The sequence below is a fragment of the Virgibacillus salarius genome (assembly GCF_039521925.1).
GTDB lineage: Bacteria > Bacillota > Bacilli > Bacillales > Amphibacillaceae > Virgibacillus > Virgibacillus salarius.
On sequence record NZ_BAAACY010000098.1, the window covers coordinates 1 to 82850 of the forward strand.

The 82850-nt window shown below is 36.3% G+C and carries 98 protein-coding genes and 2 tRNA genes; 19 read left to right on the plus strand and 81 right to left on the minus strand.

The genetic code is table 11. The features are described from left to right. Positions 1-627: 627 nt before the first annotated feature. Together ABDZ84_RS12420 and ABDZ84_RS12425 are read right to left on the minus strand one after the other, a co-directional pair. Positions 628-1443, minus strand: a complete 816-nt coding sequence (locus tag ABDZ84_RS12420; protein ID WP_166530864.1) for a helix-turn-helix domain-containing protein — start codon at positions 1441-1443, stop codon at positions 628-630. 327 nt (positions 1444-1770) lie between these two features. Continuing rightward, positions 1771-2244, minus strand: a complete 474-nt coding sequence (locus tag ABDZ84_RS12425; protein WP_343781703.1) for a hypothetical protein — start codon at positions 2242-2244, stop codon at positions 1771-1773. Positions 2245-2382: 138 nt separating this feature from the next. Between ABDZ84_RS12425 and ABDZ84_RS12430 the strand changes: the two genes are divergently transcribed. From ABDZ84_RS12430 to ABDZ84_RS12445, 4 genes are all read left to right on the plus strand, one after another. Further along, positions 2383-2691: a hypothetical protein gene (locus tag ABDZ84_RS12430; RefSeq protein ID WP_281949253.1), complete on the plus strand. Its 309-nt coding sequence runs from the start codon at positions 2383-2385 to the stop codon at positions 2689-2691. A 27-nt stretch (positions 2692-2718) separates the two neighbouring features. Further along, entirely contained in the window at positions 2719-3111 is a 393-nt protein-coding gene (locus ABDZ84_RS12435; RefSeq protein WP_343781706.1) for a YhjD family protein, read from the plus strand. Positions 3112-3406: 295 nt separating this feature from the next. Next, positions 3407-4027 (plus strand): SDR family NAD(P)-dependent oxidoreductase, encoded by a 621-nt coding sequence (locus tag ABDZ84_RS12440; protein WP_343781708.1) that lies wholly within the window; start codon positions 3407-3409, stop codon positions 4025-4027. A gap of 250 nt (positions 4028-4277) precedes the next feature. Next, a complete protein-coding gene (locus ABDZ84_RS12445) occupies positions 4278-4583 on the plus strand; it encodes a hypothetical protein (protein ID WP_343781710.1) in 306 nt (101 codons plus the stop codon). Positions 4584-4686: 103 nt separating this feature from the next. On the opposite strand, the gene ABDZ84_RS12450 is transcribed toward ABDZ84_RS12445, so the two are convergent. Beyond that, a complete protein-coding gene (locus tag ABDZ84_RS12450) occupies positions 4687-4851 on the minus strand; it encodes a hypothetical protein (protein WP_343781712.1) in 165 nt (54 codons plus the stop codon). A gap of 170 nt (positions 4852-5021) precedes the next feature. Here ABDZ84_RS12450 and ABDZ84_RS12455 point away from each other — a divergent pair, with 170 nt between their 5' ends. Further along, the gene (locus ABDZ84_RS12455) at positions 5022-5570 is read left to right on the plus strand and encodes a hypothetical protein (protein WP_228088953.1); all 549 of its coding nucleotides are present in this window, start codon (positions 5022-5024) and stop codon (positions 5568-5570) included. A gap of 58 nt (positions 5571-5628) precedes the next feature. Here ABDZ84_RS12455 and ABDZ84_RS12460 read toward each other — a convergent pair whose 3' ends face one another. The 11 genes from ABDZ84_RS12460 to ABDZ84_RS12510 all read right to left on the minus strand — a co-directional run bounded on the left by ABDZ84_RS12460 (position 5629) and on the right by ABDZ84_RS12510 (position 12888). Next, positions 5629-6222 (minus strand): RloB family protein, encoded by a 594-nt coding sequence (locus ABDZ84_RS12460; protein ID WP_228088954.1) that lies wholly within the window; start codon positions 6220-6222, stop codon positions 5629-5631. A gap of 3 nt (positions 6223-6225) precedes the next feature. After that, complete coding sequence (locus ABDZ84_RS12465; protein WP_228088955.1) at positions 6226-7545, minus strand: AAA family ATPase; 1320 nt, start codon at positions 7543-7545, stop codon at positions 6226-6228. A gap of 88 nt (positions 7546-7633) precedes the next feature. Next, complete coding sequence (locus ABDZ84_RS12470) at positions 7634-7831, minus strand: hypothetical protein (protein ID WP_228088956.1); 198 nt, start codon at positions 7829-7831, stop codon at positions 7634-7636. Positions 7832-8113: 282 nt separating this feature from the next. Further along, a complete protein-coding gene (locus ABDZ84_RS12475) occupies positions 8114-9031 on the minus strand; it encodes an N-acetylmuramoyl-L-alanine amidase (protein WP_343781717.1) in 918 nt (305 codons plus the stop codon). Next, on the minus strand, positions 9031-9258 hold the full coding sequence (locus ABDZ84_RS12480; protein WP_228088957.1) for a phage holin: 228 nt from the start codon (positions 9256-9258) through the stop codon (positions 9031-9033). The genes ABDZ84_RS12475 and ABDZ84_RS12480 overlap by 1 nt, the downstream gene beginning before the upstream one ends. Before the next feature lie 43 nt (positions 9259-9301). Beyond that, positions 9302-9604 carry a hypothetical protein gene (locus ABDZ84_RS12485; protein WP_343781721.1) on the minus strand — a complete coding sequence of 101 codons (303 nt, stop codon included), beginning with the start codon at positions 9602-9604 and terminating at the stop codon, positions 9302-9304. Between the two features lie 63 nt (positions 9605-9667). Continuing rightward, entirely contained in the window at positions 9668-9823 is a 156-nt protein-coding gene (locus tag ABDZ84_RS12490; RefSeq protein WP_343781723.1) for a hypothetical protein, read from the minus strand. A gap of 13 nt (positions 9824-9836) precedes the next feature. Further along, positions 9837-10505, minus strand: a complete 669-nt coding sequence (locus ABDZ84_RS12495; protein ID WP_343781725.1) for a hypothetical protein — start codon at positions 10503-10505, stop codon at positions 9837-9839. A 68-nt stretch (positions 10506-10573) separates the two neighbouring features. Beyond that, entirely contained in the window at positions 10574-10720 is a 147-nt protein-coding gene (locus tag ABDZ84_RS12500; protein ID WP_343781727.1) for a hypothetical protein, read from the minus strand. Beyond that, positions 10717-11190, minus strand: coding sequence for a hypothetical protein (locus tag ABDZ84_RS12505; protein ID WP_343781729.1), 474 nt, complete (start codon positions 11188-11190; stop codon positions 10717-10719). The genes ABDZ84_RS12500 and ABDZ84_RS12505 overlap by 4 nt, the downstream gene beginning before the upstream one ends. A 12-nt stretch (positions 11191-11202) precedes the next feature. Beyond that, the gene (locus ABDZ84_RS12510) at positions 11203-12888 is read right to left on the minus strand and encodes a phage tail spike protein (RefSeq protein ID WP_343781731.1); all 1686 of its coding nucleotides are present in this window, start codon (positions 12886-12888) and stop codon (positions 11203-11205) included. Between the two features lie 72 nt (positions 12889-12960). On the opposite strand from ABDZ84_RS12510, the gene ABDZ84_RS12515 reads away from it, so the two are divergent. Beyond that, positions 12961-13158, plus strand: coding sequence for a hypothetical protein (locus ABDZ84_RS12515; protein ID WP_343781733.1), 198 nt, complete (start codon positions 12961-12963; stop codon positions 13156-13158). Here ABDZ84_RS12515 and ABDZ84_RS12520 read toward each other — a convergent pair. From ABDZ84_RS12520 to ABDZ84_RS12695, 36 genes are all read right to left on the minus strand, one after another. Continuing rightward, positions 13148-13324: a hypothetical protein gene (locus ABDZ84_RS12520; RefSeq protein WP_343781735.1), complete on the minus strand. Its 177-nt coding sequence runs from the start codon at positions 13322-13324 to the stop codon at positions 13148-13150. The two genes, ABDZ84_RS12515 and ABDZ84_RS12520, sit on opposite strands and share 11 nt — an antisense overlap. Before the next feature lie 13 nt (positions 13325-13337). Further along, complete coding sequence (locus ABDZ84_RS12525; protein WP_343781805.1) at positions 13338-14753, minus strand: distal tail protein Dit; 1416 nt, start codon at positions 14751-14753, stop codon at positions 13338-13340. 14 nt (positions 14754-14767) lie between these two features. Beyond that, on the minus strand, positions 14768-18514 hold the full coding sequence (locus ABDZ84_RS12530) for a phage tail tape measure protein (protein WP_343781737.1): 3747 nt from the start codon (positions 18512-18514) through the stop codon (positions 14768-14770). Positions 18515-18542: 28 nt separating this feature from the next. Beyond that, on the minus strand, positions 18543-18686 hold the full coding sequence (locus ABDZ84_RS12535; protein WP_200862550.1) for a hypothetical protein: 144 nt from the start codon (positions 18684-18686) through the stop codon (positions 18543-18545). 17 nt (positions 18687-18703) lie between these two features. After that, on the minus strand, positions 18704-19042 hold the full coding sequence (gene gpG / locus ABDZ84_RS12540) for a phage tail assembly chaperone G (RefSeq protein ID WP_026681333.1): 339 nt from the start codon (positions 19040-19042) through the stop codon (positions 18704-18706). 145 nt (positions 19043-19187) lie between these two features. After that, positions 19188-19760, minus strand: a complete 573-nt coding sequence (locus tag ABDZ84_RS12545; protein ID WP_026681334.1) for a major tail protein — start codon at positions 19758-19760, stop codon at positions 19188-19190. A 46-nt stretch (positions 19761-19806) separates the two neighbouring features. Further along, on the minus strand, positions 19807-20196 hold the full coding sequence (locus ABDZ84_RS12550) for a hypothetical protein (RefSeq protein WP_034679049.1): 390 nt from the start codon (positions 20194-20196) through the stop codon (positions 19807-19809). Beyond that, the gene (locus ABDZ84_RS12555) at positions 20193-20576 is read right to left on the minus strand and encodes an HK97-gp10 family putative phage morphogenesis protein (protein ID WP_026681336.1); all 384 of its coding nucleotides are present in this window, start codon (positions 20574-20576) and stop codon (positions 20193-20195) included. The genes ABDZ84_RS12550 and ABDZ84_RS12555 overlap by 4 nt, the downstream gene beginning before the upstream one ends. After that, complete coding sequence (locus tag ABDZ84_RS12560; RefSeq protein ID WP_026681337.1) at positions 20569-20901, minus strand: phage head closure protein; 333 nt, start codon at positions 20899-20901, stop codon at positions 20569-20571. Before ABDZ84_RS12560 ends, ABDZ84_RS12555 begins: the two co-directional genes overlap by 8 nt. Then, a complete protein-coding gene (locus ABDZ84_RS12565) occupies positions 20879-21175 on the minus strand; it encodes a head-tail connector protein (protein ID WP_026681338.1) in 297 nt (98 codons plus the stop codon). Before ABDZ84_RS12565 ends, ABDZ84_RS12560 begins: the two co-directional genes overlap by 23 nt. After that, positions 21175-21867 carry an Ig-like domain-containing protein gene (locus tag ABDZ84_RS12570; protein WP_051388325.1) on the minus strand — a complete coding sequence of 231 codons (693 nt, stop codon included), beginning with the start codon at positions 21865-21867 and terminating at the stop codon, positions 21175-21177. Before ABDZ84_RS12570 ends, ABDZ84_RS12565 begins: the two co-directional genes overlap by 1 nt. A 101-nt stretch (positions 21868-21968) precedes the next feature. Continuing rightward, complete coding sequence (locus ABDZ84_RS12575) at positions 21969-23153, minus strand: phage major capsid protein (RefSeq protein WP_034679051.1); 1185 nt, start codon at positions 23151-23153, stop codon at positions 21969-21971. Beyond that, on the minus strand, positions 23150-23929 hold the full coding sequence (locus tag ABDZ84_RS12580) for a head maturation protease, ClpP-related (RefSeq protein ID WP_026681340.1): 780 nt from the start codon (positions 23927-23929) through the stop codon (positions 23150-23152). The genes ABDZ84_RS12575 and ABDZ84_RS12580 overlap by 4 nt, the downstream gene beginning before the upstream one ends. A 2-nt stretch (positions 23930-23931) precedes the next feature. Continuing rightward, positions 23932-24285, minus strand: a complete 354-nt coding sequence (locus tag ABDZ84_RS12585) for a hypothetical protein (RefSeq protein ID WP_026681341.1) — start codon at positions 24283-24285, stop codon at positions 23932-23934. Beyond that, positions 24278-25489 (minus strand): phage portal protein, encoded by a 1212-nt coding sequence (locus ABDZ84_RS12590; RefSeq protein ID WP_026681342.1) that lies wholly within the window; start codon positions 25487-25489, stop codon positions 24278-24280. The genes ABDZ84_RS12585 and ABDZ84_RS12590 overlap by 8 nt, the downstream gene beginning before the upstream one ends. 19 nt (positions 25490-25508) lie before the next feature. Continuing rightward, entirely contained in the window at positions 25509-27296 is a 1788-nt protein-coding gene (locus ABDZ84_RS12595) for a terminase large subunit (RefSeq protein ID WP_343781808.1), read from the minus strand. Beyond that, positions 27283-27735, minus strand: a complete 453-nt coding sequence (locus ABDZ84_RS12600) for a phage terminase small subunit P27 family (protein WP_026681344.1) — start codon at positions 27733-27735, stop codon at positions 27283-27285. Before ABDZ84_RS12600 ends, ABDZ84_RS12595 begins: the two co-directional genes overlap by 14 nt. Positions 27736-27876: 141 nt before the next feature. Next, a complete protein-coding gene (locus tag ABDZ84_RS12605; RefSeq protein ID WP_026681345.1) occupies positions 27877-28251 on the minus strand; it encodes an HNH endonuclease in 375 nt (124 codons plus the stop codon). After that, positions 28238-28639, minus strand: coding sequence for a hypothetical protein (locus tag ABDZ84_RS12610; protein ID WP_051388326.1), 402 nt, complete (start codon positions 28637-28639; stop codon positions 28238-28240). The genes ABDZ84_RS12605 and ABDZ84_RS12610 overlap by 14 nt, the downstream gene beginning before the upstream one ends. A gap of 42 nt (positions 28640-28681) precedes the next feature. Next, positions 28682-28996, minus strand: a complete 315-nt coding sequence (locus tag ABDZ84_RS12615; protein WP_026681346.1) for a hypothetical protein — start codon at positions 28994-28996, stop codon at positions 28682-28684. Positions 28997-29000: 4 nt separating this feature from the next. After that, positions 29001-29603, minus strand: a complete 603-nt coding sequence (locus ABDZ84_RS12620) for a hypothetical protein (protein WP_026681347.1) — start codon at positions 29601-29603, stop codon at positions 29001-29003. Between the two features lie 246 nt (positions 29604-29849). After that, entirely contained in the window at positions 29850-30374 is a 525-nt protein-coding gene (locus ABDZ84_RS12625; RefSeq protein ID WP_343781749.1) for a hypothetical protein, read from the minus strand. Next, positions 30374-30649, minus strand: a complete 276-nt coding sequence (locus ABDZ84_RS12630; protein ID WP_228088814.1) for an IDEAL domain-containing protein — start codon at positions 30647-30649, stop codon at positions 30374-30376. The genes ABDZ84_RS12625 and ABDZ84_RS12630 overlap by 1 nt, the downstream gene beginning before the upstream one ends. Beyond that, entirely contained in the window at positions 30649-30942 is a 294-nt protein-coding gene (locus ABDZ84_RS12635) for a hypothetical protein (RefSeq protein WP_343781754.1), read from the minus strand. Before ABDZ84_RS12635 ends, ABDZ84_RS12630 begins: the two co-directional genes overlap by 1 nt. Before the next feature lie 2 nt (positions 30943-30944). Next, positions 30945-32306, minus strand: a complete 1362-nt coding sequence (locus ABDZ84_RS12640; RefSeq protein ID WP_343781756.1) for an SNF2-related protein — start codon at positions 32304-32306, stop codon at positions 30945-30947. Beyond that, positions 32306-32590: a VRR-NUC domain-containing protein gene (locus ABDZ84_RS12645; RefSeq protein WP_343781758.1), complete on the minus strand. Its 285-nt coding sequence runs from the start codon at positions 32588-32590 to the stop codon at positions 32306-32308. Before ABDZ84_RS12645 ends, ABDZ84_RS12640 begins: the two co-directional genes overlap by 1 nt. Before the next feature lie 287 nt (positions 32591-32877). Beyond that, positions 32878-35223, minus strand: a complete 2346-nt coding sequence (locus tag ABDZ84_RS12650) for a virulence-associated E family protein (RefSeq protein WP_343781760.1) — start codon at positions 35221-35223, stop codon at positions 32878-32880. A 15-nt stretch (positions 35224-35238) separates the two neighbouring features. Next, on the minus strand, positions 35239-36750 hold the full coding sequence (locus tag ABDZ84_RS12655; protein WP_343781762.1) for a PcfJ domain-containing protein: 1512 nt from the start codon (positions 36748-36750) through the stop codon (positions 35239-35241). Positions 36751-36754: 4 nt separating this feature from the next. Continuing rightward, the gene (locus ABDZ84_RS12660) at positions 36755-37105 is read right to left on the minus strand and encodes a hypothetical protein (RefSeq protein WP_343781764.1); all 351 of its coding nucleotides are present in this window, start codon (positions 37103-37105) and stop codon (positions 36755-36757) included. 140 nt (positions 37106-37245) lie between these two features. Then, positions 37246-39198 (minus strand): DNA polymerase, encoded by a 1953-nt coding sequence (locus ABDZ84_RS12665; RefSeq protein WP_343781766.1) that lies wholly within the window; start codon positions 39196-39198, stop codon positions 37246-37248. Positions 39199-39254: 56 nt separating this feature from the next. After that, a complete protein-coding gene (locus tag ABDZ84_RS12670) occupies positions 39255-39821 on the minus strand; it encodes a DUF2815 family protein (RefSeq protein ID WP_343781768.1) in 567 nt (188 codons plus the stop codon). A gap of 194 nt (positions 39822-40015) precedes the next feature. Continuing rightward, a complete protein-coding gene (locus tag ABDZ84_RS12675; protein WP_343781770.1) occupies positions 40016-41194 on the minus strand; it encodes a DUF2800 domain-containing protein in 1179 nt (392 codons plus the stop codon). Beyond that, complete coding sequence (locus tag ABDZ84_RS12680) at positions 41191-41571, minus strand: hypothetical protein (protein WP_343781772.1); 381 nt, start codon at positions 41569-41571, stop codon at positions 41191-41193. The genes ABDZ84_RS12675 and ABDZ84_RS12680 overlap by 4 nt, the downstream gene beginning before the upstream one ends. Positions 41572-41618: 47 nt before the next feature. Then, on the minus strand, positions 41619-41798 hold the full coding sequence (locus ABDZ84_RS12685) for a hypothetical protein (RefSeq protein WP_343781774.1): 180 nt from the start codon (positions 41796-41798) through the stop codon (positions 41619-41621). Between the two features lie 148 nt (positions 41799-41946). Next, entirely contained in the window at positions 41947-42534 is a 588-nt protein-coding gene (locus ABDZ84_RS12690) for a hypothetical protein (protein WP_343781776.1), read from the minus strand. Between the two features lie 102 nt (positions 42535-42636). After that, a complete protein-coding gene (locus ABDZ84_RS12695; RefSeq protein ID WP_343781778.1) occupies positions 42637-42897 on the minus strand; it encodes a hypothetical protein in 261 nt (86 codons plus the stop codon). 61 nt (positions 42898-42958) lie between these two features. Here ABDZ84_RS12695 and ABDZ84_RS12700 point away from each other — a divergent pair, with 61 nt between their 5' ends. Next, a complete protein-coding gene (locus ABDZ84_RS12700) occupies positions 42959-43339 on the plus strand; it encodes a DUF2513 domain-containing protein (protein ID WP_321132818.1) in 381 nt (126 codons plus the stop codon). On the opposite strand, the gene ABDZ84_RS12705 is transcribed toward ABDZ84_RS12700, so the two are convergent. From ABDZ84_RS12705 to ABDZ84_RS12720, 4 genes are read right to left on the minus strand one after another with little or no spacing between them, the layout of a single operon-like run. Then, complete coding sequence (locus ABDZ84_RS12705) at positions 43331-43501, minus strand: hypothetical protein (protein WP_321132819.1); 171 nt, start codon at positions 43499-43501, stop codon at positions 43331-43333. The genes ABDZ84_RS12700 and ABDZ84_RS12705 overlap by 9 nt on opposite strands. A gap of 7 nt (positions 43502-43508) precedes the next feature. Further along, entirely contained in the window at positions 43509-43733 is a 225-nt protein-coding gene (locus tag ABDZ84_RS12710; protein WP_343781782.1) for a hypothetical protein, read from the minus strand. Next, positions 43726-43920 (minus strand): helix-turn-helix domain-containing protein, encoded by a 195-nt coding sequence (locus tag ABDZ84_RS12715; protein ID WP_321132821.1) that lies wholly within the window; start codon positions 43918-43920, stop codon positions 43726-43728. Before ABDZ84_RS12715 ends, ABDZ84_RS12710 begins: the two co-directional genes overlap by 8 nt. Before the next feature lie 17 nt (positions 43921-43937). Next, positions 43938-44156 carry a helix-turn-helix transcriptional regulator gene (locus tag ABDZ84_RS12720; protein WP_321132822.1) on the minus strand — a complete coding sequence of 73 codons (219 nt, stop codon included), beginning with the start codon at positions 44154-44156 and terminating at the stop codon, positions 43938-43940. Positions 44157-44338: 182 nt separating this feature from the next. Between ABDZ84_RS12720 and ABDZ84_RS12725 the strand changes: the two genes are divergently transcribed. The 3 genes from ABDZ84_RS12725 (at position 44339) to ABDZ84_RS12735 (ending at position 46453) form a co-directional block, all read left to right on the plus strand. Next, positions 44339-44731 (plus strand): helix-turn-helix domain-containing protein, encoded by a 393-nt coding sequence (locus tag ABDZ84_RS12725; protein ID WP_321132823.1) that lies wholly within the window; start codon positions 44339-44341, stop codon positions 44729-44731. A gap of 134 nt (positions 44732-44865) precedes the next feature. Next, positions 44866-45090 carry a helix-turn-helix transcriptional regulator gene (locus tag ABDZ84_RS12730; protein ID WP_321132824.1) on the plus strand — a complete coding sequence of 75 codons (225 nt, stop codon included), beginning with the start codon at positions 44866-44868 and terminating at the stop codon, positions 45088-45090. A gap of 193 nt (positions 45091-45283) precedes the next feature. After that, positions 45284-46453 carry a tyrosine-type recombinase/integrase gene (locus ABDZ84_RS12735; RefSeq protein WP_343781786.1) on the plus strand — a complete coding sequence of 390 codons (1170 nt, stop codon included), beginning with the start codon at positions 45284-45286 and terminating at the stop codon, positions 46451-46453. Positions 46454-46547: 94 nt separating this feature from the next. Here the strand turns inward: ABDZ84_RS12735 and ABDZ84_RS12740 are convergent. From ABDZ84_RS12740 to ABDZ84_RS12775, 8 genes are all read right to left on the minus strand, one after another. Further along, positions 46548-46621 (minus strand) — tRNA-Arg (locus ABDZ84_RS12740). 13 nt (positions 46622-46634) lie between these two features. Further along, positions 46635-46708: transfer RNA gene (locus tag ABDZ84_RS12745), tRNA-Gly, on the minus strand. 164 nt (positions 46709-46872) lie between these two features. After that, on the minus strand, positions 46873-47382 hold the full coding sequence (locus ABDZ84_RS12750; RefSeq protein ID WP_026681372.1) for a metallophosphoesterase: 510 nt from the start codon (positions 47380-47382) through the stop codon (positions 46873-46875). A 10-nt stretch (positions 47383-47392) separates the two neighbouring features. After that, entirely contained in the window at positions 47393-48001 is a 609-nt protein-coding gene (locus tag ABDZ84_RS12755) for an XTP/dITP diphosphatase (protein WP_026681373.1), read from the minus strand. Beyond that, complete coding sequence (rph, locus tag ABDZ84_RS12760) at positions 47998-48765, minus strand: ribonuclease PH (protein WP_026681374.1); 768 nt, start codon at positions 48763-48765, stop codon at positions 47998-48000. Before rph ends, ABDZ84_RS12755 begins: the two co-directional genes overlap by 4 nt. Before the next feature lie 513 nt (positions 48766-49278). Beyond that, positions 49279-50355, minus strand: a complete 1077-nt coding sequence (locus ABDZ84_RS12765) for a GerMN domain-containing protein (protein WP_121605451.1) — start codon at positions 50353-50355, stop codon at positions 49279-49281. Positions 50356-50447: 92 nt separating this feature from the next. Continuing rightward, the gene (gene racE / locus ABDZ84_RS12770) at positions 50448-51272 is read right to left on the minus strand and encodes a glutamate racemase (protein ID WP_026681376.1); all 825 of its coding nucleotides are present in this window, start codon (positions 51270-51272) and stop codon (positions 50448-50450) included. 24 nt (positions 51273-51296) lie between these two features. Beyond that, positions 51297-51749 carry a MarR family winged helix-turn-helix transcriptional regulator gene (locus ABDZ84_RS12775; protein WP_026681377.1) on the minus strand — a complete coding sequence of 151 codons (453 nt, stop codon included), beginning with the start codon at positions 51747-51749 and terminating at the stop codon, positions 51297-51299. A gap of 306 nt (positions 51750-52055) precedes the next feature. Between ABDZ84_RS12775 and ABDZ84_RS12780 the strand changes: the two genes are divergently transcribed. Next, on the plus strand, positions 52056-52280 hold the full coding sequence (locus tag ABDZ84_RS12780; RefSeq protein WP_010651078.1) for a helix-turn-helix domain-containing protein: 225 nt from the start codon (positions 52056-52058) through the stop codon (positions 52278-52280). Between the two features lie 45 nt (positions 52281-52325). Here ABDZ84_RS12780 and ABDZ84_RS12785 read toward each other — a convergent pair whose 3' ends face one another. The 4 genes from ABDZ84_RS12785 to ABDZ84_RS12800 all read right to left on the minus strand — a co-directional run bounded on the left by ABDZ84_RS12785 (position 52326) and on the right by ABDZ84_RS12800 (position 56018). Then, positions 52326-52760: an acyl-CoA thioesterase gene (locus ABDZ84_RS12785; RefSeq protein ID WP_026681378.1), complete on the minus strand. Its 435-nt coding sequence runs from the start codon at positions 52758-52760 to the stop codon at positions 52326-52328. Positions 52761-52844: 84 nt separating this feature from the next. After that, the gene (sdhB, locus tag ABDZ84_RS12790) at positions 52845-53609 is read right to left on the minus strand and encodes a succinate dehydrogenase iron-sulfur subunit (protein WP_026681379.1); all 765 of its coding nucleotides are present in this window, start codon (positions 53607-53609) and stop codon (positions 52845-52847) included. Between the two features lie 2 nt (positions 53610-53611). Next, positions 53612-55375, minus strand: coding sequence for a succinate dehydrogenase flavoprotein subunit (gene sdhA / locus ABDZ84_RS12795; RefSeq protein WP_026681380.1), 1764 nt, complete (start codon positions 55373-55375; stop codon positions 53612-53614). A 28-nt stretch (positions 55376-55403) separates the two neighbouring features. Beyond that, complete coding sequence (locus tag ABDZ84_RS12800; RefSeq protein WP_026681381.1) at positions 55404-56018, minus strand: succinate dehydrogenase cytochrome b558 subunit; 615 nt, start codon at positions 56016-56018, stop codon at positions 55404-55406. Positions 56019-56417: 399 nt separating this feature from the next. On the opposite strand from ABDZ84_RS12800, the gene ABDZ84_RS12805 reads away from it, so the two are divergent. Next, a complete protein-coding gene (locus ABDZ84_RS12805) occupies positions 56418-56858 on the plus strand; it encodes a YslB family protein (protein ID WP_026681382.1) in 441 nt (146 codons plus the stop codon). A gap of 186 nt (positions 56859-57044) precedes the next feature. Here ABDZ84_RS12805 and uvrC read toward each other — a convergent pair whose 3' ends face one another. The 12 genes from uvrC to zapA all read right to left on the minus strand — a co-directional run bounded on the left by uvrC (position 57045) and on the right by zapA (position 70520). Beyond that, a complete protein-coding gene (gene uvrC, locus ABDZ84_RS12810; protein ID WP_026681383.1) occupies positions 57045-58859 on the minus strand; it encodes an excinuclease ABC subunit UvrC in 1815 nt (604 codons plus the stop codon). A 91-nt stretch (positions 58860-58950) separates the two neighbouring features. Further along, positions 58951-59265: a thioredoxin gene (gene trxA / locus ABDZ84_RS12815; RefSeq protein WP_026681384.1), complete on the minus strand. Its 315-nt coding sequence runs from the start codon at positions 59263-59265 to the stop codon at positions 58951-58953. Between the two features lie 484 nt (positions 59266-59749). Then, positions 59750-60739, minus strand: a complete 990-nt coding sequence (locus ABDZ84_RS12820; protein ID WP_026681385.1) for an electron transfer flavoprotein subunit alpha/FixB family protein — start codon at positions 60737-60739, stop codon at positions 59750-59752. A 28-nt stretch (positions 60740-60767) separates the two neighbouring features. Further along, positions 60768-61541 (minus strand): electron transfer flavoprotein subunit beta/FixA family protein, encoded by a 774-nt coding sequence (locus ABDZ84_RS12825; RefSeq protein WP_026681386.1) that lies wholly within the window; start codon positions 61539-61541, stop codon positions 60768-60770. A gap of 19 nt (positions 61542-61560) precedes the next feature. Then, positions 61561-62334, minus strand: a complete 774-nt coding sequence (locus ABDZ84_RS12830; RefSeq protein WP_026681387.1) for an enoyl-CoA hydratase — start codon at positions 62332-62334, stop codon at positions 61561-61563. A gap of 44 nt (positions 62335-62378) precedes the next feature. Beyond that, entirely contained in the window at positions 62379-62963 is a 585-nt protein-coding gene (gene fadR / locus ABDZ84_RS12835) for a fatty acid metabolism transcriptional regulator FadR (protein WP_026681388.1), read from the minus strand. A 118-nt stretch (positions 62964-63081) separates the two neighbouring features. Next, positions 63082-64779: a long-chain-fatty-acid--CoA ligase gene (locus ABDZ84_RS12840; RefSeq protein WP_026681389.1), complete on the minus strand. Its 1698-nt coding sequence runs from the start codon at positions 64777-64779 to the stop codon at positions 63082-63084. A gap of 268 nt (positions 64780-65047) precedes the next feature. Beyond that, positions 65048-65455, minus strand: a complete 408-nt coding sequence (locus ABDZ84_RS12845; RefSeq protein ID WP_026681390.1) for a DUF350 domain-containing protein — start codon at positions 65453-65455, stop codon at positions 65048-65050. A 30-nt stretch (positions 65456-65485) separates the two neighbouring features. Further along, positions 65486-67825 carry an endonuclease MutS2 gene (locus tag ABDZ84_RS12850; RefSeq protein ID WP_026681391.1) on the minus strand — a complete coding sequence of 780 codons (2340 nt, stop codon included), beginning with the start codon at positions 67823-67825 and terminating at the stop codon, positions 65486-65488. Between the two features lie 42 nt (positions 67826-67867). Next, positions 67868-69586 carry a DNA polymerase/3'-5' exonuclease PolX gene (gene polX, locus ABDZ84_RS12855; protein WP_026681392.1) on the minus strand — a complete coding sequence of 573 codons (1719 nt, stop codon included), beginning with the start codon at positions 69584-69586 and terminating at the stop codon, positions 67868-67870. Positions 69587-69698: 112 nt separating this feature from the next. After that, positions 69699-70253, minus strand: coding sequence for a CvpA family protein (locus ABDZ84_RS12860; RefSeq protein ID WP_026681393.1), 555 nt, complete (start codon positions 70251-70253; stop codon positions 69699-69701). Positions 70254-70256: 3 nt separating this feature from the next. Further along, positions 70257-70520 (minus strand): cell division protein ZapA, encoded by a 264-nt coding sequence (zapA, locus tag ABDZ84_RS12865; protein WP_026681394.1) that lies wholly within the window; start codon positions 70518-70520, stop codon positions 70257-70259. 180 nt (positions 70521-70700) lie between these two features. Here zapA and rnhC point away from each other — a divergent pair, with 180 nt between their 5' ends. After that, positions 70701-71636: a ribonuclease HIII gene (rnhC, locus tag ABDZ84_RS12870; protein WP_026681395.1), complete on the plus strand. Its 936-nt coding sequence runs from the start codon at positions 70701-70703 to the stop codon at positions 71634-71636. 199 nt (positions 71637-71835) lie between these two features. Here the strand turns inward: rnhC and pheT are convergent, their stop codons facing one another. From pheT to ABDZ84_RS12885, 3 genes are all read right to left on the minus strand, one after another. Further along, a complete protein-coding gene (gene pheT, locus ABDZ84_RS12875; RefSeq protein ID WP_026681396.1) occupies positions 71836-74262 on the minus strand; it encodes a phenylalanine--tRNA ligase subunit beta in 2427 nt (808 codons plus the stop codon). Between the two features lie 15 nt (positions 74263-74277). After that, positions 74278-75312: a phenylalanine--tRNA ligase subunit alpha gene (gene pheS / locus ABDZ84_RS12880; RefSeq protein WP_026681397.1), complete on the minus strand. Its 1035-nt coding sequence runs from the start codon at positions 75310-75312 to the stop codon at positions 74278-74280. A 373-nt stretch (positions 75313-75685) separates the two neighbouring features. Next, the gene (locus tag ABDZ84_RS12885; RefSeq protein WP_026681398.1) at positions 75686-76423 is read right to left on the minus strand and encodes a TrmH family RNA methyltransferase; all 738 of its coding nucleotides are present in this window, start codon (positions 76421-76423) and stop codon (positions 75686-75688) included. A 128-nt stretch (positions 76424-76551) separates the two neighbouring features. On the opposite strand from ABDZ84_RS12885, the gene sspI reads away from it, so the two are divergent. The 6 genes from sspI (at position 76552) to ABDZ84_RS12915 (ending at position 82565) form a co-directional block, all read left to right on the plus strand. Next, the gene (gene sspI, locus ABDZ84_RS12890) at positions 76552-76773 is read left to right on the plus strand and encodes a small acid-soluble spore protein SspI (RefSeq protein WP_026681399.1); all 222 of its coding nucleotides are present in this window, start codon (positions 76552-76554) and stop codon (positions 76771-76773) included. A gap of 489 nt (positions 76774-77262) precedes the next feature. Continuing rightward, positions 77263-78828, plus strand: coding sequence for a DUF6583 family protein (locus tag ABDZ84_RS12895; protein WP_026681400.1), 1566 nt, complete (start codon positions 77263-77265; stop codon positions 78826-78828). A gap of 37 nt (positions 78829-78865) precedes the next feature. Then, entirely contained in the window at positions 78866-80089 is a 1224-nt protein-coding gene (locus tag ABDZ84_RS12900; RefSeq protein WP_026681401.1) for an ABC transporter permease, read from the plus strand. After that, positions 80086-81228 (plus strand): ABC transporter permease, encoded by a 1143-nt coding sequence (locus ABDZ84_RS12905; RefSeq protein WP_026681402.1) that lies wholly within the window; start codon positions 80086-80088, stop codon positions 81226-81228. The genes ABDZ84_RS12900 and ABDZ84_RS12905 overlap by 4 nt, the downstream gene beginning before the upstream one ends. Then, positions 81212-81883 (plus strand): ABC transporter ATP-binding protein, encoded by a 672-nt coding sequence (locus ABDZ84_RS12910; RefSeq protein ID WP_026681403.1) that lies wholly within the window; start codon positions 81212-81214, stop codon positions 81881-81883. The genes ABDZ84_RS12905 and ABDZ84_RS12910 overlap by 17 nt, the downstream gene beginning before the upstream one ends. 64 nt (positions 81884-81947) lie before the next feature. Then, complete coding sequence (locus tag ABDZ84_RS12915; protein ID WP_026681404.1) at positions 81948-82565, plus strand: lytic transglycosylase domain-containing protein; 618 nt, start codon at positions 81948-81950, stop codon at positions 82563-82565. Positions 82566-82850: the final 285 nt, after the last annotated feature.

Genomic DNA, 82850 nt, shown 5'->3' on the forward strand with positions numbered 1-82850 from the left:
AACCATATTTGGGCAGCAAAGTGTTTCAAATTAATAAGCAGAAATTGTGTCATTTTACTTGACGGTCACACAGGGGTATTAAGATACTTTAGAAGATAATATTTATTAAGATACCTAAATTATTTAAAGCTCTTTTTTGCTGAAGGAGCTTTTTACTTTTCAAATACAATTAACTCAACCGTATATTCATAGCAACAATATACATATTTGTAATTTCATTCTAAAAAAATACAAAGAGGAATGTAGTAGATTACATCCCCTTTGCAAGTAACACAAGTGTGTTCTATTATTTATTTTTTATTATGAGTACTAATAGTACAGCTACTAAGTAAAATAAACTTAAGTGAACACTGATTACGTAAATAATATATTTTATATAATAATTTGTAGTCAGGGGAAAACTATCTTTTCCATACTCCATAATGTTTTCGACAACACTAGGTACAAATATTGATATTACTGCAATAAGTAATATCAAATATAAATATGCTTTGTTCTTTCTGATAACAAGTCATCCCCTCTCATAGTAGAAAGTTAATTTAAATATACACGAATTTTTTAATATAGGAAACACCGACAGGTTTATATGCAGTAACGGTACCAGCAAATACAAAAGGAGCAAATAAGTCATTTCCTGTTGGTATATATAGATTTGATGTCAGGAGGGGTGGAATCCATAAATTGATCTTGAAATCGTCCAAATTGATATAAAAGATTTTTAGGACAGTTTTTTCCACTCCAATGATTATGTGGAACCACATTTTCTATAGGGATAACAAATTCATTCATAAGAGATCTAATTAATGTAGCAGGGCTCATATCCATAACCACCACTTCTACTCTTTGCCCATGTTCTTTCAAATAAGTCTCTACCGTTTCCTTTTTCCTATCCGGCAATATCTCCAGGGGTTTCCGATCCACCGGATCGGCAATAATAGTTTGGTATTTTTCTCCGTCTGAATCTCCCTTATATTCATCAATGGCGATTACAGAAGGCAACTCTTTTGTTTCCTTCAAAAAACTAGATCCCACTTCATCAAACCTACGCATTACAGTAGTTGAGGAAATGTTAAATCGAGAGGCAACAGATTTAAAGTTTTTTCCATGAATTAGCTCCAATGCAATAGCTTGCTTTAGTTCTTTAGACTGCCGTTGATAGCGTTCTACTAATGAGTTATTCTCATAAAAACGTTTTTCACAATTCGGTTGTTCACATTTATAGCGACGCGTACGGTAAAAAATAAGTGTTTCTCTTACAAACAGTTTTGAATGCTGGATCTTTTGCGTACGGTAATCATGCACCTTTTTTGTAAGCACATTACATACTGGACAACGATGGGGCTTAGCATCCAGTTCCACATGGAGCTGAAAAACTCCACCATTTTCAACTGTTTTTTTAATACGAAAGGCTTCTAAACCTGGTAAAGACATGTTAAAATTCACTTACACGCAACTCCTTTTGTTTTTGTTTTGTGGGTAAAACAAGTCTAACAAAATTCGGAGTTTGCGTGTTTTTATTTAGCTGAATTTTCTCAGTACCCCAACATATATTTTAGAGCCCAAAAAAATAAGCCACCTAATCGTTAGTTGAGCGATTCAACCAACGGATTAGAAGGCTTATCTGACGGAGTTTCACCTCCGCTATTAGACGTCCCAGGAGGACATATATAATAGAAGAAACTCATTGTTATATAAGGGTTTCTTCTTTTTAATGTGTAAAATATGTGTAAATAAATTAAAGTGTAAAAGAAAAGTTTTTACACCCTTCTTTCACTTTTTACCATTTACGGCTTCATCAATTAAACCACTAAGACCTTTACCTTTCTTAGTATCTGAGTTATCTGTGTCTTGATTTGAATAGCTGCTTGGATATTGTATATCGTCGAAAGTCTCTGTTTTATCCTCTAGAGAATTATCTTGTGTACGATGTACATTATGATTTTCCTCACTACCAACTATATGTTGCTTAATACTTAATATCTCTTTATACGATTCTGTCGCTATTTTTCTCTTATCATCAAGAATTCTAATTACCTCGCCAAAACCAAACATTATCACTCCAGCAACCAATCCAGCTAATACATAAATTAATAAATTTACCCAAGAAGCTTCTGTGACTGATTCTGTACCATATATACCGTTTTCCTGGTATATAACCACTTCATAATTAGCAACTCCTAAAACGATACCACCAACAATGCATAGACCACCAATAACATATAAAGATTCAGCTATTTTATTCAAAACCCGATCCTCCCCCTATTCCCCTTTTTTTCTACATATTACCATAAAATAAGTACATATTAACTACCTAGTTGCAAAATGATTCCCCATATCTTATTATAAGAACAAACGTTCTTTATTTAGGGGGATTGATTGAACATGATAGACATAACCGCTGAATGTAAACAAGAAATAGATCTTATTAAACGGAAATTACCCGATGAAACTAAAGTAAAAATCTACATAATGGACTATACGAAATTCATCTATTGCTATAGTGAAAATCATAAAACTTTAACCATCTTGTCTAGAAGTGGAAAAGTTGAAACAGGTGGCTGGATACATGGCGTAACTAAAATAATGAACATGAAATTAATTGATGTTCTCATGAAGTCTTATTCTAATGGAACAATAGTAATTACTGAGAAACCTGATAATTACCCTAAAGTTGCTAATTGCACTTATTAATTCATTTTACTTTTAAGGATTGATTAGATGAATACTGAATTAAAACAGCTAATACAAGATTTTATTACCCTTCCTATGGCCATCAAAGTTTATGAACAAGACAAGAAACTTGTTGAGGATTTTTATATGGCAAATATCTACATCAGTATGATTGATGCGAATATAGAACAATTAAAGAAAGAGTTTATAGAAACTAAAAAGAAAATGTACACGAAGTATCATATAGATGTTAAAAGAGTTGGTAATACAAGTTATAAGTGGCTCAGTCGTGGTCAATCTGGAATTATTGAATATACACCAGATGAATTACGGGAAATGACTAAAAATATTATGGGTAGGTATATTTACAGTACAGAATTTAAGGTAAAAGATGGATTTATAGATCAGTTGAGAAGATTGGAGAAGGAAAGCCCTCGCTAAGCCTTATTATTGCGTACTAATCTCATTATGTATATAATGTAAACACTTACCCATAGTGTCACACCGACACAACTTAAAAAGCTCCTCTTATGAGGGGCTTTTAATCAATTCACACATAAATAGTACTTTCTAATGACAAGTATTTACCAGTAACTTTTATGTACTTATTTTTTTTACTTTCATAGTAGCTAAACCTAATGTTTATTCAAGAAGAGGGCCATTTAGTGTAGGAGGGTAATATGGTTTCTCGAGAAAAATATCCTTAAATATAAATAAAAATGAAAGCGTGTTGAAATTGAAAAAAGCAATTATCATTGGAGCTAGTTCTGGTATTGGAAAAGAGTTAGCCAAGATCCTTTCACTTGAGGGGTATATCGTAGGTCTAGTAGCGAGAAGAACAGCTAATTTAATTGAACTTCAAGAACAGCTCCCAAATAAAGCATTTATTAAAACTGTCGATATTTCTTGTCCAAATAAAGCAAAGGATCTTATAGAGAAACTAATTAGAGAGATGGGTGGAATAGATTTATTTATCATCAGTTCTGGGGTGGGGCATCTTAACACCGATTTAAATTTGAGTTTCGAACAAGAAGTTATTGATGTGAATGTTTCAGGTTTTGTAGCTATGTCTAATATTGCTTATAAATATTTTTTATCAAAAGGTTCTGGACATTTATTGGGTATTTCTTCTATTGGCGCATTAATATCAAATCCTATTGCTCCAGCTTATAATGCCTCGAAAGTTTTCGCATCGAATTATTTAATTAGTCTCCGTCATAAACTTAGGACACAAAAAACTAACGTATTAGTAACTGATGTTAAATGTGGGTTTGTTGATACAAATATGGCTAAAGGTGATAAAAATAAAATGTTTTGGATGGCGTCCTCCAGAGAAGGCTGCATTTCAAATATATGACGGTCTAAAAAAGGAAAAAAAGTTAATATATGTTTCTAAACGTTGGCGTATTATTGCATGGATATTAAAAGTAGTTTCACTATTTAGGTAGTCACTGTTCATTAATTGAGCAGAATGGGGAGGCTATTTTTCTATGGAAAAAATTAAAAGTAAGTAAACATAGTTATTTCTTTAAAGGTCCAGATTGTGGAATAAAATGAAACCTTTTATAAGAGCAGTCGTACTTTAAATTAAATACAGGAGGGGTAATTTGAAACTTATATTTTATTTTTTCATCCTAGCTTTGATTGTATTTTTAAATATTGGTCTTTATTTACCATTTTTAAAAGGCGATGAAGAAGATATTTGTAGTAATATAAACCGCTTGAAGAAATATAAGTGGTTTCAAGACCTTTTAAATAATAAAAATTATAAAGAACTAATTGTTTATGATAAAGATGTGCGTAAAGTCATTGGAAAGTTCAATGGTAATAAAATTTATAGCAAACTTTTTCAGAATATATACCGAAAAAAGCTGCAAAACACTTTATACCAAAAATCAAACCGTTTGGCTTAATACCCTTAAGGTATCATGTTACGTAAAGCCTCTCATTCTTATGAGGGGCCTTTTTTACATAGCTCTCTTCCGTACTGGTCCAGCTGAAGGGATATTATCTAACTTAAATGTTCTCACCTTTTTTACGGTAGAAACAATAAGCCATAATACTCTTATCATTTACTTCAAGCACACGTATATAACGCTCTCTAACATTGTTATTGCTATCTGTATAAAAGATAATGATTTTTAACTTATTTTCTGCAGAACGATTAAGTAACCCTTTCACGATAAGACCATTTTTAGGATATTAGTTCTTATCATAACACAAAAACGAACATGTATACTTGTTTAGTTGGAGACTTATGCGATGTTTTTGGTTATATTTCAGGATAATGCAGGAATTTGAAAATTATTTTCGAATAATATTTAATAGAATTTTATAAAGGGGATTACGATATGAAACTAATTCTAACAAAAGAGATTAAAAATAAATTAAGAAAAAAAGAAGCTAGATTTAAATCAGTAGCAAATAGAATTTTGTGTAAACTTAATTTTAAATATCTTATCTCAATGACCATAATCACCACAGTTCCTGCCTCAATTCTTTTAACTCTTTTTGAGAGCTATATTACTAAGATAACAGAACCATTGGCAACATTTATAAGTTTTTTTCTCACAGTAGCATACTTTTTGTTTTGGGGCGTAATATACAAAAAGAAATACAGGCTATATCAAAATCCACCTGCTTCCTTGACTGTCATTATCAGCTCCTATCATCTTATAATAATTACTAGCGTATTAGTAATTATTGCTATAGTACCTTACACTAACCTACCAATTGAAACAATCATTGGAATATGGCTCAGTTTTTATGGGATATTATACTCTAATCATCAAAACAATAAAAAAAGGTTAGACGAATACCATGAAAAAAATATAATTTGTAAAAAAATGCAACAAGAAGTAATTGAGTATTTTTATGATAAAATTAATACTAAACTTTAAAATGTTTATATTAACGGAATTTGCCGGAATGTAAAAATAAACCTTCTCTATAGAAGGTTTATTTATTAGGGATAAGATCATTTAAAACTATATGTATATTAGAGTAGGGATTTACATATCTATCATTTTGATTAGACATTAAGGCTTCGCTATGCTGCTTTGCAGTTTCCCACCTCTCAGCTATTTTTCCTATAATATCGATCTGACTTTTACTTTCACCATATTTAACTTTTAGATAATCTGACATTTTTTTATGAAGTTTAGTTTTGGTTAGATCGTACTCGCCATTTAAAAATTCAAAATGTAACAATAACCATGTCTCAAAACATAAATTTGTAAATCCTACACCTATATTTCTTTCTTCAGCTTTTTTAAAAGTCAATTCAAGTTGATCCCTTGGCAAGTTATCTTTATCAAAAATTATCCACACGCTATCAAAATTCTTTTTTGAATTACTCACTTTTCCGCTTGCAGTATTCAATAAACTAATTCCACTTTTTCCTGTACCATCAACTTTTATTGTTACATTAGGCAAATTCAGAAGCTGCTTTAACCTTTCAAAATATATAACTTCAGTCTCTTTACCTTCACAAACAAGAAGAATACTTTTATGCTTTGTTAGACCTTTTTTCTTTCTCCTTTTAATAGGCATAACTCATATACCTGCTTTACAATTATTGAAAGGCTGAATATCAAGTAAGCCTTCACTAATAACAGGATAAGCACCGAATTTACCTTTTAAATACTCTTTAGCATAAGAGATATCACTTCTCGATCTATTCTTGTCATCATTAAAATCATATAAAGAATATATTTCAGTGGAATTAAGTTTATTTTTTTCTGCAAACCATATTTGATCAACTCTTAATATGTTATTATCAAGTAAGTTAATATCGTGTGTATTTAATATAAACTGAGCATTCTTATTATAATCTTTTGAATTGAATAACTGCAACAAAAACTTAGAAATTGCTATATGAAAAGCACTATCAAATTCATCAATTAATAGGGTCTTCCCTCTTTCAAATGCATCTAAAAGAGCAATGGCTATTACAATCATTTTTTTAGTCCCACGTGATTCGTAAGAATCGGCATGAAGTAGAGTAACATCATCTTCACCATTATGAGAATTAACCTTATTATATACTGTATATGCATCATTAAATTCTATAAATTTTTCATCATCATCGTCATCATCTTCAAGTATCTTTTTTATTATATCAGGTATTTCTTCTTTTTTTCTATTAACTATAATATCAACAATATTATAGTCAGCAACTTTTAATATATTTAATACGTTATGTTTAAATTTTTCATCTTCTAATTTTTCTAGTAAACTGTTAAAATATCTCAAATCATAATTCGTATCTATTATTTTCAAATCGAATTTAAACCAATCCAAAATTAATATCGCTGTATCATCATTAAACTCAGATAAAATTGTTAAGTATGAAATATTTTTACGAGTTTTATCAGTTAAGTCAGATACTTTAGGGGTTTTATATAAATATCCCTGTTTATCATGACTATATTCTCTTTCATAGTATAAAATATCACGTTTTGTTTTTAACTCAACCAGAGATTCGTGATGTATACGATCTCCATCGTAGGTAATAGTGAATTTAAAGTACCTAAAATCTAAATATAAAACAATCTCAAACTCGGTATATCCCAATTCATTTTCTTCATCCATTTTAAATGGCACATAAGGTAACTTGGAATGATTTCTTTTATAATTCATCCCCCAATTCAGTAATAAAGCTCTTAAAGTCCTAATTCCTTCAAAAACGTTTGTTTTCCCACCACCATTGGCTCCAAAAATCAAGGCGTTTTTTAATAGCCTAATATCAGGTGATTTAATAGTATTAGATTCTTTAAATTTTTTTAAGTATGGAGCAGTTTGCATTGAAAAAGTTTGTTTAGTCTTAAAAGACCTAAAATTTTTCACAGAAAAATCTACTAAAATAAATTCCACCCACTTTCTAAACAATAATCCGTAAAGAAATAATGATATTATATATAATATACATTAAATAAATAGTTTTTGCACATATTTTTAGTAATTAAAATCGCCAGTTAATAATATCAAGACAAACTTTATCAAATTCTTCCTCATTTTTGACTATGATAGATTTACATAAATGAGGATAGATTACTTCTAATTCATTTTCTTTAGGAATAATTTTAAATCCATGACATTTTGCCAATTCATATACTAAAAATAGAAATTTAGAATGTTGAAACCTATTATTCACCTTCAATATAGCCCCTCCTTATATTCAATTACTAATTTAAATCATTCGCTTAGAAAATACCGTCGAAAAAACTATTTAATATAATTTTTTTATTTCTATATTTCAACAAATTAAACATATTGTTTTTATTTTTTTGAAATCATTCATATTTAGACAAATTAATTAAGAAAATTAAATGGCATATAGTTCTTCCTTAGCCATCTTTGCCCTTACTCCACTCACACATACTTGCTACTAGTCGTCACATTGAAATAAAAAACAGCCCCACCAAAAGGCAGGGCATGACGTTTACTTAATAATAGCACTAGTACCAGACCCAACATAAATATTACGCTTACCTCTGCCAGTCTTAATAGTAACTACATCTGGATATGGTTTATCTAATATTTTATATGTTAATCCACCATACCTAGCAGGAGTAAGGCTCCAATCACTATTTTTCTTTACAGGTTTAACATTAAGCTTGTACGTTCTCCACGTTTTTGCAGATGCAGGCAAATGAACGGTACCTTTTGCTTGGCTAGGTTTAGACGGTTTACCCTCACGCATTTTATGAAGCAATTCAAGGTTTTGATCTTCTGTACCTTTATAACCTTTAATACCATATTCAGCAGCATATTTTTTTCTTGCGCTAAAGCTGGCATCTTTACCAATGCTATTAAGGTAATCAACAATAGAGCCATTAGTTACTGTTTCGGAGCCCACTTGTTGGTTAGGTGCTTCGACGGTTTTACCCTCAATGCCATCTATAAATGTACTCCACATATTCAGCAACAAGCGAGGGCAGTTTTTGCCAGACCAATGCTTATGAGGTACAACACGTTCAATAGGTATGTTGTGTTCTTTCATTAATTTTTTAATAAGCCATTGGGCATTTTTAACCGCTTTGTTAAAGTCTCCATCGCTGTTTTCACATATTTCAATTCCAATTGATTGTCGATTTCCTGTTCCGTTACCATCGCCAGCATGCCAGCCATTTTCATTCGTTGGAATGTGTTGGTATATTTCTTTGTCATCGACAGTGTAGTGCCAAACAACCACTCGGCCACCTGCACCATTATGCAAATACCGACTGTGCATTTCTGCATCTGCACCCTTCTTTTCGTTAGCAGTACCGTGGACTGTTAAATATCTTGGTTTCATAGAATGACCAGGGCGTTGATTCGTTTGAGATTTAGGTATAAAATCTTTTATTATTTTTGGCATTATTTCATCCCCTTATCACGTAAGAATTTATCATTATGTTTTCCTTTTTTAGTAACTGGATTGTCTTTAAACCATGCCCATACAGCTACGCCAATCGTTGCTACTGTTGATACACCTTCAAATATTTGATCTTCGCTAAATGGCAAAGGACTCCACCCCATAGTTATCAAGGTTTGATTTGCCAATAAAATTACCAATACCACCAGTCTTACAATTGCTTGTTTCATGTTAATTCCTCCTCTTAAATTAAAAATAGTCCTATTACTAGGACTAACTTTCCATTGTGTCTATTCGCTTGTGTGCTTGTTTGGTTGATTCTTCAACTCTGGTTACACGTTCATTTAAATGAGCGATGTTTTTCTCATTTGCTTTTAAATCAATTCGTATGTCATCTACCCCCTTTCTAATATAGCCTAACTCTGCCCTTACTTCTGCGCTTTGTTCGGCATCGTTTTTTGTATTACTCTTAGCTGTGTTACTTCTTTTAAATTGGTAAGTTTGATAACCAATTAACGCTGCAAAGGCTGCAATAATTACTGATACAATTGATATTAATACTCCTAATTCGACCATTCTTGACCCCCTAACATCCCGATGTTTTTTCTGCATAGAAAAAGCACCCTGCTAAGGATGCTTTCACTCATTTCTTTTGCTAAACAATAGCTGACCTTCTTTAGACCAATATTGAGCAACTTCTTTTATAGGATCTTCTGGAGATGCCCCAGAACCTTCCACAACAATTACTTTAATTACTTCTTGGACTTCAGCCTTTCGTAATGTGCTTGTTGGCATACAATCAGCTCCTTTATTGCATTTCTTCCAAATAAGATCTCGTAGAGATATCCATTGATATAAAATACACCGTAACTTCAATCAGCTTTTTTAGATCATTAACGTCTTTGTTTTCCCACTTTCGTATATAGTGTGCTTCATCATTTCCTAGCCATGAAGCTCTTCTAGATATCTCTTTAATTTTTTCATTGTCTACCATCTCTATGCATTTCCCTAAAAACTTGTTTAATATCTCCTCCTCTTGGTGAGGATTGAGAAATATTAGGTAATCTTTCACTAAAAATTCTAAAGCCTTTCGATAGCCGATTCCAGCGATTAATTCCAATTTACTTTGCTCAGCAAAATAAGATTGGTTATATATAGATATAAAATTTGGTGATACTTTTACAATTTCTTTATTAAAATCTTCTTCTACAGGGTTAAGCGGTGCAGAATCAATCAATCTATATTCTGACCTAGGATCTTCACGAGTATAATACCCTATCATTATACTACTACAATCAGTATTAGCACATTGGAATGCGGCCTCTACTTTATTCGGAATAATTGTATTATTATCCAAATTCGTCCCAATAAAAATAGGTTCTACATTCTTATGACAAATTCCACAAAAACTTGGGTAACGGTCTACCTTTTGATTGGATTTACTGTGCATTGGACCGTAAGAGATAGTTCTGGACATAATTCTTCACCTCACCGTTTCTTATTACCCCCTATTCTATCAAACTCTTTCTATAAAAATAACGCCTATTAAGCGTTTATTAAATCCTCTCTGCCTTTTTCAATAAGTACCTCTTTTACTTTTGGCTTTAATAGATCTGGTACCTCACTATACGTTTTATATTCTGGTCCTTTAATGATATATTCCACATACAATGTAATTAACTTTTCACTCAAGATGACTGCCCTCCCAAAAGAATTTCTGCTAAATCCATCACAGCTAAATCAGTTGTTTCTCTTAACATTTCATCTTGTGTTTTTGGTCTGTTTTCATACTCCCACTGCTCTGTATCAACATTCCATTTCGCTACCTTACCTGGTACAAAACTCGGTATTTCTAATACATTGTTTTCTTTTATTTCTTCTGGATAAATCAATTCCGTATCAAGAAAATAGCCTCGTTCGTCTATTATAGCGATAGTTATTTTTTTTCTTGCATGTTCGGCAAATAGCGGAAAGGATACATCGTTATTGGTGAGTACTCCATCTATCAATAAAAAGCTATCAATTTCATTAAATATTAATTGTTCTTCCTCTTTTTCTGCCTCTATACAGTAAGGCAAAAGATCGTTATGCTTGTACTCGATTAAAGCTGAATTAATGGTTGTGATTTTCCCATCATTGTCTACATTAAATTGTAAAAACATCATATTTCACCTCTAATCATGCATATATAAAGTTCTTGTGCGTAGATAAGGAATTCCTGTCGCATCACCACTCGTCTTTTCAAATTGGAATCTCAAATAAATGTGCGTGTGTCCAGTTATCTCGCCTGTAAGGAGGAAATCCCTATCCTTATTATTGTGACTCATTGACATTTTTGTTGATGCTATCACTTCCGAGTTCGTCTCCAAAATCACATGCATGAAACCATATACTATATTACCATCCACAACACCTAATCCAGCAGCACCATCAACCGTTAGATACTTTTTAGAAGGGCGAAACACGTAATAATCAAAATTAAATTTATCTCCTGGGTTTGAATTATACCCAATATTAAAGGCTATCCAAACACCATCTTGATATAGTTCGCTTGACATAAATTGTGGAGATGCGCCAAAGACACCTAGATCGATATCTAAGTGTTTTCCTGAAATGGTATCTTTAATGCTTCCACCAGGTAATCCCACTTTCCCTGCTTCAACGTCTGCTTTCGCACCTTCTTTAGCTTCGGTGTCTTTAGTGTCAATAATCTGTTTCCTATAGGTATACTCGTCTAAATCATTAGCGTCTATTTTGTTTTGAATTTCCTTTTTTAATTCGTTCCATATGTCATGGACTTCTTCCTCGGTATATTCAATAAAGTCGCCAAGAGTTACCTTTTTGTTAGACTTATCTACAATAGAACGGTCCATTGTGTGTACTCTTGCCTCCAAATAAAGAGGTGGATTAAACTTCGTATCTTTTATCTTGATGGTATCGCCAAAACGTAATTTTTTATTTTCTAGTCCTGGTACATTCTCTAAATCTGCAATCTCTGCTTCATACTCCACTGTCGCATTAACACGCTTTTCCAGCTCGTTTTCCGTTAACGTTATAAGTCTTTCTTCTGTCATATCCTGATCAGTAGACTGCGGTTCGTACTCAGCTATTAAGTGTCTCAATATGCCAGTACGTGGATCTCTTATACCCCATCGATCTAACGCTTCTATATTTTCCACAAATACCTTAAGTTGCGTTCCATCTTCACGTTCAGGTCCATAACCACGTAACGCAGTAACGATGTTGTCTGTCTTTTCTCTACGTTTGATATTAACTAAATCGGAACCAAACACAACTTCTCTTCCTTGCCATTCTCCGATCCTTTCAACCATATCTACGTATCTACTAGTTATTCTGTCATATTCTATTTCAACTCGGAAACGTAATTCAAGATTAAACTCTGTCGAAAGACGCTTTAGAAAAGCAAAAGGATTGGTACGATTTTCAATATCTAATGTGCGTATACCAACATATTTTATGTCTCCTGGTTCCCAGATGGTATTCTGTAGTGTATCTTTTGCATGTTGGATGTTCGTCTTACTTCCTGTTGACCCTTCATCAATCACCCTAGCTTTACCTAAATCTTCTAAATAACTTGCCTTAGCATAAACTTCTACTTGTCTATCCATCGTTTTAAATACTTCAAAGATGATAAACTCTCTATAATTTCCATCTTCGTCAGGTATGATAATTCGATTTCTTTTAGACAAATGCTCTGAAAACCTTCTATCGGCAAATGTAGTAAATTCATAGGTTTCTAACTTGTCTTTTAACGATTGATGGTGGTTGTCAGATATGATATTTTCTTTCGTAATATAATCAACTAAATTCATATTTTGCCCATCGACAATGTGTATCAAGGTATCACCTCCAAAATTAAAGGAAAAATATACCTCCCTGTCGAATACTGTTGATTGAAGGGAGGTGTACATATGTGGAATGACAACTATAACGATGTAGTTAAACAGGCATTTTCTACACATGGCGTAAATAACCCTGAATTAGAAAATGCTATCTCCGACATTTTGAATCATGCTCTTGATTCAAGAAATCTCTCTCATAAAATTTGGAAAGAAGTGATTGAACATTATGAGAGAGATAAAAGTATAAAGGAGCGTTTTAGGGGATAAATACTTTCCCATAAGTAGATCCCTCAAGAATTTGACATTTAAAAACAAGCAATTCAACACGTTCATCTGTACTTTGGGCGTTTTGAATTGCTTCATTCAGTATCATAAGTGTAGTTGCATTTGACATATTCTCAGTAAAGTTTTTAATTTCTTCAACTGTTTTCATATACTCTCACCTCCTATAAAAAGCGTGGTCTATATTTAATTTTTGTATTAAAGCTATTAGGGGTTACTGTTAATTGATTACTACCTTTAGCTAATGTAAAGAAAGTACCACCGAATCCTTTAATATCCATTCTTGGTTCACCGTTTATTAAAATAACTTCATTCACAAAATCAAATACAATTTTATCGCCGAATTCAGCTATATATGGTATCTGATTAGCTCCTAAGTCATTGACTCTATTTGCTTGTATTCGATTAGCGTACATACGAGTAGCAGCATACTCTTTAAATGTAGCCATATACACAGATGCTTGTCTAATTGGCGCTTGATATTCACTTAATCGGTCTTCGAAAGTCCGAGTGACTTTGTTATAGGCTGTACCATCTTCACGTAGTTGATAGGCAGTTGCGGTAAACAATGCACCTTGTCTTCTTAATCGCAACCACATACGTGTATTATTAAATCCTTCAAAATCAAACATTAGTTTCTGGCCACCTAAGTAAAATTGAATTTTATTGTAGTAGCCAGATGCAATAGTTTTATCAACAGCTCCTAACGATGCTACTATATTGTTGTTTTCATCTTCCAAAAACAATACGTTTTTGCCTAACTGCCCAGCAAAGTTTAATTGCGTAATATAATGGTCAATTTGAAAGTCTTGTAGGGATTCACTAAATGATGTCTTCTTACTTGGACCATGCCATCCATTAGGATTAGATCCGTAATCTGTAACCATCCATTGCCCATTACCAAGTTGAAACTTACCGGCTACAATTCCGCCTAACGGATCATTAAAGGTATGTCCTGTAGCAACGTCACTAAATCCTACAAAATCGTCCAGACGCTTGTTAAGTATGCTGGTAAGTTCATCTACTGGCTCGTTCTCATCTACGTCAACTGGTGTACCAACTGAGTTATATTCCTCCTTACCGTTTGAAATCATTGCAAAAGTGACAGGTTCTGTTGCTTCTAACTCAATAATTGGCTTCGCCTCGGCAGTTCCATTGTTAGTTACGTTTAATATGTTGTTTGTGAATTCGTGTGATTGTTCCTCGCCGTATTTATAAGGGTCTGGGCAAATAAATTCTATGGTTCCATGACCGTAACGTACCATTTCATCAAGGTCTAACTCGTCATTCACTACAGCGTAATAGGTTCTATCTTCTTCATCATCGAATATCAGAGGCTCTTCTTTGTCGGTTATTAACCAATCTGCCAGATCTTCTTTAAGCTTTTGTAAATCAGGGAAGTTTTTCTTTTTTAAAAGTACAGGTACAGATATAACCCTAGGCTTTACTTTAGAATTAGATAGATACCCCCCAGCTAAACCAGGTATCTCTAAAATACTCCTTTCTATAGGAGCCCATGGGGGACGTTTTCTGCCTCTAAGCACCTTTACATAGTCTTTGGTTATCCCCCTAAAACTCATACTTGGCAACTATATTACCTCCCCTCAAAATCACGATTTATTCGTTGTTGTCGTTCATTCATCTCATTTATTGGATCGCGAACAGCTCTAGCAATCTCTCGATCATTTATATTTAAAATAACCGGCTGTTGGCTAGTTACTGCTAGTTGTCTAGATTGCACTTGTAACAATTGTCTAAGATACTCCGATAGTACCTTTACTTCATCTTTTAAATTGTCAATTTCTTTAAAACCAGTGTTAACTACTTCATGCCTAACCACTAATTCATCCCTGCGTGCACGAATTTCTCCTGCTGCGGCATCAATCAGCAGTGCAGTATCATCTAAATTACTTTTATCCATGCTCTTTTTGAATGCGGTTAGTGATTCTTTCCCCACCGCTTTTGCGCTCTTAACAGCTTTTTTCTTATTTCTATCCATGGATAAAGCAAAACCATCAATGAAGTTAATACCTTCTTTAGCTGTTTCCTTAGAAGGTGAACGTGAATTAATTGACCTTTTCAATGCTCCAAGTGCAGATTTACCTAAAGACCAAGCCGCAGACCAAACAGAGTCACCGCCGTTATTAATAGAACCTCTAAATCCACTAACAAAATCGCTACCCGCACCACTTGTGCTTACACTTTTCAGACCCGAAAGACCTCTAACGGCAACCTTATTACCGGCATTAAAGGTATTATTTGTCCAATTAAGCAATCCTTGTCTAAAAAGCGATCCAGCTCTACTGCCCCCACCACCATCATCTGTTTTACCTAGTACAGAGGAAACAATAGAACTCAAAGAAAAACCAGCAGATCGGTTCCCTTTCTTCGTACTTTCTAATCCTTCTTTATGGGAAGTTCCTTTGTTTTTACCAGCTTGTTTTGATTCTGGATTACCTTGCTTTATTTGATTTATCAAGGAAGTTGTAATATCTTTAGCAGTTATTTCATTTAAGCTTTTTGTGCTTCCTAATCCTTCATTATGGAACAAGCCTTTATTTTTACCTGCGTTCTTGGCTTTGTCGTTGTCCTTATTTAACTCTGTGAGAACGTCGTTTACTGTTTCTCTAGCTTGTTTTGCTGCTTCTTCTTTTGTTTTTCCACTTGACTCAAGAAATGCCTGTAAATCTTTTGCATACTCTTCTTGTGCTTTTTCGGAAAAATCACCAGTTGTTTTTAGTACTTCTGCTGTATGGTCTTTCCATCGTTCAAGGTAATCATTTTGATTCTCATCCATCTCATGCATATAGCCTGTTGCTGTAGCGATGTATTCTTTTTTACGTTTAAACTCTTTACCAGTTGCTATATCAATTAATTTTCCGCGTTCATCTAAATGTTTTGCTATTGCTTGTTTGGAGTTTTCGTATTCTTTTGCTGCTATAGCCATCATTTCATTTGTTCTTGATTCAACACCAAGCATTAGATGATCATAATCTTCTTGAGTGATTTTCCCCTGCGTTAAGGCTTGTTCGAAAATCTTTTGTTTTTCTGAATACCATTTATTAGCCGATTTTACAGATTTCTTGTATGATTCATTTGTTTTTTGGATGTACTTCTGAGCATCATCATCAAGTATTTTCCCTTGCTTTTCCGATATATTTTTTTGTATTGCTAACAACTCATCTTGGCTTTTAGCAAATTCAGCTGCGCCGCCTTCTAATACATCAATTGCAGCTAAATACTTATCTGCAAACTCCGCAGGCATTTTGGATATATCTTTATTATATTTGTCATGCGCTTCTTTAACGGTATCTAATGCATTTTTATATTCAGCAATATCTTTATCAAATTTTTTAAGAACTTCATTTGTTAATTCTTTTGCAGAATCCTTACCAGCATCACCAGCGATAGCGTACACTTCATTAATTGCATTTGATAACTTACTTTTTTGTGTCTCTAATTCAGTGATTACTTGATCAGCCATTTCAGAAAAAGCCTTAACTACTTCTGCAGATGTTTTTTCCGCTTCTTCTCCCGACATGTTTCGTAACTCAAGCATTTTTATTTTTGCGCCTTCGTAAAGATCTGTATAACCTTTAACACCTTTTAATGTGCCTTCGCTTAAGTTATCACCATACCTCAAAGCTTCCGTTTGTGCTTTCTCCTGCTCTTCTTTAAGATTTTTTGTATGTTCTTTAGCTGCAAACAAGGCAACTCCTAATCCACCTAAAAGAGCAGTACCAGCAGTTATCGCAAGTCCAACAGGTCCAGCAAAGGATAGAAAGGCTCCAACTGCTGCAGTAAGTCCAGCTACAACAGTAGTTACACCTAAAACTGCTACAGATAATGCAGCTGTGGCAGCTATCGTCTTTTGAGTGCTTTCATCCATATCAGTAAAACCACGTATTAAGTCTGTACCTTTTTCCACAATATCAGTAAATGCTGGCATTAAATGACGAGTTAAACTAATTTGTAGGCCTTCAACAGCGGATTGAAATTCAATAACTTTCCCTCTAGCATTATCTTGCATTGTTTTAGCCATTTCAGCCGCGGCACCGTCAGCATTTTTCAGCTCTTTTGTTGTTGTTTCCAAGCTTTCTGAACCTGCATCTAATAAAATAGACCAGTTTTTATAAGCTTGTGCACCAAATAAAGTGGTTAAAGTGGCGGATTTTTGCTCTTTTGTCATACCCTTTGTACCTTTTTCAATCTCTTTCATAACATCAGGTAAAGGTTTCATACTACCTTCTGCATCAAAAAATTCCATGTTTAGCTTTTTCATTTCTTTTTTCATGGCAGAAGTAGGTTTGGCTAATCTTGCAAGTGAAGTAGAAAACGCTTGTCCAGCCTTTCCACCCTTTAATCCAGCATCGGCTAATTTCATCGCTGCAGCTGCGGATTCTTCCAAATTCCACCCTAAACTGTTCGCTACAGGAGCCACATATTCCATATATTCGCCCATTTGCTCCACATTTGTATTGGCATTAGCCTGTGCATGAGCAAATACATCCGCAGCATGTCCTGCGTTTTTAGCTTCTAATCCAAATGCCTGCATCGTGTCACTGGTTATGTCTGCAGCACGCGCAAGATCGAGATTACCAGATGCAGCAAGGTCCAACATACCTGGCATACCTGCCATAATTTCTTGTGTATTCCATCCAGCTAAAGCTAGTTTTTGCATCCCTTCAGTAGCTTGAGTAGCGCTATATCTAGTAGATTTCCCAAGGTCTCTTGCTTGCTTATCTAGTAGCTTCATATCTTCAGCTGTAGCACCACTTACTGCCTGTACACCAGATAAACCTTGTTCAAATTCTGCGGTTGCATCATAAGCACCTTTGAGCGACCTAGTTAAACCAAAAAAAGCAGATCCCGAAACTATCCCAATAGACATTCCCATACCACGCATTTTATTTCCAGCACGGTTCATTCGATCTCCAAATTGCTTCATGCTCATTCCGGATCGTTTTGTTGCTGCTTCCATTTGCTTTATTTTGGCAGTGGTTTGATTAATCTGGTTTTTGGTTTTATTCATTGCTGCATTCGCATTATTTAAACGAACGGCTAAATTTTGCGTTTCTTTGGCATCTTTACTTTTATTTTTAGCTGAGTCATTGTAAGCCTTCCGTAACTCATTAACTCGTTGTTTCTGCAGAGAAAGGTTTTTATTTAAATATTGAAGTTTTGCTTCAGACTGCTTTAATTGATTTCCCCAATTATCAACACTCGTTTTACTTGCTTCAAATTCCGATTTAGCGACTTTCATCTGCCTAGATATCGATGACATTTCACTATTAAATTGCTTGGAATTAGAATATAATCTTACTTTTATGTCTTTAGCCATTATTCACCCACCTTTCCAGACCACTTAGTTAACCAAGTACTTGATCGATGTATACAACTTCATCTTTTTCTTTATCTTTTTTGCGTTGAGCGAGAAGTTTTAAGTGATAGACAATGTCCATTTCGTCTATTTGATTTTGAGTGAAACCCACATCAATTAACGCGTTGTACATATCCTGTACAGCTTCACTCAGTCGGACTTTCCCTTATCCTCTTCTTTTACTTCGCCACCAAGTAATTCACTTGCAGCTGCAACATTTCCCATTACATAATTAACAACTGCATAAATGGTTTTAATAATTACTCGAGCATCGAGACCTTCCTCGAATTCCTCAATGGTGAATTTATGATCAAAAACTTCACATGCAAAAGCGATTAATGCATCTAAATCCTGATTTGTAATATCGCCTTGTTCTATCATTTCTGCACACTCAGCTGCTTTTCGGAATAAAACGCCTGGAATAGAATTAGGTGTGACAAACTTTTTCTGTTTTCCATCCAGCTTTAATGTAATTGATAAATTATCCATATTTTAGTCCTCCAATTTGTTTAAAATAAAAAGGAGAGGGATTAACCCTCTCGTATATTTTGAACCCCCAAATAAAAACAACTAATCCCACGCTATATTCACAGAAGTAGACGTAGTATTAGCTGCTCTTATGTTTTGGGGTACATTAGGGAGTTGTTAAAACATCACCGTTATATATTACTTGTTTAAACCAAGTGTCCTTGAAATTCGTATCTGCTGTATCTTCAGCTTGTGCCTTCCAACGTTTGTTAAATTGTAATGGCATGAATTTTAGTGTTAACTTTGCAGTTTGTGGTGTAACATTTCCCTCATCAGTTTGATATTCATTTGGTAATAGTTGAGCTTTTCCTTTTAGGAACCAATAATAACGATATCCTCCAGTTGATACTTTTGCACGAAAAGCAAGTGCTAGCTCAGCTGTTATATCTTCAATACTAGCGAATTGGACTCCCCCTTCTTCTTGATGGCCATATATTTTCTTTTGAAGTTCTAAAGGAAGATCTGCTGCTTCCATACTTACATCAATATCTCCTAAACTATTAAAAATTTCATAAGCCCCATTATCAGCATAGAATGTATTAGATTCTGTATTTGGTGTAACTGATACGTTAACAGCACCTAACACTGCTTCAGGAGGTTCATATGTTGCTCCGCTTTTATCATCTTTCGTAAGTAAGGCTAAATGAAACATATCCAAGCCATGTAATACTTTTCCCATGTTACTACCTCCTAGTTTTTCTTATTAAAAAACACCTTTTTAGGTGTTAAAATACTTTTTTGCTATATCTCATCGGTTTATGATGAATGTCTGTATCCTCTTCATAGAGATCTTGCGAGTCATAACGGCTATATCCAATCGATTTCATTACTTTATCTACTTCCTTAGCAATCGGTGTCTGTTTTGATACTGTCAAAGCGTCGCAATATACACTTACTTGAAAACCAACATTAGCTGAATGAGGTATATTATCAGCAAAATCATCATCATCATTTCTAATTTCTTGGTAGACAATTCTAGGAAATGGTATTGATTCATTGTTAGGGTGTTTAGCTATGAGATTATGAAAGCCTCCTACCACTTCATCGATTAACAATTGGCTAGATTTTAATGCGGTGAGTAATTCTTTCTTAGAATCAAAAGCTTCCACAGTCATTCTTCTATTGCTCCTAAAAACACCTTTTCCATCGCTGAAAGTGCTTCGTTTTCTCCCTGTTCACCACTTTTATCAATAAATGGATAGGCTGGCATTTTAGATGTACCATATTCTAACCAGATAGCCCGATGCTTAACTTTGTTGTTAGGTCCTACTTTAATGAACTTTCCCTCATCTGTTTCGTTTGGTCTACCAACAGTAATGTTATCCTCCATGTGAGGATGTGATTTATTACTCCGATTCACATTACTAATCTGGTGCTTTTTTATGACTTCACCGCCTGCTTTTAACGCCTTATTTTCAGCTTTCTCAGCATTTTCACCAAGCTGATTAAAAGAAACTATAGCATCATCTAGACCAGAAACTTCAAAGTTAGCCATTTGGCTTCACCTCATTTGCTAATATCTCATATTCAATATTTCTTTGTTCCAGATTATTTAAAAATGTGATATCAAATATTCTTGCTCCGTACTTAATTCGCATATCCTCGCTTAAGCCTTCACGATAGCGAATATAAATACGCGTTGTAATTTTTACGGAGTTTGCACCAGCTTCAATAATTTCTTTACCACGTAAATCTTTAATAGCAGCCCAAACAGTAATGTCCGTATCGACCCATCCTGGAACCCAATTTCCTTCTTCATCTTGTACGTTTTCTTTTCTTTGAAAAGTAATACGACACCTATACTTCGCTGGATTGGTCAACTAAGTCACCTGCTTTCAATTGAAGGATGATTGTTTGCAATCCCATTTCAATGGCACTAGATATCTTTCCAAATTCATTTTGCTGTCTATTCTCATACCAATGAGTAACCAGCATCATGATTGCTAACTGGTACAGTTCATCTTCCTTTTCTTTAACACCAGCATTAGACATATAATTTTTAGCAGAATTAATAAGGAGACCAAGCAATTTGTTGTCCTGATCTCCATCGATTCGTAAATATTCTTTTGCTAACTCAAGTAAATCCGTATTCATTATGCTCCACTCGCTGCAATAACCGTAATTTCACTTGTCGCTGTTTTTCCACCGTCATCTGTTGTTACGGTAATCGTTGCATTGCCTTCCGCTACAGCAGTAACTAATCCAGTACTATCTACAGTGGCAATCGCCTCATCGCTAGACGACCATGTTACGCCTTTGTTTGTAGCATTAGAAGGTGAGACAGTCTCAGTTAGTTGTTGAGTTGCTCCTACCTCTAGTTCAGCTGTTGCAGGATCTACACTAACACCTGTAACTGGTTGTGTTACGTTAACAGTAGCTGTACCTTTAACGGTGTTATCATCTGTTGAGGTTGCTGTAATTGTAGCAGTGCCAGTACTAACAGCTGTTACTTCCCCTGTAGAACTAACCGTTGCAACAGCTTCATCCGAACTAGACCAATTGACAGATGGATTTGCTGTATCTGGTGAAACTGTTGCTGTTAAACTTCGAGTACCACCTACTGCTAGATTATTAGTTTTTGGTGACACATCTACAGCCGTAGGATCACTATAATCTGTTGTTACAGTGATAGGAGCAGACAATTCGCTTTCACCATTCACATTTACAGCACTCACTTGGTACTCATAAGTTGTATTTGGTGTTAATTCAGAATCTGTAAAACTCTTCTCAGTTAATCCATTAGCAATTTCATTACCATCACGGTAGACTTTGTAAGTTGTTGTCATCATATACCTCCTCTCAATAATAAAGCCCTATCTACGGCTAGCTCCAAGATAGGGTAATGCTTGTATCAGTTTTTGAACTAGCCGTTAGATTTACGGGCTGTTTAGGGAGTTTCTGTTACTTTTGCGATACGGAATGCAGAAGCTAGTTTGATACGGTGATCAAACCATGCAGTAACAACAAACTGTTCAATACCTGTTTTTACATCTTTATCACGTTCAAATTGAGTAGTTGCAATATCATAATTGTAGTGAGAGTAACTGTAGTCACCCACGATAGGATCGGTTGCTGCATCTACGAATACAACAGGCTTTCCAAGAATTTGTTCTGGCTGAGCTGAATAAAGTGTTGCATTACCGTTTGCAAGTGTTTCGATGATATCGGAATAATCCTGATAACGCATAACGATAGTAGCATTTTCCCGATAATCTTCATGCAAATCAGCAATGGCTGATTTAATAGCTTTATACAGGTTTGCACCATTGACTTTCTTAATTCCATTTTGAGTAGAATAGAAAGACATATGCTCTTCTCCAGCTTTAGGTGAAGTTGCAAATGCCACTTTCTTCTCTTTTGCTGCTACACCAGATTGTAGAGATCGTTCAACGTGATTAACTACATTTGCATCCGTTCCTAGCAAAACAGTTTCAGATATTCCGGAAAATACTTTAAATTTATTACGAGTAAACGCAACAACATCACCAGTTGCTTCTAATTCTTTTGCAGTTGCTTTGTCTGCAATAAAATCATCATCATCGAGAGTGAAATTAATCTTAGGGATTTCTAAATTGGTGATCTGCGTAAATGTTGAAATGTCTCTCAACTGATTTTTAGTATACGGTTCAGCGATAATATCATTAGATACTGTTTTAGGTAAGAATTTATCCCCTTTTGTCGTAGTATCATCACCTAATACTTGATATACATCTTCTGAGAGAGGCTCGCTTCTCATTGTTGCACGAATGAGGCTTGCTTTTGCTTTTGTTTTTTGTTCAGCTGGATCGTTAATGTTTTTAATGCTGTCTTTAGCAGCGAACTTCGCCTTTTGCTCCGCTTCCAGTTGATCATGCTGCTCTTTAATCACATCAAAACGAGCTTTCAAATCTTCTTTTGACTTTTGCATTTTCTGAATATCTTCCATTGATGCAGATGGATCCACCGCTTTTTGCGCTAGTTCACTTTCAACCTTTTGTAATTGTTGGCCAATCGTCGCCATATTTTGTTTCATTTCATAAAGCGTCTTGTCACTAAAAGTTTGTAAGTTCATTTTCAAATGTTTTTTGTTCATGAATAAATTCCTCCTAAAATTGATTTTGTTATTTCAGATTGCGCTTTAGCTTCATCAGCAATTCGCTGTCTTTCCTTCATTTCATTTTGAGAAATTTTATTTTTAGAGTCATCTGCTACTAACTGCAACTGTTTTGGTACGTTTTTATACCTTTGCAGAAACTCTTTACTAATAGATGCAGCCATATCATTTGCTTCTTCTACTACATCACAAAGGCCATACTCAAAAGCTTCTTCAGCTGAAAGCCATGATTCAGCATCTAACAATTCCTGTAGCTTTTCTTCAGATAGCTTTTCTCCAGCTTTGTCTAAGTAAGACTGCATACTTGATTTTCCAATACGGTCAAGGTCGTCTGCTTGTTTTCTTAATTCCGCAGAGTTCCCAATTGCAAATGTCCACGGATTGTGGATCATTAACATACTGTTAGAAGGCATTCTAATTTCATCAGCTGCCATGATAATCACACTAGCAATAGATGCTGCTAAAGCATCCACATGGGCTATGACTTTGGCATCATGACGTTTAAGCATATTATGAATAGTTACACCTTCAAAAACAGAACCCCCGGGCGAATTTACATATAAGTTAATTGTTTCTACATCTCCTAGATCATCAAGTTCTTGTTTGAATGTAGTAGCAGAATGTTCTCCTAGTTCATCCCAAGCATACTTGGTGATTTCGCCATAAATAAAAATATCCGCTGATTTATTATTGTCAGCAGACATCTTCATTTCCCAAAATTTCTTATCTTGTTTATTTGCTTTCTTTCGGTCCATATTCACTCTTTATCACCACCTTTCAAATAAGATAAAGGTGGTATATGCGTTATGGGAAATTCAAATTTTGGCAATCCGCTAAAATGCTGTATAAATGTTATAGCGTTTTTGTTTTGCCACCAGTAACCACACAAGAAAATAATTGAATCGATAAAATTTAGACCATCCATGGAGTACCTATTATTAGATATAGACTTAATACTTCTATCTTTCGATACTTCCACATGCTCTCGTATTCTTTCCTCGTAAAATTTTGCTGCTTTTAAATTTCCTGCAAAGATGAATATGTTTGATTTAGGGTAATCTTCTATAACCCTTTTAACTCTATTCAAGTCAAAATACGCTGTTTCATTCATCACTATCACCACTTTTTGAAGTTGATTTCCTTTGTGTAGGATCCATATCTATTGGATATAAATCACCAGACACCCACAGTTTTGAAGCATTGCCTCCTTCAGGAGGAAGATCTTCAAATCTTCTAACCTCATCTTGTTTAAACCAACCACCACGGATACCAGCTTGATAGAATTGTGTCCTTGCAGCTGTGTCACCTCGTAATAACCCACCAAGATTAAATTTAAAATAGTAACCTTTCTTTCTATCTTCTTTTGTAAGTAATTTTAAATTAAATTCATGCTCATATTGTCGGACGATAGGAGTTAATGCCATCTGTACAAACTGAATCATCATCTGTTCATTGGAAGAATAACTTTGTCCCTCAGAGTCATTTAAAAAAGAGACTGGAACGTTAAACACGTTCGCCACCCTCGACCTGGTAATTCGTTCAGATTTTAATGTATCGGAAGCGAAATACTTCTTTTCAATATCCTTAATTTCAACGCCAGGCTCTTGAAATAGGATTCCTCCATTTTCTTTATAAAACCTGCGAAAATCTTCAACAACTGCATCTTTTTTTTCCTTAACAAGATTCGTATCATACTTCAGAACAAAGCTTTCTTTTTTCTGCATCTCCGACAAGCTAAATTCTTGGACAGCTTTGTCATAGAGTAACGTATTCTTTAATACATCTATAGGACTGACACCTTTCCATCTTGAGGAACCAGTAATATGCTTAACATGTATCATATTCATATTATGAAAATAATACGTTCCTCCTGCTCCGATTACTTCATACCACAATGCTTCATCATCCGTATTAATAAATGGAGTAACATAGGATGGATCAATCGGAATTAATGCTTCTGGTTGCATTCTTATATCACGAATAATAACTGCATATGCATTACCATATTCGTTTCTGGACACTTCCATTTTGTTGATAAAATCAAAGCTGTGCATATTATCATTAGGAGCATTTGTAAGAACATCGGATGCTTGATTGTGTACTACGTCATAGTTTTGGTACATTTTTAATGGTAGAGATGATAATGTATTAGACAACCTTGTTATCACACTGAATATCGTCTCATTAGTAACTAATTTACTATTGTCTATCCCCCAAAACTTACGCCCAACCCAGGAAGAAAAGTCATAAATTGCCCCTTTCCAACCTGCTGCTGCTCCTTTTACTGCTCCTTTAAATTTACCTACCCATTTCAAACTCTCACCACCTTTCAAATTAACTTAATAGATCATTTACAGAAACAAACTCTACATTCCCTTCTCCTTTAGGCTCTATTAGCATATCAATGACATGTGTATGTGCATTCAAAGCAGCTGCAAAACCATCTATCTTTCTGCTGGAACTCTGCTTGGATGGCATCCAGTTACTATTACGGTCCTTAACCAGCTTCACATTGTTAAGATACCAACGGAAAATTTTACTGTTATTAAAAACAACTTTTCCATCGAGCATCATTTCTTTAAAGTTCTGCATCGGACCTCCTAAAGTAAGATGTCCCTGCCTAACCTTCTCTGTGTTAAATCCATAGTTTTCCAATGATTTATTTAGATACAATGCTTTAGCTTTGTCATAAGTTATCAATTTGATCATGTATTTTTCAGATTGCTCAATGAACCATTCATAAACGTATTCAAACTTTACATAGTCACCTGGAATAACCGTTAACTCTCCAGCCGCTTTCCACTCATCTAATCTACGTTGGTTGCTATCTCTGTCATAACGAGCCTGTGGTATCCACGAGTGAGATAGAACAAATATCGAACCATCATCTAAAGGAAATTCAAGTGCTGCAGCTGTAAAATCTTCTGTTTCAGACAAATCATAACCGCCAACACACTCTTTTCCTTCTAGTTCCTTGATATCAATAACTCGATTGTTTTTCTTAATAGTAGGTAAATCAACAAACGATAATTGATCTACGTTACTGAACAGATTGAACTGTTTCGTCATCCAATCCGCGCGTTCTTGCGGATTTTTCTTTTCCTTTTTCCAATCTGTAACAAGGTTTACGAAGTCCATCAGACCGATATTAGGATTGGCCTTTATCCAAAGCTCTGGTTTGTCAGCCTCTTCTGGTTTGTCCAACTTCGCTATATAATAAAAAGTTCGCTCATCCAAATTGTCGTCAGGATTTTCTAGACAGTCAGTAGCATTTTCATAATACTGAACCAGCGGACCATCTAAGACATATCCAGCAGTGGTAATGTAAATAATTAATGGCTGTTTACGCGCACCACGTGACTTTTTGATAACGTTAATAAGTTTGAAATCCTTAAATTCGTGAATCTCATCAAAAATACCAAGATGTGTATTCAAACCGTCTAACCGTTTACTGTCAGATGCCCTCGCCTGAATCTCGGAGAACATTTTTTCATATTTTATTTTGCTTCTCTGTGGTTTGTATTTCTTTGATAAATATGGTGACTTCTCAACCATCGCCTTCGCCTCATCGAACAGTTCGTGCGCTTGCTGTTCCGCATTGGCTAAAACATAGATTCTGGCTCCATTTTCACCATCAAAACCTAACATATAGTTGGAAAGACCACTAATAAGCGTAGTTTTTCCATTCTTACGACCCACCATATCTAACGCTTCACGAAAACGGCGTATGCCAGTGTCTCGGTGTACCCAACTAAAAAGAGACCCGATCACAAAATGCTGCCATGGTTGCAACACTAATTGACCAAAGTCTCCTTTAGACGGTTTACATTTCTTCTCAATGAATCGAATTGGGCGATGACCTTTTTCCTCATCAAATATCCAAGGAAAGTCATCTGTTCCTTGTCTTTCCAAGTCTCTTATGTGCCGTTTTGCTGCTAAAATGTTTTCTTTACTTGCTGGAATAGACCCATCGATCAATCTTTCAGCATACCAAGTTGTTAAAAGTTCAGGATAGGGTTGTTCGAGTATTCCACCCCAACTTTTCTGCTCTTTTTGATAAGTCTCCCACCATCTTTCAAGCTCGGTGTAGCTCATCTCCAAAAGTGGTTTAGAAGTCTTCATCATCGTCGTTATCGCCTTCTAAATTTATCGCTAATCTCGCTCTAGCAGACGGAGAAAGACCTAAATCAGAAGCAAATGATCGCATTTGAGCAGCCGCATCCTTCATGCGTAATATAAATGGGTTAGGTTTTCCATCAACCCACATTCCCTTTGATTTTACCTGCCTTTTAAATGAAAGGTACTGGGAGTATGCATCACAATATAAAGCTAAGTGACCAACATCGGCATCGTTAATTAATTCAACACTTAAAAGTAAGTCAGCTAATCGTTTAAATTCCTTTTTAGCTGTATCATTAAGCCAAGAAGGTGGGATAACATGATCCGCACTCATTTTCATCTTTTCTTCTTGTTCAGCTCGGCGCTTTAATTTGTCGACATTCTTCTTAGCTGGGTTTCCTTGTAATAGTTGTAACCTCGCTGGTTTTGCTGGGGTCGGCATAATATCACCACCTCCTTTTAAATGGTATTTTTCTTACATTTTTCACCTACCTAAAAATATTGATGGGCGGTTTTATTGTGAAGAAAGAAGTCATCCGGTCTGGAAAAATTTATTTTTCTTTTTTTCTTTTGAGGGGGGGGGCTACCTTATTTCTTCATTTGCCCCAAACTCAACAACATTTATCTTTCTTTTTTTAGCACTCTTACGCTGTCCACCACCCTTTTCAGGGTGTTCTTTGTTGTGGCATGCATTACATAAGCTAATGAGATTATCTAATGTTAACGAAAGCTCCGGATATTCATCACGCGGTTTAATATGGTGAACCATATCCGCCATAACGAAACTCTTTCCATCCTGATAACTAACACATGTATTCTTATCTTCTCGGAATCTAGTACACATATAGTAATCGCGTCTGAGTGCCAGTGTTCTACATCGTTGCCAAGCAGCACTATTGAGAAACTTCTTAGATTCTTTATTGCGTTTGTACTTGTCGTATAGATTATGGTTGCTCATCGCTATCAAACATGTGTTTACCGGTAGATAATCCGTAGCCTTTCTTAACCATACTCTTATCACACTTAACAAGGTGTTCTATGTTGTATCTAGTTCCACCGATTAAAGGCGACTCTTCTCTTGTATCCCATTCGAAAGAAACCCTTGTCTTACCGGTTATCTCTTCACCTTTATAGATTACTTTTGGAACAGCAGTTTCATTTTCTAGTTCGATAACTAATAAACTAGCCTTATCTTTACCTGTAGCCCAATCTACACCTGCATGTATAGATTGATGTTCTTCTTTGGTTACAAACTGTATTTGTTCTTCATTCAAAGTTGATGGTGTATCTCCTATCCTCGGACCATTCCCTTCTGCTGGTCTTCTTGTACCTTCCTTGTTTTCCATTGATCTCGCTCCTCCTTTTATACATAATAAAAAGACACCCAATTAACTGAGTGTCTTTGCTTGTATTTTATTTTTTAAATCAAACATTTGCGGATCCAATATAGCTTTCTTATCACGAATCTTATTCAGTGTTTTCTTATACTTCTCCTGATCCGTAATAGTTGGCAATGTTTCATATAGCTTTCTAATTCCTCTTTGCTTTCGTCTAATATCTGCGTTAGTTACGTAAGAGATATAATGCTCATTACAATGTGGACAGGTGAAATATGTCTCCGTTATCCCTTTACCATGTTTCTTTTCCTGTAATCGAATAACAAATGTATTACAGCACCTGTCGCACATTATTGACTCATTCATTTGATCACCTACTTGCATCAAAATTTATAAAAAGAGAACCTAATTCTTGCGTATCAAAAAAACTAATTTCATAATCATTATCTTGATAGGTTAACTCACTATCACCTGAATCTAAAAACTCATTAAATTTATTGTTGTACTTTTCGCCATCCAATTGAAGAGTGTTGATAATAATAACTGCCGAGGCAATTCCTCTACTTAAATATTGATCATTTTCTTTAGTTCCTGTAATTGCTAATTGATAACCATTCAAAGTTTTGTTTTCATTATATTTTGCTAATATAGAATAAGATGAACCATCTTCATCATAAAAATCTGACTCATACAGTTTTTTAGAATACCAGTTCTTTTCTTTTATTAATTTACCAAAATCATGCGGATTCAACATTTCCAATTCATAGTCTTCATCACTGAGGTTTATTGTTTCGATTCTTTCATTGTATTTTTTAACAAAGTCATTTAATTGGTCATCGGAAGCCTTGTTATCTAATCCATTCTCACTATCTACTATCTTTGAATTATCATTTTCTTTTGCATTATTTTGTGAACAACCAATCATCAAAAATATCAATGAACATAAAAACAAAACAGCTAATACCTTCTTCATCCAATCTCCCCCACATAGTTCTTATGACTTAATTATGATGGAGTTGGAAATTATATGCAATACTTATTCACCTAAAAAAAATAGCACCCAAGCCCTTGCAAAACTTGGATGCACCATTTACATATCTACAACATTACACAATATATCGTAAACAACGTAACCGTGTAATACAGGTACCTATATTTTGTTTACAGTAACATAATAACACATTAATACGGACACTTTGTGGACAGTTTTCGGACAGAATCAATTATTAAACTTAATAGCATCTACCCCAAAAAAGATGACAGGTAAATCGGATATTGCTTTTTCTATATATCTTCTCACCGTTCTTTCCTCAATATGTTCGATCTCTGCAATCTCTCTTGTAGTGTATTTCCTTTTGGAAGTATATTTCTTTTCGAGAACCCTGTAGTATTTTAATTCCTCTTTACTGCAAGATTGTTTGTATGCTTCCATCTTCCCTCTGATAAAGTAGACCATTGCTATCGTTTTGGTTTTGCTTTGTTTAATTGATTCGATAGATTCAAGACTAATTGTTTCGATGTCTAAGTCTTGGATTGAAGTGTCTTGAAGTTTTTCTAAATCTGTTTCTAGTTTCTCACAATGCATAACCAATGATCTGTAATTTCGTAAAAGCAGCTTAATGTTGTGCAACCTTCTATCATGTCTTTCCCGTTCCTGCTGCTTTATCTCTTCTTTATATGCTTTGATTGCCTCCTGTGAGGCAGTCTGTGTAATTAGTTTCAACTGCTTTTCGGTTATATGCATTAGGATTCCTCCTTTACTCCTCCATAAAGGGAAGGTTGATTATTTAACTGCTTCGTTAATTCAAAAAATAGCTCTCTATTTCCAGTATCCAAAGCATAATCTATTAAAATGTTAAGAATATCTTCATCGGTAACGGATGTTTTGCAATCATATTCCATCTTTTCGTATGCAGGCTTTGAGCTATATGACACACTTGAAAGATATTTAGCCATTTCAACTTCATAAATTTTATTTAGTATTCTTTTCATGTAATCATCATTTTCGAAGTAGTACATTACGATTCTCCTTTCAGTGCTTCACAAAGCTTTATATACGCATTTGTCGCACACTTATTTCGGTACCGCTCAACATCATCTAAAATATCTGTTGCTTCTTCAATAGCCTGTTTGTAGCGTTCGGCTCTTTTCATCTGGTTAATTCCGTATGAATTATTTTGTCTTGCTATGAATTTAGCTGTGTCTAGTTTTTCCTCTAATTCCTGCACACGTTCTTTAAGGTTTTGCTTTTCTTCTAAAAGATCATCATACTCAGACTCTTGAATAATAATTCTTCCTGTATAGTAGTCCATCTCTACCCCTCCTTTACTTTCTCAATTCGTGCTTTCACAGCTTCCAGTAGGGCATCTTGACCAGCAGTTTTATCAGCTAGTCTCGATGAAACAGTCTCGTCTAATGTATTTTCAGCTACTAAATGGTGAATGATAACTCGTTCTTTTTGTCCTTGTCGATCTAGCCTTGCATTTGCCTGTTGGTATAATTCCAAGCTCCAGGTCAGCCCAAACCAAACAATGTTATGCCCACCATCCTGTAAGTTTAATCCGTGACCAGCTGAAGCTGGATGTGTTAGAAGTAAAGGTATTTCTCCTTTATTCCAGGCTTTAATGTCCTCCGGCCCTTCTAACTTTTTCGCTTCCGGGAATCTTTTCATGATTCTGGACAGATCATGCTTATACGTGTAAAAGCATAAAATTGTTTTCCCGTTTGCGGCTTCGATAAGATCTTCTAAAGCATCAAGTTTTGCATGATGAACTTCTTGCACATCTTTGTTTTCGTCATACACAGCTCCATTGGCTATTTGAAGTAACTTATTAGACAAAACTGCTGCTGTATCAGCTGTTACGTCACTGTCGTCAAATGGCAATAGGAGATCTTTCTCTAGCTTCTCGTATTTTTTCCTAGTATTAGCTGTTAAAGTGACTGGCACCATCCGTTCTATTCTCTCCGGTAAGTCTAGCCAGTCTTTGGCACTCATACTGACACAAATATCTGATATCTTCTCATACACTCGATTCTCAGCTTCATCTTTTTGTTTCCATTCGTAGACAATATGACCGTCACGTCTTCCTGGCGTGAAGTATCGATCTCGGTATCCGGTTATCGTTCTTCCTAAACGCTCTCCTTGGTCTAATAGGTACAACTGCGCCCATAAATCATGCAGACCGTTTGGTGTTGGTGTACCAGTTAAGCCGATGATACGCTGCATTAGAGGCCTAACTCGACGTAAAGCACGAAAACGTTTGGATTTACTGGATTTAAAACTAGATAGCTCGTCGATCACTACCGTATCAAATGGCCATTTACTACCTGTCATACTCACCAGCCAAGGTACATTTTCTCGGTTGATTACATACACATCAGCTTCTGCTTTTAGAGCTTTTTCTCGTTGGGTTCTGGATCCAAGAATTTTAGATATCGTAATATGTTGCAGATGATCCCATTTAGCTGTTTCCCTACTCCACGTATCCTGGGCCACTCGTAAAGGAGCTATGACTAAAATTTTCCCTGCATCAAAATACGTATTTTTCAACTCTTCTAGGGCAGTTAAGGTGATAACGGTTTTGCCTAAGCCCATATCTAAGAAAAGACCTGCAGCTGGAGTATCAATAATTTTTTGAATGGCATATTCCTGATATTGATGGGGAATGAATTTCACTAAATATCCCCTCCAAGCATCTTTATAAACGCATCTACTTTTTGCTTAGATTCTAGTACATAGACCTCATGTTTACGTTTCTCAAGCTCCTGAATCCGTTTCTCCTGTAGCGGACTTAGCTTTCCATTCGGTGCCTTCATCTCTACAAAAATGGTCCGTCCTCGAGGTAGAATGCAAATGCGATCTGGCACACCTCTTCTACCAGGAGACACCCATTTGAAGCACAGACCTCCGAGCTGTTCAATTTTATCTTTTAGTCTTTTTTCTAATTGACTTTCTTTCATAAAATCACCTTCCAAAAATTAGGTGTTTCTTGTTGTTGTCTCGCGCGCGTACTAGGCGATACGCGTTTAACCTCTATATAAACCCCTATTATTACTTAATATTATTTTTATAGTTTTTAAGTAAATCTACTAACACAACTAACACAAAAGTATTTTCAAAGCTGTTCCATCAAGGGTTTAAAGGTGTGTTAGTAGATAAATTTTACTAACACATTTACTGCAACACTACAATTACTTCCATTTTTTGGTGTGTTAGTGTGTTAGTAACTGTGTTAGTAATTATAGATTTACTGCTCACGTTCAAACACACGTTGAATATTGTATCCTTTTACCCGTTGTCTACCTGCGTCTTTCCAACCTGGAATGTTTCTTAAAATGCCATAAATCTCCTTTGCATCCCAAGGTTTCATGTCTCCTTTTTTACGTTGAAGACACTCAACCCATATTTCTGCTGCACACACAGATGTACGCTGCATTGGCTCATCCATAAAATCTTCTTGAATTGGAGTTTCAAGATATTCGGTAATCCACCCTTTTCTCGGATCGTCTTCCATGTGAGCTTCTTGCACAGACTTGGCCACATCTGCTACTTGTCTTGGTAGAGTCAACGGTTCTCCCTGTTCACAATAGTGCTTAGCTTCTGCCCATACTTGACCCACTATCTCATCAGATAAGTAGGGCGATTCCGGATTTTCCTGGTCGTAAAAGATGTTTTTCGTCGCCCGTTCTGGCTCCACGCTAACTGGCCAAAATCGACGGTTTCCTGTTTGGTCTTTTAAGAAATCAAAATTGTTTGTTGTTCCAAAGAATATACACTTTCTTGGAAACTCTGATACTACTCTGTCAAACGCTACACGATACATGTCTGTTGTTTTGGATGTGAACGCCTTTACTTCTTCTATTTCAGCCTTCTTCATTGCTGATAGCTCTCCAAATTCAAATATCCAAGAGTTTTGTAGATATTCTCCAGCTTCCTTACTTTCAAAACTTTTTAAGGAGTCTGAGAACCATTGTCGTCCCATTTTAGCCAAAATCGTACTTTTACCGCATCCTTGTGGTCCAACAAGAACTAACATTTCATCAAACTTGGTGCCAGGTTCGTAAATTCTCACTACCCCGGCCATAAACATTTTTCGAGTAACCGTACGGGTGTAATCACTATCTGTTGCACCTAAGTAATCAATAAATAGCGTGTCTAAACGCTTAACACCATCCCATTCAAACGACTCTAAATAGTCATGAATAGGATGAAAAGCATTCTGACGGGTAACATGGGTAAAAGCATCACGAATAATATTAGCTGATTTAATGTCATATCCTTTTCCAAGAAAGTGCCTTAATTCTGCATCATCAGAACCTAACCACGGTTCATGTGATTGAAAGGGAGCTTTTTTGCGCCAGGGTAAATCATTAAGAACTACTTCTCGGTTTTTGAAAGCGTCATAGGCTAAAGTATTTTTCAAAGGTCCATTTGATAGTAAAAGCTCTACATTTCCCGCATTGCTCACTAGATTTCCTTTATTCGTGTAGACTAGTTTTTCTTTCCAAGCATCTGGATCTTGGTCTTCCTCTATTTCACTTTGAAAATCTTCATCAATACTTGCCGCCCTTCTATCTACTAGAGTCCGTTTAATTTCCGGTAGCTTATAGATAAATTCCTGCATGGCCACATAAGAAGGGTATTTATTACCGGGCGTATTTTTCTTCACGTTGTCGTCCATATCCCCGAATTTATGAAGGCGAACCAGGTCAAATAGGTTTTTACTGTGACCGTCTGCAGCTGGGTCACTATCCTGGTGGCTATATGCTAAAGCCTGATCCGGAAATACCTCGAGACCATTTGCAGAAGAACCGTGTAAATACGTATACCGATTTTCCATAGAACCCTGTTCATACTGATCAGATAGAAATGCTTCGATGCCCTCCTCAATGCTATAAGTCTGACAGAATAAACCTACTACACCATGCTTTTGCGTTGGGTCTTGCTGTTTCTTTCCGTTTTCTAATGGCGCTTTACTTTCTGATTCGTGTCGTGGCCATTCAGCTATGTCTGCCCAATCGATATACTCGTCAAGTATGCTCTCAACGTCTAGAGGCTCTCCTGCAGCTACTTCAAAGACTGGATCTGCATCCTTAGAACAACTAGGGAAATACATGAGTCTATGTAGCTGAAACGTAGTGTGATCGAAATAAGTCATGCCGATGTTTTCTGCCAATTTACGGCTTACTGCTGCATACTCATCAGGAGTCATTTCACGATTAGCTGGGACTACTAAACGAAACTTCTGCCTATTCGGTCGATGACTATGTGTGCTATAAATCAGATAGCTAGTACCACCAAGCATAAGGTCAACATCTATCATAAAATCATCGGTAGCATAGTCAGCATCTAGTGTGATTAACCAACGGCTCTCAATATTGACTTTTTTCCGTCTACCACTTCGAATGAGCCCGCCTACAAAGGCAGGTCCATCCTTAATGGCTCCTTGCTTTAATTTGGAGAGTTTGTCGTATTCGGCCATCGTCTCATTTGTTCGACGTAGCTTTAACGTATCGATAAATTCTGGCCATTCTAGATAATCCACTGTCCAGTTTTTATCTGATCGATTACGGCCAAAGGATATTTCTAACACAGGCCACCCTCCTTTCTATGCTGATAGATTCCTATTCCTCTTACGACGTTTTAACTTTTCAAGTACGAATGCTTCTATGAAAGCAGCAACTTCTTTGGTCATGTTACAATTTCTAAAGCCACGGCATTGAATCACCCTATTCTGTTGAATTTCTACAGTAAAATAGGATTTATTAGGCGCATCATTCTTTCGAATAACATAAATGTCTGTATCACCTTCTGCATAGCGTTTCGCATACTGGCCAACACAATGTTTAAGTGCCTTACCCTCGTCAAATAGTTCTATGCTAGATGCTGCAGGTCTTATATGCAGTCTGCCTTGCGTAAACGAGTGTCTTTCTAAAGATGGAAGACGCTTCTTAATCTGTTCATTTACCTTTTCATCCACTTTAATTTTTATCCGCCGAGAGGTATCCTCGTGAGCCTTCTGCAAATTGTTTGGATATTTTATATGATCCTTCGTTACATCAAGTCCAAGTTCTTCTGCTTCTTGCCAATAATCTCGTAAATCTCTGATTATAGAAGAAGTTGAATGATATGCTAGTAGAGATTTTGAACGCTGCTTTAACGCATATTTCGTTACAAAATCTAGTGGCTCATGTAGCTTTATAGCTTCCTCTATAAACAGATCATCTAGTAAATCTGCTGTTTCAAATGATACGGATAAACCATGCTTTTTTAGAGTTTGGTACACATAGAGTAATTCAGGACGAGGAATAACTCGTTCACGTTTAAGCTGTTTTAGCTCCGATTTGGATAGCCGAATTACTTTTTCAAGCGTCTTCCCATTCCAGTTAATCGTCCCGTAAGTTCTAAGCCCTGTTAACTTCGCCTCAATGAATTTCCGGAAACCGATCTTCGTTAAATACTCAATGCAAGAATACCTTGCAGCTAAAGCAAAGAAATGAACAAGATCTTCTCTGCCATATAGATTTTTATAACTCTCCCACGTACTATATTGAAAAGGCGTATTTTGAACTGTAGTTGCCACATTCTCATGAGAGATGAATGTGCCCTTATATTGCATTAATCCTGTTGACTCAGAACGAATCTTCTTTAACTTAGACCATACATCTCTCCAGCCGATATACACCCTCTGTTCGCTGTATCCAGGTTCAAAAAGATACATGGAAACCTTTCTAAACATGGTTTTTACGTTCCTATAATCTTCATAATCTCGGCAAACGTGAAGTCCCATTGCGACAATTGCTTGAGAATCCACTTGAGATTTTTCATACCAAACAACGTAGGCATCCGTAAATAAATTCTTACGACCTCGGCCAGCACTCTTAACCACAACTGGGGAAGCACAATGTTGACAGGTCCAAGTTTCGTTATGTTTCAACGGTTGAAGTTGGTCAATCATATAATCTTTCTCACAGTGGGAGCAGTATCCACGCTGAATGCCTTTCACGGTTTTAACAAAGACATATCGACTTTCGTAAAAAACAATGTCCCTTACATAATCAACCAGCTCTTGACTAACTTCTTTTGGGAAATGTGCAAGAAATTCAGGATCTAGTGACATGTTTTCAACCTCCCAACGTCACATTAAATACAAGATCAGTTTCTGTCGACTCTTGATTAGCTGGCACAGTCGGCGTGACTGCCTTAGGATTCCCGGCAATTTCAAAGTAATCGAAAACAGTTGCAAATCCTTCTTCATCTGTTAACACGGCCATGTTTCCGACTTTTTTCTTTTCTGCTTCTTTGCGCATACTGGCTAGACTGCCCTTAATCGTTTTACTTTTCACTAATATTTTTTCTGCTTCTTCCGGATTATGAGTAAGATGGTCCAATAAAAATTGGCCAATTAATTTTACATATGGGTTGTTATCTTTCTTCATTTCATCCTTTATCTTTGTCTGTGCTTTCTTTAACATGAGATCATCTCCTATGTTTAGTCACACCCAATCAACGTAGGTGAATGTTTCTGGTCTATTAAAATACGTGAAAACTGTTTGAATAAGATCCCCGTCTTCATTTTGTTCATGCACCACTAATACGTATATTTTCATAGGCATTAATCCTTTATATAGTAGTCGGTTTCAAAGGCGTCAGCTGTTAACGGTAACCCTTTCGCCCATTTAATTGGTTGACCCATAATTTCCATTACTTCATCCAGACTACCTTCGTCATTCGGTACATCCAGTACAACTTCATCATGAACATGCATGACAGTTTTATATCCGGCTTCTTCTAAGTTGATAATAGAAATGCCCAGACAGTCTCTTGCAATAGCCTGAATGATGTTCTCCACCAGTTTGCCACCGTATGTGCCTATACGTTCCATTCCTCTCCCACCTGGTCCTTCATATGTGAGCTCATCTTTCCCCTCAAATTTCTGGTGTGGCTCGATTTTCGGTCTTACATAAGCTAGTTTTCTTCCAGATGGCAACTGAATGAAAAGCGTCCCAGATTCATAGATGAAGTTGACATCTTTCGGACCTTTCACTGTCGTCTTACCTCTAACCGCCTGCAATGCATTCGCTTCTGTGTCGTACCATAGCTGTTTAATTTTCGGGTTAGCATCACGCCAGGTTCTCACCAGTTCAGGTAGTTCCTCTTCATCAATCCCCATATCCAACGCACCCATTTGAATCAGTGCCCCAGGTCCACCTTGATAGCCAAGAGCCAATTCCGAAACTTTTCCTTTTTGACGTAAAGGGCTGCCTTTATCGATTTCATCAATCGGTACGTTAAACATGGTAGATGCAGAAGCCTCATAGATTTTACCGTGACTGTTAAATACATCTAAACGCCACTGCTCCCCTGCCAACCATGCAATGACTCGTGCTTCGATAGCGGAAAAGTCAGATACAATAAAGCGTCCTCCGGGTGTCGGTGTGAAAGCTGGGCGTAACAGCTGAGACAACGTATCTGGTACATCACCGTAGAGGATTTCCAATAGTTCAAAATCCCCTTGCTTTAATATCTCCCTCGCTAGACTTAAATCTTTCAATTCATTTTTACGAAGATTATGAATTTGTACCAAACGTCCTGCCCACCGACCTGTCCGATTGGCACCATAAAACTGAAGGATACCTCGTATACGGCTATCACTACATACAGAACGTTTCATAGTTGCGTATTTTGTAACAGACGTCCTGGCCAATTCTTGACGAGTCTCCAAAGCTTCTTGTACAGCTGGATTATTCGCCTTTTTGATTAGCCCTGGTACCGTATCTTTGGTTAAGCTTTTTACCTCTTCACCGGTTTGTTCCTTTATCCATTTTTTCAATTGGGGAAGGCTATTCGGATTATCCAACCCCGTTATCTCTGCAGCTCGATTCAGCAGGCGATCTTTATATTGCTTATCACAAGCAATGGCTTGCTTAACTAAATCTTGATCAAGATAAACACCACGATCGTTGATGTGCTGATCAACTTGCCACAATCTATTCTCTTGTTCAGGTATCGGAAACTTTTCTAGCTTTTTGCGAATCTCTCGTTCTACCACCACATCTTGACGACAGTATTCAATGAATTGCTGCCATTTATCTTCATCATGATGTGGATAGTTCCTAGTACGCTTTCCATTTGCCTTTGTTGGTTTACAGGGTACGGAAAAATATTTAATTAGATTCTTACCCTTTTGATCTTTCTCTACATCCAGATTCATCGCTTTGGCCACGCCACCAAGGTGGTTGGGTAAACCTAAAGTTAGGGCATGAACAGAACTACACCGCCATTGTGCCGGATCCATTTCAAGGTCAAAATGCTTTGCAATACAAGTCCGTTCAAAATTGGCGTTGAATGCAGTTTTTATGACATTTGGATTTTCCAATGCTTCCATCACCTTGTCCGGAACATCTTCAAAATCTAGTAAGTCGATCACAGTAACTGGTTCATCTTCAAGAGCGTAAGCGAATAATAGAATTTCAAAGTCTGGATCTTCTACGTATCGATAAACACCTGATTTGATTAAATCTGTACCTGAATACGTCTCAATATCAATAGAAAGTATGTCGTTCATGAAAATACCTCCGAGCTCGTTTAATAGAAAGAGGGAGTAAAAACTCCCCCTGTTTCTTAGCTTAAAAAGTCGTCGTCATCGTCTCCATCATCTTCTAGATCGTCAAAGTCATCTTCTGCACGGCTACGGCCACCTAAGAAGTCCCCATCTTCCCATTTCTGAATGTTATTTAAACCTACGGCAACCCCTTTATTTCCGTTCGTATCGAAAGGATAAAAGTTGATGCTAACTCGAACGTAACAACCGCTGTACACTTCAGTCGTATCGATAATTTCTTGACGATGACGGTCCACAATGCCTGGTTTGTTCTTAGAAGATGCATTTAAGAAGTAGTGCTCTTCGTACGCTTCCCCTTTCTCGTCTGCTTCTTCGTCTCCATCACGAACTGGAGTATGGATGTTTTTAGGGATCTTTCCTCCCCATTTTTCGTTCTTGCCTAATTCTTTTGCCGCTTCAACAGCTGCTTTGATTTTTTTCATCGTGGTTTTATCGGTTTTTGGGATAAGAATGGAAGTGCTATACTTCTCAGCTCCCCCATTAATAGATTTGGGCTCCCAAATGTTCGCAAAGCTTAAACGTACCTTTCCTGTAATCACTTTTGTATCTGTATTTGTAACTGCCATATTAAAATCTCTCCTTTGTGTATTTAAATTTTGATTTATAATATAATCATCTTCGTAATAATCTTTGAAGATACTCACTTAAAATTCCTCACAATCTTCACAGCTCCTCGGATAACCCGGATCATCGCCGTCTAGTAGCTCACCGCAATGCTGGCAAATGTATCCTTCATGGATTAACTCAACAGTTTCTCCCATTACTTGAAATCCTCAGCCGCACTTGCTGCAGATGATAACGCTGGACGCTTGTCCGACTCTGGAGCAAGTTTTGGTTTTCCTGGCGGTTTGATGATAAAGTCTTTCAATAAGGTATCGAACTGTTTTTTACCTAACGCTTTCTGCATATCTGTGATGCCTTTGATTTCCGTAGGTTTATGAATCTCATCCTCACTGTAGCCTTCTAAGATTAATAGATCTTGGACGGCTTCTTTATCGGCATAGATACGGTTGCTTCTACCTTCAACAACCTTCCAACCAGGATAAGACACCCCATGTTTGTAGGCTTGATCTAGCGCATGTCCCTCGATATCAGACACCCATGATTTCAGCTCATCTGCCTTGGCCAAGACGTCGGCAATTTCAACAGGGCTTAGGAGCTCTGGCTCTTTAAATTCATGTTTGGCCAGTTCAAGATTTGCCTCCGCCCTCACTCGACATTCGGATCTTGCTTTACAAAAGCGACAGTGAGAGCCAGCTTCAAAAGTCTCACTACCTTGCGCTGCTTCCTCTGCCGTAGGCTTGACTACTTTTTCCGCCCACTTTAAAAGTTCATCTGCAGCTAACTCCTCCGTAGAAACACTGTCCAATCTTGGTTGAATGATCGTCATACGGACCGTTTCGATATCATAGAGCAAATCATATTCGTTGTACGCACCTAATCCATATAAACGCATTTGACTGTTGTTTTCTGCTGAAACAAGTACACCTTTGCCATACTTTAAATCGATGACCTCCATAACCCCATCAGCTATAACCAACACGTCGCCAGTTCCAAACCCTTCAGGCACCCACTGAGAAAAATCGAGACGTTGTTCTAAAAGCACCAAGGCGTCTTTCGTTTTTGCCTTAGCTTCGTTTACTCTCTCCACTACAAGATCTGTGTAGTTCTCACAGTGGTCAAGCATTTCTTGGCTGAAATACTCACCCTTCTTGTGTTTTTTCAATCGCCCGGAATACTGGCGCTTTGTTATTTCGCCAATCTTATACTGCAGCATGAGTTCCGATAATTCATGCGCTGCAGTTCCCTCTTCAGCAAATGACGTGGTGACATCTGGGTATTGACTTTCTAGCTTCACACTACCTGGACAAGCTAACCATCTACTAGAGCCAGATGCACTTAACTTAGCGTGTGCTCGCTCTGCATGGTTTTGGCTCATAGATTCTCCAACCTTTCTAAGTACTCGGCACGCTTTTCTTCTGGAATCTTTGAAATTGCATTCACACCTAGTTCACTAAGAAGTTCTTTGATTTCAGCTTTTTTACCAGACTTGGAGACTTCTGCCGTCTTAGCACGTATGTCTTCAATAGCAGGGACCTCAGTCTCTTGCTTCTCTTCTTTTTCCGGTTTCGGATCCTCTTTCTTAGACTTTTTATCTTCCTTAGGTGTCTCCTTCTTCGTTTCTTTCTTCGAATCAGACTTGTCCTTCTGTTTGACTGGCTTCGATTCAACTACTGGTGCAGACCCCAACGCATTTGCTAAATTATTTAAAGCACCCACTAATTCTGGTGCGTTTATATTCACTTCGACTTTCATTTATTTGACCTCCTGTGTTATGATAATGCTGAATATTCGTTTTAGACTCACTGATTGCCGTCAGTGGGTTTTTCTTCTAACTCTTCTAACTCACCAGAAACGCCATAGAACATTTCTAATAAATTTTCATAAGCAAGCCATTTCAGGTCATCAGATAGATTGATGAACTCTTCATTTGTTAATTCTTCAGGTGACTTACCAGTTTCATCTTCAAAACAGTTACCCACTTAACTCACCTCTCTTAAATAATTATTGCTATAATCAAAGCTATAACCAGTGCACCTGCAAAACTTCCTATCTTCACATCCTCACCTCCCTTCAATAATTAGCACCAATAGCAACTAAAACCATGGCGTCTGATTGTTTTTTCCTCCTTTAATTGCAATCTCCATTTACTAAACAAGGGTTAACACTTAGCTTTTGTACAGCAGGTAATTGGTTTTCGGATCCCTTAAAATCTTTCATATCTACCCCTAAAGCTATTAGATTTTTATAACCTTGTTTTCCAGTAGTTGAAGTTTTAATCGTATTATCAAGCTCTGTTTTAAGAGTTTTTAAATCTTCAATTTTACTTAATGTTGGCTTTAGATCTTTGCTTGCTTTATCAACTACAAATTTCATATGATACTTACCGTAATGAGCATTTTTTCTGATAGCACTCTTAATGTTAGATAGTTCATTGGTGTGAATTCTATCTCTAATTGAGGCGACACTACGTAAGTCTCTAACGCTATACTTTGGAGACCAAGAACCATAATCATTTTCGTTTTCCAAGAACGTTTCAAGCTCATCAGCAAGTTTGGTTAATGCTTTGTTAAAGTGGTTGATGTTCTTGGTATTCTCAAGCAATTTAGGCTTAACATTTGTTTCAATATAAGAGTCAAATTCTTCTCTAGCAGTATCCAGTTGTACCTTTATTTTCTTTTCAATAAAGTCGTATAAAGACTGTTTTGTTATTTTCATTTCAATATTTCTCCCTTCAATAATTAATAAGTAGAAACCAATTACCGAGTGCCACAACTGCAAACAACACTATATATGTCCAATCAGATTCTATGAGTCTGTTCAAAACCAATGCCTCCTGATGGCATCTTGTTTATTAATCTGTTCTAACAGGTCCTTTGCTTCCTCAGCAATCTGCTTATTTCTTTTCAGCCTGTCCAATTCATCTAGTGACCTAGCAATGTTGCTGTGATAAACTGCTGCCTTGGCAAATTCTCCTTTAAGCATTAATTCTATTGCGTTTGCCAAAAGATAGTTATAGCAATCTAGTTCTTTATCAGCTTGTTCCTGGTCTTTTGGTAGAAACATAGATAATTTTTCCATTACGATCTCCTTTCTTTTTCTCACTTCTGATAGAATATCTACTAGAAGGGAGGTTGTATGTTTGAAACTTAATCAAGATTGCGTTCGTTCAATTCTTCTTGAGTTAGAAGAACAGTTGACACTTAATGAAACTCTAGTTCTACAAGACCTTAAAGACTTTGAAACATTTAATAAGTTTGGTTACCAGACATCCGTTTATGCTTTATTGAAGTTAAAAGAAGCCGATTTTATTGATGGTCAAGTTCTACGCAGTGATGAAGAAATCATTGATATTGGTATTATCTCTATAACTTGGAGCGGTCACCTTTTTTTAGACAACATTCGAGATAAAGTTGTTTGGACTAAAGCAAAAGATAGCGTTAAGTCATTATCAAGTGTGTCTTTATCTATTCTCTCTAACGTTGCGACAAGTATTGTGAAGAATCAAATTGGATTAAAATAACTTGATCTCCACACCATCAATTAACACATAGACAAAATCTTTTTCATCCGGATAAGTTTTCTCAACGAAAGATGCTAATGAAATTAGATCGCCGTTGGTATCGATAGGTAATAATCTATTGATACCGTCTTTTTTTGAGTAAACAATTGGATATTTTCCCACCTTCACCTCACCCCCAAGTCCCGTTGATATAATATTTAAACCATTCACCGTTTTTGTAATAAACCTCAAAGCAACGTTCTGGGAAGTTGCGTTTAACTTTCTTAATGTTATCTAGACTATAATGCTTGCGTTCTTCAGTACCCATAGCTTGGTTGTGTGCTTCATGCGTATTTTTCAACATTTTAAGTTCATGCTCTTGTAAATGTTTAGCAGCTGGTATTTTTTTAGACATTTTGGTTCACCTTGCTTTCTGGGTCTAACCATTTTTCAATGCTTTCAATATCAAAAATTATTTTTGAACCAACTTTTTTGTGAGGAATTCTATTTTCTCTAACTAATCGATAGATAAAGGATTTTGACATCTTGTTGCCTGTATCTTCTAGGTATGTAACTAACCCTTTAACATCCGTTCGCTTCATTTTATCTAACCTCCTTTTCAAATATCAGTTTTTCTGATATTTCTAGGCAAAAAAATTTCTTCTATTCTTTTATTGAAGTATTTTGCTATGATGAATATTTCTTCGAGTTTAAAATCTGTTTCCCCACGTTCTTTTAATGCGTATGTTCTAGCATTTACTCCTAGAAGCTTAGCCATATCTTCTTGGCTGATTTTCTTAGACTTACGCAATTTAACTAGCTCCCAATGAACTACCATCTACTAACCCCCTTTTCTATCAGTGTGCTTTTATGATATATCAGTTTTTCTGATAAGTCAACGAAAAAAATCATAAATACTGATTATTTTTATTGAAATGTAAGAAATACTGATATATACTATCTTTAGTACAAATAGTATATAAACACATTTATATAGATGAATAGATGGAGGAAGACAAATTGGATATTAATAAGTATGTTGGAAGCAAAATTAGAGAATACAGAAAGAAAAAGGGTATGAACCAAACTGAATTAGGAAAAAAGCTAGGAGTTAAGCAGAATACAGTGGCTGGTTATGAAAAAGGCGAATGGGAAGTAAGTTACGACAATCTTTTTATACTTGCAGATATATTCGAAATCAGCATTGATGATTTATTCCCAGCAACTAAAACAGAAGAAAATCACTTACAAAAAGCTTTAGAAGTTTCAAAAGATAAGGAACTATCTACAGATGAAATGCATCTTATTAAAAAGATTACTGAAAAGGCCCTCGAACTTGAGGGCGATGATAGAAAGCAATTAATGAATAGCATTAAGCTTGCTGTTGATCTCTTTGAGAACATGGACAAGTGATTCATCTAAGTACTTTGTTTCACTTATTTTAATCAGTTTTGCTAGTAAAACAATATTCTTGATTTCTTCTTCTGTCATTACATCGCCGCCTTTTAGTAATATTAAACAAAATTTCATATAAAGAAGGTGTCTGTTTGGCTTATAAAGTCGGAAGATGCCTGCTTCGTGACCACCTTGAGAAATCGAAAATGACTCAACAAGAATTAGCAAATAGACTCAATGTTACGTTTCAACAAGTCAACAAATATGTTCTTGATAGACAGAAGATGTCCTTACAGGTTGCAAAGAACATTGCATCAATATTAAATTGTCATATCGATGATCTCTACGAATGGATTGAAGTAGGCTACAAAGAGTAGATATTTTATCTACTCACCGACTTAATACAGCCGAACAGCTTTATTTACTCATTTATTCCACATATTGGTAATATGTGCATTGGTAATTGTTACACCTTTTTAATAAATTTGTAACTTTCATGAAATTATTGTATCATGAACAGAACAAATGTTCTAGTAATTTTCACAAAAAAATCTATTGGAGGTATTAGATATGGCCAGCTTTAGAGAAATTTCTAAAGGAAAATACAAACTTACAGTTGAATTAGGATATGTTGGAGGAAAACGAAAAAAGAAAAATAAAACAGTAAATGCAAAAAATAAAACTGAAGCTGGTAAAATGCTGACACTTTTTGAAGCAGAGATTTTATCAAAGCAGTTGATTGATGAAACCAAACTGTCTGTAGAAGGTTTTTATGAACAGTGGTTAGAAAAGTTTGCTAAGGATCATTACGGGATCCGTACACTCCAGGAGACCAAAAACATATTTGAGAAACGTTTGCTTCCGGAATTTGGCCCAATGAAATTAAAAGATGTAAAGAAGATTCACATAGTTAACTTTTTTGATGATTTAAAGAAGAACGGGAAGCGTTTGGATGGTAAGAAAGGTTCTCTATCATCAAGTAGTATTAAAAACGTGTACAAGGCTTTAAATGCCTTATTTAAAGTTGCTGAAGGATGGGATCTAATTGATCGTAATCCATGTGAAAAAATCAATCTACCAGCAGTTAGACACAAAAAATCGGAAGTCTATTCATTAGAAGAGTCTCAACTGCTCTTTTCCAAATTAGAAAAAGAAGATACTATGTGGCAATTAATTGTACAAGTTGCCGCCGTTTTGGGAGCACGTGAAGGGGAAATAGCAGCATTGGAAGGAAAGCATCTCGACTTTGAAAATAATGCCATTACGATTGAACAAGCGTTAGTCATAGTCACAGGTGAAGGTTTAAAATTAAAATCAACCAAAACAGATCGTACACGTAAGGTATCCGTTCCAGAAGATTTAATGAAGGCACTTAAAAAGTTAAGAGCAATTAAATTAGAACATCAAGTGGAAATGAGTGATGATTTATGGAAGTGGCCAGGACATTTATTTTTATTTTCGGATGAATACGGACAACCACTCAGACCTGATAGCATTAGTCAAAGGTGGATCCGGTTTTTAGACAAAGAGGAAAACAAAGGATTAAAAAAGATACGGTTTCATGATTTAAGACACACATCAGCGACTTTATTAATTAATCAAGGTGTTCATGCCAAAATTATCCAGGAACGCCTAGGGCACTCTAAAATCAGTACTACAATGGATGTTTACGGCCATGTACTTCAACAAGCAGAAAAAAGTGCTGCAACACATTTTGAATCACTATTTAAAAAAGCTTAAAATGGTATCCTATTGGTATCTTTTTAAAATATACAGTTTCCCACGCAAAAATAAAAAACCTCATAAACTCGTTGTTTACAAGGCTTTTATTAGACGTCCCAGGAGAGATTCGAACTCCCGACCCACAGCTTAGAAGGCTGTTGCTCTATCCAGCTGAGCTACTGGGACATAAAAATATGTATGGAGCGGGTGAAGGGAATCGAACCCTCGTCATCAGCTTGGAAGGCTGAGGTTTTACCATTAAACTACACCCGCATATCATTACTATGTATGAAAAAACAATTGATTAATAGTTACTCCGTTTTTAACGGACAAGAATCATTATATAAACTTATACAGCTTTTGTCAATAGTTTCTAATAAATAATTTTAATTTCATCCATCCTTGGAGCAATGTCCAGGATGGATGCGTATTTTGTTTTATAATGTAAACTCATACTGCAGATTATGAACTAATTCACCTTCAGTTGTATAGTAACGTAATAAGATATTTTCTTTCTTTTCCCATTCCATTATAGCGTATGTTTTCTCTTTGCGAACCCGGGGCAATCGTATACTACCTGGGTTAATTAATAATTGATCTCCACGTTGTTCTGCCCCTGCGATATGTGTGTGGCCAAAGCATATAATTTGTGCTCCTAATTCCTCTGCACGGTATGATATATGCATGAGATTCGTTTTAACTTGATGTAAATGACCATGAACTATTAAAAAGGTTAAACCGCCTATAGTAAGTGTCTGTTCTTCTGGATAACGTATGTCATGATCGCAGTTTCCAATAACTGTATAAAATCCATCCATTTCGTTCTCATCCAAATCCAATTCAGAATCTCCACAATGAAATCGATAATCCACATTGTGACGTTGTTTAATCTTATCTAATTCTTCCGTTAATCCATGACTATCGCTTAATATAAGTACTTTTGTCATCGAATCCACCTTATTCCTTAATTAGTAATCCGTGTTGTGTCACTGTATCTTCTAGCTGAACAATTGCATTTCTACGATGACTAATTTGATTTTTTTTATCCGATGATAACTGTGCCATTGTTTGCTGATAACCTTTAGGTATAAAAATTGGATCATAACCAAAACCATTTTCACCATATTGGTTATCGGCAATTCTCCCCTCACAATACCCTGTATAAAAACGTGTTTTAGATCCTGGAGATGCAATAGCAAGAACGCAAACGAATCTAGCAGTACGTTTAGCTTCAGGAATACCACGTAATTCCGATAGCACTTTTTCCATATTTAATTGATCATCTTTATGTTCCCCGGCATACCTTGCAGAATAAACACCGGGTCTACCATCTAATGCATCAATCACTAAACCAGAATCATCTGCAAGTACAGGTAATGATAATATGGAAGCTATTTCTTCTGCTTTTAAGGCAGCATTTTCTTTAAATGTTTCACCTGTTTCTTCTACATCTGGAAGGTCTTCTAAGTCATTTAAAGAAAGTGCCTTTAAGTTATAGGGCTTAAAAAACTCCTTAAACTCATTAGCCTTCCCTTTATTTTTCGTAGCAATGATGATTTGCTTCATTTGCTTTCTCCTTTTGCTGTAACACTTTCTCCAATTCTATTGGTGATATCTCCAAGTACTTCACGCTGCTTCATAATAATTGTCTGTATTCCCTGTTCAGCTAATTGCAGCAGTTCATTTAACTGTTTCATACTAAATGTCGCTTCTTCTCCTGTCCCTTGAATTTCTACAAATTCACCGGTACCTGTCATAACTATATTCATATCGACATGAGCTTTGGAATCTTCCTCATAGTTTAAATCTAATATCTCCATGCCATCTGGCAATACCCCCACAGATATTGCGGCAAGAAAATCAGTAATTGGCATTTTGGATAAGACTTTCCGACGAAGTAAACTTTCGAAGGCTAACACTACAGCCACAAATGCACCAGTAATGGAAGCAGTTCTTGTTCCACCATCCGCCTGAATGACATCACAGTCCACCCATACAGTCCGTTCTCCAATGCTGTCTAAATCAACAACAGAGCGTAAAGCTCTACCAATTAAGCGTTGTATTTCCATTGTTCTACCACTAACTTTTCCTTTTGAAGATTCTCTTATATTCCTCTGTTCGGTTGCTCTTGGTAACATTGCATATTCAGCAGTTATCCATCCCTTACCTTGACCGCGCATAAACGGAGGAACTCTGTCTTCTATACTTGCATTACATATTACTTTAGTATTCCCTACTTGAATTAACACGGAACCCTCTGGATGCTGTAGAAAATTCGGTGTGATTGTAACAGGACGTAAGCTGTTACGATTACGTTGATCAGTTCTCATCATAACTCCTCCTTAGTTCAACCATTAGCTTAACATATTTTTTGTTAAAAGCACTATTGAAATACACATAAATTACAGAAGGAAACAAGTGTCACTTGGGATTCTCATATCCAATCTAATAGCAGTAAGATGTGTATATTAGAAATACGGACAATAAGCTACTTACAATCTCACCTGGTATATGATAAACTATTGTCACTCGACATAAGTAGATCTCCTCTCGTTATTCGAAATTGGTTTGGTGGCCAGTTTCTTTATAACGTTTGGAGATTTTTTATTACATTCCTTGTTTTCACATAGCCTGTGGTTTTACATGCACTAAAAAGAAACGTAGCGACTGGAGCGAGTCAATAGAGATAAAGGAATCACGGTCCGACGATGACTTATCGCAGGGCGATTCGTGAGGTCGCCTAGTTTCTGGGCAACTGGAGCTGGACGCGGCTCAACACGCGCCTATTTATCCACACGGATTTCCTAGACTATAAAAAAGAGGCTTATCAAAGCCTCTTTTAGCTATAACTTCTCTGTCGGTATAAACTGCTGTTTCGTTACTGGTTCCGTATAAGCCTCACCATTTTCATTGACTAGTTCCTCTACACTTTCCACGTTAACCTGAACAGCTTCCACCCCCTGTACATTTGTCAACGTTCGAACTAGCGTTTCCATTACCTCATCAGCGATTACGGATTTATCCTGTTCTTTAAGTATAGATTCATTAAAATGTAGTTGTAAAACTCCATCTTTTAATGAAGGTTTACTCGTCAATGCAGCTGAATCATTAAAGACTTGCTTTACATTTGATTGAATTCCTGGACCCTTCAGTAAGTTCTTAACGATAGCACTGAACTCATCTACTTCCTCAGATGGTTCTACATACTGTGTCACAGGAATGTAGTATCGATTTTCATCATGCTCCGTTGGATAGTACATTGTGACCGTTTTACTTTGCATGAAGTCAGAAACCCCAGTATCACTTACATTAATTCCATTTTCCCTGGAATACCCTTCACCAATTGGTGTTCCATTAACTGGCATCTCTTTTAATGCCATTCCATCCATTTGTAATTGAACTTCCTCTACATTCTCAAATTGCGTTAAGGTATATGTTACGGCTTCTAGAACTTTTGTTTCATCCTTCGCTTCATAGTTTGCAAATTCTTTCGAAAAGTTAACTACCATTGTGCCATCTTCCTGCAAATTAATGCCTAGAACTTCAGTTCCTTCTGGTAGAACTGCTTGAAATCCGTTAGGAAGTAACTGGGAAATCGGTCCACCCTTTACTAAATATTCTAAAACCTGTGTAGCTACTTTATTCGATTCAGGAGTTGGTAATTCCAATGTTTGAGACGCTACCATTCCATTTGCATCAATTAAATACAGATCACGTGCTATTGTCTCTGAGACGTTGTCTTCATCCTCACTCTGTTCATTAGCTTTTGCATCTGAATCTTCCAGATTATCAACGGGCTCTGCATTTTGTGGAGGATCGATCATTTCCTCCTCCAAGGACTGCTCACCTTGAAAACACCCGGATAATATAATGGACATTGTTACTGTACCCGCAATCAAAAAAATTCCGCGCTTCTGCATATCTTTCCCTCCTACGATGGTTTGTACTATTATATATACGAGCCCACTGCGAAAATAGACCAAGCAAAAATAAAAAAACAGGATTCTTAGCTTTAAGAATCCTGTAATTGATGGAGATATGCTTTTTCAATCGTTACCATTTGCAAGTAAGGCTCTTTAAAGATACTTTTGGATATTTCAATAAAAATTTCTAAGTCACCAGTGGTATAAAATTGGTGAACCGGATAAATATCATCTTTATTAAACAGTTGATGTACATCCAATATCGTACTCGTTTCCCTTGCCGTCTCCTCACTTGATGAGATAATTGTTATATGTTGTCCAATAACAGATTGGATAGTATCTTTAATTAACGGATAGTGCGTACATCCTAAGATCAACGTATCCATATTACTGTATTGTAATAATGGAGCTAACGTATCTTCAACAACTTCTATTGCCTGACTTCCTTCAAGTATCCCTTGTTCAACCATAGGTACGAACATGGGGCATGCTAGCGCATTAACCTCTAACTCGCTTTTAATATTTCTAAGTGCATTCGTATAAGCATGACTTCTAACAGTACCTTCTGTTCCAATAACACCAATATGATTATTTCTTGTAAATTTAATTGCTGCTCTTGCTCCAGGTTGAATAACACCAATTACCGGGATATCTAGTTCCTCTTTTAATGATTTTAATGTAAATGCAGTGGCCGTGTTACATGCGACAACAAGCATTTTTATATTTTTTTCCAGTAGAAAATCGACCATTTCCCACGTGAATTGCTTTACTTCTTCTTTTGATCTTGGTCCATAGGGACATCTAGCAGTATCACCTAAATAAATCAGCTTTTCTTTCGGTAGCTGCCTCATTAGTTCATGTGCTACGGTTAATCCCCCTACCCCAGAGTCAATGACCCCAATTGCCTGCTTCAACCATATCGCCTCTTCTTTGAAGTTTTATTTATCATCTATACTTATCATTTGCTCATGCAAGTATGAAAGTAATTCATGTAAGTCTTCCACTTGTTCTTCTGAAAAATTTTCAAGTACGTTGCCAAGATACTGCTGTCTCTTTTCAATCACCTCATGGATAATTGTTTTTCCTTTTTCAAGAACGTGAATACGTACTACTCTTCTGTCTTTAGCATCTCGTACTCTTTCAACAAGGTTATTATTTTCCATTCTATCTACTAAATCAGTTGTCGTGCTAAAAGCTAGACTAATCCGATTGGATAGTTCTCCGATCGTTAAATCCCCTTCCTCCAATAGCCATTGCAATGCAATGAACTGCGGAGAAGTAATTGGATAATTATTTAATATTTGTCGTCCCTTTTGTTTTATGATTCCTGAAATGTAGCGCATTCTTTTTTCAATCTTATTTATTGTATCTGTTGTTGCGTTTGATTTCAACATGTAACCTCCTAGAATTACTTCCCGTATATGACTATTTTACATAACGTACTGCAGTCCCGTAAAGTGATATTCATTTACAACCAAATAGGAAATAGTGCTACATTCATCCTATTCAAATCACGTGTATATTGATCGTTATTTTATTATAAGACATTCTGATTCCTATATTAAAATTTCTTTTAAATAAATCAATTACTACCACGACAAATGTACGCACCGTTTCCTTGATCCAACATAAGCTATAGTGACTAAATAATTTCCCTTCAATCTGCAGCTCTATTGACAGCAAGGAGGGGTTAACATTTGAAGGACAACGAGTATAAACCGAAGCAATTATTAACAAAACGTGAAAAAGAGGTTTTCGAGCTGTTAGTACAAGATAAAACAACAAAAGAAATTGCCCAGGAATTATTCATATCAGAAAAAACTGTCCGCAACCACATTTCAAATGCTATGCAAAAGCTAGGAGTTAAGGGGCGTTCACAGGCTGTAGTAGAGCTCCTTCGCATGGGGGAATTGAAGCTCTAATCAAATCGGCTTTCCTTATTGGAAAGCCGATTTAGGTTTGAGCATTTAATTTTTCACAAGCAATTCCTTCATTTCCTCTGGTAAAGAAACAGTTTCCCCCGTTTTTGGATTAATATATACTAATCTTCCCCGTCCTGTTAAGGCTATTTCTCCTTTCTCATTAAGAACCATATAATGCAGATCTAATGAGGTATTCCCGACATGGTTTGCTTTAACATAGACGTCAAAGGATTCATCAAAATACATTTGTTGTAAATAATCGCATTGTAAATCAGAAACAACAGGAATGGCTTCTGATTCTTTAATAAACATTCCCTTTGATTTTAAGAATTCAATTCTTGCTTCTTCAAAATAGATAAATGGTGATGTATTATTCACATGCCCAAATAAATCCGTCTCCGAAAAACGAACCTTAATCGGTATTGAGAAAGAAAACGTAGAACGCCAATGATCCATGTCTTCTATGTAAGCAATTCGCATCTCCCTTACCCCTTTCCATTTGTTAAACTTGTAAAAATGACCCCAGCCAATCTTGGCAGGGGCCATTTTATTTAACATTCATCATTAATGTGCATTGTCACTTCCAAAGAAGTTTTTAAATGCTTGAATATTTGTCGCACGGTTCATTGCTGCAATTGATGTTGTAAGCGGAATACCCTTCGGACATACTTGCACACAGTTTTGTGAGTTCCCGCAACCGTCAATTCCGCCATCTTCCATTAAACCGTTTAATCGTTCACTTGCATTCATTTCTCCAGTTGGATGAGCATTAAACAAGCGAGCTTGAGACAATGCTGCTGGACCAATGAAGTTAGATTTATCGTTTACATTCGGACAGGCTTCTAAACAAACACCACAACTCATACATTTAGATAATTCATAAGCCCATTGCCGCTTCTTCTCAGGCATCCTTGGTCCTGGTCCCAAATCATGTGTTCCGTCAATTGGAATCCAAGCTTTTACTTGTTTTAATGCATCAAACATACGTTCACGGTCAACGATTAGATCACGAACTACCGGAAACGTAGACATCGGTTCCAAACGGATAGGCTGCTCCAATTGATCTACTAGTGCGGCACATGACTGTCTAGCTGTTCCATTAATCACCATAGAACAAGCACCACATACTTCTTCTAAACAGTTCATATCCCATTGTACTGGTGATGTTTTCTTCCCATCAGCAGTAACTGGATTTTGACGAATTTCCATTAATCCAGAAATAACGTTCATATTTTTTTTGTAAGGAATGTTAAATGTTTCCTTATAAGGAGCAGAATCAGGGCCGGCTTGTCGAGTTATGATAAAAGTAACTGTCTTTTGTTCAGCCATTCTTACTTACTCCCTTCGCTTTTCTTTGTGTAATCACGTTTACGTGGTTTAATTAATGACACATCGACTTCTTCATACGTAATCTGAGGTGACTCAGTTTCTTTATCAAATTGAGCAATTGTCGTTTTTAACCATTCCTCATCATTTCGATCAGGGAATTCTGGTTTATAGTGGGCTCCACGACTTTCGTTACGGTTATATGCTCCTTGTGTAATAACTCGTGCTAAATGAAGCATATTTTTCAACTGACGAGTAAACATAACGCCTTGGTTGCTCCAACGCGATGTATCATTAATATTTATATTTTCCCACCGCTTAAGCAGTTCTTGAATTTTCTCATCTGTTTTTAATAACTTCTCATTGTCACGAACAACGGTAACATTATCTGTCATCCATTCACCAAGCTCTTTGTGAATTTGATAGGCATTTTCTTCCCCATCCATCTTCATTAGCTTTTCAAAGTCTTCTGTTGCCGCTTTGACATTAGACTCAAATAGTTCAGGCGATAAATCATCAACATGTTTATCTAACCCTTCAACGTATTTAATTGCATTCGGACCAGCAACTGAACCACCAAAAATGGCAGATAGTAAGGAGTTAGCCCCTAAACGGTTACCGCCGTGTTGTGAATAATCACATTCTCCAGCTGCAAATATTCCTGGAATGTTTGTCATCTGGTCATAATCTACCCATAGACCACCCATTGAATAATGAACTGCTGGGAATATCTTCATTGGAACTTTACGAGGGTCTTCACCGACAAATTTCTCATATATCTCAATAATACCGCCAAGCTTAATATCAAGTTCTTTCGGATCCTTATGGGATAAATCCAAATAAACCATATTTTCCCCGTTAATTCCTAGTTTTTGATTTACACAAACATCAAAAATTTCTCGGGTCGCAATATCACGTGGTACGAGGTTTCCGTAAGCTGGATATTTCTCCTCAAGAAAATACCAAGGCTCACCGTCTTTATACGTCCAAACTCGTCCACCCTCACCACGAGCAGATTCACTCATTAAACGTAATTTGTCATCTCCAGGAATGGCTGTTGGGTGAATTTGAATAAATTCACCATTTGCATATTTTGCTCCTTGTTGATACAAAATACTAGCAGCTGAACCTGTGTTAATAACGGAGTTCGTGGACTTACCAAAGATAATTCCAGGACCTCCAGTTGCGAATATCGTCGCATCAGATGGGAAGGCCTTAATTTCATGTGACTTAATGTCTTGCGCTACAATCCCTCTTCCAACACCTTCTTCATCAATGACGGCATGAACGAACTCCCAATTTTCATATTTCGTTACAAGTCCTTCTACTTCATAGCGACGAACCTGCTCATCTAGCGCATACAATAATTGCTGTCCTGTAGTTGCCCCTGCATATGCTGTACGATGGTGCTGTGTTCCACCAAAACGTCGGAAATCTAGCAATCCTTCTGGCGTCCGGTTAAACATAACACCCATTCTATCTAGCATATGGATAATGCTTGGCGCTGCATCACACATCGCTTTAACAGGTGGTTGGTTCGCAAGAAAGTCACCACCATATACAGTATCATCAAAATGGATATAAGGAGAATCCCCTTCTCCCTTCGTATTTACTGCACCATTAATACCGCCTTGGGCACATACAGAGTGAGAGCGCTTTACAGGTACAATGGAGAATAAATCAACATTGACTCCTGCTTCGGCCGCTTTTATAGTTGCCATTAATCCAGCCAACCCTCCACCGACGATGGCTATTTTTCGATTACTCATAATAGATGCTCACTCCCTTGTTCTTTAGTTAAACTCCGTATGCAAATGTAATTAACGTTCTTACACCAACATAGCTCAATGCTAAAAACACTACGACCGTTGCATATGTAGCAATTTTTTGCGACTTCGGTGATTGCGTAATACCCCATGTCACGAAGAAGCTCCAAAGTCCGTTTGCGAAATGGAAAACAGTTGCTATTAATCCAATAATGTAGAACCAGAACATGAATGGGCTAGAAAGTATTCCTTCCATTAAGCTATAATCTGCTCCCTGAGAACCAATCTGAATTCTTGTTTCCCAAACGTGCCATACAATGTAGACAAAGGTAATAATTCCTGTTACACGTTGTAAGACGAACATCCAATTTCGGAAAAAACCATAGTTTTTCGTATTGCTTCGTGCTACAAATACAATATAAACCCCTAGAATAGCATGAAACAAGATAGGCAGGTAAATGACTACGAATTCCAATAAGAGTCGAAATGGTAAACCGTGCATAAAGTCTGCTGCCTTGTTAAAGTTTTCTTCACCATACACAGCAAAATGATTCACCACTAAGTGCTGAACCAAAAATATTCCAATTGGAATTACGCCTAGTAACGAGTGTAATCTTCTAGTTAGAAATTCACGATGCTCTGCCAATGTGTTACCCCCCTTTAGTTTAATCAATGTTAGTTTCATTTTTATCACATCACATCAACCTAATTAGAAAAGCTTGGCGCATTGCCAAGACTGATGGTGAAAAGTCTATGTTTAGATATACTTTTCTTTACTGTTTCACAGCGTGTAAAATAATAAAAATTGATGAGGTTGATAATGTACAATTTGTGACATGTTTATTGTACTTCTATCTCCATAAAGCGTCAAGAAAACGGTACCTAAAAATGAAGAATTATGTATATCCATAATATGAACTAAAAACTGAATCAATTTCCTTTGTATACTTGCGAAATCGGTACAATATATAGATAATAATAGTAGTAGCTATGAAGTACATAATTCGTTAGTCTTTTAAGCTATGATTTAGAGAGGATGACATTCATGACAAACAAAACTGACACAACGATTACCGTTTCCCAGATGGAAGAATTACATACGGCAGGTGCCGGTTATGATATTCTACGCTACGTAGGTTTACCAGAATTATTAGGAAGAGAATCTCATACTCTCTTATATTTCATGGGAAGAAAACTAGCACGGAAGTTTGAATTAAGTACAATGGGAGATATTTTCATTATTTTTGAAAATTTAGGTTGGGGACAATTGGAACTAGTTAAAAACAAAAAGAAAGAAATGGTGTTTCAGTTAATGTCGGATTCAATTGTTCAACGATTAAAGGCACCATTTGAAGCTGACTTTCGATTAGAGGCTGGCTTTTTAGCCGAAGCATTGCAAATGACAGAAAACTGTGATTGTGAATGTGTCGAATCCGTTCATTCACGCATTCACCAGGTAGAATTTACAGCTGTGCTAAGCAGATAGTAAAAGAGGTTGTCTCAAGAGTCTATTTTTTGAGAGGTCTTTCTATGTTTGTAAATAACGAATGTTTATACTTCGGAATATAGCGTTTGTCAACATGGCAAATAGTAGCAGCAAAGGGCCGAACAGATTTAAAATTCTAGTTCGGCTTTTGCTTTAGCTAAGATATATGCTTGCTCCAGACGCAAATTATGTTTTAGGACGATTTTGGGACAATTCTTCTTCATTTTCTGGGCTATTTAAATAAGTAATGATTTCATTTGCTGTATTCTTTGGTATGCCTAGCTTAGTAAATTCCTTTATCTCTGCCTTTTTAATTTCAGTAATCGATTTAAAATGCGTTAAGAGCAGCTTTCTCCTTTTTTCACCAATACCTGGGATTTTATCTAATTCTGACTGAAACACATTTTTCCCACGTAACTGTCTATGAAAAGAGATAGCAAAACGATGTACTTCTTCCTGTACTCTCTGAACAAGATAAAATTCCTGTGATTTCCTATCCAATGGTACGACAACTGGTGGTACACCGTATAATAATTCACTGGTTTTATGCTTATCATCCTTTGCTAAACCGCATAAAGGAATATCAAGTCCAAGTTCATTTTCGAGAACGTCTAGTGCCGCGCTCATTTGACCTTTCCCTCCATCAACGATGATCAGGTCTGGTAATGGTAGGTTTTCTTTCAAGACCCTCGTATATCTTCGACGGATAACCTCTCGCATCGTTTCATAGTCATCTGGCCCCTCAACATCTCGAATCTTATATTTTCTATATTCTTTCTTATTTGGTTTTCCATCAATGAAAACAACCATGGCAGATACTGGATCTGTACCTTGTATATTGGAATTATCGAATGCTTCTATTCGATGGGGTGTTTCAATATTTAGTCGTTCGCCTAAATGCTCTACTGCAACAATTGTCCGTTCTTCATCCCTTTCGATGATCGAAAATTTTTCCTTCAACGAAATTTTTGCATTCTCAGTAGCGAGTTCAACTAACTCTTTTTTTCGCCCCCGATAGGGTGTATGAACATCAATATCCAAAAGATCCTTCAGTAAGTCTACATTTGTGCCCAATGGTACAAGAACTTGTTTTGGCTTCGGATGATTCTGATGTAGATAGAACCTACCAATATAGCTAATAAATGTTTCCTCTGCCTCGTCAAAGAAAGGAAATACGGCAACATCACGTTCTATTAATTTCCCCTGCCTAATAAAGAATACTTGAATACACATCCACCCTTTATCAAAGCTATAACCAAATATATCCCGATCAGTCTGGTCATTCATGGTCATCTTCTGTTGCTCCATGACAGATTCAATATGTTGTATTTGGTCCCTCAATTCCTTAGCCCTCTCAAAATTTAACTGTTCACTTGCCTCATACATTTTCTGTGATAAATCACGTTTAATGGATGTATAACCGCCGTGTAAAAAGGAGGATACATTCTGAACAATCTCATCATATGCCTCTTTCGTCGGTGGTGTTTCACTACATGCAAAACATTGATCCATATGATAATAAAGACATGGGCGCCCCGGTGGATTATTACACTTTCTAAGCGGATAAAGTCGATCAAGTAATTTTTTGGTTTCTCTAGCAGCGATGACATTTGGGTAAGGTCCAAAATATTTCCCTTTATCTTTTTTAACTTTTCTTGTTATGAGCAAGCGTGGATGCCGTTCAGAAGTTATCTTTAGATATGGGTACGATTTATCATCCTTTAGCATGACATTGTATTTCGGATCGTATTTTTTTATTAAATTCATTTCTAAAATGAGTGCTTCGATTTCCGATGATGTTACAATATATTCAAAGCTTTCAATCTCTTGAACCAACCGCTGCGTCTTACGATCATTTGCTCCAGTAAAGTAGGAGCGAACCCTATTTTTTAAAAGCTTCGATTTGCCGACATATATCACCGTTTCATGCTTATCCTTCATAATGTAGCACCCTGGTTTAGCTGGGAGCACTGCAAGCTTTTCTTTAATTAACTGATTCATAAGTTCATCCAATCCCTTTAGAAAATCCCTTGTTACATCTGCAACAAGGGATTTATCAATTTCATACATTCTATTTATTAGTATACAATGTTTAGGCGTGTTTGTTAATTAAATCTACTAGAGCTTCTTTTGGTTGAAAACCGATAACTTGGTCAACAACATTTCCATCTTTAAATAGTAATAAAGTTGGTATGCTCATTACACCATATTTACCAGCAGTTTCTTGGTTTTCATCTACATCTAATTTAACAATTTGTACTTTGTCTTCCATTTCTCCATCAATTTCTTCAAGTACTGGTGCAATCATTTTACAAGGGCCACACCAAGGCGCCCAAAAATCTACTAGTACTAAACCCTCAGCAGTTTCTTTAGAAAAGTTTTGATCAGTTACATTTATAATCGCCATTATATTACTCCTCCTAATATGAAGCTTAATTCTTACGTTGAGTATATCATCGTTAGTATAACCTTACTAATAATTTGCTTATGCGTATATGAGTTATAAAAATTTCTTTTATTGCTGTTATTTAAAGCATTCACCTCACTGCCTTAAACTGCTGATATTAGTTGAGAAGCTACATGACCTAACTTCGTTTTTTCTTGCCCGCGGGAAGCGTCCTAACCATACTCATAACTTATAGCTAGCTTGATTACTCGGACAAGCAGCGAATGATATGTACATCTTCTTGCAACCTGAAATAGCAAAACATAACGAAGCCAATGATCCGTATGGTTTTTTCATTATTATTCTCACAACTCATCAAGCAATAAAAACACGAGCAGTGTCTAAATAAGATCGGTTAACCTGTCTTTTCGCATTATAAAAATAACTGCCGAGAATGACTACTCGACAGCTTAAAATATAACTATTACCATAGGTTTCATTAAAATTAGCTATTCGTTATTCCTTCTTGTAGCTTTTTCACTTCTTCAATTAATAATGGTATTACTTCAAATAAATCTCCAACAATGCCGTAGTCAGCTACATTGAAGATATTTGCTTCAGGGTCCTTATTAATAGCAACGATTACTTTAGAATTCGACATCCCCGCTAGATGTTGAATAGCCCCTGATATACCTACAGCAATGTATAGATCTGGTGTTACAACTTTACCAGTCTGCCCTATTTGCAATGAATAATCACAATACTCTGCATCACAAGCCCCGCGTGAAGCTCCTACCGCTCCACCTAATACTTCTGCCAATTCATAAAGTGGTTTAAATCCATCCTCACTCTTAACACCACGTCCACCTGCAACGATTACATTAGCTTCTGATAAATCAACACCTTCTGATGCTTTTCTTACCACATCTTTAATAACCGTGCGAATATCTGTAATGTCTAAATTCTTTGGCGTGATTTCTCCCGAACGTGCTTCATCCCGATTTAATGCAGGTATATTGTTTGGACGAATCGTAAAGAACGTGATACCATCCGTAATTATTTTCTTCTCAAATGCCTTACCTGAATATATTGGTCGAACGAACTGAATTTTATCCCCTTCAACCTCAATATCTACCGCATCAGAAATTAATCCTGTTTCTAATTTACTGGCAATTTTCGGGGTTAAATCCTTACCGATGGATGTGTGTCCCATTACAATACTTTTTGGCGACTCTTCATGAATAACAGCTAAAACCGCTTGCCCAAATCCTTCAGATGTATAGGCTGTTAAGCTATCATGAGAGATCGTTACGACACGATCAGCACCATAATAAATCATCTCTTTTCCTAGTTCCTCTAACTCACCAGACCCACAAATAACGCCGACTAATTCTGCTTCAGCATCTACCTTTTTTGCAGCTGCAATAGCTTCATAAGATACATTCCGTAATGAACCGTCTTTTGTTTCCCCAATTACTACTATTTTTTCACTCACGTAACTTTCTCCTCTCTGTCATAAGAAATTACAGTACTTTTGATTCATTCTTTAATAATGAAACCAATTCTACTACTTGCTCGTTAAGCTCACCTTCAAGCACTCGGCCAGCCTCTTTTTCAGGTGGTAAAAAGATATCAATAGTTTTTGTTTTCGGCTCTACATCATCTTCGTCTAAATCTAAATCATCAATTTCCAGTTCTTCTAATGGCTTCTTCTTGGCTTTCATAATACCTGGTAGTGACGGGTAACGTGGTTCATTTAGTCCTTGCTGACACGTTACTAAAACAGGAAGTGACGTCTCAATAATTTCCACATCACCCTCTACATCTTTTTCAATGTTTACGACCTCGCCATCAATTTTTAGACTAGTGATTGTTGTTACATAAGGAATACCCAACGCTTCCGCAAGGCGGGGACCAACTTGCCCGCTTGCTTCATCAATAGCCACATTTCCTGCTAAGATGAGATCTGCTTCTTTATCTTCAAAAAACGCTTCCAAAATTTTAGCAGTTGTATACTGATCCCCGCTCTCCAAATCATCCTCCGTATTAATTAATACCGCCTTATCTGCCCCCATTGCTAAAGCAGTCCTTAGTTGCTTTTCGGAATCCTCATCCCCAATAGTTACTACTGTAACTTCACCACCGTGTTCATCTCGTTGATTAATTGCTTCTTCTACCGCATATTCATCATAGGGATTAATGATAAATTCTGCTCCATCATCTTCGATTTGACCGTGAGAAACATTAATTTTTTCTTCCGTATCAAACGTCTTTTTTAATAATACGTAAATATTCATTTCATTTTCCTCCTTCAATCTACTTATCCTGGAAGTTTGGTTTGCGTTTTTCAACAAACGCCTGTACGCCTTCTTTTGCATCATCCGTTCCAAATATCTGTCCAAAAGCCTTTGCTTCTGCATCAACACCTGAAGCAAAGTTTCCAGTCTTGGCAAAAGGAATTAATTGCATAACATGATTAATCGTTGGTTTACTCTTAATAATTACCTTTTCTGCTAATTGTCTTACTTCCTGTTCTAACATATCCTCATCTACCACTTTATTTGCCAATCCTAAGGAATATGCTTCCTTACCACTAATTGGTTCACCACTTAAAATCATTTCATACGCCTTTGCTGTTCCAACATATTGTGGGAGTCGTTGTGTACCAGCAAATCCAGGAATAATTCCCAATGTTAACTCAGGTAGACCTAATTTTGCATTTTCAGTTACAATTCGCATGTGACAGGCCATGGATAATTCAAGTCCTCCCCCCAAAGCGGCTCCATGTATTGCCGCAATGACCGGTACAGAGAAATGCTCAATACGATCAAATAATTCCTGCCCTTTTTTTGCTAACAATTCATAATCAGAGGCTGCTTGTAATGAAGTAAATTCTTTAATATCAGCACCTGCTGAAAAGAATTTACCGTCTCCTCTAAGTATGATTGCTTTTACGCTAATATCCTCTTCGATCTGATCTAATCTAGTAGAAAGATCACGCAATAGAGTACTAGATAAAGCGTTTGCAGGAGGGCTTTTAATAGTTAAGTAAGCAATATGGTTAACTACCTCAAAATCTAATGTATTCATTAGTCCATCTCCCTTATCTTAAATTGTACACATCACTCTTTTGCTTACGAATTAGCAAGGCCTTCAGTCAATAGAGCATGAACTTCATATGCTTGTTTTACTAAGTCATACTTGCGTTCTTTCATCACCCAATTTGTAACCGTTTCATCTAGTGTACCAAAAATCATCTGACGAACAAGAGGTATATTCAAACTATTTCGGAAAACACCTTCCTTCATACCCTCTTCAATAATGGAATCAATTACTGTTAAATATGGCTTTAACACCTTATTAATTTCTAATCGTAATTCAGGATTTGATTGACGAAGTTCTAGCTGTGTTACAACTGCTAACTGTGGATTCTCTGCAAGTTGTGTAAAATGCATTTGAATTAATTCCAATAACTTTTTATTTGCATCTTGTTTGTCTTGAATGGATACAGTTATCTGATTAATAAATTGACCCATTTTTTCTTCAAATACTGAAATAAGTATGTCTTCCTTATTTTTAAAATATAAATAGATCGTCCCATCAGCTACACCAGCTTTTTTGGCAATCTTCGAAACCTGTGATGCATGATAACCGTTTTCTGCAATAACCTCAACGGCTGCTTCTATAATTTGTTTATACTTTGGTCTATTTTTATTCATGTTTCTCTCCTTACAACTGCACATAAAATGAATGATTATTCATTCATTATCTTAACTTCTTTTTAAAACGATGTCAATAGATAGCTTGTACAGTTTTCAGGAAAAAAAGAGCTAACGCTCAAATTGTTTTTATATCTTCTTTTTCAGCGACCTCTTCTTCCTCTACCAATTGTCTTCTTAATATTTTACCAACTGCTGTTTTCGGTAGTTCATCGCGGAATTCATATCTCTTTGGTACTTTATATGCTGCCAAATGCTTCCGACAATATGTGTTTAATTCAGCTTCTGTCAGTTTATAACCATCCTTTAAGACTACATAAGCCTTTACGGTTTCACCACGATATAGATCTGGAATACCGGCTACAACAGCTTCTTGTATCCCCTCATGCTCATATAAAACCTCTTCTACTTCTCGAGGATAAATATTATATCCACCAGCAATAATCATATCCTTTTTGCGATCAACAATGTAAAAATAACCATCTTCTGTTTGATATCCTAAGTCACCAGTAAATAACCATCCATCTTTCAGTACTTGATCCGTCTCCTCTTGATTATTCCAGTATCCCTTCATAATTTGTGGACCTTTAACGGCTATTTCACCGACTTCACCTATTTCAGCTTCATCCATCGTTTCCATGTTCAAAATTTTAGCATCTGTATCTGGCCATGGAACTCCGATACTTCCATTTCTACGCTCATGCCAAACAAAATTTGCATGAGTAACCGGTGAGGATTCTGTTAGACCATAGCCTTCCACAAGTTTCCCTCCAGTTACTTTTTCAAATTGCTCCTGAATCTCAGTGGGCAATGGCGCCGAACCGCTAATACACGCTTCTATAGAAGAAAGATCGTAATCTAATAAATTAGGGTGATTTAATAAACCTACATATATCGTTGGTGCACCGGGAAATAAAGTTGGTTTCTGTTTATGAATCGTTTTTAATACTTCACCAGCATCAAACTTTGGAAGGAGTATCATTTTTGCACCAATTAAAATGGAGTTATTCATTACTGCCGTCATTCCATATACATGGAAAAAAGGTAAGACGCCTAATACAATTTCTTCTCCTGGCTTTGTTTTGTAGATCCAAGCATCACACATTTCCACATTAGAGACTAAATTATAGTGAGTTAGCATAACCCCTTTAGGGTGGCCAGTTGTACCACCAGTGTATTGCAATAAAGCGAGATCTTCTATAGGATTAATTTCTACAGCTTCAAAAGAGCTCAGAGCTACATCCATAATATGTTCCCAAACATGCGTTTCTTCACTTTGCTCGACCTTAACCACCATATTATATTGTCTTTTTTGGATATACGGATAAATGAGGTTTTTAGGGAAAGGTAAATAATCTTTGATGCAAGCTACAATGGTATGTCTGATATCCGTGTTACCTTTTACATTGGTGACTCGAGGTAATAAAATATCTAAGCAAACGATGAAGGTAGCTCCAGAATCGATAAGCTGATACTGTAACTCTCTTTCTTTATAAAGTGGATTGGTTTGCACTACTATTCCGCCTGCCATTAGCGCACCGTAATAGCTTATAACGGATTGCGGACAGTTTGGAAGCATAATGGCAATCCTATCACCCTTTCTCATACCAAGGGACTGCAAGTAATTTGCCATTTGAGTTGCCTGCGTGTGTAGTTCCTTATAAGTCATCTCTTTTCCCATAAAATGAAGCGCTTTCTTTTTAGGGAATTGTTTAGCGCTTTTTTCTAAAAAAGCATATAATGGCTTTTCATCGTAAGCAATTCTAGTCTTTATTTCTGGTGGGTAATGCTGATGCCAGCTTTTTTCATATACCAAGCTCTTCTCCTCCTTTTACCTTATTTTATACCTATTATACCGATTAATTTCTAATTTTTAAATTTTTATATAAATTTTTTTCAAAAAAACTTGGCATCTCTGCCAAGTAAAGTAAATCTTTAGCAATACGGATTCGGCTAGCATCCATCAGCTGTAAACTTAATAGCTATATTAATTATATTAACCATATAATACCTACAATAATAAAACCAATTGCGACTGCAATTAAAATCTTAGCCAGTCTATCCAAAATCATGCAATTCTCCCCTTATCCTATGCTGGCACCAATTACATATGCCAATCCAATTGAAATCATCATCGATATAAACCCAACTGCCTTATTTCCGTTACCGATCTCTTCATCAACCTTAAGCATTGGTGTTAAAAATTCAAATATAAAATAACCAACTAAAAGAAGAAAGAATCCTAGCATTCCCCAGCCAATACTTATTAACAAGGTATCATTATGTTGAATAGAGTAACGGAAGATCGTTGCTATTCCAAAGATCTTCCCTCCAGTTGCCATCGCTACTGCAAAATTACCTTTTTTTATTTCTTCCCAATTCTTATATGACGTTACTATTTCAAAGATAGCCAAAAATACCAACGTACAAAGTATAACAACACTATATCGAGCCGCTGTCTCTACCACTATATTTTCCCAGAAACCTGACACCTTGAACATCCCTTCTCCTTATTTACAGGATTACTTAAGATTAATAATCGTAACACTGCTACCGCCTTCCCCAGCTTCGCCAGGTCTAGCATCCGATATTCTTGGATGTTTTTTAACAAATTCCAATACACCTTTTCGTAGCGCTCCAGTACCTTTTCCATGAATAATCGAGACCTTTGGATATCCAGCGAGTAGTGCGTCATCAATATATTTCTCAAGCCTTAACAATGCATCCTCAAACCTTTCTCCTCGCAGGTCTAATTCCGTTTTCACATGGTAATTCGAACCCTTTATGGTAGTTAGCGGTTTTTCAATGGTTTGATTCTGCTTTCCAATAAATTGCAAATCATTACGATCAACCTTCACTTTCATTATACCAACTTGAACTAGATACTCCTTATCATTTACTTTTTCAAGTACCGTCCCTTTTTGGTTGATCGTTAACAATTTTATTTCATCACCGGAACGAAGTTCTTTTTTCCCTTTTTTCTCTTTTGGTTGTTGCTTTTCTTTTGTAGTCAGGTTGGGCTTGGCAGAATCTAACATTTTTCTTGCTTCAATCCATTCATGTTCTTTCCATTCTGCTTCAGTCCGCATATTTCTGATCTCACTTACAATCATTTCAGCTTCTTCCCGCGCCTGCTTAATAGCTTTATCAGCTTTTTCCTCTGCTCTCTCGTATAGACCTTCTCGCTTCTCTTCAAATTCCGCCCATGCTCTTTGTAAATCATGATGCAAATCTGTCGCTTCTTGTAATAGTTCATGCGCTTTTGCATAATCTTTCTCCGTATTTATTTGGGATTTTTCCAATGAAGCGATCATATTTTCTACACTTTTGGAATCTACACCAACATGCCCTTGGGCCTGCTCGATAACATGATTACTAAGTCCAATTCTTCTAGATATTTCAAATGCATTACTCCTACCAGGAACGCCTAATAATAGACGATAGGTCGGCTGTAGTGTTTGAACATCAAACTCCACAGAAGCGTTAACGACGTGTTCTCGGTTATAACCATAGGCCTTTAATTCGGGATAATGTGTCGTAGCAATGACACGAGCATTCCTCGCTATAACCTCATCTAGAATAGCCATAGCAAGCGCTGCTCCTTCTTGAGGGTCAGTACCAGCACCTAGCTCATCAAATAATACGAGTGTCTGATCATCAACGTGCTGTAAAATATCGACTATATTTGTCATGTGTGAAGAAAATGTACTTAAATTCTGTTCGATAGATTGTTCATCACCAATATCTGCAAATACATGCTTAAAAACCGCAAGTTCACACCCATCTAAAGCCGGAATCTGTAATCCTGATTGAGCCATTAGCGTGCATAGACCAATCATTTTTAGTGTGACTGTCTTCCCACCAGTATTCGGTCCAGTAATAACTATAGAAGTATAAGATTCGCCAATTTCTATATCATTTGCAACAACTTCGTTGATATCAATTAATGGATGTCGTGCTTGTTGCATCTTAATAATGCCGTTATTATTCATGTTTGGCTTCGCAGCTTTCATGGATTGACCTAGTTTCGCTCGAGCAAACATAAAATCAATTTTCCCAAGCACACGAACATTTTCTTGTAAAAATGCCTCTTCATTAGCAATATGCGCACTTAATTCTCTTAAAATACGATCGATTTCTTGTTTTTCGTTCATTATTGCTTCCTGCAACTGATTGTTTAAGTCAACTACTGCTTTAGGTTCCATAAACAACGTTTGCCCTGAAGCAGATTGATCATGAACAATTCCACCAATTGCACCTCGATATTCTTGTTTTACAGGAAGTACATAGCGATCGTTACGAATGGTAATAATTGTATCTGATAACATACTACTCTTCGTTTTTGTATAGCTATCTAATTTCTCTCTAACTCTACTTTCATTCGTACGAATAGATGAGCGAATCCCTCGAAGTTTTTGGGAGGCACTATCCATTACGTGTCCATGGTCGTCGATGCAGCTTTTAATATGTCGTTCCAGATCTCTTAATGGACTGATATGTTCCACAAGCTCCTTTAGGATAGGGAATGCTTCCTCTAGCTTACTTATAAAATCTTTGACACGTCTACCACCGTAAATTGTACTAGCTACATCCATACATTCGTTGGTAGAGAGGACGCCTCCTATTACGCTTCGTTTTAAACTAGCGCGTATGTCAAAGATCCCTCCTAAAGGAATCGTTTTATCTAGGCGTTGTATATGCATCGCCTCATCGGTTTCATTCTGTAATTGCAGCACTTCGTCCATATTGGTTGATGGTTCAAGTTTTTGGGACAAATCTTTCCCCACTGTTGTTTCCGCTTTACTTGTTAAACGTTCAATAATCTTTTGAAATTCAAGTGTACGGAAAATGCGTTCATTCATCTCTATTTCTCCTTTAAAATACTCTACTCCATAGGTTAAATTCTATTTATTGCGATTAAAAAACGCTATAAGATCTTCCTTGGACCATGTATTCATTACTGTTTCTTTTTGGATCCAGCCTTTTCTAGCAACCCCGACACCATACTTCATATGCTCTAGCATTTGATAGTTATGTGCATCGGTATTGATCGCCAACGTTACGCCTTCCTCCTGCGCTTTGCGTGCCCATTCATCCGAAAGATCTAGACGGTTAGGATTTGCATTAATCTCTAATGCTGTATTCGTTTCTTTTGCTTTACGAATCAGTCTTTCTACATTCACATTGTATCCCTTACGTTTGCCGATGAGTCTTCCTGTCGGATGAGCAATTAGTGATACATATGGATTTTCGAGAGCTTTTTCAAGTCGGTACATTATTTTTTCTTCCGTTTGATTGAAGCTCGAATGAATAGCGCCTATGACATAATCCATTTCATGTAAAAAATCATTTGTAAAATCAAGATGACCATCAGGTAAGATATCCATTTCTACTCCAGAAAAGATATGTATATCATCATATTTTTCATTCAGCTTAGCTATTTCCTCTCGCTGTTCTCTTAAGCGATGCTCGTCTAAACCATTTGCAACCTTCAGATATTTGGAATGATCCGTTATAGCTATAAAGGAATATCCTTTTTTCCTTGCTTGATTAACCATTTCATCCAATGATTGCGCTCCATCACTCCAAGTTGTATGCATATGAAGATCACCATTGATATCATCTAATGTAAGCAATGGATATTCGCTTGTAAATGCTTCTGTTTCACCAGTATTTTCTCTGATTTCTGGTGGGATATAGGTTAAACCAAAGTGATTAAAAAATTCCTCTTCTGTATTAAAAGTTAACGTCTTACCGGTATCTTCTATTTCAATGCCATATTCATTAATCTTTTCTCCACGGGATTTCGCAAGCTGACGCATCGCTACATTATGATCTTTAGAGCCAGTAAAATGATGTAAGGTAGATGCAAATTCTTCCTTTTTTACGATACGAAAGTCAACATTGACATCATACACATCTTCTAAAACGACAGATACTTTTGTATCTCCTTTAGCGATAGTATCTTTAATGGCATCCATTTCCAATAAAGCATCTCTCACCTTTTCCGGCGCATCGGTTGCCACAATAAAATCTAGATCTTTAACCGTCGTTCTCATTCTTCGTAGGCTCCCGGCTCTAGAATATCTATCTATGTCAGCTATTCGAGCTAGATAAGCTTCGATCTTTTCCGCAATTGGTAACATAAATGCAATAGGTAAGCGTTCTGGGCGTTTTCCAGACTCCTCAAGAGCAATTAGTATTTTTTCCGCAGATTTCTTACCAAATCCCGCTAACTGTTCAACTTGACCACTTTCAACTGTCTGCTTTAAAGAATTAGCATCTGTAACAGCTAATTCCTGATACAGCTTAGCTAGCTTTTTACCACCAAGCCCTGGTAATTGCAGTAAAGGAATTAATCCTGCCGGTATCTCTTCTTCGAGATCCTGTAATGTAGCCGAATGGCCACTTTGTATATATTCCTCTATAACAGAACCTGTACCTTTACCAATTCCTTTAATTTTTGTGAAATCATCGATAGCTGCTAACGAACGATCATCTCTTTCCAAAGCTTGCGCAGCCTTACGATATGCACTTATTTTAAATGGGTTTTCGCCTTTCAGCTCCATATAAGTAGCGATTTTTTCCATTAATTTAATTACATCTTTTTTATTTATTGTCATGCTATATCACCTATTTCATTTCTTATCTTAAAAAGACTGATCCTCTACAACATTATTGTAAATTACATACAATATATACCTGTTGAAATGAACCAGTCTTTTCTACTATCGATCATTTTTGAAGCATTTCAGCCATTTGCGTAAACCATAATTCTTTTACCTTCTCTGAAAAATACGGTGTATGTTCAATCATAAATAATGCTATAGATGAGTCATTAATCCAAGTCTGAACTTGGACAACAGGCACTAAAGCCGCGATATAAATTAAAATAAAAAGTAATAAATAGATTTCAACAAACCCAAGAATTCCACCCAAAAGTTTATTTACGGAATGTAAGATTGGCAATGAAGCAACAAAATCTAACATGGATGCAATAATTTGCAGGATAATCTTAACAGCAATAAAGATAATTACAAATGCTATTGCATTATAAAATCCTTTTTCTAATGGAAGAGCTTGAAGAAAGGCTGCCCATTCTCCTCCTTCTCCAAGGTCAGGATAAGGAATCCAAAGTGATAACTTTGGCCCCAATTCATCATAATAGAATGCGGCTATAACAAATGCCGCTATAAAACTAATTAAATGAAAAAGTTGTAATATAAATCCCCTTTTCAGCCCGATTAGAAGGCCGAAAATTAATAATAGTAATAGTAATAAATCAATCATTAGTTATTTATCCTCTTTCTTTTTTATTGAACCTATAAGGGAAGCATAATCTGCTTTTAATTTTAAATAATCATTCATCGTATTTACTGCTGTTAGCACAGCTAACCTTGTCGTATCGAGTTGTCTATTTGATTCTTGGATTTCCTTCATTTTCTGATCGACTAAGCTCGCTACTAATTGGACGTGATTCTTTGGTTCATTACCAATTATAGTATATGTTTTATTATGTATCTCCACTGTTGTACGTGTTTTTTCATCTTGGGCCACGTTTTTACCCTCCCCCGACTAAGAAAAATTGTTCATCTTATCTTAACATGAAGTATGCAGTTTAGGAAACTATCGACTACGAATGAGGCGTAGTATGAAGGAATATATGTAAAGCTAGCTATTTCTTCACAGACATTTATTTGCTATAGTCTATATAGATAAAAGATTGGAGAGATTTATATGCCTCAGACGGTTTACAAGCTATCACAGGACACTATTAACCAGATGAAAAAACATTACGCCAAGTTCTTAACCACTCCACCGCAGGGAGCAGTGTTTAGAGCAAAGACTCCTGAGGCAGTTATTACAGCCTATAAATCCGGAAAAGTTATGTTCCAAGGAGCTGCTCCAGATAAAGCATCGCAAAAATGGGTTACAGAAGCAGTAACATCCTATAAAAGCGTAAATCATAAAAGACAACCATCAGCACATGGCTTTGCACCTGATCCAACCCTATTTGCCAAGAATCATATCGGAACTGACGAAGCAGGTACTGGCGATTATTTTGGTCCAATAACAGTTGCCGGTGTTTATTTAAATAAACAGCAAATTCAACAATTACAAGATATTGGCGTTACAGACTCCAAGACTTTAACCGATGCCAAAATTCGCCAATTAGCATCCACAATTATGAAATTACAAATTCCATACTCGTTATTAATACTACATAATGAAAAATATAATCAATTACAAAAAAAGGGCTGGTCACAAGGAAAAATGAAAGCCATGCTTCATCAACATGTTATCGGTAATTTAGTAAAAAAAATTGGGAATGTATCACTAGAGGGAATTGTCATTGATCAATTTTGTGAACCGGCGATATATCAAAGGCATATCCGTTCAGAAAATTTATCGTTAATTTCGAACACGTACTTTTTAACGAAAGCTGAAAGTTATTCAACACCTGTAGCAGCTGGCTCCATCATTGCTAGAGCAAGCTTCTTAAAAGAGATGGATTCACTCTCTGAACAGGTTGGCATTGAATTGCCAAAAGGAGCTTCTAAAAAAGTTGATCAAACAATAGCTAAAATAATAAATGCTAACGGTGAATCTATCCTACATAAATTAGCGAAAACACATTTCGCTAATACAAAGAAGGCTAGAAACTATCTATAAGTATAAAAACGGGGTTTGATTAAACGTATGTTGTTAAAGCGAAAGCCAAACGGTCATTCCAATCCGTTCGGCTTTCGTTAGTTTTAAACGATTGTTACGGTGCTGTAGCTACGTATTCCTCCTCCGATACTATTTCTTTCCTGTTATTTCTCATCTGTAAAGATAGGCGTTTACGTTATATACCATCCTATTTTTTTTATTATGAGCGAATATACGCATTAAAGCTTTGCTTCACTGCTTCAATAATTTTATCATAAGAAACTTGAATTTCCTCATCTGTCAATGTTTTTTCAGAATGTTGATATAGCAAGCTGAATGCAACTGATTTCTTCCCTTCTTCCATATGCTCACCTTGATACACATCAAAAACATCTACACGCTTCACAAGAGGCGCTCCAATTTCTTCAATTGTCTGCTTGACATCCCCCGCTAAAACATGCTCGTCTAATACAAACGCAATATCTCTAGCTATTGAAGGATATTTAGGAATCGGATCATAGGAATGAACATGGTTATAAGAAGCAAATACTTCCTCCATATTAATATCGAATACATAAGTATCCTTTATATCCCATTTTCTTTGCAAGCTTGGATGCACTTGACCAATGAAGCCAATTATCTTATCTTTTGTTTTTAATACAGCAGTTCTTCCAGGGTGCATTTCTGGTAGCTTTATTTGCTCATATGAAACAGTAATTCGTAAATAATCAAATAACCGTTCTAAAATTCCTTTCACAACATAAAAGTCAACTTCTTTACCTTCTTGTTGCCATGGATGGTCTACCCATTTTCCAGTTAGCGCACCCGATAAACGTAAACGCTCATCTGGCTGTTCTGTTAATTCTTTTTCTTTTGTTAGAAACGTACTGCCCATCTCATAATAGGCTAAATCCATCTGATTTCTTGCCTGATTATAGGAAATAACTCGTAGTAGCTCTGGCAGCAAGCTTAAACGCAAATATTTATGATCTTCACTCATTGGTAATTTTAATTCAATCGGGATATATTGTTTTTCTCTCACTTCAGGACTTATCCATTTATCCACTGCTGCTTCACTAGTTAATGTGTATGTGCGGCTTTCCATTAAACCAATTCCCTCAAGTAAATGCTTCACATTTCGAATTAACAGCTGTCTATTCGATAAGGCACCTGCTTGCGATGCACCTGCTGGTAATGTATATGGTAAATTATCATAGCCATAAATACGAGCGACTTCTTCTAACATATCCTCAAATATGGAGATGTCACCTCTTCTAGTAGGTGCATAAACCTTAAATTGACTATCCTGCTGTTCAAAATCAAACTGTAGACGTTGTAGAATCTGAACAATTTCTGTTGCCTGTAGGTTCGTTCCTAATCGTTTATTTATTTCAAACGTATCCATGTCTACCTGCTTTTCATTACGATCCAACTCGTCAAATTCAACGACACCTGTTAAAATAGTCGCATCTGCATATTTCTCTAATAATTCACAAGCTCTTAAACCAGCTTCCCTGACTCGATTAGGATCAATTCCCTTTTCGAAACGTGTACTAGATTCACTTCGAAGCCCTGTAGCTTTTACAGCATTTCGGACTACAGAACTATCAAAATACGCAACTTCAAGTAATACATTTTCCGTTGCATCGGTAACTTCTGTATCCAACCCACCCATGACTCCTGCCAGTGCGATTGGTTCTTTTCCATTTGTAATGACTACATGCTCCTCAGATAAGGTTCTTTCTTCTCCGTCTAATGTAACGATAGTTTCATTATCTTTTGCACGACGAACTACAATATTACCCGACTGTAGCTTATCATTGTCATACGCATGTAATGGCTGACCGTACTCCAATAGTACATAATTTGTTATATCAACAACATTGTTGATCGGGCGTATTCCAGCAGCCATGAGATAATTACTCATCCATAGCGGAGAAGGCTTGACCTTTACATCTTTAACAACGAATACACCATAATATGGATTCCACTGTTTAGCCTCCACATTTACAGTAATATAATCTTTGGCTTTTTCCGTTGCAGTTTGTAGTTGTGGAGCGGGCAGCTCTACTGATTGATTTAGGATCGCCGCAACCTCATAAGCCACACCTAGCATTGATAAGCAATCCGCACGATTAGGTGTCAAATCAAACTCCAATACCGCATCGTTTAAATTTAGTAACGGTTCAACTGATTCACCAACCGTAACTGCTTCAGGGAATACATAAATTCCGTCTGCGCTATCTTTTGGAATATACTTTTCAGCAATACCAAGCTCTTGCAAGGAACAAATCATACCGTTAGATTCAATTCCTCGTAATTTCACTTTTTTAATTTTAAAATTACCAGGCAACACAGCACCAGGTTTGGCAACAGCGACCTTTTGTCCTTGTTCTACATTTGGAGCTCCGCAAATAATTTGTAATATTTCATCTCCAACATCCACCTGACATAGGTTCAATTTATCAGCATTTGGATGCTTCTCACATGATTGCACGTATCCAACGACTACATTTTCAGTTTTATCTGCTACATACTCTATGCCATCAACTTCGATGCCTGATTTTGTAATTTTTTCTGCCAATGCCTCCGGACTGATGGTTCCGATGTCTACATAATTTTTTAGCCAATTTAATGAAACTAGCATGATTTCACTTCCTCCCTATGCTTTATGATACTGTTTTAAAAATCGAATGTCGTTTGTATAGAACTGTCGTATATCATTAACACCATATTTAAGCATGGCTATTCTTTCCGGCCCCATGCCAAATGCAAATCCACTATAAACATCAGGATCGTACCCCGCCATGGAAAGGACGTTAGGATGAACCATACCAGCACCTAAAATTTCAATCCAGCCTGACCCTTTACAAACTGAACAGCCTTTCCCGTCACAAACCTTACAAGAGATATCCATTTCTACAGACGGCTCTGTAAACGGGAAAAAGCTTGGTCGTAATCGAATTTCACGATCCTTTCCGTATATTTTTTTTGCAAATGTATCTAACGTACCTTTTAGGTCACTCATTCGTACGTTCTTATCAATATATAATCCTTCAATTTGTGTGAATTGATGGGAATGCGTGGCATCATCTGTATCACGTCGGTATACCTTCCCTGGTGATATCATCTTCACAGGCTTATCGCCTCCATACGCTCGCATTGTACGTGCTTGAACAGGTGACGTTTGCGTACGCATTAGCAGTTCTTTTGAAATGAAAAAGGTATCTTGCATATCTCTAGCAGGATGATTCTTCGGTAAATTTAAGGATTCAAAATTATAAAAATCAGTTTCGACTTCAGGTCCCTCACGTACCTCAAATCCCATTCCAATGAATAAATCTTCGATCTCCTCAATTATTTTCGTGAGTAAATGTGGTCCTCCAACTTTGATTGGGCGGCCAGGGAGTGTAACATCAATCGTTTCCTTTTCTAATTGCTTCTCCAATGCCATTTGCTCTAGACTTTCTGTTTTTTCATCTAAGGAAGTTGTGATGTTTTCCCGTACACGGTTGGCAAATTCGCCAATAACCGGACGTTCTTCCTTTGATAACTTTCCCATCCCACGAAGTACACTGGTTAAGGAACCTTTTTTACCCAAATAGGCGACTTTAATCTCTTGTAGCTCTTTCATACTTTCTGCGTCTGCAATCTTATTAAGTGCTTCTCTTTCAATTGATGCCAATTGATCTTTCATTTTCTATTCCTGCCTCCTTTATAATTAAACCTTGATTAGCAACCGTATTTACCACCATGGAATGACCATATAAAAAACCCCATCCCAACAAGGGACGAGGCTTTATTTCGCGGTACCACCCTAGTTAACACAAGCATTTTCAGAATGTGCTCAACTCAATCATGATAACGGATATTCCCGGAATACCTTTACTTGCTTTACAAGGTCCAAGTATCTGCTCCAGAGTGAATAGATAACTATTTATACGATAAAATGCTTTCAGTCTATTGGCATTTCTCCCTTATATCGTATATTGCAATAGAAATCTGGCTCCTTCAACGCTTTTCATATTATTGTATTTATATTATAGAGAAATTACATAAAGTGTGCAAGACTATACCTTTATGTAGTACATTAAAATTCCTGTAGCTATGCTTACATTTAACGACTCAGCCTTACCATAGATAGGAATTGTTACAATTTTGTCCGCATTTTCTCTAAGTTCTTGCTTAACCCCGTTTCCCTCATTCCCTACGATCAATGCAAGTTTTTCTTTAGGCTTTACCTTCGAATAAACTTCAGCATCCTGTAAGGCAGTTGCCCATACCTCGGCACCATCCTGCTGTAACTGCTCCACTTGCTCTAACAAATTAGCTTGTATAATTGGTATATGAAATAATGACCCTTGTGTAGCACGAATTACTTTATCGTTAAACACATCCACCGTATCATCACCAAGAATAATTCCTGAAAAACCCGCTGCATCAGCAGTACGGATAATCGTTCCTAAGTTGCCTGGGTCTTGAAGTGAGTCAATTAAAAGTACAGGATAATCAAAAACATCTGTTACGTTTTTGATTTTGACTACGGCCGCAATTCCTTGAGGTGAATTTGTTTGTGAAATATAGGAAAATACAGTTTCACTTACTTCAGTTACTAAAACTGCTTCACACCAATCTGGCGTAGCAATACCTTCTTGAATGATAACTTCAATAACTTCCCATTCACTATTCCAGGCCTCTTCTACTAAGTGAAAACCTTCTATTAAGAATACACCTTCATTTTTTCGTTCTTTTCGTCTATGTAGCTTTTTCCATGCTTTTACCTTACCATTCTTAACAGAAGTTAACATGTTCATCATTCCTCACTTTTAATTGTTCTATCATATCATACATATTTCTATGGATATAGGTCAAACTAGGCACTACAACAAGTTTATTAACTCAGCATTTTAATATACAACAATAAAGAGGTGAAACAATGGATTTAAATTTAAGAAAAGCAATATTGTCAAATATTTCCTCCAATGATCAGGAGCAATTAGAAGCAACTATCGTAGATGCGATTCAAAATGGAGAAGAAAAAATGCTCCCTGGTTTAGGGGTACTTTTTGAACTAATTTGGAAACACTCCGATGAACAGGATAAGCAGGAAATGATTGAAGCGCTAGAACAAGGTGTTAAAGAAGTAGCAAATAATTAATGAGAAACAGTAAAGAGGAGAAGAGCCTAAATTCTTCCCCTCTTTTTCCGTCCATAATTCCGTCTTCTTAATGATTACTGCTTTTGATACCCCCGCCAAAATCAGTTGTTATATGCTCAGATATAAGCATATTTTATTCTCACTATTGTTTAAATAAAATCACAATAATTCATACATAAAGATCGTTTTAAAAAAATAAAAAATAGTTATTATTACCTACACAAAAATTAACAAGTGAATTTAAGAGCAAGATTCGCGTTGTTTTTTAATAAGGAAGCGCATTCAATTAGGTCTTTTTACCTAAAATTTATTTTGGTTTCAAGATAAATTCATACTTGATTTACGTAGGCTTTAAAATGTAGGGATGGAACAATTTGACTACATTTTTATTAAGTGATATAAACAATGCAGATACTTCCATAGTTATCCTTTTGATTGTTTAATAATACATATAATTATGGAGTATGATACAGAGAGGGGAAATATTTTATGGGTGAAGCACAACAAAAAAGTAAAATGCCAAAAATAATAGCAATTGTTGTTGCAGTATTGCTAGTTGTTGGAGGAAGTATTGCAGCCTTCGTAGTAACAAATCTATCAGGGAAGGAGCAATATTTCTTAGCAGAGAAGAACTCAATTGAAAAATTGAGTGAAAAAATCGAAGAACGTTATGAGCCAGAGCTAAAATGGGTCGAACAATCAAAGGAAAATCCAACAGAATCTACTGTTGATTTATCAGCTGAGTACAACCTTCCAAGTGGAAGTGTTGGTTATGGTCAAATGGATCCCGCCCAGCTAATTAATAATTCAACAATATCTATAACAAGTGCTACAGATATGAAAAATAAAGAAATGTCAGCAAAAGTAAATGCAGATATTGGTGGCATGAAGATTGATGGCGTAGATTTCTACATGACAGCGGATAAACTCATGCTAGGTCTTCCGTTCATTGAAGAACTTATTTCATTAAACGGTGATGATTTTGGTACCCTACTTCATGAATTGGATCCAGCAACATTTACCGGTGAAGAATCAATCGATTTAGAATCTATGTTTGAAGGTACGTTGACAGAAGAAGATTTAGAATACTTTAAAAAAGAATACGCAGAGATGATTTATGATGAAATTCCTGATGATGCATTTGAAAGTAAAAAAGAATCTATTAAAGTACACAATGAATCATTAGATACGGAAAAAGTCACGATGCATATTACAGAAGAAAAGGTAAAGAATATTTTAAACAAAGTTCTTGACAAGCTCGAAAAAGATGAAAAGGTAAAAGAATTACTTCGTGAACAAATGGCGTTTCAACAACTCGGTGGAACTGCTGTCGATAGCGAATTTGAACAGATGATTTCTGATTTTGAATCAGGTATTTCTGAAGCCAAAAACGGGCTTAAGGATTTCCAAATTCCTGATGGTTTAAATTCAACCATTTGGATTCATGATGATGTTATCGCTCAACGAGATGTAAGTATCAAAATGGGGCCGAACAAGGATGAACTTGTAACATTTACAGTAAAAGGTACACAACTGCTAAAGGACGAAAAACAAAGCTTTAATTATGATTTAGCATATAAAGATTCTCTAGGAGAAGGAAAACTGAATATCGCTGGAGATTTAGCTTGGAAGGATAACAAAGCATCAGATTCTATTACTCTAACAATTGAAGATACGAAACTCAAATACGAAGGCACTGAAACATTAAAAGACAATAAACGAGATTTTGAACGAACATTTACACTTGAAGAACCTACTAGTGGCGGTGGAAGTTTAATTTGGAACGGTTCTTCCACATACAAGAAAGACACAATGAATTCAGAGCATAATTTTTCTGTAGAAAGCCCTGCGGTTAATCAAGACATGTTTACCTTAAACGCGAAAGTAAGTGGTAAAACAGTTGATAGCGTTGATATCCCAGAAGGTGATAACGTGAAAGATCTAGGCAAAATGAAAGCAGATGAGTTAAGACAATACTTCGAAATGGAAGTGACGCCTAAATTCCAGCAATGGTTATTCGGAATGTTATCCGAAGGCGGCGGTACAGGATTCTAGAAGTTTAGAAATTTAGAAAAGAAATGGAAGTGCCACCATGCATTTCATACGTATAGTTTTATTATTTTCAAAAAACAATGTTATACAACTCCAGAGGAAGTGGCTATCACTTCCTCTTCTTTTGCTTCTTCCTTTTATAATCGTTGGACTAATTCTTTGGATCATTATCACCTTTTTTACTCCTGATGAAGCAAACCCGATTAGGGTTGGTTTAGTTGATTTGGATCGATCAAAAGAAACCAAAATGATTGCTGACCTATTAGACGATACATCACAATTAAGTTCCTATATTCAACTAAATACCATGGAAGAGCAAGTAGCTAAGAAAAAAATTCAAAATAACCTATTAAGTACATATATTGTTTTCCCTAACGATTTTACTAATGATCTTTACCAAGGACATTCAGTGGAACTACCTATTATTGGCAATCCACATCAACCTGCACAAAGTCAAATGATAAAAGAATTCGTGGAGAGTGTAACTAGACATATTCGTGCTTCTCAGGCAAATGTCCTTACGATTAATCATTATGCAAAAGAATTAGGCATGGATGATGAAAAAAGAAATGATTTCATCTTTGAACAGTTTAAGGAGTTTGTTTTTTACACAATCGGCAGAACACGGATTATTGATAAAAACGAAATAACGAATCAAGCAACGGCTAATCCAGTATCTTATTATGCGATGGCTGGATGGTTTGTAATTATCACCTTATGGTTACTTATCATTTATAACTTTTTATACAAAAAAGACACGAATACTTTAAAGCAACGAATGAAGCTATATGGTGTTCATGAATTGCAGCAAATCATCGCAAAAATATTTATAACGCTCTTCCTTACCTTTATACTTGCTATGATGCTCTTTTTTATTATACAGTCCTTCATGAACTGGGAAATTGTACTATCAGATGCAATTAGAATTGGCAGTATTACTGGTTTATATTGCTTTGCTTTTCTGTTAGGGATAGCTATATTAGAGGTTATGGTGCCATCACAGCGACTCCAATTGCTTGTGTATTCTCTTTATACAGGTATTTTCCTTTTATTAAGCGGAGCTATCATACCTGTTATATATTTACCTTTTAGGTTACAGGAACTCTTAGCCTATATTTTTTCTTCGGAAACATTCTATTGGCTACAAGAAATTATCCTTAATGGTCGTTCTTACTCTGACTTTATTCCCTTAGGAGGAATGGTTCTTACTAGTTTATTTATATTACTAGGTATCTCAAATGTGAAGGAGCGGATATTCAAATGAGAGCTATATTACACAGCCGACTCCTCCATTGGAAACACCAAATCATACCGTTATTGTTTTGGTTACTACTCCCGATTATAGCTATTATAGGCTTCACTCAGTTAATGAATGGTCTACAGAAAGACAGTCAAATTCCAGTTGGGATAGTTTTAGAAGAAAAAACTGAGTTAGCATTAAATCTTGCTGATAAACTAGATCAATCTCCGCTTATACGTTTAGATATACTGGAAGAAGAGCAGGCATTACGTCAATTAGAAAAGCATGAACTAGATAGTGTTTTTATTATTAGAGAAGGCTATCAAGACCAAATAAAAAAAGGCAGTAGAAATGGATTAGTGAAAAGTTATCAATCTGATTTATCATTTGCCTATACACCTGTTTCAGAAATGGTTGCTTCCTATGTTCAAGAAGAAACTAGTAGAATGAAAACGGCGTTTACTGTACAGCAACTAAGTAAACAATATGAGCTAGAAAACACATGGACAATGGAGGAAATAAGTGAAAAGAGTAAGGATATTGAACGTGATCAAAATTTGCTCCGAACGACATTCACATTTGAAAATGACAATGAGGAGCAAACAAACAACTCCCTCCCATCCTGGAATAAGTGGGGGTTATGGGCTATTTTCGCTTTATTGTCAACGTTATTTCTATTTGATTGGGTCATTAAAGAAAAACGGCAATCCATGCAAACCCGTTTTCCATTTATCCGTTTTTCATTTACGTCCTATTGTTTGTGGAACACTCTGCTATACGGTGGTTTGTTTTTTATAAGTGATATCATTACTTTACTTGTATTTCACTTTTTACTAGATCAGCCAATTAGCCTAAGCAAACTTGGATCAATGATGTCCTTTCGGTTAATGCTTGTCACCGGTACTTTCTTATTAGCAGCTAATATGAGAAATCGTACTACTTATTATGGAATAGCCTTTATTATTACATTATTAACAGCCATTATAAGTGGCGCAATTATTCCTGCAGATGGAATCGTTAACCAATTCCCAATAATGAAATGGTTAAATCCGCTAGCACCATTTCTCAACAACGAACTAAATAACTTTTGGCTATATGCCTTTTTACTACTTATTATGATTTGGTATATCCGAAAGGAGAAATCCTATGCTTCATATCGATAATTTAACAAAATACTATAATAAAAAGCAGATATTTAAAGATCTTACCTTTTCAGTAGAGAAAGGTGAAATCATTGGTTTGGTTGGTGAAAATGGTGCTGGAAAATCCACACTATTGAGTATCCTCGCTACATTACAAACGCCAAGCGCAGGTACGTTAACATTAAACGACTTATCATATGATTCAGATTGGAAGAAAATACGTAAACAAATAGGCTATGTACCTCAGGAAATAGCGATCTGGGATGAATTTACTGTCAGAGAAAACATGTTATTTTTCGAAAAGCTGTCCTGGGTAAAAAAAACCGAAGAGGAACTACGGCAGCTTTGCTTAGAAATGAAATTAGATCAATGGAATGAACCTGCTCACACACTCTCAGGTGGAATGAAAAGAAAATTAAATATGGCTATTAGTCTCATTCATGACCCTACTATTATTCTTCTCGATGAACCAACAGTAGGAATTGATCTCAAATCAAAAAAGGAAATTGGGAGTTACATGGAAAAACAAGCTAAAACAGATGAGAAAACAATCATATATATATCCCATGATATGGATGAAATAAAAAGCTTATGTACACGTATAATCTGTATTGGGCAAGACTCTTTCTACAAAAATTTGTTACAGAATGCCGGAAAAAAAGTCCTTGTTTTCTAGAAATTTTTATTGCTTATCTTGGTAAATATAGTAAACTAGTAGTAGAAAAGAAAGGGGTATGCCCATGGAGATTAGAGAGCTGCAACAGATGATGCAATATCAAGCGATGTCTATTCTAACATCAAATTCAAATGCAATTTCTAATCATTCTCCAATGATAGACCTTGCATTCAAGCAAATGCTGCAAAATCAATTAGATCAAGTTTCTCAATTACAAGCAGGTACAGACCTGCGACAAAAGTCCAATACTAATAAAAATACAGCCACCAGCGCTGTTACAACAAATACGTCTCTCATTCCTACCAATACATCCATCGACCATTTGATTGAAAAGGCAGCTGGTACATATAATCTAGATAAGAAACTAATATATTCAGTCATTAAAAACGAATCAAACTTTAATCCTAGCGCACGTAGTAGTGCAGGTGCACAAGGACTGATGCAGTTGATGCCTACTACAGCTAAGGGGTTAGGGGTAACGAATCCATTTGATGCCGAACAAAACATTAATGGTGGTGCAAAGTATTTAAGTCAAATGCTTGGTCGGTATAACGGTAATGTGGAATTAGCTCTGGCAGCATACAATGCTGGACCAGGAAATGTTGATAAATACCAAGGTATTCCACCTTTTACTGAAACACGTAACTATGTGAATAAAGTAATGGGTACGTATCTTGCTTAAATTTTGAAAAAAGAGGCTGGAACAAAACACAACTTCTTTACTCAAAATACGAATAATCATGTTATCAATCGGAGTATCACCGCCGCACCGTGAAACTATACGCGCTTTCCGCGGGCACGGCCCATAGCCGTCAAGCTAAGAAAAAAGAAGTACGGTGCAATGAAAATATAAACATATTTTTCCAGTTTAATCCGTATTCTTTTATGGGTACTTGTTTTTCTTTTTTACACTTTTACTTACGCGGCACGGAAATGTACTTTATACGCAATGTTTAAGACATCAAAA

Coding starts and splice junctions, on each gene's coding strand:
- ABDZ84_RS12430 (WP_281949253.1), top strand. CDS start 2,383: ATGATAGACATAACCGCTGAATGTAAACAAGAAATAGATCTTATTAAA.
- ABDZ84_RS12435 (WP_343781706.1), top strand. CDS start 2,719: ATGAATACTGAATTAAAACAGCTAATACAAGATTTTATTACCCTTCCT.
- ABDZ84_RS12455 (WP_228088953.1), top strand. CDS start 5,022: ATGAAACTAATTCTAACAAAAGAGATTAAAAATAAATTAAGAAAAAAA.
- ABDZ84_RS12460 (WP_228088954.1), bottom strand. CDS start 6,222: ATGCCTATTAAAAGGAGAAAGAAAAAAGGTCTAACAAAGCATAAAAGT.
- ABDZ84_RS12475 (WP_343781717.1), bottom strand. CDS start 9,031: ATGCCAAAAATAATAAAAGATTTTATACCTAAATCTCAAACGAATCAA.
- ABDZ84_RS12480 (WP_228088957.1), bottom strand. CDS start 9,258: ATGAAACAAGCAATTGTAAGACTGGTGGTATTGGTAATTTTATTGGCA.
- ABDZ84_RS12485 (WP_343781721.1), bottom strand. CDS start 9,604: ATGGTCGAATTAGGAGTATTAATATCAATTGTATCAGTAATTATTGCA.
- ABDZ84_RS12490 (WP_343781723.1), bottom strand. CDS start 9,823: ATGCCAACAAGCACATTACGAAAGGCTGAAGTCCAAGAAGTAATTAAA.
- ABDZ84_RS12495 (WP_343781725.1), bottom strand. CDS start 10,505: ATGTCCAGAACTATCTCTTACGGTCCAATGCACAGTAAATCCAATCAA.
- ABDZ84_RS12505 (WP_343781729.1), bottom strand. CDS start 11,190: ATGTTTTTACAATTTAATGTAGACAATGATGGGAAAATCACAACCATT.
- ABDZ84_RS12515 (WP_343781733.1), top strand. CDS start 12,961: ATGTGGAATGACAACTATAACGATGTAGTTAAACAGGCATTTTCTACA.
- ABDZ84_RS12520 (WP_343781735.1), bottom strand. CDS start 13,324: ATGAAAACAGTTGAAGAAATTAAAAACTTTACTGAGAATATGTCAAAT.
- ABDZ84_RS12525 (WP_343781805.1), bottom strand. CDS start 14,753: ATGAGTTTTAGGGGGATAACCAAAGACTATGTAAAGGTGCTTAGAGGC.
- ABDZ84_RS12530 (WP_343781737.1), bottom strand. CDS start 18,514: ATGGCTAAAGACATAAAAGTAAGATTATATTCTAATTCCAAGCAATTT.
- ABDZ84_RS12535 (WP_200862550.1), bottom strand. CDS start 18,686: ATGTACAACGCGTTAATTGATGTGGGTTTCACTCAAAATCAAATAGAC.
- gpG (WP_026681333.1), bottom strand. CDS start 19,042: ATGGATAATTTATCAATTACATTAAAGCTGGATGGAAAACAGAAAAAG.
- ABDZ84_RS12545 (WP_026681334.1), bottom strand. CDS start 19,760: ATGGGAAAAGTATTACATGGCTTGGATATGTTTCATTTAGCCTTACTT.
- ABDZ84_RS12550 (WP_034679049.1), bottom strand. CDS start 20,196: ATGACTGTGGAAGCTTTTGATTCTAAGAAAGAATTACTCACCGCATTA.
- ABDZ84_RS12555 (WP_026681336.1), bottom strand. CDS start 20,576: ATGGCTAACTTTGAAGTTTCTGGTCTAGATGATGCTATAGTTTCTTTT.
- ABDZ84_RS12565 (WP_026681338.1), bottom strand. CDS start 21,175: ATGAATACGGATTTACTTGAGTTAGCAAAAGAATATTTACGAATCGAT.
- ABDZ84_RS12570 (WP_051388325.1), bottom strand. CDS start 21,867: ATGACAACAACTTACAAAGTCTACCGTGATGGTAATGAAATTGCTAAT.
- ABDZ84_RS12575 (WP_034679051.1), bottom strand. CDS start 23,153: ATGAACAAAAAACATTTGAAAATGAACTTACAAACTTTTAGTGACAAG.
- ABDZ84_RS12580 (WP_026681340.1), bottom strand. CDS start 23,929: ATGGACCGAAAGAAAGCAAATAAACAAGATAAGAAATTTTGGGAAATG.
- ABDZ84_RS12585 (WP_026681341.1), bottom strand. CDS start 24,285: ATGAATGAAACAGCGTATTTTGACTTGAATAGAGTTAAAAGGGTTATA.
- ABDZ84_RS12595 (WP_343781808.1), bottom strand. CDS start 27,296: ATGAAGACTTCTAAACCACTTTTGGAGATGAGCTACACCGAGCTTGAA.
- ABDZ84_RS12600 (WP_026681344.1), bottom strand. CDS start 27,735: ATGCCGACCCCAGCAAAACCAGCGAGGTTACAACTATTACAAGGAAAC.
- ABDZ84_RS12605 (WP_026681345.1), bottom strand. CDS start 28,251: ATGAGCAACCATAATCTATACGACAAGTACAAACGCAATAAAGAATCT.
- ABDZ84_RS12610 (WP_051388326.1), bottom strand. CDS start 28,639: ATGGAAAACAAGGAAGGTACAAGAAGACCAGCAGAAGGGAATGGTCCG.
- ABDZ84_RS12615 (WP_026681346.1), bottom strand. CDS start 28,996: ATGAATGAGTCAATAATGTGCGACAGGTGCTGTAATACATTTGTTATT.
- ABDZ84_RS12620 (WP_026681347.1), bottom strand. CDS start 29,603: ATGAAGAAGGTATTAGCTGTTTTGTTTTTATGTTCATTGATATTTTTG.
- ABDZ84_RS12625 (WP_343781749.1), bottom strand. CDS start 30,374: ATGCATATAACCGAAAAGCAGTTGAAACTAATTACACAGACTGCCTCA.
- ABDZ84_RS12630 (WP_228088814.1), bottom strand. CDS start 30,649: ATGTACTACTTCGAAAATGATGATTACATGAAAAGAATACTAAATAAA.
- ABDZ84_RS12635 (WP_343781754.1), bottom strand. CDS start 30,942: ATGGACTACTATACAGGAAGAATTATTATTCAAGAGTCTGAGTATGAT.
- ABDZ84_RS12645 (WP_343781758.1), bottom strand. CDS start 32,590: ATGAAAGAAAGTCAATTAGAAAAAAGACTAAAAGATAAAATTGAACAG.
- ABDZ84_RS12655 (WP_343781762.1), bottom strand. CDS start 36,750: ATGTCACTAGATCCTGAATTTCTTGCACATTTCCCAAAAGAAGTTAGT.
- ABDZ84_RS12660 (WP_343781764.1), bottom strand. CDS start 37,105: ATGTTAAAGAAAGCACAGACAAAGATAAAGGATGAAATGAAGAAAGAT.
- ABDZ84_RS12665 (WP_343781766.1), bottom strand. CDS start 39,198: ATGAACGACATACTTTCTATTGATATTGAGACGTATTCAGGTACAGAT.
- ABDZ84_RS12670 (WP_343781768.1), bottom strand. CDS start 39,821: ATGGCAGTTACAAATACAGATACAAAAGTGATTACAGGAAAGGTACGT.
- ABDZ84_RS12675 (WP_343781770.1), bottom strand. CDS start 41,194: ATGAGCCAAAACCATGCAGAGCGAGCACACGCTAAGTTAAGTGCATCT.
- ABDZ84_RS12680 (WP_343781772.1), bottom strand. CDS start 41,571: ATGAAAGTCGAAGTGAATATAAACGCACCAGAATTAGTGGGTGCTTTA.
- ABDZ84_RS12690 (WP_343781776.1), bottom strand. CDS start 42,534: ATGAAAATAACAAAACAGTCTTTATACGACTTTATTGAAAAGAAAATA.
- ABDZ84_RS12695 (WP_343781778.1), bottom strand. CDS start 42,897: ATGGAAAAATTATCTATGTTTCTACCAAAAGACCAGGAACAAGCTGAT.
- ABDZ84_RS12710 (WP_343781782.1), bottom strand. CDS start 43,733: ATGTCTAAAAAAATACCAGCTGCTAAACATTTACAAGAGCATGAACTT.
- ABDZ84_RS12715 (WP_321132821.1), bottom strand. CDS start 43,920: ATGAAGCGAACGGATGTTAAAGGGTTAGTTACATACCTAGAAGATACA.
- ABDZ84_RS12720 (WP_321132822.1), bottom strand. CDS start 44,156: ATGGTAGTTCATTGGGAGCTAGTTAAATTGCGTAAGTCTAAGAAAATC.
- ABDZ84_RS12735 (WP_343781786.1), top strand. CDS start 45,284: ATGGCCAGCTTTAGAGAAATTTCTAAAGGAAAATACAAACTTACAGTT.
- ABDZ84_RS12750 (WP_026681372.1), bottom strand. CDS start 47,382: ATGACAAAAGTACTTATATTAAGCGATAGTCATGGATTAACGGAAGAA.
- ABDZ84_RS12755 (WP_026681373.1), bottom strand. CDS start 48,001: ATGAAGCAAATCATCATTGCTACGAAAAATAAAGGGAAGGCTAATGAG.
- rph (WP_026681374.1), bottom strand. CDS start 48,765: ATGAGAACTGATCAACGTAATCGTAACAGCTTACGTCCTGTTACAATC.
- ABDZ84_RS12765 (WP_121605451.1), bottom strand. CDS start 50,355: ATGCAGAAGCGCGGAATTTTTTTGATTGCGGGTACAGTAACAATGTCC.
- ABDZ84_RS12785 (WP_026681378.1), bottom strand. CDS start 52,760: ATGCGAATTGCTTACATAGAAGACATGGATCATTGGCGTTCTACGTTT.
- sdhB (WP_026681379.1), bottom strand. CDS start 53,609: ATGGCTGAACAAAAGACAGTTACTTTTATCATAACTCGACAAGCCGGC.
- sdhA (WP_026681380.1), bottom strand. CDS start 55,375: ATGAGTAATCGAAAAATAGCCATCGTCGGTGGAGGGTTGGCTGGATTA.
- ABDZ84_RS12805 (WP_026681382.1), top strand. CDS start 56,418: ATGACAAACAAAACTGACACAACGATTACCGTTTCCCAGATGGAAGAA.
- uvrC (WP_026681383.1), bottom strand. CDS start 58,859: ATGAATCAGTTAATTAAAGAAAAGCTTGCAGTGCTCCCAGCTAAACCA.
- trxA (WP_026681384.1), bottom strand. CDS start 59,265: ATGGCGATTATAAATGTAACTGATCAAAACTTTTCTAAAGAAACTGCT.
- ABDZ84_RS12825 (WP_026681386.1), bottom strand. CDS start 61,541: ATGAATATTTACGTATTATTAAAAAAGACGTTTGATACGGAAGAAAAA.
- ABDZ84_RS12830 (WP_026681387.1), bottom strand. CDS start 62,334: ATGAATACATTAGATTTTGAGGTAGTTAACCATATTGCTTACTTAACT.
- fadR (WP_026681388.1), bottom strand. CDS start 62,963: ATGAATAAAAATAGACCAAAGTATAAACAAATTATAGAAGCAGCCGTT.
- ABDZ84_RS12850 (WP_026681391.1), bottom strand. CDS start 67,825: ATGAATGAACGCATTTTCCGTACACTTGAATTTCAAAAGATTATTGAA.
- polX (WP_026681392.1), bottom strand. CDS start 69,586: ATGACAATAAATAAAAAAGATGTAATTAAATTAATGGAAAAAATCGCT.
- ABDZ84_RS12860 (WP_026681393.1), bottom strand. CDS start 70,253: ATGATTGATTTATTACTATTACTATTATTAATTTTCGGCCTTCTAATC.
- rnhC (WP_026681395.1), top strand. CDS start 70,701: ATGCCTCAGACGGTTTACAAGCTATCACAGGACACTATTAACCAGATG.
- pheT (WP_026681396.1), bottom strand. CDS start 74,262: ATGCTAGTTTCATTAAATTGGCTAAAAAATTATGTAGACATCGGAACC.
- pheS (WP_026681397.1), bottom strand. CDS start 75,312: ATGAAAGATCAATTGGCATCAATTGAAAGAGAAGCACTTAATAAGATT.
- ABDZ84_RS12885 (WP_026681398.1), bottom strand. CDS start 76,423: ATGTTAACTTCTGTTAAGAATGGTAAGGTAAAAGCATGGAAAAAGCTA.
- sspI (WP_026681399.1), top strand. CDS start 76,552: ATGGATTTAAATTTAAGAAAAGCAATATTGTCAAATATTTCCTCCAAT.
- ABDZ84_RS12895 (WP_026681400.1), top strand. CDS start 77,263: ATGGGTGAAGCACAACAAAAAAGTAAAATGCCAAAAATAATAGCAATT.
- ABDZ84_RS12900 (WP_026681401.1), top strand. CDS start 78,866: ATGCATTTCATACGTATAGTTTTATTATTTTCAAAAAACAATGTTATA.
- ABDZ84_RS12905 (WP_026681402.1), top strand. CDS start 80,086: ATGAGAGCTATATTACACAGCCGACTCCTCCATTGGAAACACCAAATC.
- ABDZ84_RS12910 (WP_026681403.1), top strand. CDS start 81,212: ATGCTTCATATCGATAATTTAACAAAATACTATAATAAAAAGCAGATA.
- ABDZ84_RS12915 (WP_026681404.1), top strand. CDS start 81,948: ATGGAGATTAGAGAGCTGCAACAGATGATGCAATATCAAGCGATGTCT.